Source organism: Bradyrhizobium sp. IC3123 (assembly GCF_020193625.1).
In the GTDB taxonomy this organism is placed as follows: domain Bacteria; phylum Pseudomonadota; class Alphaproteobacteria; order Rhizobiales; family Xanthobacteraceae; genus Bradyrhizobium; species Bradyrhizobium yuanmingense.
Window position 1 is genome coordinate 779,649 of sequence record NZ_JADYVF010000002.1, and the last position, 115,343, is coordinate 894,991.

The window sequence follows — 115,343 nt, forward strand, 5'->3', positions numbered from 1 at the left end:
GCGCAGCTGCGTGAAACGCATCGACCTCGGCCGCGGTTTTCGCCCGCAGGCAGATGTGCACGCCGCTCTCCGGCGCGACACGCGGCATGCCCTCGCGCAGATTGATCCAGAACTCCGGATAGGCCTTGCCAAACCCGATCGTCCGCGGCCGCGTGACGAGGCGCGCGAGGCCGAGTGCGGCGAGCGTCGCCTCGTAGAACTTTGCGGCGCGATCGAGATCGCTGACGCCGACGGAGATGTGGTCGATCATGGCCGTGCCCTTTCCCCATCCTCGGTGTCATCGCCCGGCTTGACCGGGCGATCCAGTACTCCGTGACAGCAGTAGATAAATCGATGGGCCGCAGCGTACTGGATTCCCCGCCTTCGCGGGGAATGACAGTCGTCGTGGGGGTTACGCCGGCGCGTCCGACTTCACGAGCTTGTAGATTACCGAATCCATCAGCGCCTGGAACGAGGCATCGATGATGTTCGGGGACACGCCGACGGTGGTCCAACGATCGCCGTTCTCGTCCTCGCTCTCGATCAGCACGCGCGTGACCGCGCCGGTGCCGCCATTGAGGATACGGACGCGATAGTCGATCAGTGTCAGGCCCTCGATGAACTTCTGGTACTTGCCGAGGTCCTTGCGCAGGGCGACGTCGAGCGCGTTGACGGGACCGTTGCCTTCGGCCGCCGAGATCAGATGCTCGCCGGCGACGTCGACCTTGACCACCGCGAGCGCCACCGTGACGCGTTCGCCGAGCGCGTTGTAGCGCTGCTCGACGTTGACGTCGAACTGCTCGACCTCGAAATAATGCGGCACCTTGCCGAGCGTGCGGCGCGCCAGGAGCTCGAACGAGGCGTTGGCGGATTCATAGGCATAGCCGGCCGCCTCGCGCTCCTTCAATTCCTCGACGAGACGCGTCAGCTTCGAATCGCTCTTCTCGTAAGGGATACCGGCGCGGTCGAGCTCGGCGATGACGTTGGAGCGCCCGGCCTGGTCGGACACCAGCACCTTGCGGTGATTGCCGACCAGCTCCGGCAACACATGCTCGTAGGTCTGCGGATCCTTCAGCACGGCGGAGGCATGGATGCCGGTCTTGGTGACGAAGGCGCTCTCGCCGACGTAAGGAGCATGCCGGTTCGGCACGCGGTTCAGCATGTCGTCGAGCGTGCGCGACACCTTGACGAGCGTCGCCAGCTTCTCGGTGGTGACGCCGATCTCGAAAGCGTCGGCAAACCCGATCTTCAGCTTCAGCGTCGGGATCAGCGAGCAGAGATTGGCATTGCCGCAGCGCTCGCCGAGGCCGTTCAGCGTGCCCTGGATCTGCCGCGCGCCGGCACGCACCGCGGCGAGCGAATTGGCCACCGCCTGCTCGGTGTCGTTATGGGCGTGGATGCCGACGTGATCGCCGGGGATGTGCCTGGTCACGTCTCTGACGATGGCCTCGACCTCATCGGGCATGGTGCCGCCGTTGGTGTCGCACAGCACCACCCAACGCGCACCGGCATCGAAGGCGGCCTTGGCGCAGGCGAGCGCGAAGGCGGCGTCTTCCTTGTAGCCGTCGAAGAAATGCTCGCAATCGAGCATCACCTCGCGGCCGGCCGCCTTCGCCGCCGCGACGCTGTCGCGGATCGAGGCGAGGTTTTCTTCCTTCGTGGTCTCCAGCGCGACGCGGACCTGATAGGCCGACGCCTTCGCCACAAAGCAGATCGCGTCCGCCTTCGCTTCCAAAAGGCCCGCGACGCCCGGGTCGTTCGAGACCGACCGGCCTGCCCGCCGCGTCATGCCGAAGGCGGTGAAGCGCGCATGATTGAGCTTGGGCTTGGAGCCAAAGAACTCCGTGTCGAGCGGGTTGGCGCCGGGATAGCCGCCCTCGACATAATCGATGCCGAGATCATCGAGCATCGCCGCGATGACCTGCTTGTCCGCCAGCGTGAAGTCGACGCCGTTGGTCTGCGCCCCATCGCGCAGCGTGGTGTCGAACAGATAGAGACGCTGCTTGCTCATTGCCCCGCTCCGAGCGTCTTCTTCATGGTGGTGTTGGCGAGCCACTCGTCATTGATGGTGACGCTGTTGCGCTGCTGGGCGGTGTAGCCGCGCTTGGCGAAGAAGCCCTCCGCGGTATCGCTGGCGTCCACCGACAGGCTCTTGGCGCCGCGGCTGCCGGCGAGCCTCTCCAATGCATCGACCAGCATGGTCGCGATGCCCTGCCCGGCCACGGCCGGATGCACATAGAGCATGCGGATGTGATCGTTGCCGCGCAGCGAAGCAAAACCAACCGGCGAGCCTTCCAGCGTCGCGATCAGCGTCAGGTCGGACGCAAGCCGCTTGCCGAACTCCTCGTCCTCGGCCGCCGCCATCCAGGCTTCCTGCTGCGCCTCGCTATAATCGTCGCCGGTCAACTCCTCGATGCTGGCGGCGAAGATCGCGGCGAGGATCGGCACATCCGCCGGCAGGAAGGGCCTCAGTGCGGGCTTTGGCAAAGTCTGTCCCATCGTCCTTACCACATCCCATAAAGCTTGAGCACGATCGCCACCGCGCCGGCGAGCAGCGCGATCTTCAGCGCGATGTAATAGAGCCAGTGCCGCGGAAACGGCGTCTCGGGGCGCTTCATCGGGCGATCTCCCAGGTGGTGCCTTCCTTGGAGTCCTTGATCGCGACGCCCATCGCAGCGAGCAGATCGCGAATGCGGTCGGACTCGCCAAAGTCCTTGCGGCTACGCGCAGCTGTTCGCTCCACGAGCAGGCGCTCGACCTCCTTGGCGTCGATCCCGCTCGCCTGCTGCTTGCGCCCTTCCCACTGCGCCGCGCTCTCGGAGAGGAATCCGAGCAGCCGCAACGAGCCCGCAAGACCTGCGATATCGTTGCCGCGCAGGCCGTGCAGCGCCGCGATCGCCTGCGGCGTGTTGAGGTCGTCGAGCAGCGGTTCGACCACCGACGGAGCCGGCTCGCCGGACACGACATCGGCCGCGACGCGATACCAGTCGTCGAGCGTCTTAGCGCTCTCCTCCAGCGACTTCATGGTCCAGTCGATCGGCGAGCGGTAATGCGTCTTGAGCATGTTGAGGCGCAGCACCTCACCCGGCCAATCCCTGAGCAGCTCGTGGATCGTGATGAAGTTGCCGAGGCTCTTCGACATCTTCTCGCTCTCGACCTGCAAGAAGCCGTTGTGCATCCAATAATTCGCCATGCGCTCGCGATGGAAGGCGCAGCAGGTCTGCGCGACCTCGTTCTCGTGGTGCGGAAACACGAGATCGATGCCGCCGCCATGGATGTCGAAATGCTCGCCGAGATGCTTCCAGGCCATCGCTGAGCACTCGATGTGCCAGCCCGGACGCCCCTCCGCCTTGATGCCGGATGGCGACGGCCAGGACGGCTCGCCCGGCTTCGACGGCTTCCACAGCACGAAGTCGGTCGCATCGCGCTTGTAGGGCGCAACATCGACCCGCGCGCCGGCGATCATCTCGTCGAGCGAGCGCTTCGACAGCGCGCCATAGCGCGGCAGCGCGGAATTGGCCGCGTTCATCGCCTGCGGCGAGAACAGCACGTGGTCCTCGGCGACATAGGCAAAGCCGCCGGCGACCAGCTTCTCGATGATCTCGCGCATCTCGCCGATATGCTCGGTGGCGCGCGGCTCGACGCTCGGCCGAAGCGCGCCGAGCGCATCGACGTCGGCATGAAACTGCTTGCCGGTCTGCTCGGTGACCTTGCGAATGGCCTCGTTCAGCGGCAGGCCGGGAAAGTCGCGCGCGGCGCGGTCGTTGATCTTGTCGTCGACGTCGGTGATGTTGCGGACATATTTGACGTGCGGCTCGCCGTAGATGTGGCGCAGCAGCCGAAACAGCACGTCGAACACGATCACCGGCCGCGCATTGCCGATATGGGCGAAGTCATAGACCGTCGGTCCGCAGACATACATGCGGACGTTGTTCGGATCGAGCGGCACGAAGGTGCGCTTTTCCCGGCTCAGCGTATCGTAAAGACGCAATTCCATGACAACCCATCCCTCTCGGCCGGGCGTCCAAGGCTCTCAATGTGTTTGAGAAAAGACGGCTCCAGCCAGCGAATCGCTAGCTCGTAATCTCGCGGCAAATGGCGCAAATGGCGAGGAGACCGTCCATGCGGGCACATATGGGCCACCACGGGCCCCGGCGTCAAGGGCCGCGAAAATGCCGTTTTTGCCTCCGCACGGGGCGCGGCCCGCCCGGAGGGTTCATGATCCCCTAACCATTTGAGCCCATTCTGAAACCCGCGGTTCCCTAATTTTTTGCCCCCGGTATTTTCATGCGATCCCTGCTCGCGCTCATTTTCAGCGCCTCGCTCCTTGCAGCACCTCAGGCGTGCGCCGAGACCCGCGTCTTCATCATCGCCGACCAGTGCCTGTCCAAGAACGACACCAAGGGCGACACATGCGGCGCCTCCGCCGCGCGCACCTATTGTCAGTCACGAGATTTTGCAAAGGCATCAGGCTATCGCCGGGTCGATCCCGACGAAATTACCGGCTCCGTCCCCAAAACCGGCACAAACTGCTCCCATGGCCATTGCGACGAATATGTCGCAATCACCTGCCAGCGCTGAATTCCCTCGGAGCTGGCGGACCTTAGGACCAGTTCGGCCCCTGAAACGACGTGACGATGCCGCGGGAAGCGGCTATTGGAGGGCGCGCTTCGGCCCCCACCTCACTTGGATGATCACGCTGGGCCGTGACCTCGCTAGAATGGCGGATATGCCTGAATTCTTCTCTCTCCTCCGTGCCCGCTCCCTCCTTGCCTGCACCGTGCTCGGCACACTCGTGCTCGCCGATGGCGCTTTGGCGCAGGCCGGCCCGCCGCCCCAGCCCGGCCAGAACGGGCTCGGACCGAACCCGATGTGCGTGCGGCTGGAAGCCCAACTCGCCGCGCTCGATCGCGGCGGAGGTGATGCCGCGCGCGAAGAGCAGATCCGCCGCTACCAGGATTCCCAGGCCAAGCAGCAGGCCGAGCTCGACCGTGTCACCATGCAGGCCAAGCGCATGGGCTGCGATTCCTCCGGCTTCTTCTCGCTGTTCAACGGCCAGTCGGCGCAGTGCGGCCCGGTCAACACCCAGATCCAGCAGATGCGCGCCAATCTGGACCAAATTACCGGCAGCCTCGAGCGGCTGCGCGGCGGCCCCGGCGCCAACCCGGAGCGCGACAACCAGCGCCGCTCGGTGCTGATGGCGCTGGCGCAGAACAATTGCGGCCAGCAATATGCCAATGCCGTGCAGCAGCAGGGCGGCGGCAACTTTCTCACTAATCTGTTCGGCGGCAACAACCCGAACAATCCGCAGGCCATGCCGCCCTCCGATCTCGGCCCGCAATCCGGCACCTTCCGCACCGTCTGCGTGCGCACCTGCGACGGCGCTTATTTCCCGATCTCCTTTGCCACCGTGCCGGCGCGTTTCGCCGACGACGAGAGAACCTGCAAGGCGCTGTGCCCGGCCGCGGAAGCCGTGCTCTACAGCCATCGCAATCCCGGCGAGGACATGAACGCGGCGGTCTCGATCGGCGGCCAGCCCTACACGGCGCTGCCGACCGCATTCAAATTCCGCAGCGAGTTCAACCCGTCCTGCTCCTGCAAGGCGGCGGGACAGACCTGGGCGGATGCGCTGAAATCGGCCGATGACAAGGCCGCGGCCGAGCAGCAGGGCGACATCATCGTCACCGAGGAAAGCGCCAGGAAGATGCAGCAGCAACGACTCAACAAGGGCGCGCCGCAGCCTGCCAATGCCAAGAAAGGCGCGGCTCCTGCGCCAGCAACTGCTGCCGCACCGGTCGCCACGCCACCCGCGGACGCGAGCCCCGCGTCGGAGAACAAGCCGATCCGCTCGGTCGGCCCGACCTTCCTGCCGCAGCAGCAGAAGTAGGCCGTCGCTCTGTCATGCTCCGCGCGGGCGTCCCAGCGCGGCCGTTCCGCTGTTACGGCTCGCCCTCGCGGCTCCACGGGAAGAGATTGGCCGGAAAGTCTGCTGCGTAGCGCCTGCCCTTCCGGGGCGGAAGCGGTGCATCCGGTGGGTTCGGATTGGGCTCGACCACCCGCCGATAGAGGTGCCAGGTGGCATGACCGAGCACCGGCAGAACGACGGCGAGACCGACGAAGAGCGGCAGCGAGCCGATCACGAGCAGAGCCGCCACGATGAGGCCCCATCCGGCCATCGCAACCGGATTCGCCGCCACCGCTCGGAGCGACGTGCGGATCGCGTCGATCGCCGTCGCATGACGGTCCAGCATCAACGGAAATGACACGACGCTAACGCACAATGCCACAACCGCAAACAGGAAGCCGACACCGCAACCGATGATGATGAGCGACCAGCCTTCGGGTGTCGTCAGCACGCGCGTTGCGAAGTCGGGTATGCTTGCGGCCGCAGCGTGACCGAAGATCGCGACATAGATTGCGTTCGCGGCACCGATCCAGGCCCCGAACAGGACCAGCAGGAGCACGCCGAGTTCGACCATGGCGCCGAACGACGGTGCGCGCAGCACCTTGATCGCATCCCATGCTTCGACCTCTTCGCCGCGCTCGCGACGACGGCTGAGTTCGTAGAGACCGATCGCGGCAAAAGGACCGATCAAGGCAAAGCCGGCGGCCAGCGGAAACAGTAGCGGCAGCACCGAATAGCCGAGCACCATCCTGAACAGGACGAGACCGAGAACGGGATAAATCAGGCACACGACGATCGCGTGACTCGGCATCGCCTGGAAATCACCCCAACCCAGGCGCAGGACCTCGGTCAGGTCGGACAAGCTTATCTTGCGAATGGGATAGGAGGTCGCTTCGCCGAATGCGCGCCGCCTGATGTCGTGGGAGTACAGAGTGGCCATGTACGGACCCTCCCGTGCTGAAAATCGCGGTTTTCGACAACACGCGCTCTTCAGCCACGCGTGTCCGCCTGACGAGCAGGAAACGCGATGGGTCTGGTACGGCAACCCAGGTTCAGTAACCGAGCCTGGCCGGACGGAACCCGTCGCGACCTGCCCGGCAAGCTTAGCGCGCGCGGAGCACGACTGCACTCACGGTTGGGTGAATTGCGCACCAGCACGGATTTGTGCGTTGCATCACCCAAACCGAACAATGGGCACCGGATGCTTGTCGGTTTGCCAGCACCGGCAATCACACCAATTCGGGCACCTCTATTGCTCTATTGACGCCGGATTAGGCTGGGATCATTTTAGACGCAGACGCCCTTAGAGTTGAAGGTCGCGAGCGTTCTCTTGATTTCGCGATCGGTGGACTGGGCGAAGCAAGAGGCCGGCGATGGCATATGCCAAGAAAGGCCAGCCATCGCGACAGACATGAGCTCCGCCCGGGATTCGTATCCGTAGCCTTCGATGGCAAGGATGGATCAGGATGGCTGTCGCACTGATACTGCTTCTGGTCGCGATCGGCTCGGTGCTGTTTCACATCTACAGCCCGTGGTGGTGGACGCCGATCGCCACGAACTGGGCCTATATCGACCACACGATCAACATCACGTTCTGGATCACGGGCTTCGTTTTCGTCGCCGTGATCGCCTTCATGGCTTACTGCGTCTTCCGCTTTCGTCACAGAGAGGGAAGAAGGGCTGACTACAATCCGGAAAACAAAAGGCTCGAATGGTGGCTGAGCGTCGGGACCGGCGTCGGCGTCGCGGCCATGCTGGCGCCTGGCCTCGTGGTCTGGCACCAGTTCGTGACGGTGCCTGCGGATGCCACCGAGCTCGAGGTCATGGGCCAGCAATGGCAGTGGAGCTTCCGCCTTCCGGGCAAGGATGGGCAGTTGGGCACATCCGATGTCCGCAACATCGCTTCCGACAATCCGATGGGGCTCAATCGTGACGACCGGCACGCGCAGGACGATGTCGTGATCGAGAGCGGCGACCTGCACCTTCAAGTCGGAAAGCCGGTCAAGGTTCTCCTCCGCTCGGTTGATGTCCTGCACGATTTCTACGTGCCCGAATTCCGGGCCAAGATGGACATGGTTCCAGGCATGGTGACCTATTTCTGGATCACGCCGATCCGAACCGGAACCTTCGATGTCCTCTGTGCGGAGCTTTGTGGCACTGCTCACTATCAAATGCGGGCCAAGGTCATCGTCGACGAAGAGCGTGAATATCACGCTTGGCTGGAGCAACAAAAAACATTCGCAGAATTATCGCCGGCAAAAGCCGTCGTGAAGACGACGTACCAATCCGGCAGCAAGTAGCAAGCTGCCGCCGAAGATAGATCGGGCGCAAGAGGCCAGCGCCTCCCCCCGATGGAACGACCGAGGAGGTTCTATGGTCGATGTTCCATATGAAGGGATCCCCGGCATCCCGCCTGCCGAAGTACCTGACGTCGAGCTCTATCATCCGCGGAGCTGGTGGACACGATATGTGTTCTCGCAGGACGCCAAGGTGATCGCCATTCAGTATTCGCTGACGGCCACGGCCATCGGGCTGGTGGCCCTGGTGCTGTCGTGGCTGATGCGGCTGCAACTGGGATTCCCCGGCACGTTCTCTTTCATCGATGCCAACCAGTACCTCCAGTTCATCACCATGCACGGCATGATCATGGTGATTTACCTGCTCACCGCATTGTTCCTGGGCGGCTTCGGCAACTACCTGATCCCGCTGATGGTCGGCGCCAGGGACATGGTCTTCCCCTATGTGAACATGCTGAGCTACTGGATCTACCTGCTCGCAGTCCTGGTGCTTGCCTCGACATTCTTCGTGCCCGGCGGCCCCACCGGCGCCGGTTGGACGCTGTACCCGCCGCAAGCAATCCTTTCAGGAACGCCCGGGCAGGATTGGGGCATCCTTCTCATGCTCGCGTCCCTGATCCTGTTCATCATCGGCTTCACCATGGGCGGGCTGAATTATGTGGTCACAGTGTTGCAGGCGCGCACGCGCGGCATGACCTTGATGCGCCTGCCCCTGACGGTGTGGGGCATTTTCACGGCAACCGTCATGGCGCTCCTCGCGTTCCCTGCATTGTTCGTTGCCTCGGTCATGCTGCTGTTCGACCGTCTCTTGGGAACCAGCTTCTTCATGCCCGCCCTCCTCGAGATGGGCACGCTTTCGAAACATGGCGGCGGCAGCCCGTTGCTCTTCCAGCACCTGTTCTGGTTTTTCGGTCATCCCGAAGTCTACATCGTCGCCCTGCCCGCCTTCGGCATCGTCTCCGATCTGATCAGCACGCATGCGCGCAAGAACATCTTTGGTTATCGCATGATGGTCTGGGCGATCGTAGCCATCGGCGCGCTCAGCTTCATCGTATGGGCGCACCACATGTATGTGAGCGGCATGTTCCCGCAATTCGGGTACTTCTTCGCCACCACGACGCTCATCATCGCCATCCCCACCGCGATCAAGGTCTACAACTGGGTGCTGACCCTGTGGCGCGGCGACATTCATCTCACGGTGCCGATGCTGTTCGCCCTCGGCTTCATCGTCACCTTCGTGAACGGCGGGCTCACCGGCCTCTTCCTCGGCAACGTCGTCGTGGACGTGCCCCTCTCGGATACCATGTTCGTGGTCGCCCATTTCCACATGGTGATGGGCGTGGCGCCGATCATGGTCGTGCTCGGCGCGATCTATCATTGGTACCCAAAGGTCACGGGGCGGATGCTGAACGAGGCCATGGGCAAGTTTCACTTCTGGGTCACCTTCCTCGGCGCCTACCTGATCTTCTTCCCCATGCACTATCTTGGACTGCTCGGGGTCCCGCGCCGGTATTTCGAACTCCTGGATACGACGTTCATCCCGTCCTCGGCCCATTCACTCAACGCCTTCATCTCCGTGGTGGCCTTGATCGTCGGCTTTAGCCAGATGGTGTTCCTGTTCAACCTTGTCTGGAGCCTGTTCAAAGGTGAGGCCTCAGGCGGCAATCCGTGGCGGGCGACGACGCTGGAGTGGCAGACGCCGGAGACGCCCCCGGCGCACGGCAACTGGGGCAAGGAGCTCCCTGTCGTGTACCGCTGGGCCTATGATTACAGTGTGCCCGGTGCCGCGGAGGACTTCATTCCGCAGAACCAGCCGCCGCGCGCGACTCAGCTCGTTCAGGGAGCTGCTTCGTGAGCGCCATCATCCTGTTCCTGGCTGTGCTTGCGGTGATCGCCGGATGGTGGCTGTCGCAGCAGCGCCTGACGGCCAAGCCCTGGCTGGAGGAAGGCCCGGCCGGTGACTTCCCCGGCGGCGATGCCATGACCTGGCCGGCAGCGAAGATCGGACTTGGCGTGTTTCTCGCGGTCGCGAGCGCCTTGTTCATCCTCTTCATCAGCGCCTACTCGATGCGCATGAGCGTGGTGGACTGGCGGCCGCTGCCGGTGCCGCGGCTGCTGTGGGTCAACACGGGCGTCCTGGTCCTGAGCAGTGTCGCGCTGCAATGGTCGTACGTGGCCGCGCGCCGACACGATACCGAAGGCGTCATGATCGGTCTGCTCGCGGGCGGAGCATCTGCCGTGATCTTCCTCGCCGGGCAGCTCCTGGCCTGGCAACGGCTCGGGGCTGCGGGATATTTCGTGGCGTCCAATCCATCGAATTCCTTCTTCTACCTGTTGACCGCAGTGCACGGGCTGCACCTGACGGGCGGTCTGGTGGCCTTGGGCCGAACCTCGGCCAAGATGTGGCGCGGCGCCGAGATCGCCGACATGCGCTTGAGCGTGGAGCTGTGCGCCATCTACTGGCACTTCCTGCTGTTGGTCTGGCTTGTCCTGCTCGGTCTTCTCACCGGCTGGACCGACGATTTCATCGACATCTGCCGCCAATTGCTGAGCTAGGAGGCGAGACCAGATGGCTGAGACCGTGCTGACAAATCCGGGCCAATCGCCTGCGCGGCTTGAAGGCTGGCGCGGCATCGCCGCCGACTGGGCGTCCGATCAGCGCGCCTTCAAGAACGTGTCCTGGGGCAAGGCCATGATGTGGATCTTCCTCCTCAGCGACACCTTCATCTTCAGTTGCTTCCTGCTCTCCTACATGACGGCGCGCATGTCGACGACCGTGCCGTGGCCCAATCCCAGCGAAGTCTTCGCCCTCGATATCGGGGGCAACCACATGCCCCTGATCCTGATCGCCATCATGACCTTCGTGCTGATCAGCAGCAGCGGTACGATGGCGATGGCCGTCAATTTCGGCTACCGCCGCGATCGGGTGAGAACCGCAATCCTGATGCTGGTCACTGCAGCCTTCGGCGCGACCTTCGTCGGAATGCAGGCCTTCGAATGGACCAAGCTGATCATGGAGGGCGTCCGGCCCTGGGGCAATCCATGGGGCGCCCCGCAGTTTGGTGCGAGCTTCTTCATGATCACCGGCTTCCACGGCACCCATGTAACGTTCGGTGTGATCTTCCTGATCGCCATCGCGCGAAAGGTCTTTCGTGGCGACTTCGACGTCGAGAGGCGCGGCTTCTTCACGAGCCGAAGGGGGAATTACGAGATCGTCGAGATCACGGGCCTATACTGGCACTTCGTCGATCTCGTGTGGGTGTTCATCTTTGCATTCTTCTATCTTTGGTGAGGTCGGCGCATGACAAACGCGGCGGTACACATGGAAGAGCGGCTCCACGCTCCGGCGCACGGCGCAGTCGGAACGGAAGCCGTTCACGCTGAGGGGCAACAGCACCCGATCAAGCTCTACCTCGTGGTCTGGGGCTGGTTGTTCGTCCTCAGCACGTTCTCCTACCTCGTCGACTACTTTGGCCTGCATGGCTATCTGAGGTGGTCGCTGATCCTGCTGTTCATGATGTTGAAGGCCGGCCTGATCGTCGCCGTCTTCATGCACATGGCCTGGGAGCGGCTGGCCTTGACCTATGCCATCCTGCTGCCGCCGGTCGTGGTATTCGTATTTGTGGCGATCATGGCGCTCGAATCCGAATACACGCGCTTCCTGAGGGTGCTGTTTTTCGCAACCCCGTCATAGCCCCTGCCGTCGCTCAGGCTAGGCTTCACCCCTCGAATGCGTCGATTGACGCCGTGCTTCCACGTGACACCAGCGCCTCATCCGTCGCCGGCAACGGCTGGCCCTTGTCGCGAAAACGGTTGGTGATGGGATAACGGCGGTCGCGGCCGAAATTCCTCGGTGTCACCTTCACCCCAGGCGCGGCCTGGCGGCGCTTGTATTCGGCGACGTTGAGCAGATGATCGATCCGGATCACCGTCTCGCGGTCGAAGCCGGCGGCGATGATCTGGTCGAGCGGCTCCTCGCGCTCGACCAGGCGCTCCAGGATGGCATCGAGCACGTCGTAAGGCGGCAACGAGTCCTGATCGGTCTGGTTCTCGCGCAGCTCCGCGGTCGGCGGGCGCGTGATGATGTCGGGCGGGATCACCTCGCCGGCAGGGCCGAGCGCGCCCTCCGGCTTCCAGGAATTGCGCAGGCTTGCCAGGCGGAACACCTGCGTCTTGTAGATGTCCTTGATCGGGTTGAAGCCGCCGTTCATGTCGCCATAAAGCGTGGCGTAGCCGACCGACATCTCCGACTTGTTGCCGGTCGTCACCACCATCAGCCCGGTCTTGTTGGAGATCGCCATCAGCAGCGTGCCGCGGGTGCGGGCCTGGAGGTTCTCCTCGGTGATATCGGGCGGCAGGTTCTTGAAGATGCCGGACAGGATCGTCTCGAACCCGGTCACGGCTTCGGCGATCGGCAGCACCTCGTAGCGGATGCCGAGATGGCCGGCGAGCTCGCCGGCATCCGCGATCGAATGCGGCGCGGTGTAGCGGTAAGGCAGCATCACGCCATGCACCTGGTCGACGCCGAGCGCGTCGACAGCGATCGCCGCGCAGAGCGCCGAATCGATGCCGCCGGAGATGCCGAGCAGCACGCCTGGAAAGCCGTTCTTGGTGACGTAATCGCGTAAGCCCAGCACGCAGGCGGCGTAGTCGGCCTTGTCGCCCTCGGGCAGCTCGGCGATCGGCCCGCTGCAGCGCCAGTCGTCGCCGTTTCTGCTGAAGCGCAGCGTGACGATGCCCTCTTCGAAGGCCGGCAGCTGCGCCGCGAGCGAGAGATCGCCATTGAGCGCGAAGGATGCGCCGTCGAACACGAGCTCGTCCTGGCCGCCGACCTGGTTGAGATAGACCAGCGGCAGCCCGCTCTCCGTGACGCGCGCCACCGCGACCGACAGGCGCACGTCGTTCTTGTCGCGGGCGTAAGGCGAGCCGTTCGGCACCAGGATGATCTCGGCGCCGGTCTCGGCCAGCGTCTCGACCACGTTCTCGTAATCCTCGGACTCTTCCAGCCAGATGTCCTCGCAGATCGGCACACCGATGCGCACGCCGCGCACAGTCACGGGACCGGCGGCAGGGCCGCGCGAAAACAGCCGCTTCTCGTCGAACACGCCGTAATTCGGCAGGTTGCACTTGAAACGCAGGCTCGCGATGCGCCCGCCGTCGAGCAGCGCACAGGCATTGTAGAGCATGCCCTCCTCGACCCAGGGCGTGCCGACCAGCATCGCAGGCCCGCCATCGGCGGTCTCGCGCGCGAGGCTTTCGATCGCGGCGCGGCAGGCGGCCTGGAAGGCGGGCTTCTGCACCAGGTCTTCCGGCGGATAGCCGGCGATGAACAGTTCTGGAAACAACACGAGATCGGCGCCGCCGGACTTGGCCTGCGCCCGCGCCGCGCGCGCCTTGGCCGCATTGCCCTCCACGTCGCCCATGGTCGGATTGAGCTGGGCGAGCGTGACCGCGAATGTGTCGAGACGTTCGGTCATGGCCGCTTTATCCGATCCCGAGTTACAGGAATCCCAATCGCTCGATGATGGCAATGATCCAGAACGCGCCGGTCATCAAAAGCGCAACGCCAACCGCGGCCGAGCCCATGTCCTTGACGCGGCCGATCTGCTTGTCGTGATCCAAGGTCAGCCGGTCGGCGAGCTTCTCGATCGCGGTATTGAGCAGCTCGACCGTCAGCACGAAAGCGACAGAGCACACCAATTCGACCGCGCGCATCGCCGTGGCGCCGATGAACCAGGCGAGCGGCACCGACAGCAGCAGCGCGAAGATCTCCTCGCGGACGGCCTGCTCCGACCGGAACGCAAAGGCAAGCCCGTTGCGGGAATTGATCGTGGCCTTCCAGATCCGCAGCAAGGTCTTACAGCCCCGCTGCGGCCGGAATCGGCTGAGCCTTGCCGGCGCGCTCCTGCTTGAGCAGCTCCGCGACCAGGAACGCCATATCGATGGATTGCTCGGCGTTGAGGCGGGGATCGCAGACCGTGTGGTAGCGATCGTTGAGATCCTCATCCGTGATCGCGCGGGCGCCGCCGAGACATTCGGTGACGTCCTGGCCGGTCATCTCCAGATGCACGCCGCCGGCATGGGTGCCCTCGGCGGCGTGGACCGCGAAGAACGACTTGACCTCGGACAGGATGCGGTCGAACGGGCGAGTCTTGTAGCCGGACGTCGAGGTGATGGTGTTGCCGTGCATGGGATCGCAGGACCAGACCACCACCCGGCCCTCGCGCTTCACGGCGCGGACCATGTTCGGCAGATGCTCGCCGATCTTGTCGGAGCCGAAGCGGCCGATCAGCGTCAGCCGGCCCGGCTCGTTGTCGGGATTGAGCACGTCGATCAGCTTCAACAGCTCGTCCACCTTGAGCGAGGGGCCGCACTTCAGCCCGATCGGATTCTTGATGCCGCGGAAATATTCGACATGGCCGTGATCGAGCTGGCGGGTGCGATCGCCGATCCAGATCATGTGGCCCGAGGTCGCGTACCAGTCGCCGGTGGTGGAATCGACGCGGGTCATCGCCTGCTCGTAGCCGAGCAGCAGCGCCTCATGGCTGGTGTAGAAATCGGTGGCACGCAGCTCCGGATGGCTCTCGAGGTCGAGGCCGCAGGCGCGCATGAAGTTGAGCGCGTCCGAGATGCGGTCGGCCAGCTCCTTGTAGCGGCGTGACTGCGGGCTATCCTTGAGGAAACCCAGCATCCATTGATGCACGCTGCCGAGATTGGCGAAGCCGCCGGTGGCGAACGCGCGGAGCAGGTTCAGCGTCGCGGCGGACTGGCGATAGGCCATCAGCTGGCGCTGCGGATCGGGAATGCGCGCTTCGCTGGTGAAGGCGATGTCGTTGACGATGTCGCCGCGATAGCTCGGCAGCTCGACGCCATTCACCTTCTCGGTCGCCGACGAGCGCGGTTTGGCGAATTGGCCGGCGATGCGGCCGACCTTCACTACCGGCACCGCGCCGGCATAGGTCAGCACCACCGCCATCTGCAGCAGCACGCGGAAGAAGTCGCGGATGTTGTTGGCGCCGTGCTCGGCGAAGCTCTCGGCGCAGTCGCCGCCCTGCAGCAGGAAGGCCTCGCCGGCTGCAACGCGGCCCAAGGCCTTCTTCAGATTGCGCGCCTCGCCTGCGAACACCAGCGGCGGAAAGGTCGCAAGCTGCGCCTCGACGTCGGCCAGAGCCTTGGCGTCGGGATATTCGGGCACCTGTAGCACCGGCTTGCTGCGCCAGGACTCGGGCGTCCACCGCTCGGACATCGCAATCTCTCCGTGAAGCAAAAACCACAACCTGATCTAGGGGTTGCGAGGGCCGCCTTATACACAGGCCGGCCACGCCCCGCCAGTTGTAAATCCATTTCGCAGCGCAAACCCTTGCGGCCAAAGCCGAATTCGCATTTGCTTGGCAGGCTTGAGGAATCCGACAGGACACCGACCGCCATGGGCGCGGCACTGGATGACGTTTTCATCGACGAGATCAGCTTCCCGGCAGCCGACGGCTATGCCCTGACCGGCACCCTGTTCCTGCCGCGCGGTGCCAAGCGCCATGCCGTCCTGATCAATTCGGCGACCGCCGTGCCGCGAAAGATCTATCGGGGCTTTGCCTCCTACCTCGCCCATCGCGGCTGCGCGGTGCTGACCTACGATTATCGCGGCATCGGCGATTCCCGCCTGCCGGCGATGGTCGGCTACAACCAGCCGAAATCGCTGGTCGGCTTCAAGGCCTCGATGTCGGACTGGGCGGCGCTCGACGTCACCGCCGCGGTCAGCTGGATGCGCGAGCGCTATCATGCCCTGCCGCTCGCCTATATCGGCCATTCCTTCGGCGGCCAGGCGCTCGGGCTGATCGCGAATAACAGCGATATCTCGCGCGCGGCCTTGGTGGCCTCGCAGGCCGCGACATGGCGGTTGATGACCTCGCCGGAAAAATACCGGGTCTACGCCTTCATGAATTTTGTCGGTGTGCCGCTGGTCAAAGCACTCGGTTACGCACCGGGCTGGGCCGGTATCGGCGAGGATTTGCCCAAGGGCGTCTTCCTGCAATGGACCGAATGGGTCTCGAGCCCGCGCTATCTGTTCGATTCAAAGCTGCCGGCACTCGAGAACTTCGCCAGGTTCAAGGGCGAGCTGCGCTCGCTATGTTTCTCCGACGATCCCTGGGCGACGCGGCCCGCGGTCGAGCTGCTCGCGAGCGGATTCACTGCGATCAAGCCGGAGGTGCTGATGGTCAAACCGTCCGACGTCGGCGCCAAGGGAATAGGCCATTTCGGCTTCTTCCGCCCCGAGCACCGCGACACGCTGTGGCGCGGCGTCGCGGAATGGATTCAGGGGGAATGAGGCTGCGTCAGCGGATGATCGTCGTCAGCGACGAGTAGCGCCGGTTCGGCTTGGCGTCGCTAGGTGCGAACTGCGCGAAGGCGTCGCTGACGCGCACCGCCGGCGGCGTGTCGCTCGCGAACCGAAACTCCTTCGGCCGCGGTGCGTAGAAGCTTGCGCGGTAATAAGCGTCGTCGAAGCGCGCCTCGCCGACGCCGAACAATGCGTCACAGACCAGCAGGAGCGCGTAGACTCCCGCGACCGCTGCGACGATCTCCCTGAGAATTGTCATGCCCGATGCCCTGCCCTTTGCGGGCAGGATGCAGATCGGTTCCAAAGGCCTGGTTTAAGGCGCCCGGCTTCTTGTCGGCAGCGTTTGCCGGCACTGAACCGATTGCAGACAATTTTATCGATCTCGAAAGAGAGCCCGCCCAACCGGACGATCAGGCGGGCTCCAGGATTGGCCGCTCGGGAGGTATTGGGCGGCCAGCTTATCAGCCGTGCTCGGCCGCCTTGCGATGGCCGCTCTCGCTGAGGCGGTCGACCCAGGCGATGCCGACCGCCGAGACGATGAAGGTCATATGAATCAGCACCTGCCACATTACCCCGCTCTCGGTGAAATTGCTGCGGGTCGTGCCGAGATTGCCGGCCTCGATGAAGGTCCTGAGCAGCGAGATCGAGGAGATGCCGATGATCGCCATTGCGAGCTTGATCTTGAGCACGCTGGCATTGACGTGACCGAGCCATTCCGGCTCGTCCGGATGGCCGCTGAGGTTCAGCCGGGAAACGAAGGTCTCGTATCCACCCACGATTACCATGATCAGAAGGTTCGAGATCATGACGACGTCGATCAGCCCGAGCACGACCAGCATGATCTGCTGCTCGCTGGCGTCGAACGAATGCAAGACGAGGTGCCAGAGCTCCTTCAGGAACAACAGCACATAGACGGACTGGGCGACAATGAGGCCAACATAGAGCGGCAGCTGCAGCCAGCGCGAGCCGAAGATCAGCTTCGGAAGCAGGCCGACCGGCGGCAACGGCGCGGCCCGCGCCGAAGGTGCTTTGGGTTCAGACGTCATTGATCACTCCGGACTGCGGTAGATTGTCGCCTCAGAGACTCGCAATCACCGGTGCAAGTTCCAGCGTGCCGCGATAGATCATCTCAAACGAGACGTAAAGGATGATGGCGAGGCCGACATAGGCCACCCAGCGCTGCTTCTGGAGCAAACGGCCAAGCAGATCCGCGGCAACGCCCATCATCCCAACCGACAAGAGCAGGCCGAAGGCCAGGATGTAGGGATGCTCCCGCGCGGCGCCCGCGACCGCGAGCACGTTGTCGAGCGACATCGACACGTCGGCGGCGACGATCTGCACCGCCGCTTGGCCGAAAGTCTTCTGCGTTACCGGCTGCTGTACCGGCGCAGCACCTGCGCCGTTACTATCGAATGCGAGTTCTTTCGAATGCGCGGCCTGCTCGCGCAGCTCGCGCCACATCTTCCAGCAGACCCAGAGCAGCAACACGCCGCCGGCGAGCAGAAGGCCGATCACTTGCAGAAGCTGGGTCGCAACGCCGGCGAAGGCGATACGCAGTGCGGTGGCAGCGGCGATACCGACGATGATGGCGCGGCGGCGCTGCTCGGCCGGCAGGCCGGCAGCCGCAAGGCCGATGACGACGGCATTGTCGCCGGCGAGCACGAGATCGATCAGGATGACTTGAAACAGCGCGGACAGCGCTTCGGCGGTGATGAGTTCAGTCATGATTGATCATTCCTAGAGGCAGACGGATCGAGCCAATGCGGCTTGCGCCGCTCGATCCAGTCGAAGACTTTTGAACGGGAGGAGCGCAGCGCAGGCACGTCCTCGGCGAGCAGAGCAAGGCCGAGCGGCAGCATCCAGACGCCGAGCACCGGGAGGATGGAGAGCACACCGCCGACGACCAGCAGCGTGCCCGAGGGGATCCTGACCCAGCGGCTGGACGGCTTGAGCAGATAGGTCAGGGTGTCGCTCATGCGCGGCGGCAGGCGGTCGACGAGCTTGGCCAGGCGCGGGTCTCCACCAGCGATCTGCTCGGTGTTCCCCTCGGTTTGCCTGGCGCGCTCGTTCGAAATCGTGCTCATGCTTACCCCTTCGAGGCGGCCTGCAGCTTGGGGCCCGGCGCACTCGCCCCGACAGGCTTCGCGCGCGGCAGCACCAGCGTCAGCAAGCGCAACAATTTAATCGCCTGGACTTCGTGGGGATGTACGTCCTCGTCTGCGGCAGCAACGCGCTCCGACAGCTCCACCAGATGCGACGACAGCGGCAGGTTCGAAACCGGTCGCAGCGTATCGATCACGACGTTGGCAAAATCCGGCTCTTCGAGCCGTTCGGCGAGTTCGTCGAACATCGCACGGAGCCGTTCGTCGCCGATGTGCGGCGCCAGCTTGCGGTCTCTGATGAAACGGATCACCTCGTCGCGTTCGACGGGTGAGACGCGCCGGTCAGCAACCGCTACCAGGGCGCCCACGATCACCACGGCCGCCGCGGCCTGCTCATTCAGGCTGGACGGTTCCGTGATCTCGATCGAATTTGAGGACTTGGTTCCGGACATCGTAGCTCCCTTAACTTGCGAAATAGCCGCACGGAGCTGCGATGGGGACGAATGGTCGGAGAAAACGAAACAGGGGGCCCGACAATCGGCCGATCCATCGCATTCGCGCGGGACTGGTCATCCGACATCGCGAGGTTTGCCGACGAACGTCGACGTCCTCGCCAGAGGGGCCCGGATTCTTGTTCGCTTCAGAATTATAGGTACGCCTGTCGGAATCAAGGCGGACCGGCTGCGACCAGCCGCCGCATCCGTTCGGCGTTGCGGGATCGGTCATGCAACCCTTTCGCAGCTGGAACCATGCGTCCGTGACAGGTGTTGATGCACCTCGCGACGCATCAAACCGCCTGGCAGGAACCCGCATGTGCCGCTGGATCGCATACCGGGGCGAAACCACCTCGTTCGAGCCTTATGTCACCGAACCCGAGCATTCGCTGATTGCGCAGAGCATCCGCTCGCTTCAGTCCACGGCGGGCTCGAACGGAGACGGCTTTGGTCTCGGCTGGTATGGCGAGCACCCCGAGCCGGGCCTTTATCGCGAGACGCGCCCGGCGTGGTCGGACGAAAACCTGCGCTACCTCTGCCGGCATCTGCACTCGCATCTGTTCTTCGCTCATGTGCGTGCCGCAACCGGCACGGCCGTGACGCGGCAGAATTGTCACCCCTTTGCCTGCGGGCACTGGATGTTCATGCACAACGGGTTCGTCGGGAGCTGGAATCGGCTGCGGCGCAAAGTCGAGGCGCTGATTCCCGATGCCTACTATCCGTCGCGGCTGGGCACGACGGATTCGGAAGCCGTGTTCCTGGCCATGATGGGGGCCGGTCTCGAGCACGATCCGCTCGGCGCGACACAGTCCGTGCTGCAATCCCTCCTCGGATTCGTCAATGAAGGCGGGCTTCGCGAACGGCTGCGCTTTACCAGCGCGATTGCCAACGGCCGCGACCTCTACGCATTTCGGGTCTCGGTGAACGATGCCGCGAACACGCTCTACTTCCGCGAGGACGGCGGGCAAGTCATCGTCGTCTCCGAGCCGTTCGATAAGGAATCGGACTGGGCGGAAGTCCCGCCGAACCACGCCCTGATCGCGCGAGCGTCCGAAGCCGTCAAAATTGTTCCGTTCGACCCTGCAATTTCCAGTACATTGGGTGCGGAACCGGCCACAATCAGACGGATTATCGCCCGCAGGTACTGACCGCGCCGGTGGCCAATGACATTTGCTTCAGACGTTTCAAAGCTGCTGCGTCTTGCCCCCTCCGAGGACAAGCAGCATGTCGTCATCCGTTCTGCCGGTGGCGGCGGCAATCCGGCGGAATATTCCTTCGGCATCGAGGAGGAATACTTCCTCGCTGACCGCCGCAGCTTCGAGGTCGCGATCCGCACGCCCAACGAGCTGTTCGAATCGGCAAACTGGTCGACCGGCGGCCAGGCCATGCGCGAGATGCTGCAATCGCAGCTCGAGGTCGCAACCAACGTTCATGTCGACGTGAACGACGCGCGCGAGGAGCTGCGCTTCCTGCGACGCGAGGTCGCGAACGTCGCTGCGCAATACGGCTTCGTGATCATGGCCTGCGGCACGCACCCGAGCGCAGTCTGGCGCATGTCGCAGCCCAGCCCGAAACCGCGCTACGAGGAGATGATCGAGGATCTGCGCAGCATCGGCCACCGCAACATGATGTGCGGCATGCATGTGCACGTGCAGCTGCCGGATCCCGAGAAGCGCATGGCGGTGATGCGGGCCATGCTGCCGCATCTGCCGCTGTTCATCGCGCTGTCGACGTCCTCGCCGTTCTGGAATTCGCACAAGACCGGATTGAAGGGCTACCGCCTCGCGGCTTATTCCGAGCTGCCGCGCAGCGGCCTGCCCGAATTGTTCGAAGGCAAGCAGGATTTCGACGCTTATGTCGGCGCGTTGCAGCGCTCCGGCGTGATCCCGGACGAAAGCCACATCTGGTGGGCAATGCGCCCCTCCATGAAGCATCCGACGCTGGAGCTTCGCGCGCCCGACACCTGCACCTTCGTCGACGACGCGGTTGCCATCGCCTCGCTCTACCGCTGCCTGACGCGGCATCTCTATCTGCGCCCTCAGCTGTCCCGGGAGGTCACTGCGGTCGAGCGCGCGATCGCGGTCGAGAACAAATGGCGCGCCCAGCGCTACGGCACCGACTGCATCTTCGCCTCCACGGACGGGCCGGTGACGATCTCGGAGGTGCTCACCGGGGTGATCGACGACATTGCGGAGGACGCAGCCGCACTGAACTGCTCCGCCGAGATCGAACACTGCCGCACCATCGTCGCGCGCGGCAGCTCGGCGGAATTCCAGCTTCGCGCCTATCGCGAAAGCGGCGACGACATCGCAGCCGTGTCACAATGGATCGCTACCTCTACGCTGTCAGGAACGAGCGCGCCTGTGCATCGCAGCGCTCCTGCGCCGTCATAGCGCCCGCGCAAGCTTGCGCGACGAAAATGCCATTCCTGAGTTACGGAGATCGTTGGAGAAGCGCATGAACCGCACCACACCCTGCCCCGGCTGCGGCCATGCGCTTGTGCCGATGCTGACGGCCCACGGCCACACGGAGCCGAGCTGCCTCTGGTGCGAAGGCTTCGACGCGCGCGCCATGGACATGGCGAAATGGGCAGGCAGCCCGTCCGGCAAGCCCGAGCCGGCGCTCCCGCGATCATTCGACTGAACCGTGCCGGGCGCCCGTCGCGGGCCGGCTGCATCCGCTTTTGCAGGGCATGCCGACAAATTAGACAAGACAAGCCGCTGCGCCCACTGACGGCTTGCCAGGACAGGTCGGGCGAGTTCGGCGCCACCTATTGTCTAACCTCAGGTGCAATCTCGATTATTTGCGCGTCGCGTGCAGCCGGCGGACCAGCGCGCCGCATTGCGCTCCGGCTGGCCTGAAATTCGCAAGACAGCATCAGGCCAAGTCCCTGCCCGGCCACGGGAGCGGCCAGTCACGCGCGCTCGGCTTCCGGGATGAATGGCCTCAGATCGGAGAATGCCATGAACGTGCATGCTGCCGGAGACATCAAATTCACCGGTCTCACCCATCCGAACGGCGCCCGGCTGCGCCTCAACGATCAGGACTTCGTGGCGATCGATCGCGACAAGAATGCGAATTTCGAGGCGACCTACCGGCCGCAGGCGCTCTACAACCGCGCCAACGAAGGCTTCCACGCCAACAACGAAACCTTCCTGCTGCACGAGGTGGCCACCAATCTGCCGATCTATCGGCCCGACACCGGCCCCACCGACTTCCATCTGCATCTGCCGCCGGGCGGCTTTCAGCTCGTGCTGGTCACCTCGGGCGCGTTCACCTTCGATTATGACGGCCGCTGGTACAATGTCGGCCCGGGCGCGGTGATGCTGCAAAGCGCGATCGTGCATCGCCAGCTGTTCTACACCTGGTCCGGCCTGTCGACCGAAGAGAATTTGAAGACGCCGCAGACGGTGGTGCCCGATCCGATCTCGATGGGCTATTCCGGCAAGTTTCTCGAAGCCTTCATCACCGATCCCACCACCTTTCCGAATCCGACCATTGTCGGTCCGGATCAGATCAATGAGGACGAAACGCCGCGCGTGGCCTGGAGCCATCCGCTGCATGACCGCCCGGCCGATGCCGGCTTCTGGCTTCAGGATCCCCTCGCGCTCGACGCACTGTTCAAGCCGCTCACCGATGGTTCTGTCAGATCGGCGATGCCGGTTTACGTACGCGACATCGGCATCGAGATTCCGAGCGGGCATCTCGTCACCGGCCACATCATCGCGACCGACCCGCGTGGCCACGCACTCTTGCCAAAGAGCACGTCTGCCGCGGCGGACGCGACCCGCTTTGCCAAGGGCGAGGTCGTGATCTATCGCGTCATTCGCGGCACGGCCGAGTTCAAGAAGAAGTCCGGCGAGAGCTTTGAACTCTCTGCCGGCGACGTGGTGACGGCGGGCAAGGATTCCATCAGCCTGATCGGCGTCGGCGAAAACACGCAGGTCCTCCGCCTCGGCCTGCTCAAGGGCATGAACGAGCTGCGCAGCTGGACGGCGACACAGCGCGACGAGATCGACGGCCTCGCCAGTCAGATCATCACGCAAAAGGACGTGCGTCCCCTGCGCACCGAAGGCAAGCCGGTCGGATATCTGTACGGCTGAGGCTACTCCGCCGCCTGCCGCACGTGCCGTGCGGTCGGGGTGCGCATGGTGACGAGCTCTTCGGCCGCGGTCGGATGCAGTGCGATGGTCGCGTCGAAATCGGCCTTGGTCGCCTTCATCTTCACCGCGATCGCGACGGCTTGCGTGATCTCGGCGGCGGCATCGCCGACAATGTGACAGCCGAGCACGCGGTCGGTCGCGCCGTCGACCACGAGCTTCATCAGCACGCGGGTGTCGCGGCCGGACATCGTCGCCTTGATGGGCCGGAACGTCGTCTTGTAGATGTCGACGTGGCTGAATTGCGCGCGCGCCTCGGTTTCCGTCAGGCCGACAGTGCCGACCTCCGGCTGCGAGAACACGGCCGTCGGGATATTGGCGTGGTCGACCTGCACCTCGCGCTTGCCGAACACCGTGTCGGCGAAGGCATGGCCCTCGCGGATCGCGACCGGCGTCAGGTTGAAGCGGTGGGTAACGTCGCCGATGGCATAGATGCTGTCGACCGAGCTCTTGGAGAAATGGTCGACCGCGATGCCGCCGTTGGCGGGATTGATGGCGACGCCGGCATTCTCCAGGCCGAGATTGGCGACGTTCGGATGGCGGCCGATCGCGAACATCACCTGGTCGGAGGCGAGGCTCGAGCCGTTCGACAGATGCGTGGTGAAGTCCTCGCCGTGGCGGTCGACCTTGGTCACGGTGCAGCCGGTGAGGATGGTGATGCCATGCTTCTCCATCTCGGCGCGAACATGGGTCCGGACATCCTCGTCGAAGCCGCGAAGAATGTTTTCGCCGCGATAGATTACCGTCACATCGGAGCCGAAGCCGGCGAAGATGCCGGCGAATTCCAGCGCGATATAGCCGCCGCCCTGGATCACGATCCGCTTCGGCAGCCTCGCAAGATGAAACGCCTCGTTGGAGGAGATCACGTGCTCGATGCCGGGGATCGCCGCGCCATGGTTGGGCGCGCCGCCGGTGGCGATCAGGATGTACTTCGCCGTGACCTTCCTGTCGTTCTCGAGCAGGCGGACGGTGTGCTTGTCCTCGATCACCGCGCGGCTCTTGACGATCTGCGCGCCTGATTTCTCGACGTTGGCAGTGTAGGCCGCCTCCAGCCGCGCGATCTCCTTGTCCTTGTTGGCGATCAGCGTCGGCCAGTCGAAGCTGGCGGGCGGCACGGTCCAGCCGAAGCCGGCGGCGTCCTCGAGCTCGTGACGGACGTGCGAGCCGATCACGAACAGCTTCTTCGGCACACAGCCGCGGATCACGCAGGTGCCGCCCATGCGGTACTCTTCCGCGATCATGACGCGGGCGCCGTAGCCGGCCGCGATGCGGGCGGCACGGACGCCGCCCGAGCCGCCACCAATGACGAAGAGGTCGACGTCGAAATCAGCCATTATCCACTCCGACCCCTTATCAGGAACGACCTTTCAGATAGGTGCGCTCAGATCTCCTTGCCACGCTTGCGCATCTCGGCACGGAAGGCGCCCATCACGGTTTCCGAGAAGTTCTGGGCCCAGCTGTTCATGAACGCCATGCTCTGCCCGATCGCGCGCGGCTCGGCATCGATCAGCTTCTTGCCCAGCGGCGACTTGTAGAAGGTGACGAGGTCCTTCAGCTCCTGCTCGGTGAACTCGCTGGCATAAATCTGCGCCATGCCTTCGCCGATCTCGCTCTGGCGGCCGTTGAGCTGCTGGGCCACGATCGGGGCGACCTCGTTGAGGTCCTTCTGGTAATTCAGGTTCTGCTGGATCAGCGCGCCCTTGGTCTTCTCGACCATGCCCGGCACGGCGCCCGCATACATCCCGGCGGCGTTCTTGATCTGCAGAATTTCCTTCGCTGCCGCAATCGCCGCGGGCGACGCCTTCGGCAGGGCCGGCGCCGCGGGAGCCTTCTGGCCCGCCTGCTGCGCGGCGACCGGGGCGGCCGAAAGGGCCAATCCCGCAGCGAGAGCCGCAGCCGGCAAGATTTTCAACACGTTCTTCATTCCTGGTCTCCTTTCGGCTTGCGCCGTTCAATCACGCGGATTCCGCCGCCGCCCGCCAGAACGGCCGAGCTGGCCAAGCCGATGAACAGCCCGTGCTCGACCACACCGGGAATGGCGCTCAACGCCTTGGCGAGACCGGGGGGATCCGTAATACGTCCGAGCTGGGCATCGACGATCCAGTGGCCGCCATCGGTGACGAAAACGTGGCCGTCCTTGTCCCCGCCTTTGGCCTTGCGGACCGCCATTTGCCCGGAAACGCCGCATTCGGCAAATGCCTTTTCGATCGCGCGGCGCGTCGCACCGAGCCCGAACGGGATGACCTCGATCGGCAGCGGAAACTTGCCGAGCGTCGGCACCCATTTGCTGTCGTCGGCAATCACGATCATGCGGTCCGAGGCGGCCGCCACGATCTTCTCGCGCAACAGCGCGCCGCCGCCGCCCTTGATCAGATTGAGCTCGGGATCGATCTCGTCGGCGCCGTCGATCGTGAGGTCGAGATGGTCGATCTCGTCCAGCGTCGTCAGCTTGACGCCGCAGCGTTCCGCATCGGCCCGCGTCGCCTCGGAGGTCGGCACGCCGATCACCTTGAGCCCGGCGGCAACGCGTTCGCCGAGCAGCTCGACGAAGTGCTTGGCGGTCGAGCCGGTGCCGAGCCCGAGCTGCATGCCGTCGCGCACCTCCTCCAGCGCACGCGCCGCAGCCTGCCGCTTCAACTGGTCCATGGTCACGTGTGCGCCTGCCTTGTGAAGTCTCGAACATGCGGCCGATTCCGGCCGGTTTCGGGCGCCTATGTAGCCTCGTTTTTCCCAGGAGAACAGGGCCTGGAACAGGGTCTGGGAACAGGCCTATAAGGTGATCTTATGGGCCCGCCCCTTGCGCGGCTAGGACCGGGCCGGTAGCGCTTGGGAATCATGACCTCCTTCAAGACGACTTTCCCTCACACCATCGTCTTCGATCTCGACGGCACGCTGGTGGATACGGCACCCGACCTGATCACGGCCCTCAATTACGTGCTCGACCGCGAAGGCCTGCCGCCGGTGCCGATGGCCTCGGCCCGCAACATGATCGGCGCCGGTGCCCGCAAGCTGATCGAGCGGGGCCTCGAAGCGGAAGGCCGCACCGTCACCCCCGCCGACATGGACCGGATGACGGCGGATTTCATCGCCTATTACGCCGACCATATCGCTGTGGAATCCCGCCCTTTCGAGGGACTCGAGGCCGCGCTGGACCACTTTGCCGCCCAGGGCCATCGCCTCGCGGTCTGCACCAACAAGCTGGAATGGCTGTCGAAGCGCCTGCTGGACCAGCTCGACCTCAGCCGCCGCTTCGCGGCGATCTGCGGCGCGGACACTTTTGGCGTCCAGAAGCCCGATCCGACTATTTTTCGGGAGACGGTGGCCCGGGCCGGCGGCGACGTGAAGGCCAGCATCATGGTCGGCGATGCCGGAACCGATGTCGGTGTCGCCCGGCGGGCCGGCGTGCCCGTGATCGGGGTCAGCTTCGGCTACACCGACGTGCCGATCGCCGAGCTGAAGCCGGACCGCCTGATCCACCACATGCGCGACCTGCCGGCGGCCGCGATCAGCCTGATGACGGCAAGCAAAACAGCAACGCTTTGATAGGATTGCCATTTTCGCCGCCTCACATCCCGAATGGATGCATAGAGGGCTGACTTCACCGGCGCCGCGGGCGTTGCCGGCCGTACGCGGAACCCAGCTGCGAACCGCACCGAACGAGCCGAAATCCCGCGCCGAGGGGGTCACATGCGTCAGTGCTGCACTCACGTATACCACCCGATTGTCCTTGCCGCGTCCGATGCTTAGATTGCGTCGACCGCACCGCTGCAGCAAAGGTGCGCCCGTCGCCATAAGTGAAGGCCTCTCGCATGACCGGATCCGCCGCATTGTCGACCCCGATGACCGATCCGTTCGGGCGGACCATCACCTACTTGCGCGTCTCCGTCACCGACCGCTGCGACCTGCGCTGCTTCTACTGTATGTCCGAAGACATGACGTTCCTGCCCAAGGCGGACCTGCTGACGCTGGAGGAGCTCGATCGGCTCTGTACGGCCTTCATCGCCAAGGGCGTGAAGAAGCTGCGCCTCACCGGCGGCGAGCCCTTGGTCCGCCGCAATGTGATGTCGCTGGTGCGCTCGTTGTCGCGGCATCTGTCGAGCGGCGCGTTGAGCGAGCTGACGCTGACCACCAACGGCACCCAGCTTGCGAAGCACGCGCGGGAGCTCGCCGATTGCGGCGTCCGCCGCATCAACGTCTCGCTCGACACCCTCGATCCCAAGAAGTTTCGCGAGATCACCCGCTGGGGCGAGATCGACAAGGTGCTGGAGGGCATCGAGGCCGCGCGCGCCGCAGGGCTCGCCGTGAAGATCAACGCCGTGGCGCTGAAGAACCTCAACGAGGACGAGCTGCCTTCGCTGATGCGCTGGGCCCACGGCAAGGGCATGGGCCTGACGCTGATCGAGGTGATGCCGATGGGCGAGATCGGATCGGGCCGCATTGACCAATATCTGCCGCTGTCGCTGGTGCGCGCCCGCCTCGCCCAGCAGTTCACGCTGACGGATCTGGCCGAGAGCACCGGCGGTCCGGCCCGCTATGTCGGCGTCGCCGAGACCGGCGGCAAGCTCGGCTTCATCACGCCGATGACCCATAATTTCTGCGAATCCTGTAATCGGGTACGCATCACCTGCACCGGAACGCTGCACACCTGCCTCGGCCATGAGGATGCCTCCGATTTGCGCAAACCTCTGCGTGCATCGAGCGACGATCTATTGCTTGCGGATGCGATCGACCGCGCCATCGGGCTGAAGCCCAAGGGCCACGATTTCATCATCGACCGCCGCCACGACCGGCCCAGCGTCTCCAGGCACATGAGCGTCACCGGCGGCTAACTCCGTATAGTTGCGGCCCTATTCCCCTTAACTATCAACAAACTTCCGATTGACTGGCGGCACGCCCGCTGGTTTGGTGCGGCGGCCTCATGCCTGCGCGGCGAGATAAGCCACGCGCCATCTCGGCGCAGTCAAGACGGCCGGGGCACAATCGGGGGAGGACCTATCGTTGCAAGCGCTCCTTAAGCTGAGCAGCAGGATCGACGCGTTCACGCGCTGGACCGGCAAACGTATTGCGTGGCTGATCGTGCTCGCCGTTGTCATTTCGGCGGTCAACGCGATCATCCGCAAGACGTTCGACACCTCGTCCAATTCGTGGCTCGAGCTGCAATGGGTGCTGTTCAGCATCGTCTTCCTGCTCTGTTCGCCGTGGACGCTGCTCGACAATGAGCACATCCGCATCGACATCGTAAGCAACACGATGCCCAAGAAGGCGCGCAACGTCATCGACATCGTCGGTCACGTGTTCTTCCTCATTCCGATCTGCATCGTCATGATCGTCACGGGCGTGCCGTTCTTCCTGCGCTCCTTCCAGATCAACGAGCAATCCGGCAATGCCGGCGGCCTGCCGCAATGGCCCGCCAAAGCCCTGATCATGGTGGGGTTCGCCTTCCTTCTGGTCCAAGGCATTTCCGAGCTGATCAAGCGGATCGCGGTGATGCGCGGCTTGATACCGGACCCGCACGAATCGCAGGTGTCGGCGCTCGAAGCGGAAGTCGAGCATCTCGTTGAAGCGATCGAGAAGAAGTAGCCGTTGGCGACGGTGTAGGGGGAATCCATGACCGCATTCATCATCGCCAATATGGCGCCCATCATGTTCGTATCGCTGGTCGTCATGCTGCTGCTCGGCTATCCGGCGGCATTCTCGCTCGGCGCCGTCGGCCTGTTCTTCGCCATCATCGGCGTCGAGCTCGGCCAGTTTCACCCCGACTTCCTCCAGGCCTTGCCGGAGCGCGTCTATGGCGTGATGAACAACGACACGCTGCTCGCGATCCCCTTCTTCACCTTCATGGGATTGGTGCTGGAGCGGTCGGGCATGGCCGAGGACCTGCTCGACACGATCGGCCAGCTGTTCGGCACGATCCGCGGCGGCCTCGCCTATGCCGTGATCTTCGTCGGCGCGCTGCTCGCTGCGACCACCGGCGTGGTCGCGGCGTCCGTGATCTCGATGGGCCTGATCTCGCTGCCGATCATGCTGCGCTATGGCTATGATCGCCGCGTGGCCGCCGGTGTCATCGCCGCCTCCGGCACGCTCGCGCAAATCATTCCGCCCTCCCTCGTCCTGATCGTGATGGCCGACCAGCTCGGCAAGTCCGTCGGCGACATGTACGAAGGCGCCTTCATCCCGGGCCTCGTGCTTGCCGCCCTCTACGCCGGATACGCTTTCCTCGTCAGCATGATCTGGCCGAAGGCGGCGCCCGGCCTGCCGAAGGACGCCATCGGCTTCCGCGAAGAGAACGGCGATCGCGGCCTTGTATCGCTCGGTGTGCTGTTCCTCGCGAGCTGCGCATTCGGATGGCTCATGATGCGCAATTCCAGCACTCGTGGCGCCGATTACGTGGTGCTCAGCATGTTCTACGGCATCATCTTCGCATTCGCCGTCGCCGTGCTGAACTGGGTGGTGGATAAGCTGACCGGATTCCGTTTCCTCTCGAAGATGGCGCAGCAGACCACCTTCGTGATGGTGCCGCCGCTGTTCCTGATCTTCCTGGTGCTGGGCACGATCTTCATCGGCATCGCCACGCCGACCGAAGGCGGTGCGATGGGTGCCGCCGGCGCCCTCATTCTCGGTGCCGTGAAGCGGCGGCTGAGCTGGGACCTGATCCGGCAGGCCACGGAATCGACCGCCAAGCTGTCGGCCTTCGTCGTGTTCATCCTGGTCGGCGCCCGCATCTTTTCGCTCACCTTTTACGGGGTCAACGGTCACGTCTGGGTCGAGCACCTGCTCACATCGCTGCCGGGCGGCCAGATCGGCTTCCTGATCTTCGTCAACGCGCTCGTATTCGTACTGGCCTTCTTCCTCGACTTCTTCGAGCTGGCCTTCATCGTGATCCCGCTACTGGGACCGGCCGCCGAGAAGCTCGGCATCGACCTGATCTGGTTCGGCGTCATTCTCGGCGTCAATATGCAGACCTCGTTCATGCACCCGCCGTTCGGATTCGCGCTGTTCTATCTCCGGTCCGTCGCGCCGAAGGAGCGATACACCGATCGGGTCACTGGCAAGCGGATGGACCCCGTCACCACCGGCCAGATCTATTGGGGTGCGGTGCCCTTCGTCGTCATCCAGATCATCATGGTCGGCCTCGTGATCGCGTTCCCGTCGATGGTGATGCACTACAAGGGCGTGCAGACGAACATCGATCCCAGCACGATCAAGATCGAGGTGCCGCAGATCGAGCTGCCTCCGCTGGATCTCGGCCCTCCGCAGAAGTAGTGCGACAACTGGTTCTAGGCGCGAGCGCCCACACCCTCTTCCCTTCTCCCCTTGTGGGAGAAGGTGGCGCGAACGCAGTTCGCGCCGGATGAGGGGTTTCTCTCCGCGCATTTTACTCGCCGTCGGACTCGCGGAGACAACCCCTCACCCGGCTTCGCTATCGCGAAGCCGCCCTCTCCCACCAGGGGAGAGGGTGCAGCACGGCCGCGTGACAAGCGCCGCGAACACAGGCATATCGGCTCCTTCTTCAACCGAAGGACTGTCCGCTCATGCCCCGATCGCACCCCGCTTCCACGTTCTTTGGAACGTTGATCGCCTCACTCTGGCTGGCATCTGCCGCAACGCTGGTGCACGCCGAGCCAGTCGCCAACGTCCATGCGCTGGCGCAGAAGGAACAGCAGCCGCTGCTCGACACGCTGCGCGATCTCGTCAACATCGAATCCGGCAGCAAGGACATCGAAGGCCTGAACCAGATCGCCGAGCGCATTGCCGGTCAGCTCAAGCAACTCGGCGGCACGGTGGAGATCCTGCAGCCGACTGACATCTATCGCCTCGACGACACCCCCGAAAAGATCGGGCCGGCCGTGCACGCCGTGTTCAAGGGCACGGGGTCCAAGAAGATCATGCTCATTGCCCACATGGACACGGTGTACCTGAAGGGCATGCTGAAGGACCAGCCGTTCCGCATCGACGGCGACAAGGCCTACGGGCTCGGCATTGCCGACGACAAGCAGGGCATCGCGCTCATTCTCCATACCGTGGCATTGCTGCAGAAGCTGAACTTCAGGGATTACGGCACGCTCACAGTGCTCACGAACGGCGACGAGGAGATCTCCTCGCCCGGCTGGCGCAGCACCATCACCAAGCTCGCATCGGATCAGGACGTGGTGTTCTCGTTCGAAGGCGGCGGCACCGACGGCACGCTGCGCCTCGCCACCAGCGGCATCGGCTCGGCCTATCTTACCGTGCATGGCAAGTCGTCACATGCCGGCGCACGGCCCGAAGGCGGCGTGAATGCGCTGTACGAGCTCTCGCACCAGGTGCTGCAGATGAAGGACTTGTCCAAGCCCGAGCAGGGCCTGAAGCTGAATTGGACGGTGTCCAAGTCCGGAACCAACCGCAATGTGATCCCTGCCGAGGCGACGGCCCAGGCCGACGCGCGCGCCCTCAAGGTGTCCGACTTCGACGAGTTGCAGAAGGCGCTGCAGGACAAGATCAAGAATCGCCTGCTGCCCGATTCCAGAGTCGAGCTGAAGTTCGAGGTGCGGCGCCCGCCGCTCGAACCCAGTGACGCCTCGCGCCGGGTGGCGGCCTATGGCAAGACGATCTATGGGGAGATCGGACTATCCCTCAAGGTCGACGAGAAGGCCATCGGCGGCGGCACCGATGCGGCTTTTGCCGCGCTGCAATCCAAAGGAGCCGTGGTGGAAGGCATGGGCCTGTCGGCCTTCGGCGCGCACTCCAACGATGCCGAATATGTGCAGGTGGGCAGCATCGTGCCGCGGCTCTATCTGACGACACGCATGATCATGGACCTGTCCACCGGCAAGCTTAAATAGCGGCTGCGGTCGCCGTCACTCTCCGGCTCGCGGCCTTCCGTTGCGACGAGACAGAGCGAAGCTCTTTCGTCCGAACAGGAGTGTTCAGACATCGCCTTCGAAATGACGTCCGGCATATGCGATTGTGACGATCTCGACCTCTGTCTTCAGGACACGGAACGCGATCGTCACGCGCCGCTTGAATCCGACGGTACGCAGACCGGAAGAAGATCGTCGCGACTGGTCCCACGTTTGGGAAAGGTGGCGAGAGCCTTGCATGCCTTCTCGATACGGTCGATATAGCCGCCTGCAATTCGGTAGCCGGCACGTTCTGCGATGTACTCGTAAGGGCCAACCAGATCGGCCTCCGCCTTCGGTCGGAATACGACCTTAAGCGCCACGCTTGGCTGCCTTCACGTTTCTGGCGTGACGAGTCCGCAGGCGCTTGAAAACGTCGCTCGCAGCAACGCTGGGGCGGGGATCCTGGACCGAAGCTCGGACCTTGGCGGCCAGATATTCGTCAAGCGCGGCATCCTGACGATCGAGGGCGCGGAGGGCCGAGCGCATGACTTCGCTGGCGGAGGCATATTCGCCTGACTTCAGGCGGGCTTCCAGGCTCGCGCGCTGCGGGCCAAGAGTGACGGGGATCGGCTTGCTGGTCCGCATGTGGTCCCCCTTCAGTGCTCTACAACGCAAGATATGACAATGTCATACATGCCTCAAGCGCCATCCGGGCTCCCTGCTCCGCGCACGGGAAAAGGTGCACTGTCATTGCCGGGCCAGTTCCTCCCCCATCGTGACCTTGTCCGCCAGCCGAAACCGCAGCGTGAACTCCGCACCGCCGCCGGGGAGGTTCTGCACCGCGACCGTGGCGGCGTGATCGTCCGCCACGGCGCGCACGATCGAGAGTCCCAGCCCCGCACCGTCGCTGCGCCGGCGGTCGGCGCGCCAGAAGCGCTGGAAGATCAGCTCGCGCTCGGCCTCCGCGATCCCCGGGCCGGAATCGCGCACCCGCACCGAACCGTCCTCCCCCACCTCGACCTCGACGGTGGTGCCCTCCGCCGTGAACTTGATGGCGTTTTCGGCAAGATTGAACACCGCGCGCTGCAGCATCTCCGAATTGCCGTGGATCAGGACCGGTGCGTCGGTGCCCTTCAGCGCGATGTCCTTGCGTTGCGCGATCGCGAACGGGGCGATCGAGCCGACCACCTCGGCACAGACGGCGCGCAAATCCGCGGCCTCGCGGGGATCGAGCACCAGGGTGTCGAGCTCGGCGATCTCAAGCAGCTGGGCGACGATCCGGCTCATGGCCTCGATGTCGGCATGCAGCGCCTGCCGTTCGGCGCCGTCGCCGAGCGTCTCGATCCGCGTGCGCAGGATTGCCAGCGGCGTGCGCAATTGATGCGCGGCATCCGCCGTGAACTGCCGCTGCACGCGAAAGCCGGCCTCGAGGCGGTCGAGCGCCTGGTTCACGGCGGTGACCAGCGGCACGATCTCGCGCGGAATCTGCTCGGTCGGCAGGCGAATGTCGGTGCGTGCAGGGCCGATGTTGCTGGCCTCCTGGGAGGCCTTCCACAACGGCGCGATCGCGCGGCGGAAGATGATGATGTCGATGGCAAGCAGGACCAGGAGGATCGGGACGGTGATCCACCCGACCCGCCGAAAAAAGTTCGAGACGATATCGTCGATGATGACGTCCCGGTGGGCCAGATCCTCGGCAACCTGGATGCGCACCGTCTTGCCGGCAACGTCTCGCGTGACGCTGGCGCCGGAGACGGTGTCGGAGAAACGGGAGGGCGCCGACGCGGCGGAACGCCGGTGGGAGGAGAACAGCAACCTTCCGTCGGCATCGCGAATGTCGAACTGGTAGCGGCCGTAGGCGTCCGAATAAAGCCCCTTGAGGCTGTCGGGCAGGTTGAAGGTCAACGTGCCGTCCGGCTGCGCGACGATGCGCTCCGCCAGCACCTCGGCCTGCGCGCGCATGGCATCGCGATGCAGCTGGTCGATCTCGGAGTTGAGCAGCCAGAACAACACCAGCGGCAGGAAGATCGCGACCATCGCGACCGCGACGATGTGCAGAAACACGATGCGCGAGATCAGCGATTTGAAGGTCAGCGATCCGGCACGGCCCGCGGCGGGCACGCTATTTCTCCTCGGTCATGAGATAGCCGACGCCACGGATCGTATGGATCACGACCTTGGCGCCGTGTTCAGTCAGCTGCTTGCGCAGCCGCGACACGTAGACCTCGACCGCGTTGGAGGCGACCTCGCCGTCGAGGCCGAAGATGTGGTCCTCGACGTTCTTCTTCGGTACCACCCGCCCCTGCCGGCGCAGCAGGATCTCGAGCACCGAGGTCTCGCGCGCGGAGATGATCCGCGGCTGGTCGTCGACGAAGATCTGCCGGCTCTCGGTGTCATAGACGAGGTTGGCGAGAGTGAGCGAGCGGCCGAGCAACTGGCCGGGGCGGCGCAGGATGGCCTCCAGCCGCGCCACCAGCTCCTCCATCGCAAACGGTTTTGCCAGATAATCATCGGCGCCGCTGCGCAGGCCCGTGACACGGTCCTGCAAGCCGCCGCGCGCAGTCAGCACCAAGACCGGCAGCGGCTCCATCTGGTGACGCAACTCGCGCAGCACCGACAGGCCGTCGGCATCAGGCAGACCGAGGTCGAGGATCATCGCAGCATAGCTGACGCTGTTCACCGCCTCGCGCGCCTCGGCCGCGCTGCCCACGATGTCGCTCTCATAGCCGGCTGCGGCCAGCCCACCGGCCACGAGCCGCGACAGCTCGGCATTGTCCTCGACGATCAGAAGCCGCATCGCATATCCGCTGATAGCCCGGTGTCATCGTACGGCTCGCGCCGCATCGATGCTCTCTTCCACCATTCCGATCGCCTCGGCCAGCGAAAAAGCGTACGGCTGACCAGTCAAGGGGTACGCTGCCCCTCGAAGGCCGCTCTGAGCGCAGCCAGCTGGTCGTCTGTTGCACCCAGCTCTGCCTCGGCCCGACTGACCGTCAAATCCACATAGGCGATTGGCTGATCAAACTGGCACGCCGTGAAGTCGTACCGCTCGCCTCCGATCCGGTTGTAGAAATGATCGCCGGCGGGAATAGGCGTCTTCAGCAAGTCGCCGCCGAAGAGCTCGTGAACGAGCAGCGAGGTGACGTTGCATTGTCCTGCCGCCGGATTGCTCGCCGTCCATTGGCTGGCCGTCGACAGCGACCACGCCCGGCGCAATGCGCTTTGAACTTGATCGGGATCGAAGCTCATCGGATCCCCTGGGCCTGGCAGCCGAGCCGCAATGCGGATTCTGCGATCATCGGCTTCTACCCCTGTTTTGCCCGACGCATCAAGCGGAAATTCGGTAATTCAGCAGAACGCTTGCGCTGCGCCGCCAAGTCATTGATAAACCTGTCCCCGTCTACTGTGCATGGGGTTGTTTTGCGGGTTTTGTTTGGACGTCCTTCGAACGCCGAAACGACAGCGTCCCGCAGCCATGGCTCCGGGACGCTGCATGCGAAGGGCGATCAGCCTTGCGAGCGCCGCGCCATGAAGATGTCGTAGCCGACCTCGGCCACCTGGAACCAGGAGTAGCCGTCGCTCGTGAACTTGGCGAGCGAGTCGTGCACCTTCTTGAAGTTCGGATTGGTCGCAGCGACTTCGGCGTGCAGCTCCTTGGCCGCCTTGTAGCAGGCATCCATGATCGCGGGCGAGAAGGCGTGCAGCTTGGTGCCGCCGGCGAGCAGCTTCCTCAGCGCCAGCGGATTGGCGTTGTCGTAGCGCGCCATCATGTAATTGTTGGCGTAGTGGCCGGCCTGCTCCAGCACGCTCTGGTAATATTTCGGCAGCGCGTTCCACTTGTCGAGGTTGACGAAAGCCATCAGCATCGGACCGCCTTCCCACCAGCCGGGATAGTAGTAGTGCGGCGCGATCTTGTAGAAGCCGAGCTTCTCGTCGTCATAAGGCCCGACCCATTCGGCGGCGTCGATCGTGCCCTTCTCCAGCGCCGGATAGATGTCACCGCCGGCGAGCTGCTGCGGCACCACGCCGAGCTTCTGGAGCACGCGGCCGGTGAAGCCGCCGATGCGGAACTTCATGCCCTTGAGATCGTCGGGCGTGTTGACCTCTTTCCTGAACCAGCCGCCCATCTGGCAACCGGTATTGCCCGCGAGCAGCGAGATGACGTTGTAGCCCTTGTAGAACTCGTTGAGCACATCGCGGCCGCCGCCGAGCATGTACCAGGCCTGATTGATGCGCATGTTGGGACCGAACGGCACGGCCGATCCGAAGGTGAAGGTCGGGTCCTTGCCGAAATAATAATAGGACGCGGTGTGGCCGATCTCGCAGGTGCCGTTCTGCACGGCGTCGAGCACCTGCAGGCCCGGCACGATTTCGCCGGCCGCGAAGATCTGGATCTGGAATTTGTTGTCGGTCGCCTCGGCAACCATCTTGCACATCATCTCGGCGCCGCCAAACAGCGTGTCGAGCGATTTCGGCCAGCTCGTCGGCATGCGCCATTTGATTTCCGGCATCGACTGCGCGATCGCGGGAGCCGCGAGCGTGGCGGCGCCAGCCGCACCAAGTCCTGTGACCTTGATGAAGTCTCTTCTCTTCATGATTTCCTACCCTGATGGATCTAATTGTGGAGCCTTCTTTGCGAGGCTTGCCGACAGAATGGAGCATCACGGGACCGAATGCCATCCCGATCGCAAAGAAAAAGCCCGGCCTCCTGGGGAGGCCGGGCTAGTGATCTTACGACCTAAGCCGTAGATCAGCCGCGGGTGCGCGAGCGGATCATGAAGCTATCGTAGGTATATTCGGCAACCTGCCACCACAGATATTCGTCGGAGCGGTAGGCCTGCATGGCTTCGATCGACTTCTTGAAGTCGGCGTTCTTGCCGGAGACCTCGGCCCACAGCTCGTTGGTCGCCTTGAGGCAGGCTTCCAGCACCTCGTTGGTGAATGGACGCAGCTGGGTGCCGCCGGCGACCAGGCGCTTCAGCGCCGCCGGGTTCTGCATGTCGTAGCGCGCAGCCATCCAGCTGTTGGCATTCGCCGTCGCGTTGGTGAGGATCGCCTGGTAGTTCTTCGGCAGCGCATTGAACTTTTCCAGGTTGGCGAAGGCGTGGACGGTCGGACCGCCCTCCCAGAAGCCGGGGTAGTAGTAGTACTTGGCGACCTTGGCGAAGCCGAGCTTCTCGTCATCGTAGGGACCGACCCACTCGGCCGCGTCGATGGTGCCCTTTTCCAGCGCCGGATAGATGTCGCCGCCGGCGAGCTGCTGCGGCACCACGCCGACCTTCTGGAGCACCTGGCCGGCAATGCCGCCGATGCGCATCTTGAGGCCGGAGAGGTCGGCAACGGTCTTGATCTCCTTGCGGAACCAGCCGCCCATCTGGGTACCGGTGTTGCCGCATGGGAAGCCGATCACGTTCGACTTCTTGAAGAACTCGTTGGCGAGCTCGTTGCCGCCGCCCTGATAGAGCCACGAATTCTGCTGACGCGCGTTGAGGCCGAACGGCACCGAGGCGAAGATCGCGAAGGTCGGGTCCTTGCCGACGTAATAGTACGAGACGGTGTGGCACATATCGACCGTGCCGTTCGAGGTCGCATCGAGCGCCTGGAGGCCGGGGACGATTTCGCCGGCGGCGAACACCTGAATCTGGAATTTGTTGTCAGTCATCTCGGCGACGTACTTCGCCACCTGCTCGGCGCCGCCATAGATGGTGTCGAGCGACTTCGGGAAGCTCGAAGTCAGGCGCCACTTCACCTCGGGCGAGGACTGTGCGATCGCTGGCGAGGCCACCGCGGTCGCCGCCGCGCCTGCTGCCGACACTTTGAGAAAATCACGACGCTTCATCTTCAGGTCTCTCCTTGCTGGGGCGTTTCCCCTTGACTTCTCTTCTTGCCGCCGCTCGTTCCGGCGACGCGTTGAGGTCGCGTCGAACCGAAGGGGCTTGACTGCGGGGGGCCTTTAACACGGCCAGCCCGGTTTCGGAACGCGACAATGACATGACGGGGCTCTACGAAAGTCGCATGCCCCGGAGCCTGCCGCGGTGCCCCCCATTCAGGCCGCGGCGATGACACCCTTGAGCTCGTCCCGGACCTGGCCGGCAATGGCGCGGTAGATCGCCGCATGAGGGCCGTCCGGCTCGCTGTCGACCACGGGATTGCCGGCGTCCGAGGTGGCGCGAATCGCCATGTGCAGGGGGATCTCGCCCAGGAATGGGACGCCGAGCTTCTCGGCCTCGTGCCGCGCCCCGCCATGGCCGAAAATATCCGACTTGGTGCCGCAATGCGGACATTGGAAGTAGCTCATATTCTCGACGATGCCGAGCACGGGCACGTTGACCTTCTTGAACATGGCAAGCCCCCGCCGCGCATCGATCAGGGACAGGTCCTGCGGGGTCGAGACGATCACGGCGCCCTTGAGCGGCACGTTCTGCGCCAGCGTGAGCTGGGCATCGCCGGTGCCCGGCGGCATGTCGACGACCAGCACGTCGAGCTTGCCCCATTCGACGTCGCGCAACATCTGCGTCACCGCCGACATCACCATCGGGCCGCGCCAGATCATCGCGGTCTCCTCCTCGACCAGGAAGCCGATCGACATGATGGCGAGCCCGAAGCGCCGAAGCGGAATCATCTTGCGCTCGTCGTTCAGCTCCGGCTTGTCGCGCAGGCCCGTCAGGCGCGGCACCGAGGGGCCGTAGATATCGGCGTCGAGCAGCCCGACCTTGAGGCCGAGGTCGCGCAGGCCGAGCGCCAGATTGAGCGCCGTGGTCGACTTTCCGACGCCGCCCTTGCCGGAGGCGACCGCGATTACGGCGGCAACGCCGGGAATTTCCGATTGCCGCGCCATCGGCGACCCCCCGCCCTGGGGCGGCTTGTGGGCATGGGCCGGCTGCACGCCGGGCGTGCCGCGGCTCGGCTGCGGGGGTGGCGGCGGCGCGGAGCCCGGCTTGCGCTCGGCGGTCAGCGCCACCATGACGGTGGTGACACCGGGAATGCTGCGCACGGCGGCTTCCGCTTCGGCCCGGACGGATTCCCAGGCTCTTGCCTCGGCGGCGTCGACATTGATCGAGAAGAATACCTTGCCGTCGGAGGCGCTGATCGCGCTCAGCACATTGGCATGGGGGAGCGCGACCCCGCGGGGCGACTGGACCCTGGCGAGGCTATCGAGAACCTGTTGCTGCGTCACGCTCAAAGCGCATCTCCTGCAGTTGAGGATGCCCCATTAGAGCGGAAACGCTCAAAAGGCTACTGTCTGCCGATATCGTCCGCCTTTTCGGCCGGCGCCGCCCCCTGCTCCAGGGCAGCCTCGTAGTTCAGCTCGATCATGACCCCGTTGGGGTCGTGGACGAAGATCTGCCAGAGATCGCCACCGGGCACCTGGCGGGCCTCGAACTTGATCTTCTTTGACGCCAGCCGCTGTTTCATACCGTCAAAGCCGCGACTGGCGAAGGCGACATGGTGGACAACGCCGGAATCCGGCTTTTGTGGCTCGTCGGTCGGGGAAATGTCGACGAGGTGAACCACCGGCCTGCCCTCGCCGTACATCCAGGCGCCCGGGAAGGCGAAGTTCGGCCGCGCGCCTTTTTCCAGGCCCAGCACGTCCTCGTAGAAGCGGACGGTCTCGGCCAGATTCCGGGTCCGGATGTTGAAATGATCGAGGACGCCTACGCTCACGCCGCCCATGCTCTCGCTCCCTTGTTTTGAAGTCCTTGGGTCGCCACCCTAGCACGGCAGGCCGCCAAACGAAGCCGTTGCCCTCTGGCCTCAAGGGTTTATGGTGCGCCTCCGGTCCGCCCTCACCGCGGAACCCAGGCATCCCTCGCTTGGCAAGAACCGTAAACCCGAACTACGGACAAGGTACCACTATGGCTAAAGTCGCTTTCCTCGGTCTTGGCGTGATGGGCTTCCCCATGGCCGGACACCTCGTGAAAAAAGGGGGCCATGAGGTCACCGTCTACAACCGCACCGCGGCGAAGGCGAAGGAATGGGCGGACAAGTTCGGCGGCAAGACCGCGCCGACCCCGAAGGCCGCCGCCGAGGGTCAGGATTTCGTGATGTGCTGCGTCGGCAACGACAACGATCTGCGCGCGGTCACGATCGGCCCCGACGGCGCCTTCGCCGGCATGAAGAAGGGTGCGACCTTCGTCGACCACACCACTGCCTCCGCCGAGGTCGCCCGTGAGCTCGACGCAGCCGCGACCAAGGCCGGCTTCAAATTCGTCGACGCCCCCGTCTCCGGCGGCCAGGCCGGCGCCGAGAACGGCGTGCTGACGGTGATGTGCGGCGGCGCGCAGGACGCCTATTCCGGCGCCGAGCCGATCATCACGGGCGCCTATGCGCGGATGTGCAAGCTGCTCGGGCCCGCCGGAAGCGGCCAGCTGACCAAGATGGTCAACCAGATTTGCATCGCCGGTCTGGTGCAGGGCCTCTCCGAAGGCATCCATTTCGCCAAGAAGAGCGGCCTGGACGTCGCCGCAGTGATCGAGACCATCTCGAAAGGGGCCGCCCAGTCCTGGCAAATGGAGAACCGCTACAAGACCATGAACGAGGACAAGTACGATTTCGGCTTCGCGGTCGAATGGATGCGCAAGGACCTCTCGATCGCGCTGGCCGAAGCCCGCCGCAACGGCGCCAATCTGCCGGTGACCGCGCTCGTCGATCAGTTTTATTCCGAGGTCGAGAAGATGGGCGGCAAGCGCTGGGATACGTCGAGCCTGCTCGCACGCCTGCAACGCTGACGCTCTGTTGCGGCCTGGTTCGGCGTAGCCGGCTTTGAACGTCGTCGCGACATCCGTCGCGACGGCGTTCCGTAAAGCGCGCCGACCGAAACAATCATAGACTTCCGGGGGGAAGCCTTGCCTAACGTGATCGCCGCCGTCCTTGCTGTTGTTGCGCGCCTGTTCCCGGTCGCGCTCCTGGCCCTGCTGGCATCACCTTCGCAGGCGCTTGCCGCATCGCTCGATGGTGCCAGCATTGGCCCGCAATGGGCACTTCCATTCGCGGGGATGCTGCTCTCGATCGCCATATTTCCGCTCGCCGCGCCTCACTTCTGGGAGCATCACCAAGGCAAGATTGCCGCGATGTGGGCCACCCTGATCGCGCTGCCGCTTGCAATCTGGTACGGCCCGCTTCCAACCGTCCAAGCGCTCGTTCATACGGCGCTGCTCGAATACGTCCCGTTCATTCTGCTGCTCCTCGCTCTGTTTACCGTCGCCGGCGGAATCGTGGTGCGCGGCAATCTTCACGGCTCCCCCGTCCTGAATACGCTGCTGCTCGCTCTCGGCACTCTGATCGCGAGCGTCATCGGCACGACCGGCGCCTCAATGGTCATGATCCGACCGGTGATCCGCGCCAATGACGATCGGCGGCACAACGCGCACGTCGTGATCTTCTTCATCTTTCTGGTGTCCAACATCGGCGGTTCGCTCTCCCCCCTTGGAGATCCCCCGTTGTTTCTGGGGTTCCTGCGCGGCGTGGATTTTTTCTGGACGACGACACACCTGCTTCCCCAGACCACGTTCGCGGCCTGGATTCTGCTCGCCCTGTTCTTTTGCATCGATACTTATCTCTATCGCAAGGAAGGCCGCGTCAAACCGGACCCAACTCCGGACAATCCCTTGCGGATCAGCGGCGGCCTCAACTTCGCTTTGATGGGAGTCATCATCGCTGCGATCCTCTTGAGTGCCAAGCTCGACCTCGGCGGATTTGAAGTTCTCGGCACGCATCTCCAGGTGCAGAATCTCCTGCGCGATGCCGTGATGATCGGAGTCGTGTTCGCATCTCTCGCCGTCACCTCGAAGGAGGACCACGACGCGAACGGCTTCTCTTGGGGCCCGATGATCGAAGTGGCAAAGCTGTTTGCCGCGATCTTCATCACCATCATTCCCGTGCTCGCGATTCTCAACGCCGGCAAATCCGGCGCGTTTGCCTCCGTCGTAAACATGGTCACCAACGCAGACGGCACGCCGAACAATGCTGCATATTTCTGGTTGACCGGCCTGCTCTCATCCTTTCTCGACAATGCGCCGACCTATCTGGTCTTCTTTGAACTTGCCGGAGGCGACGCCAAGCATCTGATGACGAACGGCGCCTTGACCCTTGCCGCGATTTCCGCCGGTGCGGTGTTCATGGGCGCAAACTCCTACATCGGCAACGCGCCCAATTTCATGGTGTACGCAATTGCCCGAGCGAGTGGTGTCGCAATGCCCGGCTTCTTCGGATACATGGCCTGGACCTCCGTCCTGCTGCTGCCGGTCTTCGGGTTGGTCACGCTCGTTTTCTTCAGATGATTGAAGCGCGGGTTGATGAAAGCGGCCGCCCGAACTGCGTATGAATTAACGCTCGGTTAACGTAATTCTTTAGCTCCTTAAGTCAGCTCTTAAGGATTTCTTGCCAGAGATAGACAATGCAGAAAGCCCGCGTCCGGCGTGGGCAGGAATCCGTGTTGCTTGATGAGTAACCCCGCTGAAAAGCCCGAGGTCGTGCAGCTTCCGGCCGAGCCGGTGAGCGCGCCATCGGCGAGCAGCCGAAGGGCTGCGGCGCAGCGGGTGCGCGAGGCGCGCGACAAGTTAACGTCGACCAGTGGAACCCGGCCGGCTTTCGACGCCGAGATGCTGCGGCAATACGCCCAGACCCGGCTGTCCGCCTCCTATGTCGTGATGCTCCTGGTGGTGGCGACCGGCGTGCTGTTCGGGCTATGGATGCAGCCGATCCCGGCCGCAGCCTGGACCGCGGGCATGCTCTGCATCCACAGCGCCATGATCCGCAGCTGCCGGCGCTTCCTGACCGAGCCCGCCTCGCCGGCCGCGACACGCGCATGGCGGACGCGCTTCGTCGTGCTCGACCTGCTCTATGGCCTGTGCTGGATGGCGATCCTGATCCATCCCGTGCTCGACATGGTCACGGAAACGCTGATGATGTTCTTGATGCTGCTGGTGATCGCAGTATCGAGCATGCTCGCGGCCAATCTGCCGATCGCAGCCCTCGCCGCCACGGCGCCGGTCGCGGTTGCGATGGCGCTGAGCTTCGTGACGACCGGATCGCTGGACAATTACATCCTGGCAGCGCTGTCGCTCGCCGCCGAAGGCTATTTCGTGCTGCTGGCGCACCGCCTGCACTCCTCCACCTTCGCCACGCTGGAAGCACGTGCGGAAAAGGACGCGCTGATCGGCGAGCTGGAGCAGGCCAAGGCAATCTCGGACGAAGCGCGCCACCGCGCCGAAGCCGCCAACGTCGCCAAGTCGCGCTTCCTCGCGCAGATGAGCCACGAGCTGCGGACGCCGCTGAACGCCATCCTCGGCTTCTCAGAGGTCATGAAGAGCGAGATTTTCGGCGCGCATGCGGTACCGGTCTACAAGGAATATTCCGCCGACATCCATAATTCCGGCGTGCACCTGCTCAACCTGATCAACGAGATCCTCGATCTGTCGCGGATCGAAGCCGGCCGTTACGAGCTCAACGAGGAAGCGGTGTCCCTGGTCGGCATTGTCGCCGATTGCCATCATCTGATGAAGCTGCGTGCCTCGAGCCGCGGCATCACCATCCACGAAGTGTTCGAGCAGGCGATGCCGCGGCTCTGGGCCGACGAGCGCGCGATCCGCCAGGTCGTGCTCAACCTGCTCTCCAACTCGATCAAGTTCACCCCGCAGGGCGGCGAGATCTGGCTCAAGGCCGGCTGGACCGCCTCCGGCGGACAATATCTCTCGGTGAGGGATTCCGGCTCCGGCATTCCCGAGGACGAGATCCCGGTCGTGCTCGCCTCGTTCGGCCAGGGCTCCAATTCAATCAAGTCGGCTGAACAGGGCGCCGGCCTCGGCCTGCCGATCGCCAAGAACCTGATCGACCTGCACCGCGGCACGTTCACGTTGAAATCGAAGCTGCGCATCGGCACCGAGGTGATCGTCACATTCCCGCCGGAGCGCGTGATGAGCGCGCTTGCCCCACTCTCGGACGATTCTCCACCGCTCCAGCCGGAGAGCTCCGTCGTGCCGGACGAGAAACGCCGGCCGCGGCACAAGCCGATCATGAGTGCCGGCACAGGCTCTTAACGAGATGCTTGCAGACATGCCCGATCATCCCTCACTATGTCCGTATGAGCAAAGAAACGCCGTGCGTCGCCGTGTGCATGATCGATCCCAAGACCAAGCTGTGCTTCGGCTGCGGCCGCACCTTGCCGGAGATCGCACGCTGGCACGCCATGGAGAGCGCGGACCGGCGCGCGATCATGGCCCTCTTGCCGGAGCGCATGACGGAAGCCGGACTAGTGCGGATCGCTGGATCCCCAAAGCACGTCTGATCCGCCTGCGTGCCCTTGGAGGCGCGCGATGATCCGCTTCCTGCTCGTCCTGATCATGCTCGCCGGCACGGCAGGTGCCGTCGTCGCCTATGGCGATCCCGACCAGATCGCGCGCGCCAGCCACAAGGTCTCGCATATTTTTCGCGCACAAGCCGCCTCCCCGGCGCCGGCCGTGCAGATCCCGCGTGGCCAGGGCGGCGAATTCACGCTGCGCGCGAAGATCAACGGCGTCACTGCGCCGATGGTGATCGATACCGGCGCGACGTCGGTGGTACTGACCTGGGAAACCGCAAGGGCGATCGGGCTGCCGCTCGAGATGCTTGAATACGACGTCGATCTCGAGACCGCAGGCGGCCACACCAAGGCAGCGCGGCTCACGCTCGACCGTCTCGCCGTCGGCAAGCTGGTCGAGAAGTCGGTGCCGGCCCTCGTCGTGCAGCGCGGCCAGATGAAGACCAATCTGCTCGGCATGAGCTTCCTCGACCGGCTGGAAAGCTGGGGCGTGCGCGCCGACACGCTGATGCTGACAGGGTATCCGGAGCAGCAGCGCAGTCCCCGCCGCGCGCGCACGGCGGTCGACTAAAGCGCGATGCGATTAGGATGAATCGTCTCGCGCTTTAGGTTGTTGTTTGAACATGATCTTTTCGAAAAACCGCTGCGCACTTTTCCGGATCATGCTCCCGCTCATTTAGGCCGCCTCAGCCGGCGCGCGGGCCCCGACGCACGTGATCGCCTCGCGCAGCACGTCGAGACCGGCGCCGGGCTTCACACCCTGCTCGGCAAGATGCCGGCGGAACGCACGCGCGCCGGGCACAGCATGAAATGCGCCGACGAAATGCCGCGTGATCGCGTGCAGCCGCGTGCCGTGCGCGAGCTGCTCTTCGATGTAGGGCATCATCGCCTCGAGCGCGTCCTGCATGGTGGCGTGCGGCGCCGGCCCTCCAAAGATTTCGTGGTCGACCGCGAGCAGCCGCCACGGCTCCTGATAGGCGGCGCGGCCGAGCATCACGCCGTCGACATGGGCAAGATGCGCCTTTGCCTCGTCAATGCTCCGAACGCCGCCATTGATGATGACGGGCACATCGGGCATCGCGCGCTTGAGCCGGTAGACGCGATCATAGTCGAGCGGCGGGATATCGCGGTTCTCCTTCGGCGACAAGCCGTTGAGCCAGGCCTTGCGGGCGTGCACGATCAACGCATCGCTGCCCGCGGCGACCACCGCACGCGCGAGCGCATCGAGCGCGACCTCCGGATCCTGATCATCGATGCCGATGCGGCACTTCACCGTGACGGGAACGGCGACCACGCGCTTCATCGCGTCGACGCACCTCGCCACCAGCTCCGGCTCGGCCATTAGACAGGCGCCGAAACGGCCATCCTTCACACGATCGGACGGGCAGCCGACATTGAGATTGATCTCGTCATAACCGAAGTCCTCGCCGATCCGTGCCGCCGCCGCGAGCTCGCGCGGATCCGATCCGCCGAGCTGAAGCGCCACGGGGTGCTCGACCGCGTCGAACCCAAGCAGCCGCACCCGGTCGCCGTGAATGATCGCGCCGGTCGTCAGCATCTCGGTATAGAGCAATCCCCGCCGCGTCAGGTGACGGTGGAACACCCGGCAATGCCGGTCGGTCCAATCCATCATGGGGGCCACGGAAAAGCGATGAGACAACATATGGATCATATAGACTTTCGAGCCCCCGACGGGAATAGCGGATTTCATGACCGTGCCGGGCCCGATGGCACGCTCTGCGAGCCAATCGGCGCGGGGAAGGCCGGCGCCAGACCAGACGGCAAGCGGTTCGCGGCAGCACGGCGCGGCGCCGCGCTCGAACGCGTACACGTCGAACGCGACCAGCCCGCTGCCAGCGAGTAGCGCGCAAGAGCATGCTCACTCACGTGGGCCGTCGGAAGATTTGCCTTGATCTCCCGGTACACATGTCGTGGACACGCCCCCTAACCAACATGAGAGATCGAAAGCGAAATCAAGCGCGCTATTGCAGCGCAGGCTGCTCCAATCACGTCGCCATGCAGCAAATCTGTGCAGCGTGGTTGCGCCTGATCAGATCAGGCTTCGCCAGTCGGCCGTCCTTACCCCGCTTGTAGCGGGCCGCGAGGATTGGCGTACGCCGCGGCGCTACACCAAGCTCAAGCAGCAGCTCGCCCGCGAGCACTCGGGCGAGCTCGCTGGCTTCGACAGGGAGCGCCGGTCCAATGCACAAGCTCGTGAGACAGCGTCTGAAAACAATCGACCTGCTTTGCGCCCACGCATGTACCGCCTTAGCCACCAGCCGCCCGCGTGAAACGCGAGGGCAACGCCGATAAGGGGAGAGAACGAACGTTTCCTTTCCGAACGGAAGAACGTCGGAACGCAAAGCGGCAGATGACGCTATCGAGACTCTCATTCGCGTCGCGCATGCGGTGTCCGTGAAAGGCCATCCAGTTCTCGATGCGACGCATGCCTGAACGTCCCAAGCCCGGCTGCGCCAGGAGCTCGGCCTTGGTGTGAAGCGACGCAATCTCGAGGAGGTAGTGCATGCGCGTCACGGGCTCTCTGCCAACCAACGCCGCAAGCGGACTGTGAACCAGAATGCCTGCAATTCGCTCAGGGAGAAGGCTTTGCCCCTGCTTGGGAACGAGAGCTTTCCTCACGGTCAATTCCAGCTAGACTTTCAGAAATTCCAAGATCGTTCTAAGAACTCCTCTAGCAAAGCCAATCGGCGTTGTCTCACACGTACACGCTGCGGTTGATCTCGATTAGACAGGTTCTAGATCGGGGAACCCCAAAGCGACAGCGGAACACGCCTGCAGGGTGACCGCGAGAACGCCGGCTATTGTGTAATGAGAACGGGACGATTCGTGATGCGTTTCAATCTCCATCCGCGCAAGGCTTTTGGAGCTGCGATCTCTCCCGGATCGTGTTCTAGGCGATGAGTTCCCGGCGCGAGATTGTCGAGAGCAGAGACTCCGCAATCTCCTGCGACCGCACGGCAATCACCGAAAGCAGCGTGTCGCTCAGACCGTGAGAGGATTCCGAATAGCCCTGGAGGTGGATCTGCGGCCGGAACGCCGGATTGATCACGAGCCGGTAGTTGCGATCCAGCGCCGCATCGCGAATGTAGCGGCGGATCGGTTCGAGAAACCCGTGCGGCGTCTCCCTGTCGTATCCCGTCGCCAGCACGACCACGTCATAAGTCGAACGACGGTTTTCGCCGCGGAACTTGTCAATCACGCCGATCTCGATGCCGTCCGGTCCCGCATCCACATTGGAAATCTCGCTGCGGGGACGCAACATGACCCTTGTGTCGCCACCGACGCGCTGCTGGTAGAGCAGCCGATAAAGCTGGTCCAGCAGGTCGGCATCGACGACGGCGTAGTTGGTGTTCCGGAAGTTGCGGACGATCGCATCCCGCCGCTCGGCAGGCTGCGCGTAGACGAAGTCCGTATAGTCGGGGTTGAAGATCTCGTTGACGAAGGGACTGCTGTCGGACGGCTTGAGAGCATGGCCGCGGAAGATCAGATCGATATGCGCTTCGGGACATCGGCCATGAAGATCGACCGTTACCTCGGTCGCGCTCTGTCCGCCACCGACGACGGCCACACGCACGGACCGGCCGCGCGGGACAACGCGCTCGATCAGGTCGAGATAGCGGCTGGAATGCAGCAGCCTGCGATCGTCGGTAGCCTTGGCAAACACCTGCGGAACATAGGGCTGGCCTCCAACCGCGACCACGAGATTTCGCGCCAGCCGCACGGTCTCCCCGCCGGCGAGCGAGCGCGAATGCACCCGCAACGACGTCACCGTCTGCCCGGCCGTCACCGGCTCGACGGCGACGATGGTCTCGCCGTAAGCGGCCTGCGACTTGAAATGGCTCGCCACCCACTGCAGGTAATCGTTGAACTCGACCCTGCTCGGATAGAACGTCCGGCAGTTGATGAAATCCAGTAGGCGGCCGCGCTTATGCAGGTAGTTCACGAAGGTGAAGGGACTGGTCGGATCGCGCAAGGAGACCAGATCTTTGAGAAACGATATCTGCATGTCGCTGCCCGGAAGCAGCATGCCGCCATGCCAGGTGAAGTGCGGCTGCTTCTCCACGAACAGCGGCGTGCATTTCAGCCGTGATCGCTTCGCGCATTCGTCCAATGCGATGGCGAGCGCGAGATTGGAAGGCCCGAATCCGACGCCAATGACGTCGTGCTCGATCGCAAGTTGATGGGACATGAAGCCGCGCTCCGCTTGCGCTTTAAGACGAGACCGTTGGGCCGGCGGCTGCCGGAAGCCAAAGCCGATCGCCGAAGAAGCGCTCGCGCAACAGCATGACCAGGGTCGCGCGCTTATGGGGAAAGTCGAAATTCTTGATCTTCGCAAACCCCGAGCGCTCGAGATTGCGAAGCTGCTGGGAGTGCGCGGCCGCCGGCTCCCCGACGATCCGCTGCGTGCGGCAATCGTCGAGAAACATGTAGTGCATCAGAGACGGCAGCCACGCGCTGATGTAACGACCGCCGCGAAAAGCGTCCTCGCCCACGATCACGTGCCATCCCCGGTCATAGTCGTCGGCATCATAGAACGGCGCAATGCGATTTTCCTTGGCCCAATAGAGCTCGAAATAGCCGAACGGCTGCTCGCCGAAGCAGCCGATCAACGGCAGCATATGAGGATCGGCCAGAATGCCGGCCAGATATCGCCGATGCTTGTCGAGATCGCCCGCCTCGTTCCAGAATGCATCGACGCGAGGATCGTTCATCCAGCGGTGCAACAAATGGAGGTCATTCTCGAGATCGGCCACGCGAAACGAGATGACCTCCGACAGCCAGGGAATGAAACGACCGTACACCTTTCCCGCCGGCTTTGCGGCGCGGCGCGGATGGCGCTTGCCGTCCGTCATGACGTGGAGTTGCGGCAATGGCGGTCGCCCGGGGTTGACCAGCCAGTTGTCCCGCCGCTGCATCACCAGTTCGGGCAGCAGCACCAGTCGCCCCTCGGACATGATGGCAAGACCACTCTCGGTCAGCTCTCGTGCAAGCGGCGCTCTTCCAGCGAAGTCCAGAACGAGCCGATCGGCGCCAGGTCGCCAGGCAAACAGCGCCTCGGCCGACGCCGATACAGCCTGTGCCGCAACCTCGCAGTCATCCGAGGCATTCAGGATCTCGATGTGATCGACGCGCTCGCGCAGGCGCAGTTCCAACGCGGTCACATCGGCGGCGACGACGCGAAGGCGATCGCCCTCCTGGAAAACGGTCTGAGCGGAATATGGGCCGACCGGGAACGCACGAGGTCCGGTCCCGGAATCCGAAGCCTTGTTCATCCGGCCCTCGCATCTCGATCATCGCTGAGGCGTGGTGTAGATCACTCGCCTACAGGCTGACAAGGAATGCACGCACACGTAGATTAGATTCTCTACAAATCTGACGGCCTGTCGCAAAACGGGATCGCATGCTGTCGTTGCATGTGACAAAGAGCACTCGCTTCGTCACAATAGCTCTAAAGCGGCGCGTCAATTGGAACCGCGGAAACGCTCGCGACGTTATCTGCTTTCGTCTCGCTTCCGACGATCTTGCCGTCGCGCAGCCGCACCAGATGATCCGCAATCCCGAAATAGCGGTCATCGTGCGAAATCACGATGATGGTCTTTCCGAGACGCTTCAGATCGGGCAGCAGCTCCGTATAGAAGATGTGCCGGAACGCCGGATCCTGATCTGCGGCCCATTCGTCGAACACGAGCACGGGTCTTTCCTCGAGCCATGCATTCATCAGCGCCAATCGCTTGCGCTGTCCGGTCGACAGGTCCGTCGTCGTGAACACGCCGTTCTCGACCGAGACCTTGTGCGCGACCTCCAGCCGCTGGAGATAGCGTTCCGCCACATCAGGAACCACGCCCTCTCCACGAATGAGATCCTCAAACAGATAATAGTCGGAGAAGATGGTCGTGAAGAGCTGGCGGTAATCGTCGCGTGTCTCCGTCAGGACCGGCGAACCGTCGCGCAGCACGGCGCCGCCATGCGGAGCATAAAGGCCCAGCAACAACTTGATCAGGGTCGTCTTTCCACTGCCGTTCTGCCCCACGATGAAGACGATGTCGCCTTGCCGAACGAACAGATCAACCGGCCCGAGGACAAAGGGATCGCTGCCCGGCACGGCGCGAAAAGCATAGGTTACGCCGCGGAGCTCGATGGATTCGATGGCGGTCTTGCCGGGTGCAGCGGGCGCACTGGCCAGCAGATCGTGCTCGGGGCTCGAGAACTGCCCCGAGAGCTCCGCAATGCGGCGCATCGCGACCTGGGCGCGACCGAGCGCCGGCAGGATGCCGATGACCTGATCAATAGGCCCGCGCATAAAGAGCAGCACCAGCACGAACCCGCTGGACACCGCAGCGGGACTGTCGGGCCACAGGAACGGTCGCAAGGTCAGCGCCACGCCGATCACGACGAAGAACAGCATCGTCCCGAACGCCCGCGCCGTCACGAACAGATTGATCGACCTGATCTGCACCGAGCTGATCCGGTCGACGGTCTGCTGGAGCTGCTCGACATAGACGCGGCGACGGCGCACGCGATTAAGGCGCAGCTCCTTGGCACCTTCGGCGATCGCGCGATACTGCTTGTGCAGCTGATCTTCGGCCTCTCGCGCGGTGCTGAAGCCGCGAACGCCGCGCGTCCTCGCATATCCATGCGCCAGCGATCCCAGCACGATGACGACTCCCGTGATCAGGAAAAGCTGCCAAGACAGCACCGCCAGGTAAACCATGCAGCCGAGCGCGATCACGAGCGACACGAAAAAGGACGAAAAGAAGAACGCGAAATCGCTGATCGTGTCGACGTCCTGCGTGAGAACCGGGATCAGGCGATGCGTCCGGTAGATTTCGAGCTGATCGATCGGCGCAGCCAGGATTTTGGCGGCGAGCGACTTACGAAGCTCGGCGATGATCCGCTGTCCGACAAAATTGGCGCTGATGTCGGCGCCAATGGAACCGATCAGGATCAGAAGGCACAGGCCAGCGAAGGCGAAAAACAGCGTTACCACGTCGGCCTGCGTGGCATAAAGCCCATGATTCACGACCGCGAGCAACGCCGCGACGGAGGCACCGCCGACCACTCCGAGAACGCTGCCGCCGAGCACGAGTGGCCAGTAGGGCCGCAGGAGCTGCAGGATCTGCGTCGTCAGGCCGCTTCGTGAGTTCATGATGAGAGCCGCGCTGGAGGAGACCTGAAGCGAACCTATATGGCCGGACAAGCCGTGCCGAAGTGATGCGAATACATGATGGCAGCACCGCAACTCCAGCGGTTATTTTCGCTGCTCTTTCGATGGATTCTAATTTGGGATCGGCAATGCCTTTAATATGATGCGGGTAGTATCGCTTTTGCATCGCAGCCGGCGAGCGAGCAGGATTTTTGATCCAGAGCCGTGCCAGGCCGCGACATCCGGACATTTGAAGCGCTTGCAGGCTGGCATCGGACAGGCCGGTGGAGAATGAGTTTGGACTTGCTGATCTCCGAAACCCGCATCGCGCTTCCCGACGCCGCCGGCCTCGCCGCGCGGATGATCGATCATCTGGCCGAGCATGACATCGCCTTCGAGGACCGGGACGGTCTCATGGTGGCGAAACTGCCGTTCGGCATCAGTTCCCTCGCCGTCGAGGCCGAAGCGCTCAAGATCCGCGTCGAGGCCAACGACAAGGGCAATCTGGAAATGCTGCGCTCGGTCGTCGCCTCGCATGTGATCGAGTTCGCGGGCGACATTGCCCCAACCATCATTTGGTCCGGTCATGAATCCAACGGCGGCACGCTGGCCAATTTCCGTGAAGTGCGGCTGAAGGCCGCGATCACCCTGACGCCGCACATGCGGCGGCTGACCTTCACGGGCGACGATATCGCCCGTTTCGTGAATGACGACGATCTGCACGTGCGGCTGTACTTCCCGCCCGAGGGCCTCGCCAAGCCCGAATGGCCGTGGCCCGCGCCCGACGGACGTATCCTGTGGCCGGAGCCCGATCGCAGGCCCGTCACCCGTTATTACACGATCCGCCGCATCGACTTGCAGAGCCGCGAGATCGACATCGATTTCGTGGTCCATGATCATGCCGGGCCGGGCTCGACGTTCGCGGTGAACGCGACGGCCGGTGCCATCTGCGGCATGGCCGGCCCGCTCGGCCGGGGCATTCGTCCGGCGCGCTGGGTGCTGCTGGCGGGCGACGAAACCGCCCTGCCCGCCATCGCGCGAATTCTGGAGACGCTGCCGGCGACGGCGACGGGTGAGGCCTTTATCGAGGTCGCAGATCGGCGCGAGGAAGTTCCGCTGGTCGCCCCGGCCGGGGTAGCAATCCGCTGGTTGCATCGCGAGGGCCGTCCAGCCGGGACGACGCAGCTCCTGGTCGACGCCGTCAAGGCGGTGCGATGGCCGGACCATCGGGACGTCTTCGCCTGGATCGCGTGTGAGGCGCAGGCGCTGAAGACCCTGCGCAACCATCTGCGCGATGAGCGAAAGCTTTCCCGTGACCAGCTTCTGGCCGTCGCCTATTGGAGCCTACGCCAACCATGACGATCCAACACGCGCAGACGAGCGAAAGGACGCTCGCCTTGCCCGACGTCACGCAGGCCTCACTGGAAGCGCCCGCCCCCTTGTTCCAGCTCGACAAGGTCGGCTTCGCGGTGGCCGGGCGCGCGCTGCTCGAACCGCTGACGCTATCCCTTCCCGCACGCAGCGTCGTCGGGCTGATCGGCCATAATGGCTCCGGCAAATCGACCTTGCTGAAATTATTGTCACGCCAGCAGCCGAGCTCGTCGGGAACGATCCGTTTCGAAGGCCGCGCACTGCGCGCCTGGAGCGATCGGGACTATGCCCGCAAGGTCGCCTACCTGCCGCAGCAGACGCCGCCCGCTGCCGGCATGCTGGTCAAGGAGCTGGTCGCACTCGGTCGCTATCCCTGGCACGGCGCGCTCGGACGGTTCGGTGACATCGACCGCGAGAAGGTCGCAAACGCCATGGCGTTGACCCATATCGAACCCTTTGCGGATCGCCTGGTCGATACGTTGTCCGGCGGCGAGCGCCAGCGGGCGTGGATCGCCATGCTGGTTGCGCAGGATGCCGAGTGCCTGCTGCTCGACGAGCCGACCTCGGCGCTCGACATCGCTCATCAGATCGAAGTGCTGTCGCTGGTCAGGCAGCTCGCCCGCGAGCGCAATCTCGGCGTGGTCGTGGTGCTCCACGACGTCAACATGGCCGCCCGCTTCTGCGACGAGATCATCGCGCTGCATTCCGGGAAGCTGATCGCGCGCGGCACACCGGACAAGATCATGACGCCGGCCGAGCTCGAAACCATCTACGGCATCCCCATGGGCGTGATGCCGTCGCCGGACCATGGCCATCTCATCAGCTTCGCGCGGTGAGCGCCGTCAACCGCGCTGCGGGCGCAGCAGCCAGATAAGATAGGGTCCAGCAAGCATCATGGCGAAGATGCCGGCGGGCATCTGGAACGGGAAGATCACCATGCGTCCGGCCCAATCCGCCGTGACCATCAGGATCGCCCCGATCAACGCGGCCAGCGCCGCCTGATGCAGCGCGCGCTGCGCCCCCATCATCCGTGCCATATGTGGCGCGATGAAGCCGACCAGGCTCAGAAGACCAACCATCAGCGTGGCCGTCGCCGTCAGCAACGCCGTCAGCAGCATGATGATGACGCGGCTCCGCGTCAGCGAGATGCCGATCGAACGCGAGGTCGCAGATCCCAGCGGCAGGATATCAAGCCAGCGGGACAGCATTGGCACCATGATCAGCAGAACGAGCGCCGCGGCGGCGAGGATTGCGGCCTCGGCCGGGCCGATCTGGTAGAGCGAGCCTGTCAGCAGCGACAGCAGCGTGCCGATGCGGGGATCGCCGGTCGCCAGCGCCATGGCAATGATCGCACCGAATGCCGCGCTCATGGCGACGCCTGCCAGCAGCACGCGCTCCGGACTGAACTCGGACCGCCGGCTGAACAGCAGCACCAGCGCCAGCACAATGAAGGCGCCGATCCCGGCCGCTGCAATCTGCTCCAGCCGGGTGTGGGCGGGAAAGAGATAGAGCAGAACGATCACGCCCATCGCGGCGCCATAGCTGATGCCCATGACCTCCGGCGCGGCCATCGGGTTTCCGGTCATCCGCTGCAGCAGCGTGCCGGCGACCGCCAGCGTCGCGCCAGCTGCCAGCGCCGACACCACGCGCGGCCAGCGCCACGGCCAGAATTCCTGCAAGCCCGACAGGCCGCTCCAGCGCCAGCCGTCGGAGCCGACCCCGAGGCCGAGTGCGATCCAGACGGCAAGCAGCAGCAAGACGAACGCGAACAGGATCACGCGCCAGGGATGATCGAGCCGCGCCGGAACGGATGGCGTGAGGTTTCCCATCGGCATGGCGGCCCGCAGCCGCGGCAGCAGCACGAGCAACATTGGCGCGCCGATCAGGGCCGTCACCGCACCGGCCGGCATTTCGCGATAGCCGGGCGGGATCAGAAGCACGAGCTGATCCGTCAGCCACAGCAGCAGGGCGCCGCAAAGTGGCGCCCAGATCAGCCGGTCGCGAAAGCGGCGCGCGCCTGACAGCATGACGATGGCCGGCGCGGACAAACCGACAAATCCCATGACGCCGACCACGCTGACGACCGACGCGCTGAGCGCGATCGCGATGACGAGCGCGAAGACCCGGGCCCTCGTCAATCCGAGGCCGAGATTGCGCGCGGTCTCGTCGTCGAAGCCGAGCAGGGTCAGCGGACGAACCATCGCCGCGATCAGCACGATCGAAATCAGCAGCCGCGGCGCCAGGAAGGCGACGTTGCTCCAATCCTGCTGATTGAGGAAGCCGGCGCCCCAGATGAACAGACCGATCAGATATTCGTGGTTGAGCAGCACCAGCGCCTGGGTGGTCACCGCGCAGTAGTAGCTGACGATCAATCCAGCGAGCACCAGGACGACGGGCGACAGCGCACGCTTCCAGGTCAGCCCGAACACGCACAGGAACGCAGCGAACCCGCCGCACAGCGCAATCCACTCGCGGCCGAAGGCCAGCAGCGACGGCGCCCACAGGGTCGTCACGGCCAGCGCAAGATAGGCGCCGTTCAGGACGCCGATGGTGCTCGGCTCCGCAAGCGGATTGCGCAACACCTGCTGAGAGACCGTGCCGGCAAGACCGAGGGCTGCGCCGGCCAGCAGCGCCACTGCGATGCGCGGAAAAACGGTGTAGTGCACGAGCATCTGTTGGGGATCGGTGACCTCGGGCCGCCACAGCACCGGCAGCCAGGCGCCTGCGGGCAGATATCCGGACAGGTTGCGCCAGGTCAGCGCGGCCGCGGCTGCCAGCAGCAAGCCGATCAGCACCGCCGGATGCATCTCCAAGCCGGACCGGGCCGGCAGTGCCTCAACCTTGCTCATGGCTTTCCCGCGGCAGACGTTCGGCGAGAAGGCGGGCGAAACGTTCGGCCGCCGGCACGCCGCCATAGAAAAATTGATTACCCAGGACCGTCAGCCGATGCGACCGAAGAGACGGCAGGGTTTGAAGCACAGGGCTTGCTTTCAGCAGCGCTTCGACATCGGCGACCCGCGAGGTCATCAACACCAGCCGCGCGTCCGGAACCGCGGCGAGCACTTCGAGCCCAACACTGGTATGGCCCCATGGGCCGCTCTGTCCCGTCCAGGCATTCCTCAATCCGCACTGATCGAGCACCTCCTGATAGAGGCTGTTCGGACCGAACACGAGCGCGCGGTTGCGCGAGATCTCGCTGACGAGATAGAGCGGCTTGCCGCCGCGACCCCGGAGCCGCTCACGATAGCCGGCCATGGCGACGTCGAAACGGGCGAAATAGGCTTCGCACGCCGACTGCACCCCGAGGCGTTTGGCAAGCTCCAACGTCGAATGGCGCGCCGTGTCGAGAGGATGCCCGCCGGGTCTGAAGATCGTGAACGTTTCGACCGGCGCGATCAGCTTGAGCCGGGGGACGGCGGCCGCAATGCTGGGATCGATGACGATGATGTCGGGCGCGAAGCTCTGCAGCAGTTCGAGATTTGGCTCCGAACGCAGACCGATTTCCTGAACCGCGGACGGAACGGGCGGCTCGACGACGAGCCGGCCATAGCGCTCGATCTCCGGAATCACCAGCGGCACGACGCCGAGCGCCAGGATCGTCTGGGCACAGGCCCAGCCGAGCGCGGCGACCCGGGGCCCGGATTGCGATCCAGCGGTTTGGGCAAACGCCATGGGCCATGGACCCGCAAGGGCCGTGCCTCCGATCGCTGCGCCCGCGCCGAGGAGCGCACGGCGGGACAGCCTATGGTCTGGAATAGAGGTGCTCATGGGATCCGTTCAGGCGCCTCTCGCAAAGAGGCCGCGAGAGATGATGATCATGACATACTTTGGCTCACGCTGCATTCCATGTCAGGCCCCGTTTTCGCCAGCGGCGAGAAAGGCCTTGGCCAGCGCCCGCCCGATCGCCGCCCTCGCCTGCAAGGCATCGGCCACGACATTCCCCATGCGCAGGAATTCATGGATCATGCCGGGATAAACGTGCAGATCGACGGGAACACCGGCCGCCGCCAAGCGGGCTGCATAATCGTTTCCCTCGTCCACCAGCGGATCGAACTCGGCGAGGACGATGCATGCGGGAGCGAGGCCCGACAAATCATCCGCTGCGAGCGGCGCGAAACGCCAATCGTCGCGATCGGACTCGTCGCGGAGATATTGCCGGAAGAACCAATCGACGGTGCTACGCTCCAGGAGATGGCCGGTACCGTAGCGCTCGTAGGATGCGGAGCTTTGTCGAGAGCTGAGACCGGGATAAGCGAGAATCTGAAGCACCGGCTGCGGAAGGCCCCTGTTTGTCCTCGCCTCGATCGCGAGCGCGGCCGCAAGCGTTCCGCCGGCGCTGTCGCCGCCGACGGCGACCCGGCGCGGATCGAGGCCGATCGCGCGGCCCTCGAGGCCGATCCAGGCTAGCGCGTCGACCGCATCCTCGAAAGCGGTCGGAAACTTGTGCTCCGGTGCGAGCCTGTAGCCGACCGAGAGCACGGCCGCACCGCTGTCCTTGGCGAGGCCGCGGCACAATGGCTGATGCGAATCGAGGCTGCCGACGACGAAGCCGCCGCCGTGCATGTAAAGAAGAACCGGAATGGGAGTGCGTTCGCTCGGTTGCGCGCTCGCATAGAGCCGCGCCTCGATGATCGCGCCATCCCGCACCGGCAGCGACAAACGCCGCTCGTAGGCGAGCGCCGGCGGATCGACGTCGAGCAGCGGCGAGGACGCATCGAAATCGGCCCGCGCCTGCGCAGCAGTCAATTGCGGAAACGGAACGCGCGCGCCGCTTTCGGTGCCGGCCTGCACCATCTCGAGCAATGCCGCGATATCTGGATCAAGACTCAAAGACTTACTCCGCTGGCTCCGGGACCGTATCCTGCGCGATCGTCGACGCCTCCGCCGGCACGAGCAGACCGCAGATCTCACCGAGCAGGCCGGCATCCCTCAGGATCGTGAAATGGTTGTCGCCGACGAAGCCGCGATCGACCGCCTTCGGCATCTGCGATTCCAGCCGATCACGCTGTGCCAGACGGGTCGAGGTCCACCAGCAGAGCGGCGTGGCTTCCAGGCCCCGCGGCAGCGCTGTGTTCTGCGCCAGCCTGTTGAGGTGCCGTCCGACTGCGAATGCAGCGGACAAATCATCGGCGCCGAGCGAGGCGTCGTTCGCTCTCACGCTCCTGCTCTGCTCCACAGCAGAGGCGACCAGATCGCGGATGCGCTCCGGCGTCTCCGGCAAATCAGCGCGTTTCGCTGCCTCGACCTGCGCCTTGATGCGAGAGGCCGCAGCGCTCGGAAGAACCGCCGACAGCAATCCTGCGAGATCGTCGGCCCAGTGTGCCATCGACTCCTGCCGGTTCGATCCGTCCGGCTGCCGCGGCACGAAGCTGTCGACCAGCGCGAGACGATCGACGCGCTCACCGCCGCGTTCGAGCTCGGCCGCGACGAGACCGACCAGCAGTCCTCCCAAGGACCAGCCGACCAGGCTATAGGGACCGCGCGGCTGCATCCGCCGGATCTCGGCCGCGTAGTCCACGGCCATGGCTTCGAGGGAGGCGTCGGTCCACGAGGGATCGACCAGCATTCTCGATTGCAGCCCGATCAGCTGCCGGTGCCCTTCGAGGCGGCGCGCCAGCGGCCCGTAGTCGAACACTGTGCCGAAGCCGCCATGCACAGCGAAGACCGGGTTCACGCCGCGAACCGCGGCATTCAGCGGCAGCAGCGCCGATGGCGCGGATGCGACGGCGGACGCCGCGGTGGCGCTGCCGGCGAGCAAGGCGCGGATCGTCGGCTTCTGAAGCAGATCGCGCAGCTTGATCTCGATCCCGAACGTCTTGTCCTGACGGACCCGCGCCACGACCTTGAGGCACAGGATTGAATTGCCGCCAAGCTCGAAGAAATTGTCGGTGACGCCGACCTGCGGCACCTCCAGGATCTCGGACCACAGGCGCGCCATTGCAATCTCTGCCGGGGTTCGCGGGGGGAAGAAGCTCCGCATCGACGCATCGGGAGCCGGCAATGCACGCCGGTCGATCTTGCCGCTCGACAATGTCGGCAACCGCTCCAGCACCACGATCCGAGCCGGCACCATATAGGCCGGCAGGACGAGCTTCAGGAAACCGGTCAAGCGCTCGACCAGCGTCTCGGCCGCATCAGGCGCGGCGTCATCTGCCGCCTTCGGCGCGACATAGGCAATGAGCTGATTTCCGGCTGCACTCGGCACTGCCACCACCGCCGCCTGCGCAATCGCCTCATGACGAAGCAGCGAGGTCTGGATCTCTCCGAGCTCGATCCGGAAGCCGTTGACCTTGACCTGGTCGTCGCTGCGGCCGAGATATTCGACGGTGCCGTCCTCGCGCCACCGCGCCAGATCGCCGGTGCGGTACAGCCGCGCTCCCGGGGCCGACGAGAATGGGTCAGGCACGAAGCGCTCTGCGGTCATACCGGCCTTGCCGTGATAGCACCGTGCCAGCCCAAAGCCGCCGAGATAAAGCTCGCCGGCGACGCCGGCGGGAATAATGTCGAGCGCGGCATCGAGAATGTAGGCACGGCGATCTCCGACCGGCACGCCGATCGGCGCGTAGGGCGTGTCGCATTCCGACGCGCCATCGACTTTCCAGACCAGCGGCGTGACGACGGTTTCGGTCGGACCATAACCATTGATCAGAATGCGTGGCTTGAGAACGCGCCTGACCTTGTCGAAGCCCGCCTTCGGCATCGCCTCGCCGCCGAACGAGTAGAGCTTGACCGGCGGTGGATTGCCGCTCTGCTCGACGCAATCGGCGACCTGCTGGAGGTAGGCCGGCGGCAATCCGATATGGCTGACGCGATGGGCGTGCAGGTTCTCGACGGTCTGTTCCGGCGTCCACAATTCGGCGTCACGCATCAACAGCCGTGCGCCATGCGACAGAACTGTGAGCCAGCGCTCATGAGCGCCGTCGAAGGCCAGCGATAGGAAATGCAGCTCGCAGGAGCTTTCGTCGATCTCGTAGAGGCTGCCCGTGACGCGACAGTGCATCGCCAGCGGTCCGTGGGCGACAGCGACGCCCTTTGGCGTCCCCGTCGAGCCCGAGGTGTAGATCAAATAGGCAAGGTTTTCCGGATGCAGTTTGGGCTGCGGCGGATGGTCCGGTCCCGCGTCGAACTCGAACGAAGACAAGGAAATTCGCTCCATGCCGTCCGGGCTGCCCTCGATTTCGAGCGGACCCGTCAACAGGAATGCGATTGCGGCATCGCGCATGACGAACGCGCGCCGCTCCGAGGGCAGCTCGGGATCGAGTGGAACGTAGGCCCCACCCGCCTTGAGCACGGCCAGCAACGCAATCATCGTGGCAGCAGTTCGCTCGACCACCACGCCGACGCGCTGCTCGGGCTTGAGCCCCCGGGCGATCAGGTGATGCGCCAGGCGGTTGGCCCTGCGCTCGAGGTCTCCGAACGAGAGCACCGAGCTGCCGATGGTCAGCGCCGTCCGCTCCGGATAACGCCGCGCATGGCTGCTGATCGCCTCATGCACCAGCGGCAGGGGAGCGCTTGACGTCGCGTGCCGATTGCAACGATCTGCAAGAGCGGCATCGAGCTCCGTGACGGGATCGATGCTACCAAGCAAGGCCGCGGCATCCCGCGTCAGCTCCGCCAGCAAGTGCTCGAACTGCACCTTGATCTGGGTCGCCTGCACCGCGGTGAAATGGCTCGGCATATAGGTGTATTCGACCTGAAGCGTGTCTTCGACCAGCACCGAGAGGTCCATCGGATAGTTCGTCACGTCGACATTCTTCAGACCGCTGAACTGCAACCCGCCTGCACCGCGGTGCATGCTGCGTTCGATCGGATAATTCTCGAAGACGATGATGCTGTCGAACATGGTCTGACCGGCGCGGCCGGCCCAGCCCTGGATGTCATAGAGCGGCGTGTGCTCGTAGTCCCGGATCGCCGAATTGCGGTCCTGCAGCGCGCGGAGCCATTCACCGATCGGGCTTTCGGGCGGAATCGTATCGATCACGGGCAGCGTGTTGATGAAGAGCCCGAGCATCTGCTGCGATCCGTCGAGACCGGCCGGACGACCGGCCACGGTTACGCCGAATGTGACTGTGTTCTGGCCCGTATAGCGTTGCAGCAGCAGCGCCCACACGCCGTGGACGACGGTGTTCAGCGTGATCCGTTCGCGGCGCGCGAACGCCTTCAGCTCCGCGGTCGCGGCCTCTCCGAGACGCGTGTAACAGCGTTCGTGGCCGGATGCCTGATGGCGGCGCGCGCCGAAGGCGTCGGCGAGCTGCGTTGGCTGATCAAAGCTCCTGAGTTGTTCACGCCAGAAAGCTTCGGCAGCCTTGGCGTCCTGCGCCTGCAGCCAGGCGATATAGTCGCGGTAGCGCGTCGCGTTCGCGGCAGCAGCGCCGCCGTAATAGCACTCCAGGACTTCTCCGACGAACCTTGCCGAGCTCCAGCCGTCCATCAGGATGTGATGATAGGTCCAGATCAGCCGATACAGGTGGTCCTGGAGGCGCAACACCCGCACCCGCTGGAGCGGCGGCCTCTGGAGATCGAACTCGGCGGCGCGCTCATCGGCAAGAGCCGCCGCAATTCTTTCATCACTGATCGCCTGCCCTCGCCAGTCCTCCTCTGCGAACGGCACGATGGCGTCGCGATAGACGGCTTGCAGCGGGGAGCCGGAGAGCTCACGCCAGAGGAAGCCGGTCCGCAGCATCTGATGACGCGCGCTCACCTCGCGCCACGCTGTGCCGAGCCGTTCCGGGTCGAGGCCCCGGATCTCGACACTGACCTGGTTGACATAAACGCCGCTGCCGGCATCGCGCAGGCTGTGAAACAGCATGCCCTGCTGCATCGGCGACAGCGGATAGACGTCCTCGACGCGGCTCCAGTTCAGACCGAGCCGTTCGAGCTGCTCGCTGGAGAGTCCCGCCAGCGAACCGCGCTCCGATGCGCGGTCTTCCTTGTCGGGCTCGACATCTCGGGACGACGCAATCAGCGCCTCGATGGTTTGATGCCGGAACACGTCGCGCGGCTCGATGAGCACGCCTTCGCGCCGCGCGCGGCTCACCATCTGCAGCGAGATGATGGAATCACCGCCGAGCTCGAAGAAATTGTCGGTGACGCCGATGTTGGGCTGGCGCAGCAGATCGGCCCAGATCGCGGCCAATGTGACCTCCGCCGGCGTGCGCGGCGCCACATGCTGGGCGGACGCCGCGAGCTGATCCGGCGCCGGCAAGGCCTTGCGGTCGATCTTGCCGTTCGGCGTCAGCGGCAGGCGCTCCAGCACCACGATCCGCGCCGGGACCATGTGGTCGGGCAGCACCGAGGACAGCGCCGTTTTGAGCGCCGTCCCATCCAGCGCTTCGCCACTGACATAGCCGACCAGCTGGCGGCCGGCGCCGGCCTCGCGCGCCACCACCACGGCCGCGCGGACACCATCCTGCGCCTGTAGCCGTGCCTCGATCTCGCCGAGCTCGATGCGGAAGCCGCGGATCTTCACCTGGTAATCGGCACGGCCGACATAATCGAGCACACCGTCGGATCGCCACCGCGCCACATCGCCGGTGCGGTACAGTCGCGCCCCCGGCGGACCGAAGGGATCGGGAATGAAGCGCTCCGCCGTCAGGGCGCCGCGCTGCCAATAGCCGCGGGCGAGCCCGCTCCCGCCGATATAGAGCTCGCCGGCAACGCCGACCGGCGCGAGGTTGAGGTCACCGTCGAGAACGTAGAGCGTGGTGTTGCCGATCGGGCGGCCGAGCAGCGGACGATCGTCCGCCGCATCGAGCCGATGGCGCGCCGACCACACCGTGGTCTCGGTCGGGCCGTACAGGTTCCAGACCTCGCCGGCCTGGGCCACCAGCCGCCGCGCCAGATCCGGCGGCAGCGCCTCGCCGCCGCACAGCACCCGGCAGCTCGCCGGCAGCGCAGGACCGTCGTGATCGAGCAGCATGCGCCAGGTCGACGGCGTTGCCTGGATCAGGGAGACGCCATGCCGCTGCACGATCGCCTTGAGCCCGGCGGGATCATGCGCGGCCGCATGATCCGCCAGCACGACGCAGGCGCCGATCGTCAGCGGCAGCCAGAGCTCAAGCACTGCGATGTCAAAGGACAGCGAGGTCAGGCCAAGCACCCGGTCGGCGGCCGTCATGCCGGGCTGCTCCGCCATGGTCGCCAGGAAGTTCGTCACCGCGTCATGACGGACCATCACGCCCTTGGGCAGACCGGTCGAGCCCGAAGTGTAGATCACATAGGCGAGGCTCTCACCGTGAACGGCGACATCGAGATTGGCGGCATCGCTGCCCTCGCCGTCCTGTCCATCAACGAGCCAGGCTTCTGCGCCGGTCTCCGCCAGCACGGCGGCGAACTGATCGCGCAACTCCGTCTGCGTCAGCACCAGCGCCGCGCCGCTGTCGCGCAGCATATGCGCCAGCCGCTCCGGCGGGTAATCCGGATCGAGCGGCAAATAGGCCCCGCCGGCCTTCAGCACCGCCAACAGCGCGACCAGCATCCCGACGCCGCGGTCGAGCGCCAGCCCGACCACGATTTCGGTCCCGACGCCGTGATCCCGCAATCGTCGCGCCAGCCGGTTGGCGCGTGCATTCAGCGCAGCGTAACTCAGCCCCACCTCGCCGAACACCAGCGCGATCGCCTGCGGCGACTTCCGGACCTGTGCCTCGAACTGCGCAATGATCCCTTCGCGCGGTTCATCCCGGCGCGTATCGTTCGCCCGTGCAAGCAGGACGTCATCCGCGGGGTCGCGGGCCGCGATCATCCCGACCGGTCGATCGGCATCCATGCTCAGCGCCTCGATCAGCCGCACAAAGGTTCGCTGCAGCCGTGCGATCTGAGCCTCGTCGAAATATTTGCGCTGATAGTTGAAGACGAGGCGCAGGCGCTCATCGACGCCGATGCTGGCGAACAAAGGATAATTGCTGCTCTCGACGATCCGGGTTTCGCCGACCTGGATCTGCCGGTTCTGTCCGATCAGCGCGCGGTCGACCGGGTAATTCTCGAACACCAGGATGCTGTCGAATAGCGGCCGTCCGGGGCGCCCTGCCAGCCGTTGGATCTCATAGAGCGGCGTGGCGCCGAATTCGCGCAGGGCCAGATTGCGATCCTGCAATTCGCGCAGCCATGCACCGACGGCCTGCTGCGGGCTGACGCCGTCGATCACGGGCAACGTGTTGATGAACAGGCCGACCATCTCTTCGGCGCCGGCGAGCTCGGGCGGCCTGCCCGACACGGTGACACCGAAGCAAACCGTCCCCTGCCCGGTATGCTGCCGCAGCAACTGCGCCCATGCCGCCTGCACCAGCGTGTTCATCGTGATCCGCTCGCGCGCCGCGAATTCCTGCAAGCGTCCGGTCAGAGCCGCATCCAGCTCCAGCGCGAGGGTGCCGTGGCCTGACGATTGCGCGCCCGACCGGTCAGCCAGGCTGTCTGCCAGGAAACCCGGCTCGTCAAGTTCTGCCGTCGCATTGCGCCAGAACGCCGCCGAGGCGTCGCTGTCGCGAGCCTTCAGCCACGCGATGTAGTCGCGATAACGGTGATGCAGCGCCGGCAGACGTCCCTCGCCATTATGCTGCATCACCTCGGCGATCAGACGCGCCGAGCTCCATCCGTCGAGCAGGATGTGGTGATGCGTCCAGATCAGCCAATGCCTGTCGGCGCCGAGCCGGATCAGCCGGACCCGCTGCAAGGGTGGTCGCGATAGGTCGAACCCGGCGGCCTGCTCCTGCCGCGAAACGTCGGCCAGCGCCGCATCCAGTTGCGCCTGGTCCCACGTCGCACTCCGTGCTCGCCAGTCATCCTCGATAAAGGGCACTTCGGCCCGTCGATAGACGACCTGTTGCGGCGCGCCGGACAGGTCACGCCAAATAAATCCCGTCCGCAGCACCGCGTGACGATCGCTGGCTGCCTGCCAGGCGCGGCGCAGCTTTCCGGCTTCCAGCCCACGGATCTCCGCCGCGACCTGGTTGACGTAGAGCCCGCTCTCGCCGTCATGCATCGCATGGAACAACATGCCTTGCTGCATCGGCGACAATGGATAGATGTCCTCGATCTCGCGCCAATCAAGCGCAAGCCTGTCGAGCTCGGTCTGACCCAGCCCCGACAACGCCACGTCCGATGGTGTCAGACCGCAAGCGCCGCCGGTGCAGTGATCGACCAGCTCGCGCAACGCAGCCTCGTACAACGCGGCCAGCCGCTCGACCGTCTCGCGCCGATAGCGCTTGCGGCCGAACCCGAACGATAGAAACAACCGACCATCGCGCACCGTGCCGTTCACGGTCAGCCAGCGTCGCAGCGGGCTCGATGCATCCCGCGATCGGCCGGCGCTTTCCGCTGCCATCTTGAACAGCGCCGCCTCGTCGCCTCCGTCGATCTGGCCGAGATAATTGAACGCAATCTTCGGCTCGCCGGCATGCGATAGCGCCAAACGTTGTTCTTCGGAGCCAAGATAGCGCAATACGCCGTAGCCCAGCCCGCGGCCGGGAATGCCGCGAAGCTCCTCCTTCACGGTCTTGATCAATGACGAAGGATCTTCCGAGCCACCGGCCAACCGCACGGGAAAAGCCGTCGTAAACCAGCCGACCGTGCGCGAGAGGTCGAGATCGCCAGCGAGAGGCTCGCGGCCATGCCCCTCCAGCTCGACGAGAACGTCGTCCTGCCCACTCCACTGCCAGACGGCGCGTGCAAGGCCGGCAAGAAGGAGATCATTGATCTGCGTACGATAAGCCGATGGCGCATCCGTCAGCAGGCGCCGCGTCCATTGCTCTTCGAACGACAGCAGGATTTCATCGGCATCCGCCATGCGATCGAGGTCGGCATGATCGTCGTCGCAGGGAATGTCCGCATGCGCGCCGCGGCTGGCCCAGTAAGGCAATTCCGCCGCCAGTTCAGGGGACGATGCGTAGGTCCGTAAGCGCTGTCCCCACAGTGCGTAGGCGTGGCTCTTGGGCGGAAGCACAACCGTGGCGTCGCCGTTTCCAAACCGCGCGTAAGCTGCGGCGATGTCCTCCAGCAGAATGCGCCATGACATCCCGTCGACCACGAGATGGTGGATCACGATCAGGAAACGCTGGCTGCCGTCGGCGACATCGATGCCGATCGCTCGCAAAAGCCTGCCCTCGGAGATGGACAGGCTCGCCTGCGCCGACGATGCCAGCGCCGTCACGGCATCGCGGCCGGCCGCCTGCCGGACCCAGAGCAGGTCCTCCGCGCCCACAGCAGCGCCGTGCTCGGCACACCAGTTCCCTTGCCTCTCCTCGAAGTGGAGGCGCAGTGCATCATGATGATCGACCACGGCGGCGAGTGCGCGCCGCATCACGTTCCAGTCGAGACGCTCTCTCGGCTGCAACAGCACCGCCTGGTTCCAATGATCCCGGTTCTCCATGTCCTCCGCAAAGAAGCGGGATTGAATCGGCAAGAGCGGATGCGGGCCGGTGACCTGCCCTTGGTCGGCGAGCGTGCCCGCGCGCTGTTGCGAACGCGCTGCAAGCGCCAAAGCCTCCAAGGTCTGGTGCTGAAACACGTCACGCGGTTCGATCAGGTATCCGGCGCGCCGGGCGCGGCTCACCATCTGGAGCGAGATGATGGAATCGCCCCCGAGCTCGAAGAAATTGTCGGTGAGGCCGACGGCCGGCCGGCCGAGCAGCTCGGCCCAGATCGCCGCAAAGGCGATCTCCGCAGGCGTGCGTGGCGCCTGATGATCCGCATGGCCATGGGCCATGTCGGGCGCCGGCAGCGCCTGGCGATCAACCTTGCCGCTCGGCATCAAGGGCAGCCGCTCCAGCACGGCAATTCTCGGCGGCACCATGTAATCCGGCAGGACGGCCGACAGCGCTGTCCGCAGCGCAGCCTCTTCCAACTTCGCCGTGCCGCTGACGTAGCCAACGAGCTGCCGGCCGGCGCCGACCTCTCGCGCCACCACCACGGCGGAGCGAACGCCGGGCTGCTCGAGCAGCCGCGCCTCGATCTCGCCGAGCTCGATGCGGAAGCCGCGGATCTTGACCTGGTGATCCGCGCGTCCGACATAGTCGATCGCGCCATCAGCGCGCCAGCGCGCCAGGTCTCCCGACCGATAGAGCCGCTCGCCTTCCCCCCCGAAAGGATCGGGAATGAAGCGCTCCGCCGTCAGCTTCTCGCGCCGCCAATAGCCCCGCGCCAAACCGGCCCCGCCGATGAACAATTCGCCGGTCACGCCTGCCGGAACCATGTTCAGATCGGTGTCGAGGATGCGGATCGTCACGCCGGGAATGGGTCGTCCGATCGGCACGCGCGTCCCACCCTCGTCGCGGCAGGTCCAATAGGTGGCGTTGATGAGAGCCTCGGTCGGACCGTAGCGATTGTCGAACCGCACATTGGGGAACGCCGCACGCACACGCGTCATCAGATCGAGCGACAGCGCCTCGCCGCCAGCAAACAGGCGCCTCAGCGAGGCGCAGCGCGTCGCGCCGCGCTCGGTCACGAAATGCTCGAGCATCTGCGGCACGAAGTGCAGCGTCGTCACGTCATGGGCGATGACGGCGTCCACCAGGAGTCGCGGCTCGCGATGCGCGCCTGGAGCCGCGATCACGAGCCGCGTGCCGGCTGCGAGCGGCCACAATATCTCCCAAACCGAGACGTCGAAGCTGAACGGGGTCTTGTGCAACAAAGTTTCGGCAGGATCGAGACGATACTCCGCCTGCATCCAGCTGAGACGGGCCGCAAGTGCGCGATGCGAGCAGGCGACGCCCTTGGGCACGCCGGTCGAGCCCGACGTGTACATCACATAAGCGAGGCTGTCCGGATGAAGCGCCGGGTCGGGATTGCCGGCAGGCGCGCCGATCCGAGCTTCAGCCTCGCCGTCGATTGTCCAGGCCTCGACGTCCGCATCCGTGATCACAGACGCCAGATGCGGAAGCAGCCGCTCCTGGGTCAGCACCAGCGCCGTTCCGCTATCACGCAGCATGTGGAGCAGGCGATCGGACGGGTAGTCGGGATCGAGCGGCAGATAGGCGCCTCCGGCCTTCAGCACGGCCAGGACGCCGACGATCAGCTCGATGCTGCGCTCGAGCGCCAAGCCGACCAGCCGGTCGCGACTGATCCCGTGCTCCCGCAACCGCCATGCCAGGCGATTGGCACGCGCGTTCAGCTCGCCATAGCTGATCTGCCGTTCACCGAAGATCAACGCGATCGACGATGGCGAAGCCGCGGCCCGGGCTTCGATCTGCGCGACGATAGTGTCGCCAAGCTTCGGTGCCCGCTCGGCGCTGCCGCCCCAGCCGAGCAATCTCTGCTCCTCATCGGCATCGAGGCTGTCCAGCGCGCCCAGCGGCCGCGAGGCGTCCGCCACGATCCTGGCCAGCAGTTGCGACAGCGAGGCTTGCAGATATCTGATATGATCGTGGTCGAGGCGGCTGCGATCGTAGCGAAAGCCCAGATTGATGCCGTCGGGCTTGGCAAAGACCGCCACCGTCAGCGCATAGTTGGTGATCGAGACCTGCTCGACCCGGCCGAACCGGCGTCCGCTTTCGCTCTCGCCCCGCAGCGCCTGATCGATCGGATAGTTCTCGAACACGAGGATGTTGTCGAACAACGCGCGTCCGGAACGGCCGGCAAGACGCTGGATTTCGTACAGCGGCATCCAGCCGTGATCGCGCAGATCCGTGTTGCGCGCCTGGAGATCGCGCAGCCACGCTCCGATCTCGGTTTGCGGGCTTGCCTGATCGACGACGGGCAGCGTGTTGATGAACAGGCCGACCATCTCCTCGGCCCCGCTGATCTCCGCCGGCCGGCCCGAGACCGTCGCACCGAAACAGACCGCGCGCTGACCGGTGTGGCGGCGCAACAGCTGCGCCCAAGCGCCTTGCACCAGCGTGTTCAGCGTGACGCGCTCGCGCCGCGCAAAGGCTTGCAGGCTTGCCGTCAGGTCGGCCGTGAGCAGCAGGTCCGACGAGCCATGGCCGGAAGCACCGTTGGCCGCAGGTCCTCCCAGCGTGTCCGCTAGGAAGCTGGGCTCGTCCAATTCGGCCAAGGCCGATCGCCAGAACGACGCGGACGCGTCGCGGTCCTGCCTTTGCAGCCACGCGATGTAGTCGCGGTAGCGGCCCTTCACGGCCGATAGTCGCGCACCGCGTTCGTGCTGCAGGATCTCAGCCATGAGACGCGCGGCGCTCCAGCCGTCGAGCAGGATATGGTGATGGGTCCAGATCAGCCAGTGGCGTGCCTCGTCGAGCCGGATCAGCCGGACCCGCTGCAATGGCGCCTGAGACAGATCGAATGCCCTGGTACGTTCGGCTTGCGCAATACCCGCGAGCGCAACCCGCAGCTCCTCCTCTTCCATGGCGGCCGCCCGCGAGCGCCAGTCTTCTTCCTCGAATGGCAAAGGCGCAGAGCGATAGACCACCTGCTGCGCGGCCCCCGACAGCTCGCGCCACGCAAATCCGGTTCGCAACACGGCGTGGCGCGAGCTGATCTCGTGCCAGGCTGCGCGCAGCCTGCCGGCCTCGAGACCACGGACCTCCAGGCCGATCTGGTTGACGTAATTGCCGCTCTCGCCATCACGAAGGGCATGGAACAGCATGCCCTGCTGCATGGGCGACAGCGGATAGATGTCCTCGATCTCGCGGCAGTCGATCGTTGCGACCAGTGCGTCGAGATCAGCCTGCTTCAGGTTCGACAAGGCGAAGTCCGACGGCGTGATGCCGCGGGCGCCGCCCGTGCAATGCGCGACGAGTTCGCGCAAGGAAGCCGCGTAATGCTCGGCGAGACGTTCGATCGTTGCGCGCCGGTAACGCCTGCGGCCATAGCTGAACGACAGGCGCAGCTGTCCTTCCCCGACTTGACCGTTGATGCTGACCCAGCGGCCGAGCGGCGCGCTGTCGCTGCGCATCGGCCCGGAGCTCTCGGGCGCGAGGCGGAACGGGGCACTCTCTCCCATGCTGGAATCGAACTGGCCGAGATAGTTGAAGACGATGCGCGGCTCAGGGCGTGTCGCCAGGGCGCTCCGCTGCGCCTCGGTGCCGAGATGGCGCAGGATGCCGTACCCCAGCCCGCGGTTGGGAACGGCCCGAAGCTCCTCCTTGATGGATTTGATCAGAGAGGCATCGTCCTCGGAGCTACCCGACAGCCGCACCGGAAAAGCAGTGGTGAACCAGCCGATGGTGCGGGACACATCGGCGCCCGCAAAGACGTCCTCGCGGCCATGGCCTTCGAGCTCAACGACGACGTCCTCGATCCCGCCCCAGCGCGACACGGCTCGCGCAAGTGCCGCCAGCAGGAGATCATTGACCTGGGTGCGGTAGGCGGACGGGGCTTCCTTCAGCAGCCGCGTGGTCAATCCGGCGTCGAACGCCAGCAGGACCTCCTCGCCGTCTGCAACCCGGTCGACCCCGCCATGATCGTCATCGCAGGGAAACGCCGCATGCGATCCCCGCTCCAGCCAATAGTCGAGCTCGGCTGCCAGCTCGTCGGTTGCAGCATAGGCCTGCAATCGCGCGCCCCAGGATGCATAAGAGTCGCTCCTCGCCAGTGCGACTGAAGCCGCGCCCTGGCGGAGCTGATCGTACGCCGTCGCAAAGTCTTCGAGCAGCACACGCCATGACACGCCGTCGATGACGAGATGATGCACCACCACCAGAAGCCGCTGGCTGCCGTCCGCGAGATCCATGCCGACCACACGCAACAGCGGCCCGGCCAGCGACAGGCTGGCCTGAGCTTGTGAGGCGACCTTCGTGACTGCGGCGGCATCCTGGAGGTCACCAAGAATCCACAGCAGCTCGGACGTTGGCGGTGTAGCGCCGTAGGTCGCGCGCCAACCGCCATCAATCTCCTCGAAGCGCAGGCGCAGGGCCGCATGATGCGCGACAAGAGCGGCAAGCGTGAGCTCGACGAGCTTCCAGTCGAGCCGCGACTTCGGCATCAGCAGGACGGCCTGATTCCAGTGATGACGGTCCCCTGCATCCTCACTGAGGAACCGCAACTGGATCGGCAGCAGCAGGTGCTCGCGGCCGTCGAGATCGATCTCAGCGGCGACGATCTCCGCTTTGTCTTCACTCCGCGCCACGCGCGCCAGATCCTGCAAGGTCTGATGCCGGAAGACGTCACGCGGCTCGATCAGCAGGCCCGCCTGGCGCGCGCGACCGACCAGCTGCAGCGAGATGATGGAATCGCCGCCGAGCTCGAAGAAATTGTCGGTGGCGCCGATGGCGGGCTGGCCGAGCAGCTCGGCCCAGATCGCAGCGAGCACCGTCTCGGCTGCGGAGCGCGGCGCGACATGCGCGGTGGTTGCGGCCGGCATCTCAGGCGCCGGCAGGGCGTCGCGATCAACCTTGCCGTGCGCGGTGAGCGGCAGCCGGTCCAATCGCACGATGCGGGCCGGCACCATGTAGTCGGGCAGCTCATCCGAGAGCGCCGCACGCATCGCCGCTTCGTCGAACGGCCCATCGCCGGCGACATAGCCGACCAGCTGACGGCTGACGCTGGCTTCAAGGGCAACGACCACGGCCGACCGCACGCCGGCCTGCCGCATCAGCCATGCCTCGATCTCGCCGAGCTCGATCCGGAAGCCGCGGATCTTCACCTGATGATCGGTCCGGCCCACATATTCGATGACGCCATCGGCGCGCCACCGCGCCAGATCGCCGGTGCGATACAGCCGCGCGCCCGGCGCGCCAAACGGATCAGGGACGAAGCGGTCGGCCGTCAGCTCGGCGCGCTGCCAGTAACCGCGCGCCAAGCCCTCGCCGCCGATGAACAGTTCACCGGTCACGCCGACCGGGACGATGTTGAAATCATTGTCCAGGATGTACGCCGAGCGGCGGCCCACCGGGCGACCGATCGGGGCATAATTGCCGTCGATCTCCTCGCTCGCATCGACCTTCCAGACCAGCGGCGTCACCACGGTTTCGGTCGGCCCGTAGCCGTTGATCAATGCCCGCGGCTTGAGCGCGCGCTTGACCTTGTCGAAGCCGGCCTTTGGCATCGCCTCGCCGCCGAACGAGTACAACTCGACTGGCGGCGGATCGCCACGCCACATCGCGAAATCAGCGAGCTGTTGCAGGTAGGCGGGCGGGAATCCGGCATTGGTGACGCGCTGCCGGCGCAGAACCTCGATAGTCTGTTCGGCGGACCACAGGTCCGCATCCCGCATCACGAGCGCCGCGCCGCAGGTCAGTGCGGTCCAGAGCCGCTCATGGGCGCCATCGAAGGTGAAGGACAGGAAGTGCAGCTCGCGCGAGTGCCGATCCATGTCGTAGAGCCCGGCCGTCACCTCGCAGTGCATGGCGAACGGACCGTGTTCGACCGCGACGCCCTTGGGGATGCCGGTGGAGCCGGAGGTGTAGATCACATAGGCAAGGCTGGTTGGCACCACCGCGATCTCGGGATCGCTTTCGCTCTCCTTGGCGAGATCAATCGCACCGAGCGGAACGACCACAACGCCAGCTGGCGGCGGCGTTAACGCCGAACTATCTGCGTCGACCAGCACGACACGCGCGCCGGCATCGCGCAGGGTGCCGACCTGTCGTCTGGCCGGATGCTCGGGATCGAGCGGCAGATAGGCTGCACACGTCTTCAAGATGGCGAGCAGCGCTGTAATGAGGCCTGGCGAACGCCGTGCCGAGACACCGACAAGGTCGTCGCGCCCGACACCGAGGCGGATCAGGTGGTGCGCGAGCCGATTGGCGCGGCGGTTGAGCTCGGCATAGCTGATTTCATCGTCACCGAAGACCAGCGCCGGCGCGTCGGGCGTTTCGGCAGCCAGCCGTGCAACCGTCCGATGCACCGGTATGAACGATGAGCTTGCCGTTTCGTCGGCGCGATTCCATTGCCGCAACTGCCCCAGTTCCTGTTCGGACAGCAACGCCACATCGGCGATCCCTTGCGCGTCGTCGGCGACCATGGCCTTCAGGGTCGTGGTCCAATGCGCGGCAAGACGCTCGATCGTCGCCGCTTCGAACAGCGCCGCCGCATAGGTAAAGACGGCGCGGATTTCGCCTGACAGCCCCTCCTCGGTATCGAGCGCGAGGTCGAACTTGACGGCATCGACCTCCGTATCGATCGTCTCGATCTGGAGACCGGTCCGATCCGATGGACTAGCCGACGCCCGACGGCGCTGGTGATTGTAGAGGACCTGGAACAGTGGATTCTGACTCAGGCTGCGCGTGGGCCGAAGGATTTCGAGCAGACGTTCGAACGGCAGGTCCTGGTTTTCCTGTGCCTCGACAGTGGCCGCATGAACCGCCGCAATGAAGTCCGCGATCGCCGCGCGGCCGTCGATCTGCGTGCGAAGCACCTGGGTATTGACGAACAGACCGATCACGCCGCGCGCTTCGCCGCGATGCCTGTTGGCGACGGGCACGCCGATGTTGATGTCGGACTGCCCGGTGTAGCGATAGAGCAGCAGCTTGAAGCTCGCCAGCAGGACGGCGAACAGGGTCGTGCGATGCCGCCGCGCGAGCCCGCGCAAGCCATCGGCTAGCGCCGGGTCGAGCGGGATGCGATGTGCCGATCCCGCCAGATCCGGGACCGCCGGGCGCGGCCGGTCGATCGGCAGCTGGAGCACCGCCGGATCGGCGAGACGCCTGGTCCAGTAGCCGACCTGCCGTTCGCCATCGACCGCACTCATCCAGAGCCGCTGCCATTCGGCGTAGTCGGCATAGTCAATCTCCGGCTCCGGCAGCGCCGGTTCTTCACTGCAAGCGAATGCCGCGTACAGTTTCCAGAACTCGTCAACCAGCACGCCCATCGACCAGCCGTCGGCCACGATATGGTGCAGGCTGACGACGAGGAAGTGATCGCCCTCGTCCAGCGTCAGCAGCGTCGCGCGCATAAGCGGGCCGGCCTCGAGATCGAACGGCAGCGAAGCCTCCTGCGGCGCAAGCTCGCGCGCCTGCCGTTCGCGGTCGTCGCCATCGAGGGCCAGGTGCCGCAATGCGGCCGGCTGCGGAACCTGGATGACTTGTTCGGCCTGCTCCCCTTCCTGCCGAAAGACGGTGCGAAGCGCGCTGTGGCGGGCGACAAGCATATCGAACGCCTGTTGCAATGCGCGTGGTTGCAGCTGGCCGCGCACGCGCACCGTCGCTGATATGTTGTAGGCCGCGCTGGACGGATCCATCCGCCACAGGAACCAGAGGCGCGCTTGCGCAAAGGACAGCGGCGCCCGCTTTCGCTCCTGGCGCACGATCGGCAGCATGGCGAGGTTGACGCCCTTCGCCGCGAGCTGCGACACGAACGCGTGCTGCTTGCCGGAATCGAGACGCATCAAGCGCCGTGAAATGTCGCGCAGCTGCTGCTTTTGCGTGGTTGCCGTGTCACTCATGGGACAGTTCGACTTCCTTCAACAGGTCGAGCATCGCTACGATGTCGTCGCTTCGCTTGTCGATCTCGCTCTCCAGGCCCAGCGCAGCAGCCATGGTTTCAACGGTCGTCAATTCAAACAGACGATTGAGCGGCAGGTCGTGGCCGAGATCCCGCTTGATGCGGCTGACGAGCTGGACCGCGATCAAGGAATCGCCGCCGAGCTCGAAGAAATTGTCGGTGACACCGATATTGGGCTGGCGCAGCAGATCGGCCCAGATCGCGGCCAATGCAGCCTCCGCCGGCGTGCGCGGCGCCACATGCTGGGCGGACGGCGCGAGCTGATCCGGCGCCGGCAATGCCTTGCGGTCGATCTTGCCGTTCGGCGTCAGCGGCAGACGCTCCAGCACCACGATCCGCGCCGGGACCATGTAGTCGGGCAGCACCGAGGACAGCGCTGTTTTGAGCGCCGCGCCATCCAGCGCTTCGCCACTGACATAGCCGACCAGCTGGCGGCCGGTGCCGGCCTCGCGCGCCACCACCACGGCCGCGCGAACGCCCGGCTGCGCCTGCAGCCGTACCTCGATCTCGCCGAGCTCGATGCGGAAGCCGCGGATCTTCACCTGGTAATCGGCACGGCCGACATAATCGAGCACGCCGTCGGACCGCCACCGCGCGACGTCGCCGGTACGGTACAGCCGTGCGCCCGGCGGACCGAACGGATCGGGGATGAAGCGCTCCGCCGTCAGGGCGCCGCGCTGCCAATAGCCGCGGGCGAGCCCGCTCCCGCCGATATAGAGCTCGCCGGCAACGCCGACCGGCGCGAGGTTGAGGTCACCGTCGAGAACGTAGAGCGTGGTGTTGCCGATCGGGCGGCCGAGCAGCGGACGATCATCCACCGCATCGAGCCGATGGCGCGCCGACCACACCGTGGTCTCGGTCGGGCCGTACAGGTTCCAGACCTCGCCGGCTTGGGCCACCAGCCGCCGCGCCAGGTCCGGCGGCAGCGCCTCGCCGCCGCACAGCACCCGGCAGCTGGCCGGCAGCGCAGGGCCGTCATGATCGAGCAGCATCCGCCAGGTCGACGGCGTGGCCTGGATCAGGGACACGCCGTGCCGCTGCACGATCGCCTTGAGCCCGGCGGGATCATGCGCGGCCGCGCGATCCGCCAGCACCACACAGGCGCCAATCGTCAGCGGCAGCCACAGCTCCAGCACCGCGATGTCAAAGGACAGCGAGGTCAGGCCGAGCACGCGGTCGCGGGCCGACATGCCGGGCTGCTCCGCCATGGTCGCCAGGAAGTTCGACACCGCGTCATGGCGAACCATCACGCCCTTGGGCAGGCCGGTCGAGCCCGAAGTGTAGATCACATAGGCGAGGCTCTCGCCGTGAACGGCAACATCGAGATTGCCGGCATCGCCGCCCTCGCCGTCCTGTCCATCAACGAACCAGGCCTCCGCGCCGGTCTCCGCCAGGATGGCTGCGAACTGATCGTGCAATCCCTCTTGCGTCAGCACCAGCGCCGCGCCGCTATCGCGCAGCATATGCGCCAGCCGCTCCGGCGGGTAATCCGGATCGAGCGGCAAATAGGCCCCGCCGGCTTTTAGCACCGCCAGCAGCGCGACCAGCATCTCGACGCCGCGGTCGAGCGCCAGCCCGACCACGATTTCGGTCCCGACGCCGTGATCCCGCAATCGTCGCGCCAGCCGGTTGGCGCGCGCATTCAGCGCGGCATAGCTCAGCTCCGCCTCGCCGAACACCAGCGCGATCGCCTCAGGTGACTTCCGGACCTGTGCTTCAAATTGCTCGATCAACGACTGTCGCCGATCATGCGCCTGCGTCCGGTTCCACGTCTCCAGCAACAGCTGCCGCTCGTCGGGGGGCAAAATGTCGAGCTGCCGGACCGGCGCACGCGGCGCGCGATCCAGCGCATCGGCCAATTGATCGAGTGCCTGCTGCATCATGGCGCAAATGCGATCGGCCGAGAACGGATGGACGATCTGGGCGGTCAGGCCAAGCGCCTGGCCATAATCCTCGACCGCCAGCATCACGGGATAATTGGTGCGCTCTTCACCACCGAGCCATTCGATGCCGGAGTGCTCTCTGCCGGCAGCCAAATCGGCCGGCATCGCATTGTGCCGGTAGTTCAGGATCGCGCTAAACAGCGGCGCGGGCGCCGTGACGCCGCTGTATCGCTGCGCAAGCGCCAGCGAGGCGTGCTCGTGCGCCATCAGCTCGGTCAGCCGACCATGCGCATCACGGACGCTGTCCTCGACCGCTGTGTCGTCGAGGTCGAGCCGCAGCGGCAAGGTATTGATGAACAGGCCCATGGTGCGATCGCCGCCGGCGCCAGCCTGCATGCGACCGAACAAAACAGTCCCGAACACCACCTGCTCGCGCCCGCTGGTTCGCGCCACCACCTGCCCCCAGGCGAGATGGCAAAGGCTGGCCAGGCTGACGCCCAACCGCCGCGCCTGCACACGAAGCCTTGCGTTCAAGCTCTCGGGCAGCATCAGCCGGGTTTCGGCAATACCGGCACCGTCGCCGTGCACCCGGTCCAGTCCAAACGGTGTGGTCGGCTCGTCGATGTCGGCGAGCATGCCGCGGAAGAAACGCTCATGCTCCACGGTCGCCGCCGATCCGCGCGCCTGTGCCACCAGATTCCGGAACGGATAAGGCGGCGGCAATTCGTGGCTCCGCCCGGACAGGATCTTCCCGACCTCGTCGTGCATCACTTCGAGCGTGGAGTGGTCGCCAATCAAATGATGCAGCAGGACCAAAAGCAGCCAGCGCTCTCCACCCGGATCGGCCGCGACCGCAAATCGCAAAAGCGGCGGCCGTCCGAGATCGATCCGATGCAAACGCGGATCGAATCGTCGCGCGAGCTGCTCATCCCCAGGGCCTTCGCCATCCAGCACAACCTCGTCGACGACCAAGGACGCCTGCCGCCAAACCACCTGTGCCGGCGTGGACAGTCCGCTCCACACGATAGACGTTCGCAGAATGTCGTGACGGGCGACCACCTGCCGGACCGCGTCGAGATAGCGATCGAGCAGGTCGCGGCTGGCAAATGCCATTCGGCCGACCAGCAGATAGGGATCGCCTTCCTTCGACAGCAGGTGGTGGAAGAGAATGCCATCCTGAAGTGGCGAGAGGCCGTAGACATCCTGGATGTTGGCGACGCCGCCAGGAACGTCGGCCACGATGCTGTCGATGTCGGATTGCGTCAACGTGATCAGCGGCAACAATTCCGGTGTGATCGCCGGCGTCTGCCGGGTGATCTGATTGACCGGAACGTCGGCTTCTACGCCGCCATCGAGGCTGGCGGCAAATTCCGCCAGCACCGGCTTCGCGAACAGCATGCGCGCATCCGCCCTCAGCGCATGCCGCTGCAATCGCTCCAGCATGCGCACTGCGAGCAGCGAGTGGCCGCCGAGCTCGAAGAAGTGGTCACTGCGTCCGATCCGATCGACGCCCAAGAGCTCGGCCCAGATATTTGCGACAATCTGCTCGACCTCGCCTCGCGGCGGTTCGAAACGGCGCCGCGCATATGCATCGTTCTCCGGCGCCGGCAGCGCCTTGCGGTCCACCTTGCCATTCGGCGTGAGCGGGAGTGCATCGAGACTTACGAACGCTGACGGCACCATGTAGTCCGGCAGACACGCACGCAGGTGATCGCGCAACGCGCTGGCAAGCTCTCCGCCATCGCGCCTTACGCCCCCCCTAGCGGCCACATAGGCGACCAGCCGCATGTCGCCGCCATGATTGCGCTGCACCAGCACGATTGAATCGGCAACGTCGGCGTGCTCGTTGAGCCGAAACTCGATCTCACCGAGCTCGATGCGAAAGCCGCGGATCTTGACCTGGTAGTCGTTGCGGCCGAGAAACACAATGTTGCCGTCCGGGAGATAGCGGCCGAGATCGCCGGTGCGGTACATGCGCGCATCCGCATCGCCGCGGAAGGGATCGCGCACGAAGCGCTCTGCCGTCAGATCGGCGCGATTGAGATAACCGCGCGCGACTCCGACCCCGCCGATGTAGATTTCGCCGACGGCACCGAGCGGAACGGGCGCACCGAACCGGTCCAGGAGATAGATCCGCGCATTCGGCAGCGGACGACCGATCGGAGCCGCGTCGTCGTCAAAGTCCCGATGCCGCAACCAGCTCGTTGCGCAGACCGTTGCTTCCGTCGGCCCGTAACCGTTGAAGGCGGCGATGTCAGCAGGCAATCCCTTGACCAGCTCGGCCTTGGGCAATTCACCGGCAAGAACGAGGACCCGCAACGAGGCGAGCCGTTCGAGATCGGTCCGCCCCTGCAGCATCGCCGGCGGGAGGGTCGCATGCGTGATCGCATTGTCCGCGAGATAGCCGAACAATGCCGCGGTGTCCTGATGCTCGCGCGTGCCGGCCAGAAACAGCGCGGCGCCCGAGCACAGGGCCATGACGATTTCCCAGATGCTGGCATCGAAACTGAGCGAGGCAAACTGCACGACGCGACTGCTCGAATTGATGTTGAACAATGCCCGCTGCGCCAACGCCAAATTCACCAGGCCACGGTGCTCGACCATCACCCCCTTCGGCCGACCGGTCGAGCCGGACGTGTAGATGATGTAGGCGAGGCTTCGCGCAGTCAGGCCTTCGAGGAGAACACTCGCATCCGACGTCGCCAGCCCTGCGTCTGCGTCGGGGTCGACCATCTCGCAGGTCCCATCTGGAATGATCGCGCGTCCTGTGGCGTCTGCGATCAGCAGGCGCGGCCTGGCATCGTCGACAATCTGACGTAGCCGCTCCGCAGGATAAGCGGGATCGAGCGGCAGATAGGCGCCGCCCGCCTTCAGCACGGCCAGCAGACTCACCACCATTGCAATGCCCCGCGGCAGGCAGATCGCAACGGGCTGATCCGGCACCACTCCCAAGGTGATCAAGTGCCGCGCAAGCCTGTTCGCCCGCGCATCGAGCTCGCTATAGCTCAGACGAACGTCCTCGTATGCCAGCGCAATGGCGTCCGGCGCCCTTCTCACCTGCTCCGCAAACAGATCTTGAATGCAGCTTTCGGAGGGAAACGGCGTGGCCGTCTCGTTCCAAGTGTCGAGAACGCGCCTGCGCTCATCGGCACCAATGATATCGATCCGGTCGACCTCCTGGTCCGCATCGGAGATCATCGCCCGCAGCACGGTCAACAGATAGCCCCGATGGCGCGTGATCGTCGCTTCGTCGAATAGCGACGTCGCATAATTCAGGGAGCCGACAATGCGCCCGTCCATCTCGCCGAGATTGAGCTCGAGATCGAACTTGACCTGTTGCAGCGGAATATCAGCGATCTCGGCTTTGAGGCCGGGCAACTCGAGAGGCCCCCTCTCGTTGTTTTGCCAGGCGAACACGGCCTGGAAGACCGGTGTCTGCTCCGGCCGTCGCAGCGGTTGGACGATCTCGACGACCTGCTCGAACGGTAGGTCCTGATGATCCTGCGCCGCGAGCGCCGCCGCGCGCACGCGGCGGAGCAGTTCGGCCACGCTGGGCTCCGCCGAGAGATCAACGCGGACAGCCAGCATGTTGACGAAGAATCCGATCAGGCCCTCGATCTCCGGCCTATTTCGGTTGGCCGTCGGAGTCCCGATGACGATATCGGTCTGCGAGGAGAGTCTCGACAACACCACTGCCCAGGCCGCCAGCACCGTCATGAAAGCACTGGCGCCATGCGACTGACTCAGTCGCCTGATGCCGGAGGCCAGCTCCACATCGATCTCGATCGGCAGGGACGCCCCGGCGAGCGACCTGATTGGCGGACGCGGCCGATCCGTCGGCAATTCAAGCACGGCAGGAGCGTCCGCGAGTGCTTCTCGCCAATAGTCGACCTGCCGCTGCAAGCGTTCGCCCGACAGCCATTGCCGCTGCCAGACGGCATAGTCCGGATACTGGATTGCCAATGGCGGCAGAGGATCGTCCTTGCCAGCGGCGAATGCCCGGTAGAGAGCGCCGAGCTCGCGCACCAGAACGCCGATCGACCAGCCATCGGAGACGATGTGATGCTGGGTGAACAAGAAGAGATGCTCTCGCTCCGCCGTCCGGATCAGGCGACCGCGGACCAACGGTCCTGCGGCGAGATCGAACGGCGTCGCGGCCTCCTCGCGGCAGAGGCGCGCCAGCTCCTGCTCGCGATCGTTCCGGCTACTCAGATCATGTTCGAGCAGCGGCACACGCGCATCCGTGGGCAGCAGCACCACGCGCGGCTGTTCGTCCACTACGCGAAAGACGCTGCGCAGGGCTTCGTGGCGCGCGAACACACGGTCGATGCTGCGACGCAAGGCTTCGAGATCGAGCTCGCCCGTAAGCCGCAATGCTCCGCGAACGTGATAGCTGGAATTCGTACCATCGAGCTGCGCCAGCAGCCAGAGCCGCTGCTGCGCAAAGGACATTTCCAACGATCCGCTCCGCGCCACCACCGGAATGGCACTGGCGTCACTCCGGCCACGATTCCTGGCCAGCGCGACGAGCTTTCTCATCTGCTGGGGATCCAGATCGCGTAAGCTCGGCTTTGCCGTGTCAGCCATGCTCACTGCTCCGTTCCCACCAGTTCCTGGAGCTCTTCGGCATCGAATTCTTGCTCGATGAGCCTGATCGACACGACCCGGGCAAATGAGGCAAGATCGGGATGAGCGAACAGATCCGAGACCGCGATTGACACGCCGATCTCCTGCGACACCCGGCTCAGCACCCGCACGGCGAGCAAGGAATGTCCTCCGAGCTCGAAGAAGTGATCGTTGCGTCCGACCTGATCGACGTCGAGCAGCTCCGCCCAGATCCCGGCCAGCGCAAGCTCGATCTCGTCCTCGGGTGCCTCGTAGGTGCGACGCGCCAACGCATCCTCGCCCGGCGCCGGCAGTGCACGCCGATCGATCTTACCGTTAGCGGTGAGCGGCAACTGCTCCAGCACCGTCACCGACGACGGCACCATGTAGTCAGGCAGAACGGCGGACAGTGCATCGCGCAAGGCGCGGCCGTCGAGCGACGGCCCGCCACTCGCATAGGCGAACAATTGGCGCCCGGTCCGGCCTTCGCCCGCCACAACGGCCGCCGCACGCACGCCACGCTGCTCGAGCAGACGCGCCTCGATCTCTCCGAGCTCGATACGGAAGCCGCGGATCTTCACCTGCTGGTCGGCGCGGCCGACATATTCAATCACGCCGTCGTTGCGCCAGCGCGCGAGATCGCCGGTGCGATAGAGGCGCGTGCCATCGTCGCTGAACGGATCGGGGACGAACCGCTCCGCGGTCAGTGCAGCCCGGTTCAGATAGCCGCGGGCCTGGCCAACACCACCGATGAACAGCTCGCCGGTGACGCCGGCGGGAACGATATTGAGGTCGGAATCGAGAATGTGCGCCGACCTCGCACCAACGGGCCGTCCGATCGGTGCGGGCTGGTGAGGTGTCAACGCGGCGGCGTCGACGATCCACGCCGTCGGCGCGATCACCGTCTCGGTCGGGCCGTAGGCGTTGACCAGAAGATCGATAATGAAAGCTTCTCGAAATGCCCTGACCCCGGTATCGGACCAGGCTTCGCCGCCGACGATACAGGCCCTGATCGCCAGCCTGCGCCCACCCGGCCGCAATGCCGCGCTCAATTGATCCGCATAGGCCGGCGGCAGGAAGATCGAGGTCACCGCATTGCGGGTCATCTCGCTGACGAGATCGTCAATCAGGAGACCGGGCTTCAAAGGCAGGACGAGCGAACCGCCCGTCATCAGCGGTACCAGCCATCGCTCGTGGGCGATGTCGAAATTGATCGATGCCGTCTGGAACTCGCGGTCACGCGAGGTCATGCGGTACAGCCGGCCGATGGCTTCGCAATGCATCGCCAGCGGTCCGCGCGCAACCGCCACGCCTTTCGGCGCGCCCGTCGACCCGGACGTGTAGATGACATAGGCCAGGCTGTCCGGATGGATTTCGATGTCGAGGTTCCCGCCGTCCTCGCCGGCGCGCGGCGATGGCTCGTCGATGCAGAGCGCCTCGACCCCGGCTTCGCGCAGCACCGGTGCAAGCGGCTCGAGCAGCGCGCCTTGCGTCAGGACCAGCGCCGCGCCGCCGTCACGCAGCATGTAGGCAAGCCGCTCGGCCGGATAATCCGGATCGAGCGGCAGATAGGCGCCTCCGGCCTTCAGAACCGCGAGCAGCGCGATGATCATGTCCGGGCTTCGGCTCAGGGCAATGCCGACCAGCCGATCCGGACCGATATTCCAGAGGCGAAGGCGTCGTGCGAGTGCGTTCGCACGCGCGTTCAACTCGCCATAGGAGATGCGCTGGTCGCCGCAGACGATGGCAATGGCAGACCGCGCCTGCGCGGCCTGCGCTTCGATATGCATCACGACGTCGGCGCAGGATGATGCGGAGGTCAGCCGCGCTGCGCCACTCCATTCGAGAGCTCGTCGCGCGTCCTGCTCGACTGCCGCAGAGAGATCACCGAGCGCACGTTCCGAATTCGCCGCAATCCGTTCCAGCAGGGCGTGGAGAATGTCGCGAAAACGCAGGATCGCCGCTTCGTCGAACCGGCGCCGGTCATAGTTGAACTCAATGTTCAGCCGATCGCCTGCAGCGAACACCGCGACCGCCAGCGCATAGTTTGTCGGCGTCACATGCGCCACACGTCCCAGCCGCGGACCACCTTCCCCGCCTCGCAGCACCCCCTCGTCGATCGGATAGTTTTCGAACACCAGGATACTGTCGAACAGCGGCTGCCCGGCACGGCCGGCGAGGCGCTGAATGTCGTAGAGCGGCGTCCAACCGTGCTCGCGCAGCGCCAAATTCTGTTCCTGCAACTGGCGCAGCCAATCGCCCACGATAGCTTGCGGGCTGGTCGCATCGACGATGGTAAGCGTGTTGATGAAGAGGCCCACCATCTCCTCTGAACCGGGCAATTCGGCCGGACGGCCCGAGATGGTCACGCCGAAAGAGACCGCGGACTGCCCTGAATGACGCCGCAGCAGCTGTGCCCATGCTCCTTGTATGAGCGTGTTGAGTGTTACCCGTTCATGCTTTGCAAAGGACTTCAATCGCTCGGTCAACGCTGCGTCCACCGCAAGCCCGACGCTGGCATGGCCTTCGGCGAGGGATGTTTTGGGGGGCGTCAGTGTGTTCGCGAGCAATGTGGGCGCCTCAAGCCCTGCCAGAGCCTCGCGCCAGAACCTCTCGGCGCTCTCGCGATCGCGGCCCTGCAACCATGCAATGTAGTCGCGATAGCCGCCCTGCACGGCCGGCAGCGGGCGGCCGCTCGCCTGCTGCAACACCTCGGCCACGAGCCGGGCCGAGCTCCAACCATCGACGAAGATGTGATGATGGGTCCAGATCAGCCAATGCCTGTCGTCGTCGAGACGGATCAGACGGATACGCTGAAGCGGCGGCCGCGAAATGTCGAAGCCCATCGCGCGCTCACGCCGGAATATCTCCGCCAGCGCGGCTTGCAGATCCGGAGGCGCGCTGCCGCGCCAGTCCTCCTCGACGAACGGCACCGTCACATGACGATGCACCATCTGCTGCGCTGCGCCCGACAGGTTCTGCCAGACAAACCCGGTCCGCAGGGCCGCATGCCGGTCGCTGACTATCTGCCACGCGGCTTTCAGCTTGCCCGCATCGACGCCGAACAGTTCGAGCCCGACCTGATTCACATAGGCGTCGTTGGCACCGTCGCGCAGCGCATGAAACAGCATGCCCTGCTGCATCGGCGAGAGCGGATAGATTTCCTCAATGCCGCGAAGATCCAAGGCCGCAGCCAACCGATCGAGATCAACCTGAGCGAGCCCAGACAACGGGACATCCGATGGCGTGAGGCCGAACGCTCCGTTGCAGCAATGGGCGATCAGTTCGCGCAGTGCGTCCTTGTAATGTGCGGCAAGCCGCTCGACCGTCGCGTCCCGGTAGCGCTTGCGTCCGTATCCGAGAGATAGTTCCAATCGGCCGTCACGCACGAGGCCAGTGATGTTCAGCCAGCCGCGCATGGGTGCCGTGGCGCTACGCGAGGGACCTGCACTCTCCGCTGCGAAGGAGAAGCGCTGGTTGGTGCCTATGTTGGCGTCAAAGCGGCCTAGATAGTTGAAGACGATCTGCGGCTCCGCCAATTGAGCCAGAGCATGGCGCTGCTGCTCGGAGCCGAGATGGCGCAACACGCCATAGCCGATCCCGCGATTCGGAATCGCGCGAAGCGTCTCCTTGACCGCCTTGATCAGCGACGCCTCGTCGCCTGCATCTTTCAGCCGGACCGGGAAGGCCGTCGTGAACCAGCCGACGGTGCGGGACACATCCGCATCTGGGAAGATCTCCTCGCGGCCGTGGCCTTCGAGCTCCACGGTGATCTCGTCGTGCTGGCTCCAGCGCGACACCGCGCGCACGAGACCGGCGAGCAGGAGATCGTTGGCCTGGGTCCGATAGGCAGCCGGCGCCTGTTCGAGGAGCTGTGACGTCAGGTCGGCATCCAACACCAAGGACACCTCGCCGCCATCACCGACGCGATCGACATCGCCATGGTCGTCGTTGCATGGCAGGCGTGCGCCGGCGCCACGATCCAGCCAATACGGCAATTCGGCCGCGATCTCCGCCGTTCCCGTATAGGCATGCAGCCGCTCGCTCCACGAGGCAAAGGAGTCGCTCTTCGGCGGCAGCGCGACGGGACTGCCACGCTGCAGCTGGTCATAGGCCAACGCCAGGTCTTCCAGCAGGATACGCCAGGACACGCCATCGACGACGAGATGATGGATCGCAAGCAGCAAGCGTTGGCTACCGTCCGCCAGGTCCATGCCGACCGCGCGCAGCAGCGGTCCCGAAGACAGTGAGAGGCTTTCCTGCGCAGCGCGGGCGAGCGCCGTGACCTCCATCGCGCCGCCGACGCCCGCATGAAGCCATAACAGTTCGGTTGAACCCGGCGCCGGTCCCTGCTCCCCCCGCCAAGCACCATCCACCTGCTTGAACCGCAAACGTAACGCATCGTGATGGTCCGAGATGGCCGCAAGCGCGCGCCGCAGCGTCTCCCAATCGACCTGCATACGGGGCAGCAGCAGAACCGCCTGGTTCCAGTGATCCCGGTTGGCAATGTCCTCGGCGAAGAAGCGCGTCTGAATCGGCATCAGATGGGGCATGCCAGATGCGGTGTCGCCGACTGACGCCTTCGCCGCCGGTCTCTCCTTCTTGGTCGTCCCCGCCGATATCACGGCGACCGTCGCCAACCCGGCAATCGTCTGCTGGCTGAAGATCTGCTTCGGAGTGAGCCGGATGCCGCGCTTGCGCAAGCGGGCGATGATCTGCAGGCTCAGAATCGAATCGCCGCCGAGTTCGAAGAAATTGTCATTACGGCCGACGCGCTCGCGAACGAGCACCTCGCACCAGACCGCCGCGATGGCAGTTTCAATATCCCCCGCAGGCGCGGCATAGCCGGCCGACGCCCCCTCTTCGGCCGGTTCGGGCAAGGCGCGACGATCGACCTTTCCATTCGGCGTCAGCGGCAATTGCGCCAACATGACGATGTGTGACGGAACCATATAGTCCGGCACGATTGCAGCCAGCTGTTGCTTGATCGCATCGGCCTGTGGAGCGGCGCCGCTCTCAGCCACGCAATAGGCGATCAGCTCCTGGCGCTCACTTTCACCGATGGCGCGTGAAACGACCACTGCGTCACCGATTCCCTGCAGCGCCTTGATGACGCGCGCGACCTCGCCCAACTCGATGCGATAGCCGCGCAACTTGATCTGGTCATCAGAACGACCCAGGAATATCAGCCGGCCCTCGCGGTCGCAGCGGACACGATCCCCGGTTCGGTAGAGGCGCCCGCCCGCGGCGCCGAACGGATCCGGCACGAAGCGTTCCGCGGTCAGGCCCGCCGCGCCGCGATAGCCCCGCGACAGCCCAGCGCCGCCGACATAGAGCTCGCCAACGACTCCGATCGGCACCTCGTTCAAGGCGTCATCGAGGACATGGACGCGCAGATTGGCAAGAGGCAGACCGATTGGAACCGGACCGTCCTCGCAGCCTGCCGCGCACTCATGCGTCACCGCACCGACGGTCGTTTCCGTGGGCCCGTAATGATTCAGGATCCGGCATTCCGGCCGCATGCGCCGGACGTCGTCCAGCAGCGCGCCATCGCACGCCTCGCCGCCCAGGACGAGCGCGTCGCGGGGGAGCAGATCGGCCGAGCGCGAGGCCTGAAGCAGCCCTCGCAGATGGCTCGGCACGATCTTGAGAATGTCGACCTCGCCCTCGCGCATCGCTTGCGCAAACGCATCCGCATCGAACACGGCCTCCGGTGACAGCAGATGCAACGTGCCGCCGGATGCGAGCGCACCGAACAGGACAGTGTGGCCGAGGTCGGCCGCCACCGTCGAAACCATCGCCATGCTCGCCGACGGGCGCGGCTTCAGGCGCTGCAACAAGGCTTGCACGTAATTGGCCAAGGCCCCGTGCGAGACGCTGACGCCCTTAGGCGCGCCGGTCGATCCGGAGGTATAGATGACGTAAGCGGTCTGCGCCGGGTGAATGATCGTGTCGGGCGGCAGGCTCGACACCTCGGCGCGCGCCGCTTCCGCCTCCGCGTCGAGCACCAGGCAGCCCAGCTCGCGCGCATCCGCCAATTTGTCGCCCGCCGCAAGCATGATGTCGATGCCACCGTCGGTCAGGATACGGCGGACGCGCTCCAACGGCCATTTCGGATCGAGCGGGACATAAGAGCCGCCCGCCTTCAGCACACCGAGCAAGGCGACGACAAAGGCCGGAGAGCGCTCGATCCACAGCGCAACCGGTGTCTCGCGTGCCACGCCCTTCGCGATGAGGGCGTGTGCGATACGATTTGACCGCTGCTCGAGCTCCGCAAAGGTCAGTTGCCCCCGGCCGCATCGAATGGCGATGGCGGTCTGTCGATCGACTGTCGCCGCGCGATGAAGGCTCACCACATCGGCGAAGCCGAACGCCGCAGCCTCACTCGGCACGGTCTGCCGGTGTCCGTCGTCGATGACGAAGTCCGATATCCGCCGCTCGGCGTTGTCGGCAATCTGGCGCAGCATCGAACCGAATTGCGTCGCCAATCGCGCGATAGTCGGACGCTCGAACAGATCGGTGGCGTAGTTGAACGTGACCTTCATGCCGACGCCATCGATGACGTCGAGGGCGACATCGAAATGCGAACCAGCGAGATCGACAATGTCGATGTCGGCAGTGAGCCCCCCGACGCCGGAGAAACCGCCCGGCGCCGTCATGTAGTTGAACTTCGCCTGGAACAGGGGATTTTGCCCACCGCTGCGTTCGGGCTTGAGGCCGTCGACCAGCATTTCGAACGGAAGATCCTGGTGCGTCAGCGCCTCGACCACCGACTCCCTGACCTGACGCAACAGGCTGGTGAAGCTCGCTTCGGCGGTCATCTCGGCCCGCAGCACCAGCGTGTTGACGAAACATCCGATCAGTCGTTCGAGCTGCGTATGCCGGCGCCCGGCGACCGGCACGCCGACACGCAAATCACTCTGCCCGGTGTAGCGCTGGAGCAGCGCGTAATATGCGCCGAGCAGCAGCATGAAGACGCTGACGCGCTGCTTGCCGGCGATCTCCCGGAGCCGGGACGCAAGCACGGCGTCGATGGCCAGACCGATCGTATCGCCGGCATGGCTCTGGATCGTCGGGCGCGGCCGATCATGCGGCAGCGCCAGCACCGGGTGAACATCGCCGAGCTTGGCGCGCCAATAGGCGAGCTGCCGATCGCCCTCGCCGCCCGCAAGCCAGCTTCGCTGCCAGGCCGCAAAATCAGCATATTGAATTGCCGGAACCGGCGGCACGCCTGCGCCTTGACCAGTACCGGCTCGATAGAGAGCGGCCAGCTCTTCGAGCAACACATCAAGCGACCTGCCATCGACGATGATGTGATGGGCCAGCAGCAGCAGTTCATACGCATCGTCCGCGAATTGAAGCAGCACGACGCGCAACAATGGCCCGTTCACGAGATCGAACGGCTTGCCGAGCTCTGATCGCCTGACCGTCTCCGCGCGCTCGGAGCGCTCCCGCACAGAATAGGCGCGGAGATCCTCGTGCCGAACGCCGATGCTCATGACATCGTGGACGAGCTGCGTCCCACGGCCGTCTCTGGCGATGAACGTGGTGCGCAATATCTCGTGACGACGGACGATCTCGCCGAAAGCACGCGAAAGCACTGCACGGTCGAGCCGTCCCTTCAGACCGATTGTGCTCGCAACGGTATAGGCTGTCCCAGCAGGATCCATGTTCCAGAGGAACCAGAGCCGCTCCTGTGCGTGCGACAGCATCGTGCGATCGGCCGCGACGGCCCATGGGATCGGCGGGAGCGCCCGGCCAGCGCCGGTGCCCGCCAAAACATCGATCCGGCCAGCGAAGGCCGCAAGCGCCGGCGCGTCGAAGAAGGTGCGCAGCTCCACTTCCACGTTCAGGCGGTCGCGGATCGCCGCGGCTACTTGGCCAGCCGCGATCGAGTTTCCGCCCAGCACAAAGAAATCGTCCTCGCGATGCACCGCCGCGACGCCAAGCGCCTCGCACCACATCGCAGCGACGGCGCGCTCGGTATCAGTCGCCGGCACCGTCAGGGATGCAGTGCCGCGGCGACGCCCTCTCTCGAACACCGCGAAGCTGTCGAGCGTGTTGTCGGCGAGACGCGTTGCGCAGGCCGACCGCTGCAGCTTGCCGCTCGTCGTCAGCGGCATCGCTTGCGGGTTCAGCAGAACGATCACGGCCGGATATTCCTGCGCCTGCCGGAGCACGGCTTCGCCGATCGCATGTGCGAGCGCTTCCGGATTGCTACGCTTGAGCACGGCGCGGCTGAACTCCGCCGCCACTCCGATGGCTTCACGCCCCTCGACCTCGATGGGAAAGGCGGCAACCCGTCCGCTGCGGACGGATTCGACCTCGGCTTCGACCGCCTGCTCAACATCCGTCGGATAGACGTTCTGCCCGCGAACGATCAGCAGGTCCTTGAGACGACCGGCCACCACGAGTGCGCCGTCGCGAAGGAAGCCGATGTCGCCGGTCCGCAGCCAACGCGCACCATCTCGCTCGACGAAGGCTTGATGCGTGGCCTCGACATTGTTCCAGTAGCCGAGCGCGACACTGGGACCAGTGACCCAGATCTCGCCCACCTCATTCGCCTCGGCCACCGCCGATTCGTCGACGCGCATGATGCGCACGGCGTGACCAGCGGCGGTTCGACCGCATGCCACGAGGTCCGTGCCTTCGCTGGCGCTCGCGATGCGGCCGGCGGCAAGTTCCGCGGTGTCGAGCGTGTAGCTGACGGTCTCGGCGGTGATGTCGCCGGCCGTGACCAGCAGCGTCGCCTCCGCAAGTCCATAGCAAGCCGTCAACGCCCGTCGATCGAACCCGGCCCGCGCAAACCGGTCGCCAAATTTCTCGAAGGTGGTGCGGCGGACGAACTCCGAGCCCGAGAACGCAAACCTCCACCGGCTGAGGTCGAGCCGACGGATGGTCTCTTCCGAGATGCGGTCGGTGCAGAGTGAGTACGCGAAGTCGGGGCCACCGCTCAACGTGCCGCCGTGACGGTCGATGGCCTCGAGCCAGCGCCGTGGCCGCTCCAGGAAGTTCCGTGGCGACATCAGGACGCCGGTAAAGCCCGTGAACAGCGGGTTCAGAAGTCCGCCGATCAGCCCCATGTCGTGATAGAGCGGCAGCCAGCTCACAAACACATCGTCCGGCGTTCCACTACAAACCGCTTCGATCGCACGCTCGTTGGCCGCTAGATTGCCATGGGAGACGCAAACGCCCTTCGGCTGCGAGGTCGAGCCGGATGTGTATTGGAGGAACGCGATCCCATCGGTGGCAGGCCTCGTCTCGCACCAGTCCGCGGCGAGATCGGGCGAAATCGTGTCCACCGCAACGATCTCCACGTCGGCGAGCTCGGGCAATGCCGCCTCGATGAGACCGCGCAGCCCCGTCTCCATCAGGATGAAGCGAGGCGCGGCATCCCGCAGGATACCGTTCAGTCGTCCTGCATAGCGCTCGGGACCGCCCTCAGGCGGATACGCCGGCACGGCGACTACGCCCGAATACAGGCAGGCATAGAATGCGACGGCATAGTTGATCCCGCTCGGAAGCAGAATCACCGCCCGTTCGCCCGCACCGCCCATCTGCTGAAACCATGCCGCAAGCGCCCTGATCCGAGCGTCCAGCGCGGCAAACGTCAGCTCATCGGCAACGTCGTCGCCCTCCAGGAATCGCAACGCCACCTTCTCCGGTCGCAAGGCGGCATGCTCTCGCAAGCGTTCGACGAGGTCGGATCTGTCCATGTTCTCAAATTCCTGTCCGGCCGCGCGCCGGGAATCCCCACGCCGAGTGCCGCCGATCACCCTTGCCGATGAGCTTCGGCCATAGCGACGATCACCTTGCGCGGCCCCTTGAACGGGGCACGCGCGTGCGCAGTGAGCATGTTGTCGAGCATCACGACGTCGCCGGCCTGCCAGGGAAAGCTGATCCTGTGCTTCTCGAGAACGGTCCGGACCGTTGACAGCGTCTCATCCTCGATCGTCGAACCGTCGCCATAGAAGACGTTGCGCGGCAGATCGGCTTCGTCCTCGACCACGTCGAGCAGACTCTCGCGCACCTCCGGCTCGAGATTGGAGACATGGAACAAATGCGCCTGGTTGAACCAGACCCAGTCACCGGTGACCGGGTGCTGCGCCGTGCCCTGACAGACCTGGCGCGTACGAAGCTCCCCATCTTCCTTCCACTCGCATTCGATGTCGTGGCGAGCGCAGTAAGCCTCCACCTCCGATCTGGAGTCGGTGCCGAACACCTGCTGCCAGTCGACGTCGAGCCCGTTGCCGTAGTTCCGCACATACATCACGCCCTTGTCGGCAAACCGCCCGCGAATGGCCGGCGGCATGTCGCGATAGATGGCGCGGCTGTCGGCGATCGGGGTCTCGCCGCCTTCCAGCGCCGGCTGCATGCAGTAGAACCAGATCTTCATCGGCCAATCGCGGGTATAGGCCTGCTCGTTGTGCAGCGGGATATGCTGGTGCGGCGGATATTCCGTGGACGTGTAGACGCCTGAGGTCACCTGCGAACGCGGCGTCGACCCGAACTCGTAGGTCAGCAGCGGATGACCGAAATCGGCCGCGAAGGCTCGAAACGCATCGGGACCATCGAGCGCGAAATCGCGAAACACGATGCCGCCGCTGTCGGTCAGGTACCGGTCGATCGTCGCGCGCAGCACGGGAAGGGCTTCGCCGAGCGGCTGCCCGGCCTCACCTGCCCTAAGCAGCATGGGAAGAGCCTTGCCCTCAATGAGTGGCTGGACGGAGAACGCGCTCATGATCCTCGCTCCGATGCGAAGCAATCGATTGCCCCGATTGCCGGGCCAGCGCCCAGCCGATCCGGTCGATCAGTTCGGCCTGCTCTGTGTGAATGAAGAAGTGATGCCCGGGCAGAATATCGAGCGTGAATGCCGCCGAGGTCTCCTGCCGCCAAGCCTCGAGTGCTTCGCGGCTGGTCTCGTCGTCCGCTCCGCCAAAAACGTGTACGGGGCACGGCAATGGACGCCGCGGCCGGTAGACATAGGCCCCGCACATCAGAAAGTCTGCGCGCAGCACCGGCAGCGCGGATCGCATCAACTCGGCATTCGACAGCGCCTCGTCGGGTGTGCCCTGAAGATCACGCAGCTCCTGCATCAGCGCCTGGTCGCTCAGGGGATGGCGCCACTTGCTGCCGTCCCGCACCGCCGGCGCTTCCGCACCCGAGGCGAAGAGAATGGCCGGCGCAGGCACTCCGCGATCGAGCAGGCCATGTGCGAGCTCGAACGCGATCACGGCACCGAGGCTGTGCCCGAACAATGCATAGGGCCCGTCGAGCTGCGCCGCGAGTTCACCAGCCAGCTGCGCCGCCAGCACGCGCGGATCGGTCGCCAGCGGCTCGTCCATGCGCGCACCGCGGCCGGGCCATTCCACCGGCCGAACGTCGATCCACGACTGCAGAAGCCTGCGCCACCGCGCATAGAACATGGCACTTCCGCCGGAATAGGGCAGACAAAGAAGCCGCATCGGACGACCGGACTTCGCTGACTACGTCGTCTGCTGAGGCGACGCGCCGTCCATGAACTTGCGCAAGCTGAGCGGGCGCATGTCGGTCCACACCTGCTCGATATGGTCGAGACATTCCTTCTTGCTGCCTGACTTGCCCACCGCCTTCCAGCCGGCCGGAATCTCCTTGAACATCGGCCAGATGGAGTATTGCTCTTCGTGATTGACGACGACGGTGAAGGTGACGTCGTCTCTGTCGAACACCATCATGGCGCGATCCCCTTTTCGGAAAGCGAAAGCAGAGACGTTTGACTAGGTGAGAAGCCGACGAGGGTCAAAGCAATATCGACGCGACTTTTTTTAAGACCTCAAAACTGGCGACGAGCGGATGCAATGCAACCTCCGCGTGGCGCGCCAACATGCGGCAATTTATCGAGATTTCAGAACACGTCGCAGATTGCTGCAATTCTAACTGTGCAGGGAGGAACTTTTCCGAGGCGGCGTGATCCCGCGCTTTTGTCGCCGGCAGCGTTTCATTGTGTTGTCATGAATGCGTTGAATCGGCCACGACGAAACAATGCCGCCGCGGATCCCGCGGCGGCATGAACTCCGGCTTCCAGGAAAGCTGCCTAAAAGTTGAAAGTGGTAGACACCAGATAGGTCCGAGGCGCGCCAAGCGTGATGACGCCGTTATACGCCGAGGCCCAGTAAGCTTTGTTTCCGACGTTTTCGATGTTGGCACGTACCACGATCGGCTTTCCGTTCCAGGGCGACGTAAAGGTATATCGCGCTCCAATATCGACGCGAGTCCATTCCGGCAAAGTGAGCGTGTTCGTAACGTTGACGTACTGCGAGCCCGTATAGATAACCCTACCCGTGAACGTGAGGCCTGGTACGAACGGTGTGTCCCATTCTGCGCCCATGTTGACGTTGACGACGGGGACGCCGACCGCCTTCTTTCCGTCGGTCAGCCCGCCTGGAGTTCTCTCCTGCACACCGTCGATCAGTGCGACGCCACCGAGAACGCGGATGTCGGGAGTGATCTCGCCGAAGACGTTGAGCTCTGTACCCCGGTTGCGCTGTCTACCATTGAGTTGTTGAGTCGCAGATACGCCGGAACCAACTCCGATGATGCTCGGCTGGCTTATATCGAACACGCTCAGCGTAGTTGTGAATCGACCAGCGTCGATCTTAATTCCTGCCTCGGCCTGCTTCGTCTGCGCCGGCGGGAAAACAGTCCCGACGTTCGCAAATGTACCCCCGACCACAGTCGGCGTCTGCAGTCCCTCAATGTAGTTTGCGTAAAGCGAGACGTTCTCAACCGGCTTAACGAGCAACGCATATGCCGGACTCCACACAGACGCATCTCGCTCCGGTCGGCTCAGACCGGGCGCGAGGAAATTCCTGACCTCCGACCCGGCCGTCTGGTGGCGAACGCCGACCGTAAACTGGACACGCTTATCCAAGAGTGAGATCGTATCCGAAATCCCGACGCTCTCAAGAGAAACATTCGTCCACTGGTTGGCCGCAATGTTGTTCAGCGTGGGTTGCGGAATATTTGTCGGCTCGGTGTAAAGGTTCCAGTAGATTAGATTGGCAGCAGGACTCGGGGTACGATTCCAGACCTGCTGGCGGTAGGTTCGGTCGTTGATCGAGTAATTGACATTTACGGCGTGGTTGAGGGGACCGGTGTCAATATTGGCGCGAACGCCAGTCTCCCCGGCGAACGTTTCGAATGTTTCTTTGCCACGTATTGGTTGAGAAGATATCCCCCCCAGCTGAAACACGCTTGGCGGCGCGCTCATGTTCGTCAGAATTGGCGACGGGTAAGTGTAATTGATATTGCTGTCGTGATAGCCAAATGCTGCATAGGCAGTCACCCAGTCAGCAAGGTCGACCTCACTGCGCGCGGTCGTGAAGAAATCGGTCGGTGCATAATAGGCCCAGGGAACTTGAAAATTGAGCCCGGCTTTTGGTGGCGGAGGAATGAGTGTGGTCGTGGTCGGAATCGTAAAGAAGCGCAACGGCGGCTTCAGATTATCGGCCTGATAGCCGATATCGACCGCCGCGCGCACGCGCTCTCCGCGATAATCGAGGCCCAGAACGACGTTTCCGAATTCGTCAGTCTGACGGTTCCACGGCGTGTTTCCGTTCGAGTAGGTACTGTTCAGTCGAACGCCCCACTCTTTATGCTCCCCGTAGCGGCGACTAACGTCCATATTCTGACCAAACTGCGATCGTGAGACATAGGTTGCCGTTAGCTGCGTAATGTCGAAGTCGGGCGCATGCTTGGTGATCAGATTGACGCTTCCACCAACTGCACCGCCGCTCGCAACGCCAGTGCCGCCGGCCGTCATGCCATTGAGCAATGCGCTCGGGCCCTTCAGCACTTCAACGCGCTCCACGAAATTTGCGCCCGAAGAATAGTATGGTGCGATTCCGTAGAGGCCGTTCAGCCCATAGTCGCCGCTGTCGTAGTAAAAGCCACGAATAAAGAGACTGTCCGCACCGCCACCGGCTGCCTGAACGACCCTGACCGAGGGATCATTCGCCAGGACATCACGGATCGTGCGCGCTTGCTGGTTCTGCATCAGCTCCGCCGTATAGCTCGTCTGGTTGAACGGCGTGTTCATCACGCCGCGATTGCCGAGCAGACCGAGGCTTCCGCCGGTTGCAACCTGGCCGCCTGCGTAGGCGGGCGGCACCGTGCCGACCGTTCCGGTCGAGGGCACCACATAGGGAACGGGTGCAGCCTGGCGCGGAGGCGCCGCGGCGACTGATCGCTGTCCACGCGAGGCGCGCGTCGACTGTGATCTCTGGACCGGCTGACGAACTCTTGGCTTGGGGGCATCCACGGTCACGGGCGGCAGATTGGATTGCGCAACCGCATGCTGAAGGTCACCCGAAGATTCCATCGACAGTGCGAGATAACTCACCGCGCCCAACGATAGTGTACGCACGATTTTCCTGGCCGAGAGTTCACGCAACATTCCTGCGCCCCAATTCCACTTGCAAGCACGTCCCCGTCGCTTCCTAACATACGACGGTGCTGCGAGAAGGAATTGGGACCTAGAAATTATCTAAGGTTGCACGACGAAACCGTCGTGATCGGAGAAGCGATTTCCTGCTTCGAACTTCACTGCAAATTTTCGAAAGCTTCTAGTTTCAAATCGTTCTAAGCGCCGATCCAACATGTGACATGCAGGCGATACGCTGTCACTCCGTCCGGAATTCTCTATTTAGCCAAGCAGGTTGCGTATGGTGCGCACGAATATTCTTGCACCAATTTCTATCAACTGATCCGGAAAGTCGTAGTTCGACTCATGCAGCCCGGGATGCTCTTTGCCGGCTCCCAGGAAAAACATCGCCGACTTCGAACGGGAGCCAAAACGTCCGAAGTCCTCGGAGCCACGCAGTGGAAGGCCCTCCGCCGAATGTCGCACCCCCTCTGCGTCCAGCGCGCTTCTAAGCTGGGCAACAGCATCGACGTCGTTTGCGCAATGATTGAAGACGTCGCGATAAGCGATTTCCGTGCTCAGCCCCTCACCGGCCGTCACGCGCCGAACCAAGTCTTCCGCCTCCAGGCGGAGCCGTTCCATCATCACGTCGGTGCATGTTCTCAGTGTCGCCCACAACTCGCCGAAGCCCGGCGCGATACCGAACGCAGGCTCCCCAAGTCTTGCGTGGGTGACCGTCAGCATTGAGAAGTCGTCGTCTAGCTCCGTCCCGCGCCCGAGCGCGGGTATCTCCAGCAGAAGCCTGGCGAGCGCGTCTTTCGGGGAGATACCGAGCGCCGGATTCGACGCGTGCGTCGTTCGTCCTGATAATCTGATCTGCATTCCTTGCGAGGCGCAATTCACCAAACCTTCGGCAAGAGAGACCTGTCCAAGACCGAGGCCGGGAAGGTTATGCAGCGCGAAGACAAAGTCGGGCCGCACCTGCTCAAACTTCGCGTCAGCCAGAACGGCGGCCGCACCGGACCCGTCCTCCTCGGCCGGCTGAAACAGGAGTGCTACGCGACCTCGGCTTGGACGTTGCTGGCTCAGATCTTGCGCTACGGCCGCCAGAATTGCCATATGACCATCATGACCGCAGAGATGGGCCTTTCCTGCTACCAGTGATCGATGCTTGAGTTCTGGTTTTTCCTGGATCGGCAGTGCATCCAGTTCGGCCCGAAGCATGATCGTCGGGCCAGACTCACGTCCATCATAGATTCCAAGCACGCCGTGACCACCGAGGCCCGAAACGATCCTGTCGGCACCCGCCGCCTGAAGACGGGCCCGCACGGCTTCCGCGGTTTTTGCCTCTTGCCCCGACAGTTCCGGCACGGCGTGAAGATGGCGTCGCCATGCCACCAATTCATTCAGATCGTTCTCGGTCAGGAACATTGGGCTTCTTTCTCACTCGTGACCGGCGGCGAAACGCCTGTTGTAGTCGCTGCACTGCTCTCGTCAATTCGATCGCGCGGAAGCCGAGCTCAGTATCACGCCTCAGACCGTCTGCTCAAATTTGCAGTCGATAGATTTTTGTGCATCTCCCGGTGCACACATCGTGCACACGCCGCCCCTTAGCCGATTGAAAATATTGAGCTCTCGCTCCAATCCATCACGGGCGCCGTAGAGAGCTTTCCATCGTCGCGGTCTCGCCGCGGGCCTGCGGCCGACGCCTTCGTCAGCGCGGGACGACGGCCGTCGCCTCGATCTCGACACGCGAGGATGGCTCGACGAGACGCACGACCTGCACCAGCGCCATGCTAGGGTAATGGGTGCCAATGACCTCGCGATAGACTTTGCCGAGCGCTTTCAGGTTCGACACATATTCGTCCATGTCCACGACGTACCAGGTCAGGCGCACGAGATGGTCCGGCCGCGCGCCCCCCTCTGCCAGAATCGCGACGATGTTCTCGAGCGTCTGGCGGACCTGCGCAACGAAGCCGTCCGCAAATCGCCCGGCTGCGTCCCAACCGACCACACCACCCGTCACGATGAGTCGTCCTTCAGCCATGACGCCATTCGCATACCCCTTCGGCTGCGGCCAGCCGCTGGGCTGAAGCAGTTGCAGACCACGCGTCGCGGGGACTTCCGGCTTGCTGATCGTGCTCATGCGTAGTTCTCAATCCCTTCAGCGCGGCTTCAACAGCTCGCGGGCGACAATCAACTTCTGGACCTCGGTCGCACCCTCGTAGATGCGCAGCGCGCGGATTTCGCGGTAGAGACTTTCGACGACCTCTCCCTTGCGCACGCCGCGGCCGCCGAACATCTGGACGGCACGGTCGATGACGCGCTGCGCGGTCTCGGTGGCGGTCAGCTTCGCCATGGCGGCTTCGCGCGTCGTCGGAAGCTTCTGGACATCGCGGCGCCAGGCCGCGCGGTAGGTCAGCAGCGCCGCCGCGTCGGTGTCGGTCGCCATGTCGCCGAGCGCGGCCTGGGTCAGTTGAAGATCCCCCAGCGTCGCACCGAACATGTTTCGGCTGCGGGCATGCGACAATGCCTCGTCGAGCGCGCGACGGGCAAAGCCGAGGGCTGCGGCGGCGACCGATGCGCGGAAAATATCCAACGTCTGCATCGCGAGCTTGAACCCGCCCCCGGGCGCGCCGAGCCTACGGCTCGCGGGAATCCGGCAATTAGTAAAGCGCAACGTCGCCAGCGGGTGCGGCGCGATGACGTCGATGCGCTCGGCAATGCTAAAACCGGGATCATCCGGAAAGACGACGAAGGCCGAAATGCCGCGGGCGCCCGGCGCCTCGCCCGTTCGCGCAAACAGCGTATAGACGTCGGCAATGCCGCCGTTCGAGATCCAGGTCTTCTCGCCGTCGATGACGTAGGTGTCGCCGTCGGCCCGCGCCGTGCAGGACATCGCCGCGACGTCCGACCCCGCCTCCTTCTCGGAGAGCGCGAAGGCCGCGAGCCATTCGCCGGAACGCACCTTCGGCAGCACGGCCTTGCGCAACTCCGCCGAGCCACCCAGTGCAATCGCTCCGGAGCCAAGCCCCTGCATGGCGAAAGCAAAATCGGCGAGGCCATCGGCATAGGCCAGCGACTCGCGCGACAGGCAGATCGAGCGGGAATCGATCGACGTCGCATCGCCATCGGGCGCCGCGACCGCGCAATCGAGCAACCCCGCCGCGCCCATCGCGCGCACAAGCTTGCGACAGGCACCATCCACATCATTGTGATCGATCTTGTCGAGGGCTCCCGACTGCACGAAGCGATCGAGCGCCTCGCCGATCGCAAGATGGCGGGGCTCGAAGAACGGCCAGTCCAGCCATTCGCGCCGGATCATCTTTACCACGGAGTTCATCCGATCCCTCCTTCGCTCACTGCGCGGCCACGGCAGCGGCACGTGCCAGATTGGTCTCGTATTGTCCCTTGGCGGACAGATACTGCTTCGGCCAGTTGACCGCTGTGATGCCGATGCGCGCGGCTTCGTGCAGCGTCCAGGCCGGGTCGGCGAGATGCGGCCGCGCAATCGCGCAGAGATCCGCGCGGCCAGCCGCGAGAATCGAGTTGGCGTGATCGGCCTCGGAGATCGCACCGACTGCTATCGTCTCGATGCCGACTTCGTTGCGGATCAGATCTGCGAATGGCGTCTGGAACAGGCGGCCGTAGATCGGCCGTTCCTCCTTCCAGACCTGTCCCGAGGAGCAATCGATCACGTCTGCTCCCGCCTCCTTGAACATCGCAGCGAAGATCGCGGCGTCGGCCGGCGTGTTGCCGCCTTCGGTCCAGTCATGGCAGGACAGCCGCACCGACATCGGCCGATCGGATGGCCACGTTGCGCGCATCGCCCTGAAGACCTCCAGCGGAAAGCGCGCACGATTTTCGTGGTTGCCGCCATATTCGTCAGTCCGCCGGTTGGTCAGCGGCGAGAGGAAGCTCGACAGCAAATAGCCATGGGCGCAATGAAGCTCGAGCCAATCGACACCGGCGTCGGCAGCACGGCGCGTTGCGGCGACGAAATCGTCGCGGACGCGGTCCATGTCGCTGCGGTTCATCTCCCGCGGCAACTGGCTGTGCGGCAGATAGGGCAGCGCGGAAGCCGAGATCAGCGGCCAATTGCCTGAAGCCAGCGGTTGGTCAATCCCCTCCCAGGCGAGCCGGGTCGATCCCTTCCGCCCGGCATGGCCGAGCTGGATGCCGACCTTGGCATGTCCGAGGCTATGGACCAGATCGACCAGCCGGCGCCATTGTGCCGCTTGCTCATCATTCCAGAGCCCGAGACAGCCCGGCGTAATCCTGGCATCCGGTGAGACGCAGGTCATCTCGGCAAAGATCAACGCGGCGCCGCCCATGGCGCGCGCTCCGAGGTGGGCGATGTGGAAGTCGTTGATCAGCCCGTCCTTCGCCGAATACATCGCCATCGGCGAGACCATGATGCGGTTCGCCAGCGTGAGGCCGCGCACGCGGTGCGGCGTCAGCATCGGCGGCGGTACCCGTTCGCCGTCCTCGACGGCGATGCCCGAGCGCGCGGCAAACCATCGCTCGAATCCTTCCAACCAGGCACGGTCGCGCAGGCGCAGGTTTTCATGGCTGATGCGCTGGGAACGCGTCAGCATCGAATAGAAGAATTGCGGCGGTTCGAGCGTATCAGCATAGCGCCGGCCGACCACCTCGAACCATTCCATCGCATTGCGCGCGGCGTTCTGGATGCGCGCCACGTCGACGCGGCGTACTTCCTCGTAGGCCTCCAGCACGGTCTGGATGCGGTCGCGCCCGTGACCATGGCGATCGAACTGGTTGGCGAGCTCGATGGCGTCGTCGAGCGCGAGCTTGGTGCCCGACCCGATGGCGAAATGCGCAGTGTGCGCGGCGTCTCCCATCAGCACGACATGGGAGCGGCCGTTGAACACGCTCCATTTGCCGCAGATCAGGCGGCTGAAATTGAGCCAGGCCGAGCCGCGCAGATGGCGGGCGTTGGTCAAGAGCTTCGCACCGTCGAGCGTCTCGGCGAAGATCTTCTCGCAGAAGTCGATTGACCCTTGCTGATCGAGCTCGCCCAGCCCGTGAGCATTGTAGGTCTCTTCCGTGGTCTCGACGATGAAGGTCGAGGTCTCCGCGTCGAACTTGTAAATGTGTGCCTGGAACCAGCCGTGCTCGGTCCTCTGGAAATCGAACGTGAAGGCGTCGAACGCCTTCTTGGTACCGAGCCAGATGTAGCGGTTCGGCCGGATCACCATGTCCGGCTGGAACTGTTCGGCATAGCGGGCGCGAATCCTGGAATTCACACCGTCGGTGGCCACGATCAGGTCGGCGTCGGGGAATTCAAGATCGGACTCCACCTCACGCTCGAAGGCGAGCTCGACACCCAGAGCCTCGCAGCGCCTCTGGAGAATGTTGAGCAGATGCTTGCGACCAATGCCGATGAAGCCGTGGCCGGTCGTGCGCTGCCGCGTCCCCTTGAAGACCAGCTCGATGTCGTCCCAATGATTGAAGGCGTCCTCGATCTCGGCCGCGCTTTCGGGGTCGGCAAGACGCATCGCAGACATCATGGCATCGGAGAATACCACGCCCCAGCCAAACGTATCGTAGGGCTTGTTGCGCTCGACGACCGTGACGACATGTTCCGGATGTCGACGCTTCATCAGGAGGCCCAGATAGAGGCCGGCCGGCCCGCCGCCGATACAGACTATGCGCATGATCCCTCGCTTTCGCGCGTTGCGCCGAGCTCTCACCCAATTATTTTAAGTATAAAATATTTCCTCGACGCGTGCCTTGTCAAGGCGGTTCTGCAAAGGCCCTGGAGGGCACGCCCCTCGCCGCGGCGTCGATCTGAATTTTAGTGTAAATCGGATGCACGGCGGCGCCGATTCCGGATCCCTCGGACCCAGCCTTGAATTTACTTTTGGCACGAACTATCTTGCCAATGTCCACGAGAGCTGCGCCAGCTTTCGTAAGCCACGAAGCCCGGGAGATTCGATTGGCACTCGCGAAGGAGTCCACCCCTGTTTCGGCCAGGAACGAGACGGATCAGGAGGCTGAGTACAGGGCTCAAACACGCCTTTGGCTCCGACTGCTCGCCTGCACGTCCCTCATCGAAAGCGAGTTGCGGCGCCGGTTTCGCGAAGAGTTCGACTTCACGATGCCCCGCTTCGACGTTCTCGCGCAGCTCGACCGCGAACCAAGCGGACTTGTGCTGGGAGAGCTGCCCAAGCGCCTGATGGTCTCGGCCGGGAACCTCACGCCAATCGTCGACCGCCTGGTCGCAGATGGATACATCACCCGCACGGCGTCGAACCTCGACCGGCGGGTGCAGATCGTCTGTATGACGGTCGAAGGCCGCAAGATCTTCAGGCGAATGGCCAAGAGCCACGGCGCGTGGCTTGCCGAGCTCCTGGCGGATTTCCCGGCAGATCGGTTCGATGGATTGATCGGCGAGCTCGACGAACTCAAGGCCGCCGTCAGGGACGCCTTGCAAAAACCTTGAGCGGATACGACGTCAGCGTCGTACCTTCACTCCGGCCGCTTCGCGATCCCATGTATCCGTCGTGACACCCGCATCGCGCAGCACGCCCTTCTTGATCTTGCCGTTCTCCGTCAGCGGCATCTGACCGAGGATTCGCACATAACGCGGAATAGCGAAATAGGCGATCCGTCCTTCGCAATGCCTGACGATGTCGACGGGCTGTAGCAAGTGGCCCGGTTCCAGCAGAATCGCAGCAGCAACTTCATCCTCACCCAACTCCGACGGCAGCGGGTAGACCGCGCAGGCAGCGACCGCGGGGTGCGCCTGGATCGCCTGCTCGACCTCCCACGAGGACACGTTCTCGCCGCGCCTGCGGATGGAATCCTTCATGCGATCGATGAAGCGATAATGCCCGTCGGAATCGCGAACGACCCGATCGCCTGAGTGGAACCACAGATTTCGCCAGGCCTCCACGGTCTTCTCCGGCATGCCGAAATAGCCGGACGCGAACGCAAAGGGTTCTCTCGCGCGAAGCACGAGCTCGCCGGCCTCTCCATCAGGCAGCGCGGAATCATTCTCGTCGACGATCCGCGCCTCAATGCCATCGGCCAGGTACCCCATCGTCCCCGCCCGATCCGACGGAATCGTGCCGGCGAACACGAAATTCGTCTCCGTCGACCCGTAGCCGTCGACCAGCGGTACGCCGAAGCGCTCGCGGAACGGGCCGTGGATTTGCGGCGGCACGCCGCCGCCAAGAGCGACACGAAGACGATGCATTGACTCGTCTGCGCTCTTCGGCTGTGCCAGGAGCATCGACGCCATCGCACCGAGCAGATAGCTGACCGTCGCATTGTGCTGTCGCGCGGCAGCCCAAAAGCCGGAAGCCGAGAACTTCGGCTCGAGCACGTACGTGCATCCGTTCAGCAGCGCCTGATAGAACGCATTCAGCGCGTTGGTGTGAAACAGCGGCAGCGTGGTGAACAGCACATCGCCCTCGCGGATTCCGAGCGCGCGCGCCGAATAGACGCCCCACCAGAACAGCTGCGCCTGCGGACAGCACACACCCTTCGCAGGCCCCGTGGTGCCCGACGTATAGAGGATCGCAACGGTGTCACCGGGACGCACGGCGCCGGCCGGGGCTGCGGCGCCAAGAGGCGGCAGCGGGACCGCGGAAAGCCTGGCACCGATTGCGTCGGCGGCAGCTCCGATGATCCAGGTCCGAGGCGGCAGCTCGACATCCGCCTCGACACTCTCGACCGCGCTGGCGAACTGAGCCTCGATGACGAGCAGCGCGGGACGCGAGTTGCGGAAAATGTGGGACAGCTGGAAGCCGCGCAAGGCGGTATTGATCGGGACCGCAATCGCCCCCAGCCACGCACAGCCGAGATAGACCTGCAAGAACTCCGGACGGTTCGAGCACATCAGCGCGACCCGGTCGCCCGGCTTGATCCCGGCATCGACCAGCGTCTGGGCCGACGCAGCCGCAATCGTCGCAGCCTGCGTAAAGCTCCAACGCGCCTCTCCGGCAACGAGCAGAAGGCGATCGCCGTAACGCTCCGCCTGGCGCGTGAGCATCGTCGAGAGGATGCGCTCAGACGGCGGAAACGACGCCATCGCGCGCGCCCAGGCAGGCGTCACATCCTCACCGCCGACCACCTCGGTGATGTTCGCCAGCGCATCTTTCTCCATTGCGACCATGCTCGCACCTCAAGGCAACAGCTTGTACTTGCCGTCCTCGATCTGAACCATGATGCGCGAGCGATCGTCGACTCCATGCCGGTCCGCCGGCGTGTAGGTGTAGACGCCCTGCGTCCCGACGACCTCCCTGGTAGTGAACAGTGCCTGGCGAATCGCGGTACGGAACTCAGGTGAGCCTGGTTTGGCACCGGTTGCCAGCGCACGCTTGGCGGCGTCGGCGAAGATCAGCCAGCCGTCGAAGGAATAGGACGAGAATGAATCCGTCGGCGCCTCGCCATTGGCCTTTTCGAAGGCCGCGCGGAAATCCAGGGCGACCTTCTGGATCGGATTGCTGGCCGGAAGCTGCTCCGCCGCGGTCACAGGTCCCGTCGGGCACATGATGCCATTGGCGGCTTTGCCGGCCAGACGAAGGAAATCGGCGCTGATCAGCCCGTGATTGCCGTAGAGCGGTCCCTTATATCCCCGCTCGGACAGAGCGATGACCGGCAGCGCGCCTGGCGTGCCGGTGCCGCCGAGCATGATGGCGTCGGGACGCGCGGCGAGTGCGCGCAGCACCTGAGCCGTCACCGACGAGTCCGACCGGGCATAGCGTTCGTTGGCGACGACCTTGATGCCGGCGGCCTTCGCACTCTGCTCGAGCGAATTGTACATGAGATCTCCGAACGCATCGGAGAAACCGATGAAGGCGACGGTCGTCAGGCCCTTCGCCTTCATATGGTCGACGATTCCTTGCACCAGAAGCGGCGTGGGCTGCGGCGTCTGCACGACCCAGGGACCGCCGTCGCCTGACGCCACCGGTGCGATCGGCGACACCGCGATCATCGGAATCTTCATTTCGATGGCCGCGGTCGCCATCGCGAGCGTCTGGGGAGCGCCGGACGTGCCGATCAGGATATCGACCTTCTCCTGCTCCACCAGCTTGCGCGCATTGCGTGCCGACGCGGTCGGATCGGAGCCGTCGTCGAGCTGGATGACCCGCAGCTTTTCGCCGCCGATTTCGCCGATATAGGCCTGACCTGCCGCGATCCCCTTCGCGTTGGGAATACCGATCGATGACACCGGCCCACTGAGGCCGGTAACGAATCCGACGAGGATCTCGGCTCGCGCGAATTGCGGAACGGCAAGCAGCAATGCAGTGGAAGCCACCAGGCTCTTGATCAAGTTCATGGCACCTGTCTTTCGGGAGAATTTCTTGGTCTGATTGGCGAGCGCCATTGATTGGGGCTCAAGTGGACGACACCAGAGCGATGACTCGAAGCGGGCTGCCGGAACCGTTCTGGATCTTTAGTGGCGAGGCCACGATGACGGCGCCGGTGGCCGGAAGCTGATCCAGGTTACACAGGCATTGCAGGCCGTAGCGGCCCGCGCCGTGCAGGAAGTGATGCGCCGGATAAGGCGGCTCGAAGTGTCCGGCCTGCCCCGCATCCGTGCCGATGGTTTCGGTGCCGAAACCGATGACACCGCGCTCCTCCACCAGCCACTTCATCACCGCCGGGTTCGGGCCCGGCGTATGCGCGCCGTCGTCCCTGAGATTGGAGTAGTCACGCCAGCCCTTCTTCGACCAGTCGGTCCTGAGCAGGACCCAATTCCGCTCGGGGATCCGGCCGTGCCTGGCTTCCCAAGCTTCGACAATCGGGACGGTCAGCAGGAAATCGGGATCCTGCGCCGCCTGCGCCGAGCAGTCGATGACACAGGCCGGTGCGATCATGTCCTTGGCCGGCATCGTGTCGACGGCATTGTTCGGCAGGTTCTTGCCGGTGAACCAGTGAATCGGCGCGTCGAAATGCGTGCCGGTGTGTTCGCCAAACGTAACGTTGTTCCAGTACCAGGCCGGGCCGCGACCATCGTATCGCGATATCTCCTGGATGCGGACAGGCGCGGCCTGACCGAATTCCGGCGGCAGGACGATGACCGGAAAGTCCGGACTGAGTGTGAAGGTCAGATCGACGACGCGCACCGCGCCGGAAGAAATCGCACTCGCCAGCTCCAGGAGATTGCTTTGCATCGTCAAGTCCTCCAGCTCGGTTGAAATCCCGCTTCTTATCGGTCGAGCTCGCGCTCGAGCGCTTTCGGATTGGCCGCGAGACGTTGCCGGATCTCTTCGGCGACATCTCCGACATACATCTCTTCGAGTCCGTTCTTGAGGCCCGACACGACCGCCTGCGCGATCACGCGCGGCGCGACCTTGGGCGGCGGCACGGTCTGGAACCATTCGGTGTCGACAGGGCCGGTGAACAGGTTCATCACCCGGACGCCGCCCGGCCGCAGCTCCGCGCGCAAGCAATGCGACAACGACAGGCAGGCGGCCTGCGAAGCCGAGTAGGCGCCGAAGGCGGGCCAGTTCGCCAGTGCATAGACCGAGAGAATATTGACCCATGCCGCGCTGCTGTTGATGCCGTCGGCACCGCGCATCCGCATGGCGGGGCCAAAGGCTTGAGCGAGATTGATGAAGCCGAGATAGGCCTGGTCGATCTCGTCCCGTGCGATGCTCGTGCCCCTGCGATCGAGCAGGCCGCCCGGCCGGACATATTCCGTCGTGTTGACGAGAATATCGACCTTGCCGCCGATGTCGGCCGCAAGATCGGTCGCCGATTTTTCGTCAGCCGCATCGAGAGTCACGATCTCGATCCCGTCCTGACCGCGTAGCCGCTCCTCGCCGGCAAACGGCCGCCAGGGTTCGGCAATGCCGACGAACACCGTCTTGGCGCCCGCCGCCTTCAAAGCGGCGACGGCTTCCTGACCGATGACGCTGCGACCGTTGGTGACGAGCACGCGACGGAATTTCGGATCGGCCGTCATTTCCCGCCACTGCTTGTCGTCTGCCATGTTGGGTGTCTCCGCTTCGGGATGGGCAAAGGCCACCGCCTGGCCGCTCTTGTCGAGTTGCAGCGACATGCTGACGGCCGCACCCTCTGCACAGTCGGCATGAAGATGTGCGACGATCGTCGGACCGCAATCCATCTTGATGAGGCCGATCCGCCACGGTGCCCGTTCGCGGAAATAGACGTCGCTCGGCACCCGCGCCGTTGTCTCGGCAAGCAGTACACCTCGCCGCGGCGCATCGACGAAAGCGAGGCCGGCAGAAAGACAAGACGGGCAGGCTTCGCGCGCCGGATAGGCAAAGGCGCCGCAAGCCTCGCAGCGCTGCAGCATGAAGCGGCCTTCGGCGGCCGCGCGCGTGAACCCGTGCGATATCCTGCTGCGCGGTCGCGGTGGCGAGGCCGGCAGCCGCGTCCGCAGCAGCGGATTCTTGCGCCGGGGCGGCTTGATCGGCTCTATCATCGCGAAGGTCCAGCAAGGATCGCGGCACCCGAGGCGAGACCACGATCATAGTTGATCATACCGAACCCCGAGGCCAGAGCGAGGCTCGCATTCCTGACCTGCGTGGGACCGGCACTGCCCAGAACCTGCCGCAACCCTTCAACGAGGCCGAGATAGGCGCCGGCGGCACCGGCCTGCCCGACCGAGAGCTGTCCGCCCGAGGTGTTGTGCGGGAAGTCGCCGTCGATGGTGAGATCGTGTTGGCGCACGAACTCAGCGCCCTCGCCCTTCTTGCAGAATCCGAGATCCTCGAACTGCATCATCGTGATGACGGGATAGTCGTCATAGGTCTGCACGACATCGAGATCGTCAGGCTTGACGCCGGCCATCGCATAGAGCTCGCCGACATCCATCGCCCAGCCGCCGCGCACCTGCATCGGATCGTCGGCAAAGGCATTGTGCCGCTCGATCGTCGAAAGGAGTCGCGCGGCGGGCAGCTTCAGGGATGAAGCCGTCTCATCGCGCATCACGAGGAAAGCTTCCGCGCCCGCACAGGGCATCACGCAATCAAACAGGTGGATCGGATCGGAAATCGGCCGGGCCGCCAGGTATTGCTCGAGCGTGAGCGGAGCCTTCATGAGCGCATGCGGGTTGCGCAGGGCATTGGCGCGCTGGGCGACAGCGATCTTGCCGACGTCCTCGCGCGCGACGCCGAACATTCGCATATAGTTGCGCGCAATCAGCGCAAAGCTGGCATTGGCGCCGCCCGCGCCGTAAGGATAGACGGCGTCCTGATTGAACCGCGAGAAATTCTCCAGCGTCAGCCTGAACGAATCGACGTGATTGGTGTCGCCAGCGACGCACGCCACGATGTCGGCATCGCGCGCCTGAACCGCGCGCGCCGCCTTGCGCAGCGCCGCAATAGCGCTGGCGCCGCCGAGCGGGATCGTGTCCAACCACCGGACGCAGAGCCCGAAATGCTGTGTCAATCCGATGCCACTGTCCGTGCCCATGGTGAAACTGGAGACGCACAGGCCGTCGATGTCGGAGGCCTTGATGCCGGCCTGCGCGACGAGCGCGCTCAGCGCCCGCCCGATCCACCACTGCGCGCTCTCGATGGAGTAGCGCACATAGGGAATCGTGACGGGAGCCGCGATCACCACGCCGTCATATGGTGCGCGCAAGGTGTTGGTCACCGACCGCCCTCGTTCATCCGCCTCAGACCACCGTCAGTTTCACGTCAATATTGCCGCGGGTTGCGTTCGAATAGGGGCAACGCTCATGCGCACCGGCAACGACCTCTTCGGCCACGGCCTTCTCGACACCGGGCAGGCTGACCTTCAGCTCGACAGCGAGCGCATATCCGACGGGCACCGGCCCCATCGCAACCTTCGCAGTCACGGACGGCTCGGCAGAGGGCACCACCTTCCGCGTGCGCGCGACGAGCTTGACCGCGCCGAGAAAGCAAGCGGCATAGCCGGCCGCAAAGAGCTGCTCGGGATTGGTGCCTTCGCCACCGGGACCACCCATCGATTTCGGCAAGGACAGGGACACCGAGAGCAGACCGTCAGCGCTGGCCGCCTTGCCATCCCGACCTCCGGTCGCCGTCACCTCGGTCTCGTACAGGATCTTTTCGGGGGTCATCATTATTTGTTCTCCAGGGACAGTTTTTCGAGGACTAGCGGCTGTTACGGGCAAGTAGCGCGCGGAAGTCATCGCGGGCCTGGGCGCTGGCCCGCCTGAAGCTCGGCCCGCGGCTGGGCTCGGTGCCATTGAGCTTCCGGAGCTGTACCCACATCTCGGCACTCTTGAGCGCCACGGCCGCGCAGTTGACCACTGGGGCGTGGCCGACCTTCAGGCCATGCTCTCGCCCGATCAAGAGGCCTGGCAACACGCCGGCCGGAATCACGACATCCGCGCCGCGCTCCACCAGCGGGAGCGCGCAGGCGACGAAGTCCTTGATCATGCGGGCTTGCGCGGCAGCGTTTCCGGCGAACGCATCGGCGAAATCATCCGGCCTGCAGCCAAGGCCGGTCACATGGACGACGCGATCGCCGAGGCCGTAACGCTCAGCCTGCTCATAGTGCAAGACCTCGAAGACGGGATCGAGCGTCACAAGACCTAGCCGCCGCCCGAGTTGTGAGGCCGCCAGCAACGTCGCCTCGCCAGTCCCAATCACGGGAATGTCGAGCGCCGAGCGCAGCTCGTAGAGTCCGGGATCCTGAAAATGCCCCATGACGAAGGCGTCGAACCCACCCTCCTCCGCTGCAATACCGTTGTCGATTGCCTGGACCGCACAGCGCAATTCCGCGAGCCGTCCGAACTCGCGGTCCGGCGGACTGATGCCCTGGACGTGGACCGTCGTGCCTGGCGCAGCGATGTCGTTCAGGTATTCCGACAGCCGCGCCATGTAGGGCGCATTCACGCTCGCATCAACAAAGCTCTGCCAGAAGATGCGCATCGTCCTTCTCCTCAAGCGGTGATCGGAGGATCGGTCGTCGGCTGCCGATGAATATATTTCAACCATAAACTAATTGACGCGTCAAATGCGCGCGGCGGCGACGGCGACCAGTGCCGTCGGGGTCAAGGCGAGCACGGCGTTTTCTGTGGGTCGATGAGCGCAGGAGCGCCGCACACTGACGAAATTGTATGCAACAACATTTTTTTCTGACAGCCCCGTGACACGTGTTGACGGCGCCACCGGAGTTACTTTAGGCTTTAAGTAATTCCTCGCCGGTCAAAGACCGGTGGCCATGACAATGATGTTGCAGGGCACCGATTTTGAGAGACTCGATCGTGTGGACAGTCGCCGTGCTCGAACAGCCGGCCTTAGCAGCAGCATCGCCGTTCGCGCATCGCGGCGGCACCGACGACCTTTCATCGCTCCGGAAAAGGCCCGCTTGCATGTGCCGGTGGGCCTATCGTTCGCGCGGCACGCAACATCATGGCTGCTGAGCGCCCGGAGCACACTCTTCGGTCGCGCCCGGTATTTGGCGCCGCAGCAATGTTTTCAATCGGCCGGTTCGTCGTTCGGGGACCCCGTGCGGCAGCATCGAAGCATTCCTATCCAGCATCAACGGAGGAGAACGCATATGCGCAAGACTCTGAGTTTACTTGCACTTGCCGCCGGCATCGTCACAGCCCCCGCCGCGCGGGCCGATATCACCATCGGCTTCGTCACCTCGCTCAGCGGCAACGGCTCGTCGATCGGCATCCCCTACGGGCGTGGCATCAACGCGGCCTATGAATACAAGAAGACCATCAACGGCGAGACCGTCCGCCTGATCCAGCTCGACGACGGCTCCGACCCGTCGGCCGCGACCCGCAATGCCCGCAAGCTGGTGGAAGAAGAGAAGGTCGACCTCCTGATAGGCACGGCGACGGCGCCCTCGACCATCGCCATGGCGGCGGTGGCGAGCGAATTGAAAGTGCCGATGATCGCGGTCTCGCCGATCGGCAAACTGCCGGAAACACCCGAGCAGTGGGTGGTGTCGGTGCCGCAGCCTGCGTCCCTCCTCGTCAAGATCATCGCCGATCGCATGAAGCGCGATGGCATGAAGAACATCGGCTATATCGGCTTCTCCGACGCCTGGGGGGACCTCGTCTACAACGGCGCCAAGGCGGCGGAGGCCGCCGGCGATGTCAAGATCCAGACCAACGAGCGCTATGCGCGCACCGACACTTCGGTCACCGCGCAGATCCTCAAAGTGCTCGCGGCGCGGCCGGACGCCGTGCTGGACGGCGGCTCGGGGACGCAAGGCGCGCTGCCGCTCCTCAGCCTCGCGGAGCGCGGCTTCAAGGGAAACACCTACGGCACGGTGGCGCTCGTCAATCCGGACTTCGTGAACGTCGGCGGCAAGGCGGCCGAAGGCATCCAGGTCTCCGCCGGCCCGGTCATCGTGGCCGAGCAGCTGCCCGACGAACATTTCGCCAAGAAGATCGCGCTGGATTTCCGCAGCGTCTACCAGAAGGTCCATAACATCCCGACCACCGACGGCTTCTCGGCCTACTCCTTCGACGCCTGGCTGATCTTCGCCAACGCAGCGGAGCGCGCGCTCAAGACGGCGAAGCCCGGCACGGCGGAATTCCGCGCCGCCCTGCGGGACGCGATCCTCAGCACCAAGGAGCTGCCCGGCGTGCACGCCATCTACAACTTCAAGCCCGGCGCGGTGACCGGCGTCGATGAGCGCGCGCTGGTCGTGGTGCGCCTGACGGGCGGCGCCTGGAAATACGCGCCGTAGTCGGACAGGGCAGGCCACCAGAACAAGGGGACGGCGTTCTCAATGACGAGCGACATCGCAGCCATTCTTGCGATCGACGGGATCGCCACCGGCGCAGTCTACGCGCTGGTGGCGATCGGGACCGTCCTCATCTTCACGGTGACACGGGTCATCTTCATTCCCTTTGGCGACATCGCGGCCTTCACGGCGCTGACGCTGGCGGCGCTCGACGCGAAGCGCTTTCCGGGCACGGGTGCGCTGGTTGTCATCCTTGCGTGCCTCGCAACCCTGATCGAAATCGTCTCGCTGCTGCGCAACGGCGAGCGTCGGCTGCTTCCGCGCGCTCTCTTCTTCTATCTCGCATTGCCGCTGGCCGTGGTTGGCCTCGCCTGGCTGACCATGCGCGCCGAGCCGCCGCTCGCCATCAGGCTCGTGCTGGCCTTGATGCTGGTCACCCCCATCTCCCCGCTGCTGGACCGGATCGTCTTCCGTCCCATTGCGGACGGGACGGTGCTGCTGCTGCTGACCGTCTCCGTCGCCCTGCACTTCGCGCTGGTCGGCCTCGGGCTGCTCTTCTTCGGTCCCGAGGGTGTCAGGACCGAGCCGCTGACATCATTGTCGACCGAGTTTGCGGGCGTGCTGATCTCGGGCCAGACCATGCTGATCGTGATCGCAGCCCTCGTCTTCTCCGGCCTGCTCTATCTCTTCTTCGACTTCACCCTGGTCGGTAAATCGCTCCGCGCCACGGCCGTGAACCGGACCGGCTCCCGCCTGATGGGGATACGTCCCGCACGCGCCGGCACCATCGCTTATCTCCTGGGCTCGCTGATGGCCGGCGTCTCCGGCATCCTGATCGCGCCGGTCAACACCATATTCTACGATTCCGGCTTCCTGCTCGGCCTCAAGGCTTTCGTCGGCGCCATCGTCGGCGGCATGACCAGCTATCCCGGCGCGGCCATCGGCGCCGTCGGGGTCGGTATCCTCGAAAGCTTCGCATCCTTCGAGAGCAGCGCACTGAAGGATGTCATCGTGTTCTCGCTTCTGATCCCCATCCTGATCTGGCGATCCCTCGCCTCGCTGCATTCCGAGGAGGAGATCGAGGAATGACGCGCCTTCACGTTCAGCTCGCGGCGGTGGCGGCGGTGGCGTGCCTCGCGCTCGCGCCAGTCGTTCTCAACCCGTTCAGCATCACGCTGATGAATTATATCGGCATCTATTCGCTGGTCGCGATCGGCCTTGCCCTGCTCACCGGCGTCGGCGGCATCGTGTCCTTCGGACAGGCCGCCTTCGTCGGCGTCGCGGCCTATGCCACCGCCTGGGTCTCTGCGCTGAACGGATATTCCCCCTGGCTCGGCCTCGTGTTCGGGGTGGCGCTGACCTGCGGCGTCGCAACCGTCCTCGGTGCCGTCACCTTGCGGCTCCAGGGCCATTTCCTGTCGCTCTCGACCGTCGCCTGGGGGCTCGCCATCGGCTTCCTGTTCGGCAATGTCGAGGGGCTCGGGCGCTTCAACGGCATCTCGTCGATCCCGCCGATCAGTATCGGATCATTCGCGCTCGTCTCGAGCGCCCAGATCTATTTCCTGATCTGGGGCATCGTCGTCGTGGTGCTTTTCCTCGGCTACAATCTCCTCGACTCCCGGATCGGCCGCGCCATGCGCGCGCTGCGCGGCGGCAATATCCTGGTCGAAAGCCTCGGCATCAACGCGTTCCGGATCAAGCTCGTGACCTTCGTGATCGCGGCCTTCCTCGCCTCGCTCTCCGGCTGGCTCTACGCCCATATGAGCCGCTTCATCAGCCCGGGCCCGTTCGAGGCCGGCATGGGCATCGAATATCTGATGATGTCGATGGTCGGCGGCGCCGGCAGCCTGTTCGGCGGCGTCGTGGGCGCCGCTATCGTCACCCTGCTCAAGAACAGCGTGCAGGACTATCTGCCGCTGATCGCCAAGGGCGCGTCCGGCCAGCTCGAGATCGTCGCCTTCTCCGCGCTGTTCATCCTGTTCCTGCAATGGGCGCGGCAGGGCATCGTGCCGTTCGTCGCGCGCTACTTGCCGAAGATCAAGCGCGAACGGCCGCCAGCCGCTCCGCCCCTGCCCCGCCGTCCCCAGCCGAAACCGGGCGAACTGCTTCTGAAGGTCGACGGCGCCGAACGGCGGTTCGGCGGTCTTGTCGCCGTCAACAATGTCAGCTTCGAAGTCCGCTCCGGCGAGATCCTCGCCGTCATCGGCCCGAACGGCGCCGGCAAGAGCACGATGTTCAACTGCCTGACGGGCGCGCTCAGGGTCAACAAGGGCGAGATCGTCTTTGCCGGACGCGCCATCACGCGCGATCCACAATCCCGCATCGCGAGGGGCGGAATCGCCAGGACCTTCCAGCATGTGAAGCTGCGGCCGCGCATGAGCCTGCTCGAGAACGTCATGCTCGGCACCTACGCGCGCACCAGCACGGGCCTGTTCGCCGGCGCCCTGCGCCTCAACCAGCGCGAGGAAGCCAGCACCCGGCACGAGGCCTTGAAGCAGCTCGAACGCGTCGGGCTCGGCGACAAGCCGTTCGAGCTCGCGGGCAATCTGCCGCTCGGCAACCAGCGCATCCTGGAGATCGCGCGCGCGCTCGCCGCAGACCCGGCGCTGCTGGTGCTGGACGAGCCGGCCGCTGGCCTGCGCCGCCAGGAGAAGCTCAGGCTTGCGGAGCTGCTCCGCTCGCTGCGGTCGGACCATCTGACCATCCTGATCGTCGAACATGACATGGAGTTCGTGATGTCGCTGGTCGACCGCATCGTCGTGCTCGACTTCGGCTCCAAGCTCTGCGAGGGCGCGCCCGCCGCGATCCGGAGCGACGAACGGGTTCAAGAGGCCTATCTCGGAGGCGTCGCGTGAGCGAGATGTTTTCCATGACGGATGTGACCGTCTGCTACGACAATGTCGAAGCGGTCCGCAACGTCTCGCTGTCGGTCGAGGAAGGCCAGATCGTCACCGTGATCGGCCCGAACGGCGCCGGCAAGACCACGCTGCTGATGGCCGCTATCGGGTTGCTCGCCTCCCGCGGCCGCCTCGTGTTTCAGGGCAACGACATCGGCAGGATGTCCGTCGAGGACCGCGTCGAGCGTCGGCTGTGCCTCGTGCCGGAGAAGCGCGAGCTGTTCTCCGACATGTCGGTCGCCGACAATCTCCTGCTCGGCTCCTACAGCCTGCGCGACCGCTCGGGCGTCCAGAAGACGCTGGACGAGGTCTATGATCGCTTTCCGCGCCTGAAGGAGCGGCAGCGCCAGGCCGCCGGCACCCTCTCCGGCGGCGAGCGCCAGATGCTGGCGCTCGGGCGCGCGCTGATGGCCAAGCCGAAGCTGCTCATGCTCGACGAGCCGAGCCTCGGCCTCGCACCGCTGATCGTGCGCGAGATCTTCCGCACCATCGCCTCGCTGCGCGATCTCGGCGTCTCGATCCTGCTGGTCGAGCAGAACGCCCGCGCCGCGCTGGAGACGGCCGACTACGGCTATGTGCTCGAGACCGGCGAGATCGTGCAGTCCGGCCCCGCCAAGGATCTCATCCACGATCCCCGGCTGATCACGGCCTATCTCGGCGGACACTAGCGCCGGCCTGGATCAGGCCCCGCTCGCTGAAAACACAAAACGTCGAAAACAACCCCATGCACAGTAGCCGCTGACAGCGTTTTCAATGACTTGCGGCGAGCCTTACGGATTTTACGAAAACAGGTTGTTCCGTCGGGCAAAACAGGGGCATAATGCCATCATCGCCGCTCCGGATGCCGACGGCTTCAACCGCCAACCTGGACTTCCGTTTTCATAAGGTACACTGCAAGACGCGCGACCGTCTGAATCCGTGCGACGCCAATTCTCCAACGCTCTCGCCAATCTAGCGCGTGGACTCGTAACGCGCGGTCAGCCATAGCCGTGGATTTCACTCGTCAAGCCACCGCGTGACCTTTCGATCGATTGGTCCCAGTTCCTAGTGACACAGCGCCATGCTGATGGACGCGGACAATCGAGGTGTCGATCTCTGGACAGCGGCATCATGGGCAGCAGCAAGTGCGTCTAGAGTGACTTACATCACCTTATTCAAGTAACCCCCTCCGATCGTGCGCCGCACGTCGCGCTGATTTTGAACTCCCCCGCTTTGCGTGGCCACCAACGGCTACTCTGAACTCGAACTCCATAGGGAGGAAACCATGATGACCAAGACGCTGTTCGTCGGACTTCTTACAGCCGGATTTCTCTCTGCATCCTTCGCAGTTGATGCAGAAGCAGAACCAACTCGTTCCCAGCAAGTGAAAAACGTGGGAAGTAGCCAGAGTGGTGCCCGGGCGGGCTCCATGGATAGCTGGCCGCAGACGATGGACGAACTGAACAACGCCTACAACTGTGGTCCGTATGCGGACAAAGAGTCGGCCAAGAAGTGCAAGAAATAAGCGTGTTTTTTGATCGCTCAAGTGCTGCTGAAGGGGTCAGCTACACGCTGGCCCTTTCTCTTCGGGCAATAACTCCGTGGCGGCCGCACGGCGCTACGCAAGGACCCGGCTTTCGATTTCGCCGCGCTCGATCGTCAGCGTCACGTCTGCGAA

At 64.4% G+C, this 115,343-nt stretch carries 81 protein-coding genes and 1 pseudogene (2 of these 82 cut by a window edge); 30 read left to right on the forward strand and 52 right to left on the reverse strand.

The annotated features are described in order from the left end of the window. The 4 genes from I6F20_RS09265 to cysS all read right to left on the reverse strand — a co-directional run. Window positions 1-250, reverse strand: partial view of a VOC family protein gene (locus I6F20_RS09265; protein WP_036001466.1) — the 5' portion only. It extends 128 nt beyond the left edge of the window; the window shows 250 of its 378 coding nt (coding positions 1-250); it begins with the start codon at window positions 248-250; its stop codon lies beyond the left edge, outside the window. Window positions 251-391: 141 nt separating this feature from the next. Next, the gene (gene cimA, locus I6F20_RS09270; RefSeq protein ID WP_225125851.1) at window positions 392-1,990 is read right to left on the reverse strand and encodes a citramalate synthase; all 1,599 of its coding nucleotides are present in this window, start codon (window positions 1,988-1,990) and stop codon (window positions 392-394) included. Beyond that, on the reverse strand, window positions 1,987-2,478 hold the full coding sequence (locus I6F20_RS09275; RefSeq protein WP_225125854.1) for a GNAT family N-acetyltransferase: 492 nt from the start codon (window positions 2,476-2,478) through the stop codon (window positions 1,987-1,989). Before I6F20_RS09275 ends, cimA begins: the two co-directional genes overlap by 4 nt. A 115-nt stretch (window positions 2,479-2,593) precedes the next feature. Then, window positions 2,594-3,976, reverse strand: coding sequence for a cysteine--tRNA ligase (gene cysS, locus I6F20_RS09280; RefSeq protein WP_225125856.1), 1,383 nt, complete (start codon window positions 3,974-3,976; stop codon window positions 2,594-2,596). A 290-nt stretch (window positions 3,977-4,266) separates the two neighbouring features. Between cysS and I6F20_RS09285 the strand changes: the two genes are divergently transcribed. Next, entirely contained in the window at window positions 4,267-4,560 is a 294-nt protein-coding gene (locus I6F20_RS09285; protein ID WP_036001478.1) for a hypothetical protein, read from the forward strand. A gap of 139 nt (window positions 4,561-4,699) precedes the next feature. Further along, entirely contained in the window at window positions 4,700-5,866 is a 1,167-nt protein-coding gene (locus tag I6F20_RS09290) for a DUF2865 domain-containing protein (RefSeq protein ID WP_225125858.1), read from the forward strand. Between the two features lie 52 nt (window positions 5,867-5,918). Here the strand turns inward: I6F20_RS09290 and I6F20_RS09295 are convergent, their stop codons facing one another. After that, the gene (locus I6F20_RS09295; protein ID WP_036001493.1) at window positions 5,919-6,824 is read right to left on the reverse strand and encodes a DUF2189 domain-containing protein; all 906 of its coding nucleotides are present in this window, start codon (window positions 6,822-6,824) and stop codon (window positions 5,919-5,921) included. 526 nt (window positions 6,825-7,350) lie between these two features. On the opposite strand from I6F20_RS09295, the gene I6F20_RS09300 reads away from it, so the two are divergent. The 5 genes from I6F20_RS09300 to I6F20_RS09320 all read left to right on the forward strand — a co-directional run bounded on the left by I6F20_RS09300 (window position 7,351) and on the right by I6F20_RS09320 (window position 11,875). Continuing rightward, on the forward strand, window positions 7,351-8,184 hold the full coding sequence (locus tag I6F20_RS09300) for a cytochrome c oxidase subunit II (RefSeq protein ID WP_109144140.1): 834 nt from the start codon (window positions 7,351-7,353) through the stop codon (window positions 8,182-8,184). Window positions 8,185-8,257: 73 nt separating this feature from the next. Next, window positions 8,258-10,036, forward strand: coding sequence for a cbb3-type cytochrome c oxidase subunit I (locus I6F20_RS09305; RefSeq protein ID WP_036001499.1), 1,779 nt, complete (start codon window positions 8,258-8,260; stop codon window positions 10,034-10,036). After that, a complete protein-coding gene (locus tag I6F20_RS09310) occupies window positions 10,033-10,737 on the forward strand; it encodes a cytochrome c oxidase subunit 3 (protein ID WP_225125860.1) in 705 nt (234 codons plus the stop codon). The genes I6F20_RS09305 and I6F20_RS09310 overlap by 4 nt, the downstream gene beginning before the upstream one ends. 13 nt (window positions 10,738-10,750) lie before the next feature. Then, window positions 10,751-11,473 carry a heme-copper oxidase subunit III family protein gene (locus tag I6F20_RS09315; RefSeq protein ID WP_036001504.1) on the forward strand — a complete coding sequence of 241 codons (723 nt, stop codon included), beginning with the start codon at window positions 10,751-10,753 and terminating at the stop codon, window positions 11,471-11,473. A gap of 9 nt (window positions 11,474-11,482) precedes the next feature. Continuing rightward, complete coding sequence (locus I6F20_RS09320) at window positions 11,483-11,875, forward strand: cytochrome C oxidase subunit IV family protein (RefSeq protein WP_036022261.1); 393 nt, start codon at window positions 11,483-11,485, stop codon at window positions 11,873-11,875. A gap of 25 nt (window positions 11,876-11,900) precedes the next feature. Here the strand turns inward: I6F20_RS09320 and I6F20_RS09325 are convergent, their stop codons facing one another. The 3 genes from I6F20_RS09325 to I6F20_RS09335 are packed head-to-tail and all read right to left on the reverse strand — an operon-like array spanning window position 11,901 to window position 15,427. Next, window positions 11,901-13,658 carry an NAD+ synthase gene (locus tag I6F20_RS09325; RefSeq protein WP_225125861.1) on the reverse strand — a complete coding sequence of 586 codons (1,758 nt, stop codon included), beginning with the start codon at window positions 13,656-13,658 and terminating at the stop codon, window positions 11,901-11,903. Window positions 13,659-13,680: 22 nt separating this feature from the next. Continuing rightward, window positions 13,681-14,034, reverse strand: coding sequence for a diacylglycerol kinase (locus I6F20_RS09330; RefSeq protein WP_036001513.1), 354 nt, complete (start codon window positions 14,032-14,034; stop codon window positions 13,681-13,683). Window positions 14,035-14,038: 4 nt separating this feature from the next. Beyond that, window positions 14,039-15,427, reverse strand: coding sequence for a class II 3-deoxy-7-phosphoheptulonate synthase (locus I6F20_RS09335; protein WP_036001515.1), 1,389 nt, complete (start codon window positions 15,425-15,427; stop codon window positions 14,039-14,041). A gap of 180 nt (window positions 15,428-15,607) precedes the next feature. On the opposite strand from I6F20_RS09335, the gene I6F20_RS09340 reads away from it, so the two are divergent. Then, the gene (locus I6F20_RS09340; protein ID WP_225125862.1) at window positions 15,608-16,504 is read left to right on the forward strand and encodes an alpha/beta hydrolase family protein; all 897 of its coding nucleotides are present in this window, start codon (window positions 15,608-15,610) and stop codon (window positions 16,502-16,504) included. 7 nt (window positions 16,505-16,511) lie between these two features. On the opposite strand, the gene I6F20_RS09345 is transcribed toward I6F20_RS09340, so the two are convergent. The 5 genes from I6F20_RS09345 to I6F20_RS09365 all read right to left on the reverse strand — a co-directional run bounded on the left by I6F20_RS09345 (window position 16,512) and on the right by I6F20_RS09365 (window position 19,070). Further along, window positions 16,512-16,775, reverse strand: coding sequence for a hypothetical protein (locus tag I6F20_RS09345; RefSeq protein ID WP_036001521.1), 264 nt, complete (start codon window positions 16,773-16,775; stop codon window positions 16,512-16,514). A 202-nt stretch (window positions 16,776-16,977) separates the two neighbouring features. Next, window positions 16,978-17,562, reverse strand: a complete 585-nt coding sequence (locus I6F20_RS09350; protein WP_036022249.1) for a TIGR00645 family protein — start codon at window positions 17,560-17,562, stop codon at window positions 16,978-16,980. A gap of 31 nt (window positions 17,563-17,593) precedes the next feature. Beyond that, on the reverse strand, window positions 17,594-18,241 hold the full coding sequence (locus tag I6F20_RS09355) for a TerC family protein (RefSeq protein WP_036022248.1): 648 nt from the start codon (window positions 18,239-18,241) through the stop codon (window positions 17,594-17,596). Beyond that, on the reverse strand, window positions 18,238-18,600 hold the full coding sequence (locus I6F20_RS09360) for a hypothetical protein (RefSeq protein ID WP_036022245.1): 363 nt from the start codon (window positions 18,598-18,600) through the stop codon (window positions 18,238-18,240). Before I6F20_RS09360 ends, I6F20_RS09355 begins: the two co-directional genes overlap by 4 nt. Before the next feature lie 2 nt (window positions 18,601-18,602). Beyond that, the gene (locus I6F20_RS09365) at window positions 18,603-19,070 is read right to left on the reverse strand and encodes a tellurite resistance TerB family protein (protein WP_109144143.1); all 468 of its coding nucleotides are present in this window, start codon (window positions 19,068-19,070) and stop codon (window positions 18,603-18,605) included. Window positions 19,071-19,429: 359 nt separating this feature from the next. Between I6F20_RS09365 and I6F20_RS09370 the strand changes: the two genes are divergently transcribed. From I6F20_RS09370 to I6F20_RS09385, 4 genes are all read left to right on the forward strand, one after another. Continuing rightward, window positions 19,430-20,260: a class II glutamine amidotransferase gene (locus tag I6F20_RS09370; RefSeq protein WP_225126020.1), complete on the forward strand. Its 831-nt coding sequence runs from the start codon at window positions 19,430-19,432 to the stop codon at window positions 20,258-20,260. Between the two features lie 15 nt (window positions 20,261-20,275). Next, the gene (locus I6F20_RS09375; protein ID WP_225125863.1) at window positions 20,276-21,505 is read left to right on the forward strand and encodes a carboxylate-amine ligase; all 1,230 of its coding nucleotides are present in this window, start codon (window positions 20,276-20,278) and stop codon (window positions 21,503-21,505) included. Window positions 21,506-21,569: 64 nt separating this feature from the next. Further along, the gene (locus I6F20_RS09380) at window positions 21,570-21,755 is read left to right on the forward strand and encodes a hypothetical protein (RefSeq protein WP_036022282.1); all 186 of its coding nucleotides are present in this window, start codon (window positions 21,570-21,572) and stop codon (window positions 21,753-21,755) included. Window positions 21,756-22,075: 320 nt separating this feature from the next. Next, window positions 22,076-23,215 (forward strand): glucuronate isomerase, encoded by a 1,140-nt coding sequence (locus tag I6F20_RS09385; RefSeq protein WP_225125864.1) that lies wholly within the window; start codon window positions 22,076-22,078, stop codon window positions 23,213-23,215. Between the two features lie 2 nt (window positions 23,216-23,217). Here I6F20_RS09385 and gor read toward each other — a convergent pair whose 3' ends face one another. Genes gor through rpiA form a run of 3 tightly spaced genes read right to left on the reverse strand, consistent with a single transcriptional unit; the run spans window position 23,218 to window position 25,924 of the window. Further along, complete coding sequence (gor, locus tag I6F20_RS09390) at window positions 23,218-24,606, reverse strand: glutathione-disulfide reductase (protein WP_225125865.1); 1,389 nt, start codon at window positions 24,604-24,606, stop codon at window positions 23,218-23,220. Window positions 24,607-24,653: 47 nt separating this feature from the next. Further along, a complete protein-coding gene (locus I6F20_RS09395) occupies window positions 24,654-25,196 on the reverse strand; it encodes a DUF2059 domain-containing protein (RefSeq protein WP_036022233.1) in 543 nt (180 codons plus the stop codon). Next, window positions 25,193-25,924: a ribose-5-phosphate isomerase RpiA gene (rpiA, locus tag I6F20_RS09400; protein ID WP_036001558.1), complete on the reverse strand. Its 732-nt coding sequence runs from the start codon at window positions 25,922-25,924 to the stop codon at window positions 25,193-25,195. Before rpiA ends, I6F20_RS09395 begins: the two co-directional genes overlap by 4 nt. Before the next feature lie 183 nt (window positions 25,925-26,107). Here rpiA and I6F20_RS09405 point away from each other — a divergent pair, with 183 nt between their 5' ends. The 5 genes from I6F20_RS09405 to I6F20_RS09425 all read left to right on the forward strand — a co-directional run bounded on the left by I6F20_RS09405 (window position 26,108) and on the right by I6F20_RS09425 (window position 32,094). After that, a complete protein-coding gene (locus I6F20_RS09405) occupies window positions 26,108-26,815 on the forward strand; it encodes an HAD family hydrolase (protein WP_225125866.1) in 708 nt (235 codons plus the stop codon). Between the two features lie 266 nt (window positions 26,816-27,081). Further along, window positions 27,082-28,101 (forward strand): GTP 3',8-cyclase MoaA, encoded by a 1,020-nt coding sequence (gene moaA, locus I6F20_RS09410; RefSeq protein WP_036001562.1) that lies wholly within the window; start codon window positions 27,082-27,084, stop codon window positions 28,099-28,101. 169 nt (window positions 28,102-28,270) lie between these two features. Further along, window positions 28,271-28,852: a TRAP transporter small permease subunit gene (locus tag I6F20_RS09415; protein ID WP_036001566.1), complete on the forward strand. Its 582-nt coding sequence runs from the start codon at window positions 28,271-28,273 to the stop codon at window positions 28,850-28,852. A gap of 27 nt (window positions 28,853-28,879) precedes the next feature. Beyond that, window positions 28,880-30,535 (forward strand): TRAP transporter large permease, encoded by a 1,656-nt coding sequence (locus tag I6F20_RS09420; protein ID WP_109144150.1) that lies wholly within the window; start codon window positions 28,880-28,882, stop codon window positions 30,533-30,535. 269 nt (window positions 30,536-30,804) lie between these two features. Continuing rightward, window positions 30,805-32,094, forward strand: a complete 1,290-nt coding sequence (locus I6F20_RS09425; RefSeq protein ID WP_225125867.1) for a M20/M25/M40 family metallo-hydrolase — start codon at window positions 30,805-30,807, stop codon at window positions 32,092-32,094. Window positions 32,095-32,261: 167 nt separating this feature from the next. Here I6F20_RS09425 and I6F20_RS09430 read toward each other — a convergent pair whose 3' ends face one another. From I6F20_RS09430 to I6F20_RS09470, 9 genes are all read right to left on the reverse strand, one after another. Beyond that, complete coding sequence (locus I6F20_RS09430; RefSeq protein WP_225125868.1) at window positions 32,262-32,474, reverse strand: type II toxin-antitoxin system RelE/ParE family toxin; 213 nt, start codon at window positions 32,472-32,474, stop codon at window positions 32,262-32,264. Beyond that, window positions 32,464-32,739 (reverse strand): ribbon-helix-helix domain-containing protein, encoded by a 276-nt coding sequence (locus tag I6F20_RS09435; protein WP_225112788.1) that lies wholly within the window; start codon window positions 32,737-32,739, stop codon window positions 32,464-32,466. Before I6F20_RS09435 ends, I6F20_RS09430 begins: the two co-directional genes overlap by 11 nt. Window positions 32,740-32,841: 102 nt before the next feature. Further along, entirely contained in the window at window positions 32,842-34,215 is a 1,374-nt protein-coding gene (locus tag I6F20_RS09440) for a sensor histidine kinase (protein WP_518513050.1), read from the reverse strand. Window position 34,216: 1 nt separating this feature from the next. Beyond that, window positions 34,217-34,891: a response regulator gene (locus I6F20_RS09445; RefSeq protein WP_036034504.1), complete on the reverse strand. Its 675-nt coding sequence runs from the start codon at window positions 34,889-34,891 to the stop codon at window positions 34,217-34,219. A gap of 107 nt (window positions 34,892-34,998) precedes the next feature. Beyond that, window positions 34,999-35,343 (reverse strand): YunG family protein, encoded by a 345-nt coding sequence (locus tag I6F20_RS09450; protein WP_225125870.1) that lies wholly within the window; start codon window positions 35,341-35,343, stop codon window positions 34,999-35,001. A gap of 257 nt (window positions 35,344-35,600) precedes the next feature. Next, entirely contained in the window at window positions 35,601-36,689 is a 1,089-nt protein-coding gene (locus I6F20_RS09455) for a TRAP transporter substrate-binding protein (protein ID WP_225125871.1), read from the reverse strand. A gap of 155 nt (window positions 36,690-36,844) precedes the next feature. Next, a complete protein-coding gene (locus I6F20_RS09460) occupies window positions 36,845-37,933 on the reverse strand; it encodes a TRAP transporter substrate-binding protein (protein WP_225125873.1) in 1,089 nt (362 codons plus the stop codon). Between the two features lie 207 nt (window positions 37,934-38,140). Further along, a complete protein-coding gene (locus tag I6F20_RS09465; protein WP_225125876.1) occupies window positions 38,141-39,277 on the reverse strand; it encodes an Mrp/NBP35 family ATP-binding protein in 1,137 nt (378 codons plus the stop codon). Window positions 39,278-39,330: 53 nt separating this feature from the next. Continuing rightward, window positions 39,331-39,768 (reverse strand): VOC family protein, encoded by a 438-nt coding sequence (locus I6F20_RS09470; RefSeq protein ID WP_225125878.1) that lies wholly within the window; start codon window positions 39,766-39,768, stop codon window positions 39,331-39,333. 182 nt (window positions 39,769-39,950) lie between these two features. Here I6F20_RS09470 and I6F20_RS09475 point away from each other — a divergent pair, with 182 nt between their 5' ends. From I6F20_RS09475 to I6F20_RS09495, 5 genes are all read left to right on the forward strand, one after another. Continuing rightward, window positions 39,951-40,823, forward strand: a complete 873-nt coding sequence (locus I6F20_RS09475; protein ID WP_036001597.1) for an NAD(P)-dependent oxidoreductase — start codon at window positions 39,951-39,953, stop codon at window positions 40,821-40,823. A 117-nt stretch (window positions 40,824-40,940) separates the two neighbouring features. Continuing rightward, window positions 40,941-42,374, forward strand: coding sequence for a sodium:proton antiporter (locus I6F20_RS09480; RefSeq protein WP_249786397.1), 1,434 nt, complete (start codon window positions 40,941-40,943; stop codon window positions 42,372-42,374). A gap of 162 nt (window positions 42,375-42,536) precedes the next feature. After that, window positions 42,537-44,132 (forward strand): sensor histidine kinase, encoded by a 1,596-nt coding sequence (locus tag I6F20_RS09485; RefSeq protein WP_225125879.1) that lies wholly within the window; start codon window positions 42,537-42,539, stop codon window positions 44,130-44,132. A gap of 44 nt (window positions 44,133-44,176) precedes the next feature. Continuing rightward, on the forward strand, window positions 44,177-44,380 hold the full coding sequence (locus tag I6F20_RS09490; protein WP_036001604.1) for a DUF1289 domain-containing protein: 204 nt from the start codon (window positions 44,177-44,179) through the stop codon (window positions 44,378-44,380). Window positions 44,381-44,408: 28 nt separating this feature from the next. Beyond that, entirely contained in the window at window positions 44,409-44,963 is a 555-nt protein-coding gene (locus I6F20_RS09495; RefSeq protein ID WP_036001607.1) for a TIGR02281 family clan AA aspartic protease, read from the forward strand. A gap of 105 nt (window positions 44,964-45,068) precedes the next feature. On the opposite strand, the gene dusA is transcribed toward I6F20_RS09495, so the two are convergent. The 4 genes from dusA to I6F20_RS09515 form a co-directional block, all read right to left on the reverse strand. Then, entirely contained in the window at window positions 45,069-46,055 is a 987-nt protein-coding gene (gene dusA, locus I6F20_RS09500; protein WP_225126024.1) for a tRNA dihydrouridine(20/20a) synthase DusA, read from the reverse strand. 1,248 nt (window positions 46,056-47,303) lie between these two features. Beyond that, entirely contained in the window at window positions 47,304-48,602 is a 1,299-nt protein-coding gene (locus I6F20_RS09505) for a lysine N(6)-hydroxylase/L-ornithine N(5)-oxygenase family protein (protein WP_036001610.1), read from the reverse strand. Between the two features lie 22 nt (window positions 48,603-48,624). Further along, window positions 48,625-49,686 (reverse strand): GNAT family N-acetyltransferase, encoded by a 1,062-nt coding sequence (locus I6F20_RS09510; protein ID WP_225125880.1) that lies wholly within the window; start codon window positions 49,684-49,686, stop codon window positions 48,625-48,627. Between the two features lie 176 nt (window positions 49,687-49,862). Next, entirely contained in the window at window positions 49,863-51,560 is a 1,698-nt protein-coding gene (locus I6F20_RS09515; RefSeq protein WP_225125881.1) for a cyclic peptide export ABC transporter, read from the reverse strand. A gap of 294 nt (window positions 51,561-51,854) precedes the next feature. Here I6F20_RS09515 and I6F20_RS09520 point away from each other — a divergent pair, with 294 nt between their 5' ends. Next, a complete protein-coding gene (locus I6F20_RS09520; RefSeq protein WP_225125882.1) occupies window positions 51,855-52,916 on the forward strand; it encodes a siderophore-interacting protein in 1,062 nt (353 codons plus the stop codon). After that, a complete protein-coding gene (locus tag I6F20_RS09525) occupies window positions 52,913-53,764 on the forward strand; it encodes an ATP-binding cassette domain-containing protein (RefSeq protein WP_225125883.1) in 852 nt (283 codons plus the stop codon). Before I6F20_RS09520 ends, I6F20_RS09525 begins: the two co-directional genes overlap by 4 nt. A 6-nt stretch (window positions 53,765-53,770) precedes the next feature. Here the strand turns inward: I6F20_RS09525 and fhuB are convergent, their stop codons facing one another. The 14 genes from fhuB to I6F20_RS09595 form a co-directional block, all read right to left on the reverse strand. Next, window positions 53,771-55,777, reverse strand: a complete 2,007-nt coding sequence (gene fhuB, locus I6F20_RS09530) for a Fe(3+)-hydroxamate ABC transporter permease FhuB (protein WP_225125884.1) — start codon at window positions 55,775-55,777, stop codon at window positions 53,771-53,773. Then, a complete protein-coding gene (locus tag I6F20_RS09535) occupies window positions 55,764-56,696 on the reverse strand; it encodes an ABC transporter substrate-binding protein (RefSeq protein WP_225171351.1) in 933 nt (310 codons plus the stop codon). The genes fhuB and I6F20_RS09535 overlap by 14 nt, the downstream gene beginning before the upstream one ends. A gap of 81 nt (window positions 56,697-56,777) precedes the next feature. Then, window positions 56,778-57,758, reverse strand: coding sequence for an alpha/beta hydrolase (locus tag I6F20_RS09540; protein ID WP_225125886.1), 981 nt, complete (start codon window positions 57,756-57,758; stop codon window positions 56,778-56,780). Window positions 57,759-57,762: 4 nt separating this feature from the next. Beyond that, window positions 57,763-74,199: a non-ribosomal peptide synthase/polyketide synthase gene (locus tag I6F20_RS09545; RefSeq protein ID WP_225125887.1), complete on the reverse strand. Its 16,437-nt coding sequence runs from the start codon at window positions 74,197-74,199 to the stop codon at window positions 57,763-57,765. After that, the gene (locus tag I6F20_RS09550) at window positions 74,192-80,728 is read right to left on the reverse strand and encodes a non-ribosomal peptide synthetase (protein WP_225125888.1); all 6,537 of its coding nucleotides are present in this window, start codon (window positions 80,726-80,728) and stop codon (window positions 74,192-74,194) included. Before I6F20_RS09550 ends, I6F20_RS09545 begins: the two co-directional genes overlap by 8 nt. A gap of 2 nt (window positions 80,729-80,730) precedes the next feature. After that, the gene (locus I6F20_RS09555; protein WP_225125889.1) at window positions 80,731-90,462 is read right to left on the reverse strand and encodes a non-ribosomal peptide synthetase; all 9,732 of its coding nucleotides are present in this window, start codon (window positions 90,460-90,462) and stop codon (window positions 80,731-80,733) included. Window positions 90,463-90,518: 56 nt separating this feature from the next. Next, entirely contained in the window at window positions 90,519-91,487 is a 969-nt protein-coding gene (locus tag I6F20_RS09560) for a TauD/TfdA family dioxygenase (protein WP_225125890.1), read from the reverse strand. After that, entirely contained in the window at window positions 91,456-92,211 is a 756-nt protein-coding gene (locus tag I6F20_RS09565) for a thioesterase II family protein (protein ID WP_225125891.1), read from the reverse strand. Before I6F20_RS09565 ends, I6F20_RS09560 begins: the two co-directional genes overlap by 32 nt. A gap of 21 nt (window positions 92,212-92,232) precedes the next feature. After that, entirely contained in the window at window positions 92,233-92,460 is a 228-nt protein-coding gene (locus I6F20_RS09570) for an MbtH family protein (RefSeq protein WP_225125892.1), read from the reverse strand. 359 nt (window positions 92,461-92,819) lie between these two features. Beyond that, window positions 92,820-95,180, reverse strand: a complete 2,361-nt coding sequence (locus tag I6F20_RS09575; protein WP_225125893.1) for a TonB-dependent receptor — start codon at window positions 95,178-95,180, stop codon at window positions 92,820-92,822. A gap of 249 nt (window positions 95,181-95,429) precedes the next feature. Further along, window positions 95,430-96,578, reverse strand: a complete 1,149-nt coding sequence (locus tag I6F20_RS09580) for an amidohydrolase (protein ID WP_225125894.1) — start codon at window positions 96,576-96,578, stop codon at window positions 95,430-95,432. Window positions 96,579-96,861: 283 nt separating this feature from the next. Next, entirely contained in the window at window positions 96,862-97,293 is a 432-nt protein-coding gene (locus I6F20_RS09585; protein WP_057029852.1) for a RidA family protein, read from the reverse strand. An 18-nt stretch (window positions 97,294-97,311) separates the two neighbouring features. Beyond that, a complete protein-coding gene (locus tag I6F20_RS09590; RefSeq protein WP_225112776.1) occupies window positions 97,312-98,490 on the reverse strand; it encodes an acyl-CoA dehydrogenase family protein in 1,179 nt (392 codons plus the stop codon). Window positions 98,491-98,506: 16 nt separating this feature from the next. Continuing rightward, window positions 98,507-100,825: a bifunctional salicylyl-CoA 5-hydroxylase/oxidoreductase gene (locus I6F20_RS09595; protein ID WP_225125895.1), complete on the reverse strand. Its 2,319-nt coding sequence runs from the start codon at window positions 100,823-100,825 to the stop codon at window positions 98,507-98,509. A 281-nt stretch (window positions 100,826-101,106) separates the two neighbouring features. On the opposite strand from I6F20_RS09595, the gene I6F20_RS09600 reads away from it, so the two are divergent. Next, window positions 101,107-101,613, forward strand: coding sequence for a MarR family winged helix-turn-helix transcriptional regulator (locus tag I6F20_RS09600; protein WP_036034548.1), 507 nt, complete (start codon window positions 101,107-101,109; stop codon window positions 101,611-101,613). Window positions 101,614-101,625: 12 nt separating this feature from the next. Here the strand turns inward: I6F20_RS09600 and I6F20_RS09605 are convergent, their stop codons facing one another. From I6F20_RS09605 to I6F20_RS09635, 7 genes are read right to left on the reverse strand one after another with little or no spacing between them, the layout of a single operon-like run. Next, window positions 101,626-103,281 carry an ATP-dependent acyl-CoA ligase gene (locus tag I6F20_RS09605; RefSeq protein WP_518513054.1) on the reverse strand — a complete coding sequence of 552 codons (1,656 nt, stop codon included), beginning with the start codon at window positions 103,279-103,281 and terminating at the stop codon, window positions 101,626-101,628. An 18-nt stretch (window positions 103,282-103,299) separates the two neighbouring features. Then, window positions 103,300-104,457 carry an ABC transporter substrate-binding protein gene (locus I6F20_RS09610; protein ID WP_225125898.1) on the reverse strand — a complete coding sequence of 386 codons (1,158 nt, stop codon included), beginning with the start codon at window positions 104,455-104,457 and terminating at the stop codon, window positions 103,300-103,302. A 58-nt stretch (window positions 104,458-104,515) separates the two neighbouring features. Further along, window positions 104,516-105,295 carry a cyclase family protein gene (locus I6F20_RS09615; protein WP_036013430.1) on the reverse strand — a complete coding sequence of 260 codons (780 nt, stop codon included), beginning with the start codon at window positions 105,293-105,295 and terminating at the stop codon, window positions 104,516-104,518. 35 nt (window positions 105,296-105,330) lie between these two features. Next, the gene (locus tag I6F20_RS09620) at window positions 105,331-106,572 is read right to left on the reverse strand and encodes an SDR family NAD(P)-dependent oxidoreductase (protein ID WP_225125900.1); all 1,242 of its coding nucleotides are present in this window, start codon (window positions 106,570-106,572) and stop codon (window positions 105,331-105,333) included. After that, window positions 106,569-107,747, reverse strand: coding sequence for a thiolase family protein (locus I6F20_RS09625; protein WP_225125902.1), 1,179 nt, complete (start codon window positions 107,745-107,747; stop codon window positions 106,569-106,571). Before I6F20_RS09625 ends, I6F20_RS09620 begins: the two co-directional genes overlap by 4 nt. 22 nt (window positions 107,748-107,769) lie before the next feature. After that, window positions 107,770-108,198 (reverse strand): organic hydroperoxide resistance protein, encoded by a 429-nt coding sequence (locus I6F20_RS09630; protein WP_345944074.1) that lies wholly within the window; start codon window positions 108,196-108,198, stop codon window positions 107,770-107,772. 31 nt (window positions 108,199-108,229) lie between these two features. Beyond that, a complete protein-coding gene (locus tag I6F20_RS09635) occupies window positions 108,230-109,012 on the reverse strand; it encodes an aspartate/glutamate racemase family protein (protein WP_057029858.1) in 783 nt (260 codons plus the stop codon). A gap of 631 nt (window positions 109,013-109,643) precedes the next feature. Here I6F20_RS09635 and I6F20_RS09640 point away from each other — a divergent pair. The 4 genes from I6F20_RS09640 to I6F20_RS09655 are packed head-to-tail and all read left to right on the forward strand — an operon-like array spanning window position 109,644 to window position 114,354. Then, window positions 109,644-110,792, forward strand: a complete 1,149-nt coding sequence (locus I6F20_RS09640) for an ABC transporter substrate-binding protein (RefSeq protein ID WP_225125904.1) — start codon at window positions 109,644-109,646, stop codon at window positions 110,790-110,792. A 42-nt stretch (window positions 110,793-110,834) separates the two neighbouring features. Continuing rightward, a complete protein-coding gene (locus I6F20_RS09645; protein WP_225125906.1) occupies window positions 110,835-111,878 on the forward strand; it encodes a branched-chain amino acid ABC transporter permease in 1,044 nt (347 codons plus the stop codon). Next, on the forward strand, window positions 111,875-113,644 hold the full coding sequence (locus I6F20_RS09650; RefSeq protein ID WP_225125908.1) for a branched-chain amino acid ABC transporter ATP-binding protein/permease: 1,770 nt from the start codon (window positions 111,875-111,877) through the stop codon (window positions 113,642-113,644). The genes I6F20_RS09645 and I6F20_RS09650 overlap by 4 nt, the downstream gene beginning before the upstream one ends. After that, on the forward strand, window positions 113,641-114,354 hold the full coding sequence (locus tag I6F20_RS09655) for an ABC transporter ATP-binding protein (RefSeq protein ID WP_109144179.1): 714 nt from the start codon (window positions 113,641-113,643) through the stop codon (window positions 114,352-114,354). Before I6F20_RS09650 ends, I6F20_RS09655 begins: the two co-directional genes overlap by 4 nt. Before the next feature lie 321 nt (window positions 114,355-114,675). Here I6F20_RS09655 and I6F20_RS09660 read toward each other — a convergent pair. Next, window positions 114,676-114,820: pseudogene (locus I6F20_RS09660) on the reverse strand (IS5/IS1182 family transposase); the annotation flags it as partial. 130 nt (window positions 114,821-114,950) lie between these two features. Between I6F20_RS09660 and I6F20_RS09665 the strand changes: the two are divergent. After that, window positions 114,951-115,190 (forward strand): hypothetical protein, encoded by a 240-nt coding sequence (locus I6F20_RS09665; RefSeq protein ID WP_225125909.1) that lies wholly within the window; start codon window positions 114,951-114,953, stop codon window positions 115,188-115,190. A 93-nt stretch (window positions 115,191-115,283) separates the two neighbouring features. On the opposite strand, the gene I6F20_RS09670 is transcribed toward I6F20_RS09665, so the two are convergent. Further along, on the reverse strand, window positions 115,284-115,343 hold the final stretch of the coding sequence (locus I6F20_RS09670) for an ABC transporter ATP-binding protein (protein ID WP_225125910.1). It continues 612 nt past the right edge of the window; only the last 60 of its 672 coding nucleotides appear in the window; its start codon lies off the right edge, out of view; the stop codon is at window positions 115,284-115,286.

Bases quoted from the DNA above. Each gene is read 5' to 3' on its own strand.
- cimA (WP_225125851.1), bottom strand. From the start codon at position 1,990: ATGAGCAAGCAGCGTCTCTATCTGTTCGACACCACGCTGCGCGATGGG.
- I6F20_RS09275 (WP_225125854.1), bottom strand. From the start codon at position 2,478: ATGGGACAGACTTTGCCAAAGCCCGCACTGAGGCCCTTCCTGCCGGCG.
- cysS (WP_225125856.1), bottom strand. From the start codon at position 3,976: ATGGAATTGCGTCTTTACGATACGCTGAGCCGGGAAAAGCGCACCTTC.
- I6F20_RS09285 (WP_036001478.1), top strand. From the start codon at position 4,267: ATGCGATCCCTGCTCGCGCTCATTTTCAGCGCCTCGCTCCTTGCAGCA.
- I6F20_RS09290 (WP_225125858.1), top strand. From the start codon at position 4,700: ATGGCGGATATGCCTGAATTCTTCTCTCTCCTCCGTGCCCGCTCCCTC.
- I6F20_RS09295 (WP_036001493.1), bottom strand. From the start codon at position 6,824: ATGGCCACTCTGTACTCCCACGACATCAGGCGGCGCGCATTCGGCGAA.
- I6F20_RS09300 (WP_109144140.1), top strand. From the start codon at position 7,351: ATGGCTGTCGCACTGATACTGCTTCTGGTCGCGATCGGCTCGGTGCTG.
- I6F20_RS09305 (WP_036001499.1), top strand. From the start codon at position 8,258: ATGGTCGATGTTCCATATGAAGGGATCCCCGGCATCCCGCCTGCCGAA.
- I6F20_RS09315 (WP_036001504.1), top strand. From the start codon at position 10,751: ATGGCTGAGACCGTGCTGACAAATCCGGGCCAATCGCCTGCGCGGCTT.
- I6F20_RS09320 (WP_036022261.1), top strand. From the start codon at position 11,483: ATGACAAACGCGGCGGTACACATGGAAGAGCGGCTCCACGCTCCGGCG.
- I6F20_RS09325 (WP_225125861.1), bottom strand. From the start codon at position 13,658: ATGACCGAACGTCTCGACACATTCGCGGTCACGCTCGCCCAGCTCAAT.
- I6F20_RS09335 (WP_036001515.1), bottom strand. From the start codon at position 15,427: ATGTCCGAGCGGTGGACGCCCGAGTCCTGGCGCAGCAAGCCGGTGCTA.
- I6F20_RS09340 (WP_225125862.1), top strand. From the start codon at position 15,608: ATGGGCGCGGCACTGGATGACGTTTTCATCGACGAGATCAGCTTCCCG.
- I6F20_RS09345 (WP_036001521.1), bottom strand. From the start codon at position 16,775: ATGACAATTCTCAGGGAGATCGTCGCAGCGGTCGCGGGAGTCTACGCG.
- I6F20_RS09350 (WP_036022249.1), bottom strand. From the start codon at position 17,562: ATGACGTCTGAACCCAAAGCACCTTCGGCGCGGGCCGCGCCGTTGCCG.
- I6F20_RS09355 (WP_036022248.1), bottom strand. From the start codon at position 18,241: ATGACTGAACTCATCACCGCCGAAGCGCTGTCCGCGCTGTTTCAAGTC.
- I6F20_RS09360 (WP_036022245.1), bottom strand. From the start codon at position 18,600: ATGAGCACGATTTCGAACGAGCGCGCCAGGCAAACCGAGGGGAACACC.
- I6F20_RS09365 (WP_109144143.1), bottom strand. From the start codon at position 19,070: ATGTCCGGAACCAAGTCCTCAAATTCGATCGAGATCACGGAACCGTCC.
- I6F20_RS09370 (WP_225126020.1), top strand. From the start codon at position 19,430: ATGTGCCGCTGGATCGCATACCGGGGCGAAACCACCTCGTTCGAGCCT.
- I6F20_RS09375 (WP_225125863.1), top strand. From the start codon at position 20,276: ATGACATTTGCTTCAGACGTTTCAAAGCTGCTGCGTCTTGCCCCCTCC.
- I6F20_RS09380 (WP_036022282.1), top strand. From the start codon at position 21,570: ATGAACCGCACCACACCCTGCCCCGGCTGCGGCCATGCGCTTGTGCCG.
- I6F20_RS09385 (WP_225125864.1), top strand. From the start codon at position 22,076: ATGAACGTGCATGCTGCCGGAGACATCAAATTCACCGGTCTCACCCAT.
- gor (WP_225125865.1), bottom strand. From the start codon at position 24,606: ATGGCTGATTTCGACGTCGACCTCTTCGTCATTGGTGGCGGCTCGGGC.
- I6F20_RS09395 (WP_036022233.1), bottom strand. From the start codon at position 25,196: ATGAAGAACGTGTTGAAAATCTTGCCGGCTGCGGCTCTCGCTGCGGGA.
- I6F20_RS09405 (WP_225125866.1), top strand. From the start codon at position 26,108: ATGACCTCCTTCAAGACGACTTTCCCTCACACCATCGTCTTCGATCTC.
- moaA (WP_036001562.1), top strand. From the start codon at position 27,082: ATGACCGGATCCGCCGCATTGTCGACCCCGATGACCGATCCGTTCGGG.
- I6F20_RS09420 (WP_109144150.1), top strand. From the start codon at position 28,880: ATGACCGCATTCATCATCGCCAATATGGCGCCCATCATGTTCGTATCG.
- I6F20_RS09425 (WP_225125867.1), top strand. From the start codon at position 30,805: ATGCCCCGATCGCACCCCGCTTCCACGTTCTTTGGAACGTTGATCGCC.
- I6F20_RS09435 (WP_225112788.1), bottom strand. From the start codon at position 32,739: ATGCGGACCAGCAAGCCGATCCCCGTCACTCTTGGCCCGCAGCGCGCG.
- I6F20_RS09445 (WP_036034504.1), bottom strand. From the start codon at position 34,891: ATGCGGCTTCTGATCGTCGAGGACAATGCCGAGCTGTCGCGGCTCGTG.
- I6F20_RS09450 (WP_225125870.1), bottom strand. From the start codon at position 35,343: ATGAGCTTCGATCCCGATCAAGTTCAAAGCGCATTGCGCCGGGCGTGG.
- I6F20_RS09455 (WP_225125871.1), bottom strand. From the start codon at position 36,689: ATGAAGAGAAGAGACTTCATCAAGGTCACAGGACTTGGTGCGGCTGGC.
- I6F20_RS09460 (WP_225125873.1), bottom strand. From the start codon at position 37,933: ATGAAGCGTCGTGATTTTCTCAAAGTGTCGGCAGCAGGCGCGGCGGCG.
- I6F20_RS09470 (WP_225125878.1), bottom strand. From the start codon at position 39,768: ATGGGCGGCGTGAGCGTAGGCGTCCTCGATCATTTCAACATCCGGACC.
- I6F20_RS09475 (WP_036001597.1), top strand. From the start codon at position 39,951: ATGGCTAAAGTCGCTTTCCTCGGTCTTGGCGTGATGGGCTTCCCCATG.
- I6F20_RS09485 (WP_225125879.1), top strand. From the start codon at position 42,537: ATGAGTAACCCCGCTGAAAAGCCCGAGGTCGTGCAGCTTCCGGCCGAG.
- I6F20_RS09490 (WP_036001604.1), top strand. From the start codon at position 44,177: ATGAGCAAAGAAACGCCGTGCGTCGCCGTGTGCATGATCGATCCCAAG.
- I6F20_RS09495 (WP_036001607.1), top strand. From the start codon at position 44,409: ATGATCCGCTTCCTGCTCGTCCTGATCATGCTCGCCGGCACGGCAGGT.
- dusA (WP_225126024.1), bottom strand. From the start codon at position 46,055: ATGTTGTCTCATCGCTTTTCCGTGGCCCCCATGATGGATTGGACCGAC.
- I6F20_RS09505 (WP_036001610.1), bottom strand. From the start codon at position 48,602: ATGTCCCATCAACTTGCGATCGAGCACGACGTCATTGGCGTCGGATTC.
- I6F20_RS09510 (WP_225125880.1), bottom strand. From the start codon at position 49,686: ATGAACAAGGCTTCGGATTCCGGGACCGGACCTCGTGCGTTCCCGGTC.
- I6F20_RS09515 (WP_225125881.1), bottom strand. From the start codon at position 51,560: ATGAACTCACGAAGCGGCCTGACGACGCAGATCCTGCAGCTCCTGCGG.
- I6F20_RS09525 (WP_225125883.1), top strand. From the start codon at position 52,913: ATGACGATCCAACACGCGCAGACGAGCGAAAGGACGCTCGCCTTGCCC.
- fhuB (WP_225125884.1), bottom strand. From the start codon at position 55,777: ATGAGCAAGGTTGAGGCACTGCCGGCCCGGTCCGGCTTGGAGATGCAT.
- I6F20_RS09535 (WP_225171351.1), bottom strand. From the start codon at position 56,696: ATGAGCACCTCTATTCCAGACCATAGGCTGTCCCGCCGTGCGCTCCTC.
- I6F20_RS09545 (WP_225125887.1), bottom strand. From the start codon at position 74,199: ATGAGTGACACGGCAACCACGCAAAAGCAGCAGCTGCGCGACATTTCA.
- I6F20_RS09550 (WP_225125888.1), bottom strand. From the start codon at position 80,728: ATGGCTGACACGGCAAAGCCGAGCTTACGCGATCTGGATCCCCAGCAG.
- I6F20_RS09555 (WP_225125889.1), bottom strand. From the start codon at position 90,462: ATGGACAGATCCGACCTCGTCGAACGCTTGCGAGAGCATGCCGCCTTG.
- I6F20_RS09560 (WP_225125890.1), bottom strand. From the start codon at position 91,487: ATGAGCGCGTTCTCCGTCCAGCCACTCATTGAGGGCAAGGCTCTTCCC.
- I6F20_RS09565 (WP_225125891.1), bottom strand. From the start codon at position 92,211: ATGCGGCTTCTTTGTCTGCCCTATTCCGGCGGAAGTGCCATGTTCTAT.
- I6F20_RS09570 (WP_225125892.1), bottom strand. From the start codon at position 92,460: ATGATGGTGTTCGACAGAGACGACGTCACCTTCACCGTCGTCGTCAAT.
- I6F20_RS09575 (WP_225125893.1), bottom strand. From the start codon at position 95,180: ATGTTGCGTGAACTCTCGGCCAGGAAAATCGTGCGTACACTATCGTTG.
- I6F20_RS09580 (WP_225125894.1), bottom strand. From the start codon at position 96,578: ATGTTCCTGACCGAGAACGATCTGAATGAATTGGTGGCATGGCGACGC.
- I6F20_RS09585 (WP_057029852.1), bottom strand. From the start codon at position 97,293: ATGAGCACGATCAGCAAGCCGGAAGTCCCCGCGACGCGTGGTCTGCAA.
- I6F20_RS09590 (WP_225112776.1), bottom strand. From the start codon at position 98,490: ATGAACTCCGTGGTAAAGATGATCCGGCGCGAATGGCTGGACTGGCCG.
- I6F20_RS09595 (WP_225125895.1), bottom strand. From the start codon at position 100,825: ATGCGCATAGTCTGTATCGGCGGCGGGCCGGCCGGCCTCTATCTGGGC.
- I6F20_RS09605 (WP_518513054.1), bottom strand. From the start codon at position 103,281: ATGGAGAAAGATGCGCTGGCGAACATCACCGAGGTGGTCGGCGGTGAG.
- I6F20_RS09610 (WP_225125898.1), bottom strand. From the start codon at position 104,457: ATGAACTTGATCAAGAGCCTGGTGGCTTCCACTGCATTGCTGCTTGCC.
- I6F20_RS09615 (WP_036013430.1), bottom strand. From the start codon at position 105,295: ATGCAAAGCAATCTCCTGGAGCTGGCGAGTGCGATTTCTTCCGGCGCG.
- I6F20_RS09620 (WP_225125900.1), bottom strand. From the start codon at position 106,572: ATGATAGAGCCGATCAAGCCGCCCCGGCGCAAGAATCCGCTGCTGCGG.
- I6F20_RS09630 (WP_345944074.1), bottom strand. From the start codon at position 108,198: ATGATGACCCCCGAAAAGATCCTGTACGAGACCGAGGTGACGGCGACC.
- I6F20_RS09635 (WP_057029858.1), bottom strand. From the start codon at position 109,012: ATGCGCATCTTCTGGCAGAGCTTTGTTGATGCGAGCGTGAATGCGCCC.
- I6F20_RS09640 (WP_225125904.1), top strand. From the start codon at position 109,644: ATGCGCAAGACTCTGAGTTTACTTGCACTTGCCGCCGGCATCGTCACA.
- I6F20_RS09645 (WP_225125906.1), top strand. From the start codon at position 110,835: ATGACGAGCGACATCGCAGCCATTCTTGCGATCGACGGGATCGCCACC.
- I6F20_RS09650 (WP_225125908.1), top strand. From the start codon at position 111,875: ATGACGCGCCTTCACGTTCAGCTCGCGGCGGTGGCGGCGGTGGCGTGC.
- I6F20_RS09665 (WP_225125909.1), top strand. From the start codon at position 114,951: ATGATGACCAAGACGCTGTTCGTCGGACTTCTTACAGCCGGATTTCTC.